Origin of the sequence: Serratia sp. CY82433 (assembly GCF_052166535.1) — a bacterium.
Classification (GTDB): Bacteria; Pseudomonadota; Gammaproteobacteria; order Enterobacterales; family Enterobacteriaceae; genus Serratia; species Serratia sarumanii.
Genome location: NZ_JBJNOR010000007.1, coordinates 1 through 113,580, shown reverse-complemented (window position 1 = coordinate 113,580; position 113,580 = coordinate 1). Strand labels below are relative to the sequence as shown.

General features: G+C 60.1%; 107 protein-coding genes, 1 tRNA gene, 1 other RNA gene and 1 pseudogene (1 of these 110 only partly in view). 49 read left to right on the top strand and 61 right to left on the bottom strand.

Annotated elements, in window-relative coordinates:
• The 3 genes from ACJ8PI_RS22700 to lldD all read left to right on the top strand — a co-directional run.
• A protein-coding gene (locus tag ACJ8PI_RS22700; protein ID WP_033654085.1) for a LysR family transcriptional regulator crosses the window boundary here: on the top strand, nt 1–850 show its 3' portion. It extends 71 nt beyond the left edge of the window; only the last 850 of its 921 coding nucleotides appear in the window; its start codon lies beyond the left edge, outside the window; it ends in the stop codon at nt 848–850.
• A gap of 323 nt (nt 851–1,173) precedes the next feature.
• Nucleotides 1,174–2,757, top strand: a complete 1,584-nt coding sequence (locus tag ACJ8PI_RS22695) for an L-lactate permease (RefSeq protein WP_033654084.1) — start codon at nt 1,174–1,176, stop codon at nt 2,755–2,757.
• A gap of 42 nt (nt 2,758–2,799) precedes the next feature.
• On the top strand, nt 2,800–3,939 hold the full coding sequence (lldD, locus tag ACJ8PI_RS22690; protein ID WP_033649469.1) for an FMN-dependent L-lactate dehydrogenase LldD: 1,140 nt from the start codon (nt 2,800–2,802) through the stop codon (nt 3,937–3,939).
• Nucleotide 3,940: 1 nt separating this feature from the next.
• On the opposite strand, the gene ACJ8PI_RS22685 is transcribed toward lldD, so the two are convergent.
• Both ACJ8PI_RS22685 and ACJ8PI_RS22680 read right to left on the bottom strand, forming a co-directional pair.
• Complete coding sequence (locus tag ACJ8PI_RS22685; RefSeq protein WP_049232273.1) at nt 3,941–4,750, bottom strand: MoaF C-terminal domain-containing protein; 810 nt, start codon at nt 4,748–4,750, stop codon at nt 3,941–3,943.
• A gap of 36 nt (nt 4,751–4,786) precedes the next feature.
• Nucleotides 4,787–6,004 carry an MFS transporter gene (locus ACJ8PI_RS22680; RefSeq protein ID WP_164134712.1) on the bottom strand — a complete coding sequence of 406 codons (1,218 nt, stop codon included), beginning with the start codon at nt 6,002–6,004 and terminating at the stop codon, nt 4,787–4,789.
• A 702-nt stretch (nt 6,005–6,706) separates the two neighbouring features.
• Here ACJ8PI_RS22680 and ACJ8PI_RS22675 point away from each other — a divergent pair.
• Entirely contained in the window at nt 6,707–7,138 is a 432-nt protein-coding gene (locus ACJ8PI_RS22675; RefSeq protein ID WP_033649466.1) for a VOC family protein, read from the top strand.
• A 6-nt stretch (nt 7,139–7,144) separates the two neighbouring features.
• On the opposite strand, the gene ACJ8PI_RS22670 is transcribed toward ACJ8PI_RS22675, so the two are convergent.
• Nucleotides 7,145–8,689: a BCCT family transporter gene (locus ACJ8PI_RS22670; protein WP_033654079.1), complete on the bottom strand. Its 1,545-nt coding sequence runs from the start codon at nt 8,687–8,689 to the stop codon at nt 7,145–7,147.
• A 158-nt stretch (nt 8,690–8,847) separates the two neighbouring features.
• On the opposite strand from ACJ8PI_RS22670, the gene betI reads away from it, so the two are divergent.
• Nucleotides 8,848–9,444, top strand: coding sequence for a transcriptional regulator BetI (gene betI, locus ACJ8PI_RS22665; protein ID WP_033649464.1), 597 nt, complete (start codon nt 8,848–8,850; stop codon nt 9,442–9,444).
• A gap of 9 nt (nt 9,445–9,453) precedes the next feature.
• Here the strand turns inward: betI and ACJ8PI_RS22660 are convergent, their stop codons facing one another.
• Complete coding sequence (locus ACJ8PI_RS22660) at nt 9,454–11,223, bottom strand: ABCB family ABC transporter ATP-binding protein/permease (RefSeq protein ID WP_041038101.1); 1,770 nt, start codon at nt 11,221–11,223, stop codon at nt 9,454–9,456.
• A gap of 181 nt (nt 11,224–11,404) precedes the next feature.
• Here ACJ8PI_RS22660 and ACJ8PI_RS22655 point away from each other — a divergent pair, with 181 nt between their 5' ends.
• Nucleotides 11,405–12,262 carry an AraC family transcriptional regulator gene (locus ACJ8PI_RS22655; RefSeq protein ID WP_060424033.1) on the top strand — a complete coding sequence of 286 codons (858 nt, stop codon included), beginning with the start codon at nt 11,405–11,407 and terminating at the stop codon, nt 12,260–12,262.
• A gap of 34 nt (nt 12,263–12,296) precedes the next feature.
• On the opposite strand, the gene actS is transcribed toward ACJ8PI_RS22655, so the two are convergent.
• Nucleotides 12,297–13,049: an amidase activator ActS gene (gene actS, locus ACJ8PI_RS22650; RefSeq protein WP_033635813.1), complete on the bottom strand. Its 753-nt coding sequence runs from the start codon at nt 13,047–13,049 to the stop codon at nt 12,297–12,299.
• Between the two features lie 159 nt (nt 13,050–13,208).
• A complete protein-coding gene (locus ACJ8PI_RS22645; RefSeq protein ID WP_033635814.1) occupies nt 13,209–13,886 on the bottom strand; it encodes a hydrolase in 678 nt (225 codons plus the stop codon).
• A 272-nt stretch (nt 13,887–14,158) separates the two neighbouring features.
• Here ACJ8PI_RS22645 and ACJ8PI_RS22640 point away from each other — a divergent pair, with 272 nt between their 5' ends.
• From ACJ8PI_RS22640 to ACJ8PI_RS22595, 10 genes are all read left to right on the top strand, one after another.
• Nucleotides 14,159–15,022: a LysR substrate-binding domain-containing protein gene (locus tag ACJ8PI_RS22640; RefSeq protein WP_164134711.1), complete on the top strand. Its 864-nt coding sequence runs from the start codon at nt 14,159–14,161 to the stop codon at nt 15,020–15,022.
• Between the two features lie 119 nt (nt 15,023–15,141).
• Nucleotides 15,142–15,711, top strand: coding sequence for an HdeD family acid-resistance protein (locus ACJ8PI_RS22635; RefSeq protein ID WP_033654076.1), 570 nt, complete (start codon nt 15,142–15,144; stop codon nt 15,709–15,711).
• 135 nt (nt 15,712–15,846) lie between these two features.
• Entirely contained in the window at nt 15,847–16,185 is a 339-nt protein-coding gene (locus ACJ8PI_RS22630) for a hypothetical protein (RefSeq protein ID WP_033654075.1), read from the top strand.
• Nucleotides 16,186–16,444: 259 nt separating this feature from the next.
• Complete coding sequence (locus tag ACJ8PI_RS22625) at nt 16,445–17,059, top strand: 2OG-Fe dioxygenase family protein (protein ID WP_223182037.1); 615 nt, start codon at nt 16,445–16,447, stop codon at nt 17,057–17,059.
• Entirely contained in the window at nt 17,056–18,288 is a 1,233-nt protein-coding gene (locus ACJ8PI_RS22620; RefSeq protein WP_164134710.1) for a cysteine desulfurase-like protein, read from the top strand. Before ACJ8PI_RS22625 ends, ACJ8PI_RS22620 begins: the two co-directional genes overlap by 4 nt.
• A 160-nt stretch (nt 18,289–18,448) precedes the next feature.
• Nucleotides 18,449–18,796, top strand: a complete 348-nt coding sequence (locus ACJ8PI_RS22615) for a hypothetical protein (protein ID WP_399574335.1) — start codon at nt 18,449–18,451, stop codon at nt 18,794–18,796.
• A 155-nt stretch (nt 18,797–18,951) separates the two neighbouring features.
• Nucleotides 18,952–20,949: a BCCT family transporter gene (locus ACJ8PI_RS22610; protein ID WP_033635821.1), complete on the top strand. Its 1,998-nt coding sequence runs from the start codon at nt 18,952–18,954 to the stop codon at nt 20,947–20,949.
• A gap of 282 nt (nt 20,950–21,231) precedes the next feature.
• A complete protein-coding gene (locus ACJ8PI_RS22605; RefSeq protein ID WP_239509795.1) occupies nt 21,232–21,681 on the top strand; it encodes a hypothetical protein in 450 nt (149 codons plus the stop codon).
• A 164-nt stretch (nt 21,682–21,845) separates the two neighbouring features.
• Nucleotides 21,846–22,433, top strand: a complete 588-nt coding sequence (locus ACJ8PI_RS22600; protein ID WP_239509794.1) for a tyrosine-type recombinase/integrase — start codon at nt 21,846–21,848, stop codon at nt 22,431–22,433.
• Between the two features lie 164 nt (nt 22,434–22,597).
• Nucleotides 22,598–22,843 carry a hypothetical protein gene (locus ACJ8PI_RS22595; protein WP_121535418.1) on the top strand — a complete coding sequence of 82 codons (246 nt, stop codon included), beginning with the start codon at nt 22,598–22,600 and terminating at the stop codon, nt 22,841–22,843.
• A 102-nt stretch (nt 22,844–22,945) separates the two neighbouring features.
• On the opposite strand, the gene ACJ8PI_RS22590 is transcribed toward ACJ8PI_RS22595, so the two are convergent.
• From ACJ8PI_RS22590 to xerD, 9 genes are all read right to left on the bottom strand, one after another.
• Nucleotides 22,946–24,045 (bottom strand): IS3 family transposase gene (locus ACJ8PI_RS22590; RefSeq protein WP_121535416.1). Its coding sequence is split into 2 segments (ribosomal slippage): nt 22,946–23,784 and nt 23,784–24,045, totalling 1,101 coding nucleotides; the frame shifts between segments, so codons are not numbered across the junction.
• 86 nt (nt 24,046–24,131) lie between these two features.
• On the bottom strand, nt 24,132–24,944 hold the full coding sequence (locus tag ACJ8PI_RS22585) for a hypothetical protein (RefSeq protein WP_121535414.1): 813 nt from the start codon (nt 24,942–24,944) through the stop codon (nt 24,132–24,134).
• A gap of 135 nt (nt 24,945–25,079) precedes the next feature.
• Nucleotides 25,080–25,646, bottom strand: a complete 567-nt coding sequence (locus ACJ8PI_RS22580) for a hypothetical protein (protein ID WP_147435746.1) — start codon at nt 25,644–25,646, stop codon at nt 25,080–25,082.
• A gap of 532 nt (nt 25,647–26,178) precedes the next feature.
• Nucleotides 26,179–26,252, bottom strand: a tRNA-Gly gene (locus tag ACJ8PI_RS22575).
• A gap of 146 nt (nt 26,253–26,398) precedes the next feature.
• On the bottom strand, nt 26,399–27,916 hold the full coding sequence (lysS, locus tag ACJ8PI_RS22570) for a lysine--tRNA ligase (protein WP_164134709.1): 1,518 nt from the start codon (nt 27,914–27,916) through the stop codon (nt 26,399–26,401).
• A gap of 9 nt (nt 27,917–27,925) precedes the next feature.
• Nucleotides 27,926–29,024, bottom strand: a protein-coding gene (gene prfB, locus ACJ8PI_RS22565; RefSeq protein WP_096242572.1) for a peptide chain release factor 2 whose coding sequence is annotated in 2 segments (ribosomal slippage) — nt 27,926–28,948 and nt 28,950–29,024 — 1,098 coding nt in all. Because the reading frame shifts where the segments join, the coding sequence is not laid out codon by codon here.
• 166 nt (nt 29,025–29,190) lie between these two features.
• The gene (gene recJ, locus ACJ8PI_RS22560) at nt 29,191–30,924 is read right to left on the bottom strand and encodes a single-stranded-DNA-specific exonuclease RecJ (RefSeq protein WP_033649458.1); all 1,734 of its coding nucleotides are present in this window, start codon (nt 30,922–30,924) and stop codon (nt 29,191–29,193) included.
• Between the two features lie 6 nt (nt 30,925–30,930).
• The gene (gene dsbC, locus ACJ8PI_RS22555) at nt 30,931–31,647 is read right to left on the bottom strand and encodes a bifunctional protein-disulfide isomerase/oxidoreductase DsbC (RefSeq protein ID WP_033635824.1); all 717 of its coding nucleotides are present in this window, start codon (nt 31,645–31,647) and stop codon (nt 30,931–30,933) included.
• Nucleotides 31,648–31,673: 26 nt separating this feature from the next.
• A complete protein-coding gene (gene xerD / locus ACJ8PI_RS22550; RefSeq protein ID WP_033638574.1) occupies nt 31,674–32,573 on the bottom strand; it encodes a site-specific tyrosine recombinase XerD in 900 nt (299 codons plus the stop codon).
• 106 nt (nt 32,574–32,679) lie between these two features.
• Here xerD and fldB point away from each other — a divergent pair, with 106 nt between their 5' ends.
• Entirely contained in the window at nt 32,680–33,198 is a 519-nt protein-coding gene (gene fldB, locus ACJ8PI_RS22545) for a flavodoxin FldB (RefSeq protein ID WP_033635825.1), read from the top strand.
• Nucleotides 33,199–33,235: 37 nt separating this feature from the next.
• On the opposite strand, the gene creD is transcribed toward fldB, so the two are convergent.
• The 5 genes from creD to sdhE form a co-directional block, all read right to left on the bottom strand.
• Nucleotides 33,236–34,600 (bottom strand): cell envelope integrity protein CreD, encoded by a 1,365-nt coding sequence (creD, locus tag ACJ8PI_RS22540; RefSeq protein WP_041036554.1) that lies wholly within the window; start codon nt 34,598–34,600, stop codon nt 33,236–33,238.
• A gap of 80 nt (nt 34,601–34,680) precedes the next feature.
• Entirely contained in the window at nt 34,681–36,099 is a 1,419-nt protein-coding gene (creC, locus tag ACJ8PI_RS22535) for a two-component system sensor histidine kinase CreC (protein WP_164134708.1), read from the bottom strand.
• Nucleotides 36,096–36,791, bottom strand: a complete 696-nt coding sequence (gene creB, locus ACJ8PI_RS22530; RefSeq protein WP_049232287.1) for a two-component system response regulator CreB — start codon at nt 36,789–36,791, stop codon at nt 36,096–36,098. Before creB ends, creC begins: the two co-directional genes overlap by 4 nt.
• The gene (locus tag ACJ8PI_RS22525) at nt 36,791–37,213 is read right to left on the bottom strand and encodes a protein YgfX (protein WP_033649453.1); all 423 of its coding nucleotides are present in this window, start codon (nt 37,211–37,213) and stop codon (nt 36,791–36,793) included. Before ACJ8PI_RS22525 ends, creB begins: the two co-directional genes overlap by 1 nt.
• A complete protein-coding gene (gene sdhE / locus ACJ8PI_RS22520; protein ID WP_004931679.1) occupies nt 37,194–37,460 on the bottom strand; it encodes an FAD assembly factor SdhE in 267 nt (88 codons plus the stop codon). Before sdhE ends, ACJ8PI_RS22525 begins: the two co-directional genes overlap by 20 nt.
• A 320-nt stretch (nt 37,461–37,780) precedes the next feature.
• Between sdhE and ygfZ the strand changes: the two genes are divergently transcribed.
• On the top strand, nt 37,781–38,773 hold the full coding sequence (gene ygfZ / locus ACJ8PI_RS22515; RefSeq protein WP_164134707.1) for a tRNA-modifying protein YgfZ: 993 nt from the start codon (nt 37,781–37,783) through the stop codon (nt 38,771–38,773).
• 38 nt (nt 38,774–38,811) lie between these two features.
• Here ygfZ and ACJ8PI_RS22510 read toward each other — a convergent pair whose 3' ends face one another.
• Nucleotides 38,812–39,309, bottom strand: a complete 498-nt coding sequence (locus tag ACJ8PI_RS22510; RefSeq protein WP_033649451.1) for a DUF2165 family protein — start codon at nt 39,307–39,309, stop codon at nt 38,812–38,814.
• 150 nt (nt 39,310–39,459) lie between these two features.
• The gene (trhA, locus tag ACJ8PI_RS22505; protein ID WP_122019409.1) at nt 39,460–40,134 is read right to left on the bottom strand and encodes a PAQR family membrane homeostasis protein TrhA; all 675 of its coding nucleotides are present in this window, start codon (nt 40,132–40,134) and stop codon (nt 39,460–39,462) included.
• Nucleotides 40,135–40,317: 183 nt separating this feature from the next.
• On the opposite strand from trhA, the gene ACJ8PI_RS22500 reads away from it, so the two are divergent.
• On the top strand, nt 40,318–40,926 hold the full coding sequence (locus ACJ8PI_RS22500) for an HD domain-containing protein (RefSeq protein ID WP_025304127.1): 609 nt from the start codon (nt 40,318–40,320) through the stop codon (nt 40,924–40,926).
• Between the two features lie 32 nt (nt 40,927–40,958).
• Here the strand turns inward: ACJ8PI_RS22500 and rbsK are convergent, their stop codons facing one another.
• From rbsK to ACJ8PI_RS22440, 12 genes are all read right to left on the bottom strand, one after another.
• Complete coding sequence (gene rbsK / locus ACJ8PI_RS22495; RefSeq protein ID WP_033635835.1) at nt 40,959–41,885, bottom strand: ribokinase; 927 nt, start codon at nt 41,883–41,885, stop codon at nt 40,959–40,961.
• A complete protein-coding gene (gene alsK / locus ACJ8PI_RS22490; RefSeq protein ID WP_319861591.1) occupies nt 41,882–42,790 on the bottom strand; it encodes an allose kinase in 909 nt (302 codons plus the stop codon). Before alsK ends, rbsK begins: the two co-directional genes overlap by 4 nt.
• A 10-nt stretch (nt 42,791–42,800) precedes the next feature.
• Nucleotides 42,801–43,472 (bottom strand): D-allulose 6-phosphate 3-epimerase, encoded by a 672-nt coding sequence (gene alsE, locus ACJ8PI_RS22485; RefSeq protein WP_164134705.1) that lies wholly within the window; start codon nt 43,470–43,472, stop codon nt 42,801–42,803.
• 31 nt (nt 43,473–43,503) lie between these two features.
• Nucleotides 43,504–44,538 carry an ABC transporter permease gene (locus ACJ8PI_RS22480; RefSeq protein WP_164134704.1) on the bottom strand — a complete coding sequence of 345 codons (1,035 nt, stop codon included), beginning with the start codon at nt 44,536–44,538 and terminating at the stop codon, nt 43,504–43,506.
• Nucleotides 44,539–44,548: 10 nt separating this feature from the next.
• A complete protein-coding gene (locus ACJ8PI_RS22475; RefSeq protein ID WP_033635839.1) occupies nt 44,549–45,535 on the bottom strand; it encodes an ABC transporter permease in 987 nt (328 codons plus the stop codon).
• On the bottom strand, nt 45,528–47,045 hold the full coding sequence (locus ACJ8PI_RS22470; RefSeq protein WP_126191656.1) for a sugar ABC transporter ATP-binding protein: 1,518 nt from the start codon (nt 47,043–47,045) through the stop codon (nt 45,528–45,530). Before ACJ8PI_RS22470 ends, ACJ8PI_RS22475 begins: the two co-directional genes overlap by 8 nt.
• A 2-nt stretch (nt 47,046–47,047) precedes the next feature.
• Nucleotides 47,048–48,031, bottom strand: coding sequence for a substrate-binding domain-containing protein (locus tag ACJ8PI_RS22465; protein ID WP_164134703.1), 984 nt, complete (start codon nt 48,029–48,031; stop codon nt 47,048–47,050).
• A gap of 49 nt (nt 48,032–48,080) precedes the next feature.
• Nucleotides 48,081–48,899: a DeoR/GlpR family DNA-binding transcription regulator gene (locus ACJ8PI_RS22460; RefSeq protein ID WP_004931653.1), complete on the bottom strand. Its 819-nt coding sequence runs from the start codon at nt 48,897–48,899 to the stop codon at nt 48,081–48,083.
• A gap of 311 nt (nt 48,900–49,210) precedes the next feature.
• On the bottom strand, nt 49,211–50,536 hold the full coding sequence (locus ACJ8PI_RS22455) for an MFS transporter (RefSeq protein ID WP_033635842.1): 1,326 nt from the start codon (nt 50,534–50,536) through the stop codon (nt 49,211–49,213).
• Nucleotides 50,533–51,186 carry a DUF4286 family protein gene (locus ACJ8PI_RS22450; protein WP_033654061.1) on the bottom strand — a complete coding sequence of 218 codons (654 nt, stop codon included), beginning with the start codon at nt 51,184–51,186 and terminating at the stop codon, nt 50,533–50,535. The genes ACJ8PI_RS22455 and ACJ8PI_RS22450 overlap by 4 nt, the downstream gene beginning before the upstream one ends.
• A 49-nt stretch (nt 51,187–51,235) precedes the next feature.
• Nucleotides 51,236–52,582, bottom strand: a complete 1,347-nt coding sequence (locus ACJ8PI_RS22445) for an amidase (RefSeq protein ID WP_164134702.1) — start codon at nt 52,580–52,582, stop codon at nt 51,236–51,238.
• Nucleotides 52,582–53,295, bottom strand: a complete 714-nt coding sequence (locus tag ACJ8PI_RS22440; RefSeq protein ID WP_033635845.1) for a DUF2848 domain-containing protein — start codon at nt 53,293–53,295, stop codon at nt 52,582–52,584. Before ACJ8PI_RS22440 ends, ACJ8PI_RS22445 begins: the two co-directional genes overlap by 1 nt.
• Before the next feature lie 162 nt (nt 53,296–53,457).
• On the opposite strand from ACJ8PI_RS22440, the gene ACJ8PI_RS22435 reads away from it, so the two are divergent.
• Entirely contained in the window at nt 53,458–54,102 is a 645-nt protein-coding gene (locus tag ACJ8PI_RS22435) for a GntR family transcriptional regulator (RefSeq protein ID WP_170929847.1), read from the top strand.
• Nucleotides 54,103–54,326: 224 nt separating this feature from the next.
• On the opposite strand, the gene ACJ8PI_RS22430 is transcribed toward ACJ8PI_RS22435, so the two are convergent.
• From ACJ8PI_RS22430 to ACJ8PI_RS22415, 4 genes are all read right to left on the bottom strand, one after another.
• The gene (locus ACJ8PI_RS22430) at nt 54,327–54,644 is read right to left on the bottom strand and encodes a BrnA antitoxin family protein (protein ID WP_033635847.1); all 318 of its coding nucleotides are present in this window, start codon (nt 54,642–54,644) and stop codon (nt 54,327–54,329) included.
• Nucleotides 54,607–54,930, bottom strand: coding sequence for a BrnT family toxin (locus ACJ8PI_RS22425; protein WP_164134701.1), 324 nt, complete (start codon nt 54,928–54,930; stop codon nt 54,607–54,609). Before ACJ8PI_RS22425 ends, ACJ8PI_RS22430 begins: the two co-directional genes overlap by 38 nt.
• Before the next feature lie 76 nt (nt 54,931–55,006).
• The gene (locus ACJ8PI_RS22420) at nt 55,007–55,753 is read right to left on the bottom strand and encodes an SDR family oxidoreductase (RefSeq protein WP_164134700.1); all 747 of its coding nucleotides are present in this window, start codon (nt 55,751–55,753) and stop codon (nt 55,007–55,009) included.
• A 96-nt stretch (nt 55,754–55,849) separates the two neighbouring features.
• Nucleotides 55,850–56,083, bottom strand: a complete 234-nt coding sequence (locus ACJ8PI_RS22415; RefSeq protein ID WP_033635850.1) for a hypothetical protein — start codon at nt 56,081–56,083, stop codon at nt 55,850–55,852.
• A 189-nt stretch (nt 56,084–56,272) separates the two neighbouring features.
• Here ACJ8PI_RS22415 and ACJ8PI_RS22410 point away from each other — a divergent pair, with 189 nt between their 5' ends.
• From ACJ8PI_RS22410 to ACJ8PI_RS22400, 3 genes are read left to right on the top strand one after another with little or no spacing between them, the layout of a single operon-like run.
• Nucleotides 56,273–56,932 (top strand): response regulator, encoded by a 660-nt coding sequence (locus ACJ8PI_RS22410; protein ID WP_033654056.1) that lies wholly within the window; start codon nt 56,273–56,275, stop codon nt 56,930–56,932.
• 4 nt (nt 56,933–56,936) lie between these two features.
• Nucleotides 56,937–58,355, top strand: a complete 1,419-nt coding sequence (locus ACJ8PI_RS22405) for an ATP-binding protein (protein WP_039567272.1) — start codon at nt 56,937–56,939, stop codon at nt 58,353–58,355.
• Nucleotides 58,352–58,882, top strand: a complete 531-nt coding sequence (locus ACJ8PI_RS22400; protein ID WP_039567270.1) for a GNAT family N-acetyltransferase — start codon at nt 58,352–58,354, stop codon at nt 58,880–58,882. Before ACJ8PI_RS22405 ends, ACJ8PI_RS22400 begins: the two co-directional genes overlap by 4 nt.
• A gap of 10 nt (nt 58,883–58,892) precedes the next feature.
• On the opposite strand, the gene ACJ8PI_RS22395 is transcribed toward ACJ8PI_RS22400, so the two are convergent.
• The 8 genes from ACJ8PI_RS22395 to ACJ8PI_RS22360 all read right to left on the bottom strand — a co-directional run bounded on the left by ACJ8PI_RS22395 (nt 58,893) and on the right by ACJ8PI_RS22360 (nt 69,390).
• Entirely contained in the window at nt 58,893–59,858 is a 966-nt protein-coding gene (locus ACJ8PI_RS22395) for a quinone oxidoreductase family protein (protein ID WP_033649435.1), read from the bottom strand.
• A 108-nt stretch (nt 59,859–59,966) separates the two neighbouring features.
• Nucleotides 59,967–62,846 (bottom strand): aminomethyl-transferring glycine dehydrogenase, encoded by a 2,880-nt coding sequence (gene gcvP / locus ACJ8PI_RS22390; RefSeq protein WP_074027063.1) that lies wholly within the window; start codon nt 62,844–62,846, stop codon nt 59,967–59,969.
• Between the two features lie 92 nt (nt 62,847–62,938).
• The gene (gene gcvH / locus ACJ8PI_RS22385) at nt 62,939–63,325 is read right to left on the bottom strand and encodes a glycine cleavage system protein GcvH (RefSeq protein ID WP_033635856.1); all 387 of its coding nucleotides are present in this window, start codon (nt 63,323–63,325) and stop codon (nt 62,939–62,941) included.
• Between the two features lie 46 nt (nt 63,326–63,371).
• Entirely contained in the window at nt 63,372–64,469 is a 1,098-nt protein-coding gene (gene gcvT / locus ACJ8PI_RS22380; protein ID WP_103799319.1) for a glycine cleavage system aminomethyltransferase GcvT, read from the bottom strand.
• A gap of 507 nt (nt 64,470–64,976) precedes the next feature.
• Nucleotides 64,977–66,179 carry an FAD-dependent 2-octaprenylphenol hydroxylase gene (gene ubiI / locus ACJ8PI_RS22375; RefSeq protein WP_060422110.1) on the bottom strand — a complete coding sequence of 401 codons (1,203 nt, stop codon included), beginning with the start codon at nt 66,177–66,179 and terminating at the stop codon, nt 64,977–64,979.
• Nucleotides 66,180–66,259: 80 nt separating this feature from the next.
• Entirely contained in the window at nt 66,260–67,438 is a 1,179-nt protein-coding gene (gene ubiH, locus ACJ8PI_RS22370; protein WP_049194814.1) for a 2-octaprenyl-6-methoxyphenyl hydroxylase, read from the bottom strand.
• Between the two features lies 1 nt (nt 67,439).
• Nucleotides 67,440–68,756 carry a Xaa-Pro aminopeptidase gene (gene pepP / locus ACJ8PI_RS22365; protein ID WP_041036580.1) on the bottom strand — a complete coding sequence of 439 codons (1,317 nt, stop codon included), beginning with the start codon at nt 68,754–68,756 and terminating at the stop codon, nt 67,440–67,442.
• A gap of 55 nt (nt 68,757–68,811) precedes the next feature.
• Nucleotides 68,812–69,390, bottom strand: a complete 579-nt coding sequence (locus ACJ8PI_RS22360; RefSeq protein WP_033635861.1) for a YecA/YgfB family protein — start codon at nt 69,388–69,390, stop codon at nt 68,812–68,814.
• Nucleotides 69,391–69,709: 319 nt separating this feature from the next.
• Here ACJ8PI_RS22360 and zapA point away from each other — a divergent pair, with 319 nt between their 5' ends.
• The 3 genes from zapA to ACJ8PI_RS22345 all read left to right on the top strand — a co-directional run bounded on the left by zapA (nt 69,710) and on the right by ACJ8PI_RS22345 (nt 70,923).
• Nucleotides 69,710–70,039 (top strand): cell division protein ZapA, encoded by a 330-nt coding sequence (gene zapA, locus ACJ8PI_RS22355; RefSeq protein WP_004931621.1) that lies wholly within the window; start codon nt 69,710–69,712, stop codon nt 70,037–70,039.
• A gap of 40 nt (nt 70,040–70,079) precedes the next feature.
• Nucleotides 70,080–70,262, top strand: a non-coding RNA gene (ssrS, locus tag ACJ8PI_RS22350) — 6S RNA.
• Between the two features lie 52 nt (nt 70,263–70,314).
• Nucleotides 70,315–70,923 carry a 5-formyltetrahydrofolate cyclo-ligase gene (locus ACJ8PI_RS22345; protein WP_033638575.1) on the top strand — a complete coding sequence of 203 codons (609 nt, stop codon included), beginning with the start codon at nt 70,315–70,317 and terminating at the stop codon, nt 70,921–70,923.
• Nucleotides 70,924–70,971: 48 nt separating this feature from the next.
• Here the strand turns inward: ACJ8PI_RS22345 and serA are convergent, their stop codons facing one another.
• Together serA and rpiA are read right to left on the bottom strand one after the other, a co-directional pair.
• Nucleotides 70,972–72,210, bottom strand: coding sequence for a phosphoglycerate dehydrogenase (gene serA / locus ACJ8PI_RS22340; RefSeq protein WP_025304156.1), 1,239 nt, complete (start codon nt 72,208–72,210; stop codon nt 70,972–70,974).
• A gap of 292 nt (nt 72,211–72,502) precedes the next feature.
• Nucleotides 72,503–73,159 (bottom strand): ribose-5-phosphate isomerase RpiA, encoded by a 657-nt coding sequence (gene rpiA / locus ACJ8PI_RS22335; protein WP_041036586.1) that lies wholly within the window; start codon nt 73,157–73,159, stop codon nt 72,503–72,505.
• 204 nt (nt 73,160–73,363) lie between these two features.
• Between rpiA and ACJ8PI_RS22330 the strand changes: the two genes are divergently transcribed.
• Nucleotides 73,364–74,257, top strand: coding sequence for a LysR family transcriptional regulator ArgP (locus tag ACJ8PI_RS22330; protein WP_033635863.1), 894 nt, complete (start codon nt 73,364–73,366; stop codon nt 74,255–74,257).
• A gap of 48 nt (nt 74,258–74,305) precedes the next feature.
• Here the strand turns inward: ACJ8PI_RS22330 and ACJ8PI_RS22325 are convergent, their stop codons facing one another.
• From ACJ8PI_RS22325 to ACJ8PI_RS22315, 3 genes are all read right to left on the bottom strand, one after another.
• Nucleotides 74,306–75,037 (bottom strand): oxidative stress defense protein, encoded by a 732-nt coding sequence (locus ACJ8PI_RS22325; protein ID WP_025160209.1) that lies wholly within the window; start codon nt 75,035–75,037, stop codon nt 74,306–74,308.
• A 121-nt stretch (nt 75,038–75,158) separates the two neighbouring features.
• Nucleotides 75,159–75,776 carry an arginine exporter ArgO gene (argO, locus tag ACJ8PI_RS22320; RefSeq protein WP_025304159.1) on the bottom strand — a complete coding sequence of 206 codons (618 nt, stop codon included), beginning with the start codon at nt 75,774–75,776 and terminating at the stop codon, nt 75,159–75,161.
• A gap of 125 nt (nt 75,777–75,901) precedes the next feature.
• Nucleotides 75,902–76,720, bottom strand: a complete 819-nt coding sequence (locus tag ACJ8PI_RS22315; RefSeq protein ID WP_033649427.1) for an IclR family transcriptional regulator — start codon at nt 76,718–76,720, stop codon at nt 75,902–75,904.
• Nucleotides 76,721–77,094: 374 nt separating this feature from the next.
• Here ACJ8PI_RS22315 and ACJ8PI_RS22310 point away from each other — a divergent pair, with 374 nt between their 5' ends.
• From ACJ8PI_RS22310 to ACJ8PI_RS22255, 12 genes and pseudogenes are all read left to right on the top strand, one after another.
• Nucleotides 77,095–78,648, top strand: a complete 1,554-nt coding sequence (locus ACJ8PI_RS22310; protein WP_164134699.1) for a sugar ABC transporter ATP-binding protein — start codon at nt 77,095–77,097, stop codon at nt 78,646–78,648.
• Complete coding sequence (locus ACJ8PI_RS22305; RefSeq protein ID WP_164134698.1) at nt 78,641–79,723, top strand: ABC transporter permease; 1,083 nt, start codon at nt 78,641–78,643, stop codon at nt 79,721–79,723. The genes ACJ8PI_RS22310 and ACJ8PI_RS22305 overlap by 8 nt, the downstream gene beginning before the upstream one ends.
• A 14-nt stretch (nt 79,724–79,737) precedes the next feature.
• Nucleotides 79,738–80,838, top strand: a complete 1,101-nt coding sequence (locus tag ACJ8PI_RS22300) for an ABC transporter substrate-binding protein (protein ID WP_049212573.1) — start codon at nt 79,738–79,740, stop codon at nt 80,836–80,838.
• Complete coding sequence (locus tag ACJ8PI_RS22295; RefSeq protein ID WP_239509793.1) at nt 80,835–81,701, top strand: SMP-30/gluconolactonase/LRE family protein; 867 nt, start codon at nt 80,835–80,837, stop codon at nt 81,699–81,701. The genes ACJ8PI_RS22300 and ACJ8PI_RS22295 overlap by 4 nt, the downstream gene beginning before the upstream one ends.
• 256 nt (nt 81,702–81,957) lie before the next feature.
• Nucleotides 81,958–82,956, top strand: coding sequence for a 3-dehydro-L-gulonate 2-dehydrogenase (gene yiaK / locus ACJ8PI_RS22290; RefSeq protein WP_164134697.1), 999 nt, complete (start codon nt 81,958–81,960; stop codon nt 82,954–82,956).
• A gap of 13 nt (nt 82,957–82,969) precedes the next feature.
• Nucleotides 82,970–83,440: a YhcH/YjgK/YiaL family protein gene (locus ACJ8PI_RS22285; protein ID WP_164134696.1), complete on the top strand. Its 471-nt coding sequence runs from the start codon at nt 82,970–82,972 to the stop codon at nt 83,438–83,440.
• A gap of 126 nt (nt 83,441–83,566) precedes the next feature.
• Nucleotides 83,567–84,862: pseudogene (locus ACJ8PI_RS22280) on the top strand (MFS transporter).
• Nucleotides 84,862–86,352, top strand: coding sequence for an FGGY-family carbohydrate kinase (locus ACJ8PI_RS22275; protein WP_164134722.1), 1,491 nt, complete (start codon nt 84,862–84,864; stop codon nt 86,350–86,352). The pseudogene ACJ8PI_RS22280 and the gene ACJ8PI_RS22275 overlap by 1 nt, the downstream one beginning before the upstream one ends.
• Complete coding sequence (gene ulaD / locus ACJ8PI_RS22270) at nt 86,349–87,005, top strand: 3-keto-L-gulonate-6-phosphate decarboxylase UlaD (RefSeq protein ID WP_049212565.1); 657 nt, start codon at nt 86,349–86,351, stop codon at nt 87,003–87,005. Before ACJ8PI_RS22275 ends, ulaD begins: the two co-directional genes overlap by 4 nt.
• 1 nt (nt 87,006) lies before the next feature.
• Complete coding sequence (locus tag ACJ8PI_RS22265) at nt 87,007–87,867, top strand: L-ribulose-5-phosphate 3-epimerase (RefSeq protein ID WP_049212563.1); 861 nt, start codon at nt 87,007–87,009, stop codon at nt 87,865–87,867.
• On the top strand, nt 87,861–88,556 hold the full coding sequence (araD, locus tag ACJ8PI_RS22260; protein ID WP_033649413.1) for an L-ribulose-5-phosphate 4-epimerase: 696 nt from the start codon (nt 87,861–87,863) through the stop codon (nt 88,554–88,556). Before ACJ8PI_RS22265 ends, araD begins: the two co-directional genes overlap by 7 nt.
• A gap of 143 nt (nt 88,557–88,699) precedes the next feature.
• Nucleotides 88,700–89,398, top strand: a complete 699-nt coding sequence (locus tag ACJ8PI_RS22255) for an RluA family pseudouridine synthase (protein ID WP_049212562.1) — start codon at nt 88,700–88,702, stop codon at nt 89,396–89,398.
• 7 nt (nt 89,399–89,405) lie between these two features.
• Here ACJ8PI_RS22255 and ACJ8PI_RS22250 read toward each other — a convergent pair whose 3' ends face one another.
• Nucleotides 89,406–89,945, bottom strand: coding sequence for a DUF2058 domain-containing protein (locus ACJ8PI_RS22250; RefSeq protein ID WP_033635867.1), 540 nt, complete (start codon nt 89,943–89,945; stop codon nt 89,406–89,408).
• Between the two features lie 305 nt (nt 89,946–90,250).
• Between ACJ8PI_RS22250 and ACJ8PI_RS22245 the strand changes: the two genes are divergently transcribed.
• The 3 genes from ACJ8PI_RS22245 to ACJ8PI_RS22235 all read left to right on the top strand — a co-directional run bounded on the left by ACJ8PI_RS22245 (nt 90,251) and on the right by ACJ8PI_RS22235 (nt 93,806).
• A complete protein-coding gene (locus tag ACJ8PI_RS22245; RefSeq protein ID WP_033635868.1) occupies nt 90,251–91,228 on the top strand; it encodes a DUF1852 domain-containing protein in 978 nt (325 codons plus the stop codon).
• Between the two features lie 25 nt (nt 91,229–91,253).
• Nucleotides 91,254–92,285, top strand: coding sequence for a methionine synthase (locus ACJ8PI_RS22240; RefSeq protein ID WP_033635869.1), 1,032 nt, complete (start codon nt 91,254–91,256; stop codon nt 92,283–92,285).
• A 171-nt stretch (nt 92,286–92,456) separates the two neighbouring features.
• Complete coding sequence (locus tag ACJ8PI_RS22235) at nt 92,457–93,806, top strand: MFS transporter (RefSeq protein WP_164134695.1); 1,350 nt, start codon at nt 92,457–92,459, stop codon at nt 93,804–93,806.
• A gap of 82 nt (nt 93,807–93,888) precedes the next feature.
• Here the strand turns inward: ACJ8PI_RS22235 and mscS are convergent, their stop codons facing one another.
• Nucleotides 93,889–94,755, bottom strand: a complete 867-nt coding sequence (mscS, locus tag ACJ8PI_RS22230; RefSeq protein ID WP_033635871.1) for a small-conductance mechanosensitive channel MscS — start codon at nt 94,753–94,755, stop codon at nt 93,889–93,891.
• A gap of 205 nt (nt 94,756–94,960) precedes the next feature.
• Here mscS and ACJ8PI_RS22225 point away from each other — a divergent pair, with 205 nt between their 5' ends.
• Entirely contained in the window at nt 94,961–95,629 is a 669-nt protein-coding gene (locus tag ACJ8PI_RS22225) for a DUF1345 domain-containing protein (protein ID WP_033635872.1), read from the top strand.
• Nucleotides 95,630–95,685: 56 nt separating this feature from the next.
• Here the strand turns inward: ACJ8PI_RS22225 and fbaA are convergent, their stop codons facing one another.
• From fbaA to ACJ8PI_RS22205, 4 genes are all read right to left on the bottom strand, one after another.
• Nucleotides 95,686–96,765 carry a class II fructose-bisphosphate aldolase gene (gene fbaA / locus ACJ8PI_RS22220; protein WP_025304179.1) on the bottom strand — a complete coding sequence of 360 codons (1,080 nt, stop codon included), beginning with the start codon at nt 96,763–96,765 and terminating at the stop codon, nt 95,686–95,688.
• Between the two features lie 116 nt (nt 96,766–96,881).
• The gene (gene pgk / locus ACJ8PI_RS22215; RefSeq protein ID WP_025160206.1) at nt 96,882–98,045 is read right to left on the bottom strand and encodes a phosphoglycerate kinase; all 1,164 of its coding nucleotides are present in this window, start codon (nt 98,043–98,045) and stop codon (nt 96,882–96,884) included.
• Nucleotides 98,046–98,115: 70 nt separating this feature from the next.
• Nucleotides 98,116–99,132 carry an erythrose-4-phosphate dehydrogenase gene (epd, locus tag ACJ8PI_RS22210; protein WP_004931582.1) on the bottom strand — a complete coding sequence of 339 codons (1,017 nt, stop codon included), beginning with the start codon at nt 99,130–99,132 and terminating at the stop codon, nt 98,116–98,118.
• A 312-nt stretch (nt 99,133–99,444) separates the two neighbouring features.
• Nucleotides 99,445–100,404 (bottom strand): LysR family transcriptional regulator, encoded by a 960-nt coding sequence (locus tag ACJ8PI_RS22205; protein WP_275428462.1) that lies wholly within the window; start codon nt 100,402–100,404, stop codon nt 99,445–99,447.
• A gap of 82 nt (nt 100,405–100,486) precedes the next feature.
• On the opposite strand from ACJ8PI_RS22205, the gene ACJ8PI_RS22200 reads away from it, so the two are divergent.
• From ACJ8PI_RS22200 to ACJ8PI_RS22180, 5 genes are all read left to right on the top strand, one after another.
• Complete coding sequence (locus tag ACJ8PI_RS22200) at nt 100,487–101,572, top strand: tartrate dehydrogenase (RefSeq protein ID WP_164134694.1); 1,086 nt, start codon at nt 100,487–100,489, stop codon at nt 101,570–101,572.
• A gap of 364 nt (nt 101,573–101,936) precedes the next feature.
• Nucleotides 101,937–103,547 carry a BCCT family transporter gene (locus tag ACJ8PI_RS22195; RefSeq protein ID WP_033654034.1) on the top strand — a complete coding sequence of 537 codons (1,611 nt, stop codon included), beginning with the start codon at nt 101,937–101,939 and terminating at the stop codon, nt 103,545–103,547.
• Between the two features lie 26 nt (nt 103,548–103,573).
• A complete protein-coding gene (locus ACJ8PI_RS22190; RefSeq protein ID WP_033635879.1) occupies nt 103,574–104,698 on the top strand; it encodes an aromatic ring-hydroxylating oxygenase subunit alpha in 1,125 nt (374 codons plus the stop codon).
• Between the two features lie 47 nt (nt 104,699–104,745).
• Entirely contained in the window at nt 104,746–106,194 is a 1,449-nt protein-coding gene (locus ACJ8PI_RS22185) for an NAD-dependent succinate-semialdehyde dehydrogenase (RefSeq protein ID WP_164134693.1), read from the top strand.
• 41 nt (nt 106,195–106,235) lie between these two features.
• Entirely contained in the window at nt 106,236–107,201 is a 966-nt protein-coding gene (locus tag ACJ8PI_RS22180) for a PDR/VanB family oxidoreductase (protein WP_038871117.1), read from the top strand.
• Between the two features lie 30 nt (nt 107,202–107,231).
• Here the strand turns inward: ACJ8PI_RS22180 and ACJ8PI_RS22175 are convergent, their stop codons facing one another.
• The 3 genes from ACJ8PI_RS22175 to ACJ8PI_RS22165 all read right to left on the bottom strand — a co-directional run bounded on the left by ACJ8PI_RS22175 (nt 107,232) and on the right by ACJ8PI_RS22165 (nt 111,231).
• Entirely contained in the window at nt 107,232–108,302 is a 1,071-nt protein-coding gene (locus ACJ8PI_RS22175; RefSeq protein WP_164097731.1) for an ABC transporter ATP-binding protein, read from the bottom strand.
• On the bottom strand, nt 108,295–110,064 hold the full coding sequence (locus ACJ8PI_RS22170; protein WP_033635883.1) for an ABC transporter permease: 1,770 nt from the start codon (nt 110,062–110,064) through the stop codon (nt 108,295–108,297). Before ACJ8PI_RS22170 ends, ACJ8PI_RS22175 begins: the two co-directional genes overlap by 8 nt.
• A gap of 78 nt (nt 110,065–110,142) precedes the next feature.
• Nucleotides 110,143–111,231 (bottom strand): ABC transporter substrate-binding protein, encoded by a 1,089-nt coding sequence (locus tag ACJ8PI_RS22165; protein ID WP_039567916.1) that lies wholly within the window; start codon nt 111,229–111,231, stop codon nt 110,143–110,145.
• Between the two features lie 594 nt (nt 111,232–111,825).
• On the opposite strand from ACJ8PI_RS22165, the gene brnQ reads away from it, so the two are divergent.
• Entirely contained in the window at nt 111,826–113,148 is a 1,323-nt protein-coding gene (brnQ, locus tag ACJ8PI_RS22160; protein WP_049194828.1) for a branched-chain amino acid transport system II carrier protein, read from the top strand.
• Between the two features lie 69 nt (nt 113,149–113,217).
• Here brnQ and ACJ8PI_RS22155 read toward each other — a convergent pair.
• On the bottom strand, nt 113,218–113,580 hold a 363-nt coding region (locus ACJ8PI_RS22155), incomplete at its 5' end, for a transketolase-like TK C-terminal-containing protein (RefSeq protein ID WP_414104262.1).

Here is a 113,580-nt window from a genome sequence, read left to right as displayed (position 1 = left end):
CAAGGCCGCGGAGAGCGCCGGCATCACCAGCTCGGTGGTCAGTAAACGCATCGGGCGGCTGGAAAAATCGCTGGGCGCCCGTCTGCTGTACCGCACCACGCGCAGCCTGACGCTGACCGAAAGCGGCCAGGCGCTCTACCAGCAGGCCAAAGAGATCGGCGCCAAAGTGCAGGAGGCGCTGTACGCCGTCAGCGAAAAGAGCGAAGAGTTGACCGGCACCATTCGCATGTCGGTGCCGACCATTTCGGGCGAGCTGCTGCTGAGCGAGAGCGTGGCGGAATTTTGCGCTCTGCATCCCAGCCTGAAAGTCGAGATGCGGCTGGAAAATCGCTTTGCCGATCTGGTGGAAGAAGGCATCGATCTGGCGATCCGCACCGGCACCATGCCGGATTCAAGCCTGATTGCCCGGCCGATCTTCGATTCCCGCTGGGTGATCGTCTGCTCGCCGGGGTATTTGGAAAGCCACCCGGAACCGCGCTGCGCCGAAGACCTGCTCGGCCACAACTGCCTGACCTACACCTATCAGGAGAGCGGCACCGCCAACTGGCTGATGAAGCGGCCGGGGCGCAACGACATCTACGAGCTGCAGGTTAACGGCAACCTGTCGGCCAACAATGCGCGGGCGATCCGCAAAGCGGTGATCGGCGGCCACGGCATCGCCATGGTGCCACGCTGCATGGTGTATGAAGATTTGCAGGACGGCAAACTGACGGAGATCCTGGCCGGCCACTGCGGCAAGGTATTGGGCATTTACGCCGTCTATCCTTACACCCGCAATCTGCCGTTAAAAACCCGTCTGCTGATCGAGCATATCATCGGTTCCTACCAAAATATCAGCCACTATTTTTGAATTTTCCTCGCTGATTATTTCCCCGCGGCCGCAAAAGGCCGCGGAGATTACGGCATTTTTGGACATAATCTATTGAACATTACCGCTTAATTAATGTGAGCCTGCGCATTCATCACACAATAATACTTTCTATCAACATGATTTTTAATCAGTTAATTCATCCCCTTCTACCGGCCAATTTCCCACCGCCGGCGCCGTTCGCCGATGTTAAAAAAATACCGCATGGCATCGTCGTCGACGTTGTGATTAGAATGAAAATGTTGCGGTAATTAACCTTTCAGCTACATATCTCTGCCCATAAAAATAATAACCCTGAGGATCTTATGCCCCTGTTTTTCAGTATTGCGCCCATCGTCCTGCTGATTTGGATGATGACCAAAAGGAATGGCGTGCCCTCTTATCTCGCCCTGCCGCTGACGGCCGCCGTGGTCTACGCCGTACAGCTCCTGTGGTTCGATGCCTCGCTGCGGCTGCTGCATGCCAATATCATCACCGCGCTGGTATCGACGCTGACGCCGATCACCATCATCGCCGGCGCCATCCTGCTCAACAAACTGATGCAGGTAAGCGGCGCGGAGAACGTAGTGCGCCGCTGGCTGGAAACCATCAGCCCCAATCCCGTGGCCCAGCTGATGATTATCGGCTGGGCGTTCGCCTTTATGATTGAGGGCGCCAGCGGCTTCGGCACCCCGGCCGCCATCGCCGCGCCGATTCTGGTCGGGCTGGGCTTCAACCCGCTGCGCGTCGCCCTGCTGACACTGGTGATGAACTCGGTGCCGGTCTCCTTCGGCGCCGTGGGCACCCCCACCTGGTTCGGCTTTGCCAACCTCGGCCTGTCGGACGCCAGCCTGCTGGAGATCGGCCGGCAGACCGCGCTGATCCATTTTGTCGCCGGCTTCGTCATTCCTCTGCTGGCGCTGCGCTTTATCGTTTCCTGGCAGGATATCCGCCGCAACCTGCCGTTTATCCTGCTCAGCGTGCTGAGCTGCACCCTGCCCTATCTGCTGCTGGCTCAGGTGAACTATGAATTCCCGGCGCTGGTCGGCGGCGCCATCGGCCTGGCGCTGTCGGTGCTGCTGGCGCGCGGCGGCATCGGCCTCGCCCGCAGCGGCAAACCGCAGAGCGCCGGGCAGGCGGTGCCGTTCATGCAGGTGGTCAAGGCCATGACCCCAACCCTGCTGCTGATTGCTATCCTGATAGTGACGCGCGTCCACCAGCTGGGCCTTAAAGCCTTGCTCAACAACACCGCGCTGCTGTGGCAGGAAAACCTCGGCTGGCTCGGGGAGCTGCGCATCAGCCGGGCGCTGATCGTCGAACTGCAGCAGGTGCTGGGCACCTCCGCCGCCGCCGGCTACAAAACGCTGTATGTCCCGGCGCTGATCCCGTTCCTGCTGGTCGTGCTGCTGTGCATTCCGCTGTTCCGTCTGAATGGCGGCCAGGTGCGGCAAATGTTCAGCGAAACCGGCGGGCGCATCGCGCGGCCCTTTATCGCCCTGTTCGGCGCGCTGGTGATGGTCAACCTGATGATGCAGGGCGGCGACAACGCGCCGGTGATCCTGATCGGTAAAGCACTGGCGGCGCTGACCGGCGAGAGCTGGCTACTGTTCTCTTCGTTCCTCGGCGCGTTGGGATCGTTCTTCTCCGGTTCCAATACCGTTTCGAACCTGACGTTCGGCGGCATTCAGCAATCGATCGCCCAGAGCAGTGGCCTTGACGTCAACCTGACGCTGGCCTTGCAGTCCGTCGGCGGCGCCATGGGCAATATGGTGTGCCTGAACAACATTATCGCGGTCTGTTCGATCCTCGGGATCGGTAACGCCGAAGGCAAAATCATCAGAAAGACCGTACTGCCGATGCTGGCGTACGGCGGGATTGCGGCCGGTATGGCGGCGATCCTCACGCTCTGACTAACCACTCGTTATCGCAAGCAAGACAAGAAGGTAAACACTATGATCATCTCCGCGTCAACCGACTACCGGGCCGCCGCCCAGGCCAAATTGCCGCCGTTTCTGTTTCACTACATCGACGGCGGGGCCTACGCGGAGCATACGCTGAAGCGCAATACCGCGGATCTGGCCGATATTGCCCTGCGCCAGCGCGTGCTGCGCAATATGTCCGAACTCAGCCTGCAGACCACGCTGTTCGGCGAGCAGCTGGCGATGCCGGTGGCGCTGGGGCCGGTGGGGCTGACCGGCATGTACGCCCGCCGCGGCGAAGTGCAGGCCGCGCGCGCCGCGGCTAAAAAAGGCATTCCGTTCACGCTGTCCACCGTGTCGGTCTGCCCGATCGAAGAGGTGGCGCCGGCGATCGATCGGCCGATGTGGTTCCAGCTCTACGTGCTGAAAGATCGCGGCTTTATGCGCAATGCGCTGGAGCGCGCCAAGGCCGCCGGCGTGAAAACGCTGGTGTTCACCGTCGACATGCCGGTGCCCGGCGCCCGTTATCGCGACGCCCACTCGGGGATGAGCGGCCCTAATGCCGCCCTGCGCCGTGTGCTGCAGGCGTTTGCGCATCCGCAGTGGGCCTGGGATGTCGGCCTGCTCGGCAAGCCGCACGATCTGGGCAACGTCTCGGCCTACCGCGGTAAACCGACCAGCCTGGAAGACTACATCGGCTGGCTGGGCGCCAACTTCGATCCGTCGATTTCCTGGAAAGATCTGGAGTGGATCCGTGAATTCTGGGACGGCCCGATGATCATCAAAGGCATTCTCGATCCGGAAGACGCCAAAGACGCGGTGCGCTTCGGCGCCGACGGCATCATCGTCTCCAACCACGGTGGCCGCCAGCTGGACGGCGTGCTGTCGACCGCGCGCGCCATGCCGGCGATCGCCGACGCGGTGAAAGGCGACATTACCCTGCTGGCCGACTCCGGCATCCGCAGCGGCCTGGACGTAGTGCGCATGATCGCGCTGGGCGCCGACAGCGTGCTGCTGGGGCGCGCCTTCGTCTATGCGCTGGCGGCGGCCGGTGAAGCCGGGGTGGCTAACTTGCTGGATCTGATCGACAAGGAAATGCGCGTCGCCATGACGCTCACCGGCGCGAAAACCATTGCGGAAATCAACGCCGGATCGCTGGTCAGAAACGCCTGAATCAAAGCGGCTGCACGCCTTCCGGGTAGGCGTTATAGCTCATCTTGCTGATGAAGGCCCCGGCCGGTGACACCAACACCCGGCCGGCGGCGTCCAGCCCGAGGAAGGTGCCGGTGCAGCGCCCGGAAATAAAGTCGAAGAAGAACACCGAGCACACCGGGATGATCTTTTCCCGGAAGGTGAACAGGAACATCTCGTCCTCAAACTTGTAGTAGGTGGCGTAGTCCATGTCGCCGTGACCGAATTGTTCGCCGCGCAGGTTTTGCCAGGCGTAGCGCTCGGTGTTGACATAGAAATGTTCGTAATAGTGGTTGGGGCTGTAGACGTTCAGCGTGCGATAGCCGATAAGCTCGCGGGTCAGATGCGGCGCGACGCCACCCGGCGTGGCGCCGACAATCCGGCCGACGTAGAAGCTTTGCTTGAGGCGGGACCCCTTTTCCACCGTCTGTTCCGGCAACAGCGTGCTGCGCACCAGCAGCGCCCGGCCGCTGTCACGATTGAGTACCAGCGTCAGGCACTCGTTGCCCGGCGACTGCAGCGGAATATTGAAGAAATAGCGCGCGGCGGAGGTTTGCACCTCTTCGTAAGCGTCCTCGCCGCTCTCCCCGCCCCAGGCCCACAGCACCCGCTGCCGATCGGCGCTGAAGCGCAGCGTGATTTCCCCGCTGCTTTCAAAAGCGATCTGCAGCGTTTTGCCGCGCCAATCCTGGGTGCCCGGCAGCCGGTTAGTGTCGATACCGCGCGCAAAATCGTCGTAATTCTTCCAGTCCGGTTCGGCATTCTGATTCAGTACGGATTGTTCTGCTGACATCTTCGCTCTCCTTGATTGAATGGGATGAAAACCGCCTCAAACGTCGGCGACGCCCGCCGGTTTCACCGCTCTGCGGCTCACCACCGCAGGTGCAGTTTCATCGAGAAAACAACTCAGTACGCCGGCGCACACGGCGCCGGTAGCCGCCAGCCACATCACGCTGACCAGCCCATAGCGATCGGCGATCAGCCCGGCGATAAACGGCGCCAGACAGCCGCCAATCACCTCGCCAATCCCCATCACCAGCCCCAACGCGGTCGCGATGCGGGCCGGCGACACCGTTTCAGACGGGATGGTGGCCATAAACAGCGTGAAGCAGCCAAGGCCGGTATAAGACAGGAACACCAGCACACCCAGCAGCCACGGGTTATCGACGTAGCTGAGGAACAGCGGGCAGCACACCGCCAGCAGCGAAAAGAAGATCAGCGTCGGCTTGCGGCCAAGGCGATCGGAAATCGCCGGCACCGCCACGCCCCAAAACACCCAGGCGGCGCCGATGGCGCTCATGATGCCGCCCATCGTGCCCTCGCTGAAGCCACGGTCGGTCACCAAAAAGTTGGGGGTGAAGGTAATGATGATCATGAACCAGGTGACGAACACGCAGGAGATCAGAATGCACAGCGCTACGTTCTTGATTTTAAACAGCTCGCCGTAAGCGCCTTTGTTCGCCGCCTTGTCGGCCGCCGGCGCGGCGCTGAAAGCGGGATCCTTCTTGCCGTTCACATAACGATAGATCAGCCACGCCAGAATGATGCCCGGCACGGCGGTCAGGTGAAACGCCATGCTCCAGCCCCACTTCTGCGCCAGATAGATGATCAGCGGCGGCGCGATAATACCGCCCAACAATCCCGGCGCCGCCCCCTGGATCAGCCCCATATTGAAGCCGCGGCGCTGCGGCTGCGATTTTTCCACCATCAGCGATTGCGCGATCGGCAGCACCGGCCCTTCGGCGATCCCCATCAGCGCGCGGAAGATCAATAACATGGCAAAGCCGCTGACCAGCCCCGACAGCGCGGAGAACAGCGAAAACACCAGGCTCGACAGGATCAGCATCGGTTTGCGGATATTAAAGCGATCGGCTATCGCCCCCAGCCCCGCGCCAGATAGCGCCCAGGTCAATGCCAGCACCGCCGACAGCGTGCCAAGATGCACGTTACTCAGCTTCAAATCGGCGGCAATCATCGGAAACAGAAAAGAGATGGTCAGACGATCGACGAACACGCAGCCGAAAACGAAAAACAAAATAATCAGCAATCGGTTCTCTTCGCTCAATCGCGAGCGCTGTCCTGGCGAATTATTCATAGCGTCATTGGTCCATAAGTTAACTTATAAATGGCGAGCGGCCATGGCATAAGTCGGTTGAGCGCTCGGCCAAAAGAGATATTGGCCATCGGTCACGATAACAACTCATTAACATGTTAATGATATAAACTTATCTCAAGCTACGGGCATGTCAAACAGCCGTTGAAAACGGCGACGGAGAGGCAATTCAGGTATTTTTCACAGAACGCGAATGACATGAAAATAAATCAAAATCATGTTTTTAATGATTTAAATAAAATTAAACGGCACTTTTTACTTTTATCGAAAAAGCCAAAACGCGCTGATTTATAAACAGGTTAATAAATAAAACTTAACTCCTGCTTATAAATGGCCGGTATTTCCCTTTTCATCAGCCGCATTACCCCGCCCTCTTTATTATTTGAATCCGTTTGCTTTATAGCGGCTATAACGAGAACTATTAACTCCATTGTGTTAATCAATAATCACGCAATGACATTATCAATGCTGAATGATAATAAAAGCGCAGGCCGTGACAGGAATCACAAACAGACCGCCCCTTAACGCCCTGGTAGCGGGTTATTACCGGCGCGGCTAGCTTATGCCAACTCGATCCAACCCCGGATGGGAAAACAACGGCATGATAAGCGGCAGGCAACCAGCAAGGAGATGAACATGACGACAGCACTGACAAAAGCCGGTTTCTGGCGCAAAACCGCCGACTCTTCATCGCTGCGTGAGCCGCGCGTGCTGATTCGGGTCTACGTTGGCGAAGGCGAAATCGACCGCGCCATCGCCTTTTACGAACAGCTGCACGGCGTAACGGCGGACATGCGCTTCGATTTTCCCGAACATCGGCTGGTATTGGCGGCGGTGGGGCCGTTTCTGATCCTGGAAGGGGCGGAAGAGCAGTTGCGCCCTTTCCGCAGCACCGTCGGCACGCTGCTGGTCGATGACATTTATCCCTACCACCAGCGGCTGCTGGCCGCCGGCGCCGAGATTTTCTTCGGCCCGGTGGAGGTGCCCACCGGCGCCTGTTTCAATGCGCGCCTGCCGGACGGCACGATTGTCGAGTACGTGCATCACCGGCCGCGCGCGGGCGAATAAACCGCCTCAGGGCAGCGCCGGCTTCATGGCGTAACGGCGCAGATCCTTGCGCAGGCTGATCATGTACAGCACGATCACCGCCGAGAACGGCAGGCCGCACAGCACCACCGCGGTCTGCATCGCGCTGAAACTGCCGGCGTACAGCAAGCCGGCGCATACCAACGTGGTGACCGCTGCCCAGAACACGCGCAGCCAGGCCGGCGCGTCATCATGGGCGGAGCCGCCCTGGCAGGAGAGGTTGGCTATCATCAGCGTGCCGGAATCGACCGGCGTCAGGAACAGCACGAAGCTGATCACCACCACAAAGCCGGCGGTCAGTTGGGTATAGGGCAAGTATTCGAACAGCTTGAACACCGCCATCGGCGGATCGCTTTGCGCCACCTGCCCCAGGATCGCCTGCCCGCCTTCCAGCACCAGACTGATGGCGGTATTGCCGAAGATCGACAGCCACGCCAGCGTGAAGCCCAGCGGGATCAGCAGCACGCCGAAAATCAGTTCGCGAATGGTGCGCCCTTTGGAGATGCGCGCGATGAACAGCCCGACGAACGGCGCCCACGCCACCCACCAGGCCCAGTAGAACAGCGTCCAGGCACCCTGCCATTGGCGAGCCTTGCCGTACAGATACATATCGAAGCTGCGGCTGACCAGCGAGGTGAGATAATCGCCGAGGTTCTGCAACATGCCGTTCAGCAGGTTCAGCGTCGGTCCGGCCAAAAACACGAACAGCAGCAGCAGGCACAGGAAGCCGACGTTGATGTTCGACAGCATGGCGATGCCCTTCTCGACGCCGGTGACCGCCGCCAGCGTGGCCACCACCATCATCACCACGATCAGCGCCAGCAGCACGCCGGTGCTTTGCGGGATGTCGAACAGATAAAACAGCCCGGAGTTCACCAGCAGCGCGCCGATCCCCAGGTTGGTCACCATCGAGATCACCGTCACCAGAATGCCGAAGCTGTCCACCAGATGACCGACACAACCGTGGGTGCGCTCGCCGAAGATCGGGTATAGCGCAGAACGCAGCGCCAGCGGCAGGCCGCGGCAATAGGCGAAATAGGCCAGCGCGGTGGCGATCAGCGCATACAGCGCCCAGCCGTGCAGCCCCCAGTGCAAAAAGGTCAGCGCCATCGCCTGTCGTGCCGCCTGCACGGTGCCGCCGCTGCCTTCCGGTGGCGACAGGAAGTGATCCAGCGGCTCATAGGCGCCGTAGTACACCAGCGCAATGCCGATGCCCGACGAGAACAGCATCGCCACCCACGAGGGATAGCTGAACTGCGGCGGCTCGTCATCCTGGCTGAGGCGAATATGGCCGAAGCGCGACAGCGCCAGCCAGAACACGAATGCCATGCAGGCGACCATCAATAACATGTAGTACCAGCCGAATACGTCGGCGACCCAGCTTTGCGCGGCGTTCAGCCACAGTTTGCTGGCGGAGGGGAACAGAACGACCAGCGTTCCCAGCAGCAGGATCACCGCCGCCGAGCCGAAAAATACCGGAACATTCAATCTGACAGGTTCTTCGTCAAGCGATGGGGGAGTTTTTGTTGTCATTGGCAGGCTTCCATGATGCGAAAGACAGACGATTTCAATGCAACTTTTAGTTAACATATTATCGCCATTTATTTGACATTTTCGCAGCATATAGAGTATTGATTGACCGTTCAATCAATCAAATCCAAAGTGTGATTGGCCTATCAGTTGAGGAAAATATGTACCGAAGAGACATTCCGGAACAGCGTAAGGAACAGTTGATTAACGCCGCCTTCGAGACCATTAATGTCGTCGGGCTGGCCGGCGTCACCCTGTCTCAGGTGGCGAAAGAAGCCGGGCTGTCGACCGGCATCGTCAGCCACTATTTTGGCGATAAAGAGGGGCTGCTGAGCGCCACCATGCGCAAAATCCTGCGCGACCTGCGCGATGCGGTGGCCGAGTGCCGCGCGCAGGCGGCAAGCGACAGCCAGTCACAGCTGTTCGCCATTATCCAGGGCAACTTCCACCCCAGCCAAACCAATGCCGTGTCCATGCGCGCCTGGCTCGACTTCTGGGCCGCCAGCATGCATCAGCCGGTGCTGCGCCGCCTGCAGCGCGCCAACGATCGGCGGCTCTATTCCAATATTTGCAGCCAGTTCCGCCGCGAGCTGCCGCTGCCGCAGGCGCGCGACGCGGCGCGCGGGCTGGCGGCGATGATCGATGGGCTCTGGCTGCGCGGCAGCCTGGCCGGCGACGAGACGGACCTGAAGCAGGACTGCCGCATCGCCTGCGACTACGTGATACAACGGCTCAAGGCCGCGCCATCGGCGGCGTGATCGCCTCCGTCAGTGTGGCTCCTGCTCTTCGCTGTACTGGGTTTGCCACATCGCGGCGTAGCGGCCGTTAGCCGCCAGCAGCGCCTCGTGCCCCCCGCGCTCGACGATCTCCCCCGCCTCCAGCACGATGATTTCATCGGCGTCCACCACGGTGGAGAGCCGGTGGGCGATTACCAGCGTGGTGTGGTTGCGGCTTACCTCGCGCAGGTGCCCCTGGATTTCGCGCTCGGTCTGGGTATCCAGCGCGCTGGTCGCCTCGTCGAACACCAGGATGGCCGGATTTTTCAGAATGGTGCGCGCGATCGCCACCCGCTGCTTTTCACCGCCCGACAGCTTCAGCCCGCGCTCGCCCACCCGGGTGTCGTAACCGTCGGGCAAACCGACGATAAAATCATGGATATGCGCCAGCCGCGCCGCCCGCTCGATTTCTTCATCGCTGGAGCCGGTTTTGCCGTAGCCGATGTTGTAGCGCAGCGTATCGTTGAACAGCACCGTATCCTGCGGCACGATGCCGATCGCCTGCCGCAGGCTGGCCTGGGTCAGTTGGCGAATGTCCTGGCCGTCGAGGGTAATGGCGCCGCCCTGCACGTCGTAGAAACGGAACAGCAGGCGCGACAGCGTGGACTTGCCCGCGCCGGAGGCGCCGACCACCGCCACCGTGTGGCCCGCCGGAATGGTAAAACTCACCTGCTTGAGGATCGGCCGCCGCGTGTCGTAACCGAAGCTGACCGCGTCGAACCGCACTTCGCCGCGATCGAGACGCAGCGGCTGCGCATCCGGGCTATCGACGATCTCACGCTTTTCCTGCAGCAGATCGAACATGTTTTCCATGTCGATCAGCGCCTGGCGCACCTCGGAATAAATAAAGCCGAAGAAGTTCAGCGGCTGATACAGCTGCAGCAGATAGGCGTTGACCAGCACGAAGTCGCCGACCGTCATCGTTCCCTGCGTAATGCCCTGCGCCGCCATGGCCATCATCACGATCAGCCCGATCGAAATAATGGCGGTTTGCCCCAGGTTGATCGCCGTAAAACTGAATTGGTTCTTGATGGCGGCGTATTCGTACAGCCGGCGCGACAGGTCGAAGCGCTCGGCTTCGAATTCTTCATTGCCGAAGTACTTCACGGTCTCATAGTTCAGCAGGCTGTCGATGGATTTGCTGTTGGCGTCGGCGTTGGCCTTGTTGAGCTCGCGGCGAAAGCGGGTGCGCCAGCTGACCGCCAGCACGGTAAACAGGATGTAGCAGCCGACCGTCGTCAGGATCGCCAGCGCGAACCAGCCGTTCAGCATGTGCCACATGATCGCCGTGACCAGCGAGAGCTCGAACAGGATCGGCACGATGGAGAACAGCAGCCGCGACAGCACCGTGGACACCGCCTGGGTGCCGCGCTCGATGGACAACGACAGCCCGCCGGTCTGGCGCTCCAGATGGAAGCGCAGGCTCAGCGCATGCAGCTGGCGAAACACCCGCACGCCCAGCAGGCGCGTGGCGTTCTGGCTGACGTGAATGAACATCACGTTGCGCAGTTCCTCAAACAGCGCGCCGCCCACCCGCGCCACGCCGTAGGCGACGATCAGCCCCAGCGGCACCGCCAGCATTTTCGCCGTCTCGCCGCTCAGCGCATCGACCATCGCTTTGTAGGCCAGCGGCACCAGCGTGGTGCTGACCTTGGCCGCCACCATGAACACGAAGGCCACCACCAGATACGCACGCAGCCGCGGGTTGTCTTTCGGCCACAGGTAGGGCAGCAGGAATTTCAGCAAACGGGAACGATCCATCATGTAATATTCATCTTCTCGGTCGGGATCGCGGCGCACGGCCGCGCGGGGGTTATGAGTTTGGCCTGGCCGGCGGCGAACGCCGCAGCCATCCCGTTTTCCTGCGGCGGCAACTCAGCATCATCCGTCAGGAGAAGCGGCGGCGGCTCGGGCAAAGTTCAGGCATGGAGGAGACAATCACATGACCCAGACGTATGCAAAGCGCTTTGCGCAGGTCTTTGACTATATCGACCGCCACCTGGACGAGGCGCTCACCGTCGAAAAACTGAGCGAAGTGGCCCACTTTTCGCGCTTTCACTTTCAACGCCAGTTTAGCGCGTATTGCGGCATCTCGGTGTGGCGTTATATCCAGTGGATGAGGCTCAAACGCGCCTCGTACCGCCTGGCGTATAACCCACTGGAGCCGGTGATTGACATCGCGCTGGACGCCGGTTTTCAAAACCCGGAGTCCTTCAGTCGCGCCTTCAAACAGGCGTTCAGCCAAACGCCAAGCCAGTTTCGCAAACGGCCGGCCTGGATCGATTGGCAGCAGCGCTTTCCCGAGCCGAAACACACAAGGAAACAACCCATGAAGGTAGACATTGTCGACTTCCCGGCCACGCCGGTGGCGATGATCGAACATCGCGGCCCGTCCGCGCTGGTCAACGAAACCGCCGCACGCTTTATCGAGTGGCGCAAAACCAGCGGCCTGTCGCCGGTCAGAAGCAGCCGCACTTACGGCATCGCACCGCACGATCCGGCCACCACCGAAGCGCAGGACTTCCGCTTCTTCATTTGCGGCGAGGTCACTGCGCCGATCCCCGAAGACAACGCCTTCGGCGTGGTGAACAGCACGCTGCCGGCCGGACGCTGCGCGGTGCTGCGCCATCACGGCTCGCTGGATGGGCTGTCTGAAAGCGCTCGCCATCTCTACAGCGAGTGGTTGCCGAACAGCGGCGAGGAACCGCGCGATTTTCCGCTCTATTTCCACTACCACAACTTTGTGCACGAGGTGGCGGAATATGAACTGGTGACCGATCTTTACCTGCCGCTGAAATAACAAAAGTCAGGCTCCTCACGGAGCCTGACTGACGTCAACAAGACGGCGACGAACCCTGCGGCGGCAAATAACGCTGCGGATCGAGCGCGGTCGCGCGGTAGCGGATCTGGAAGTGCAGGAATACCGAATCGGTGCCGGTGCTGCCCATGGTGCCGATCTTCTGCCCCGCTTTCACATCCTGACCGTTGCGCACCAGCGTGGTGTCGTTGTGCGCATAGGCGGTAATGAAGTCCTCACCGTGCTTAATCATGATCAGATTGCCGTAGCCGCGCAGCTGGTTGCCGACGTACACCACTTTGCCCTTGGCGGAAGCGTAGATCGGCTGGCCGCGCTTGCCGGCGATATCGATGCCCTTGTTGCCGCCGTCGGAATTGGAGTACGCCTGCACGATCCGACCGCTGGTCGGCCAGCGCCAGCAGCGGGAAGCGCCCGGCGGCGGCGTTTGTTTGACGATTGCGGCGGAAGACGACTTTTTACGGCGCGTAGCGGCGGTTTTGGCCGGCGCGCTGCCGCTCAGCCGCAGTTTCTGCCCCACCTCGAGGCTATAAGGCGGACGAATTTTGTTGATTCTGGCCAGCTCGCTGACTTCACTGTCGGTGATCCAGGCGATGTAATACAGCGTATCGCCCCGTTTGACGGTATAGGTTTTGCCGGAATAACTGCCCTTCGGCAGTTTGTCATAGTCGCGGTTATAGGTGTTTTTGCCCGAACACCCGGCCAACAGCAGCCCCAATGCCAAACACACCGCCACGCGGCGCCACCCTGCCAGTTTGCTTCCTGTGCTCAAATCCTGTCCCCAGTCGTCGTTTCGGTTCTGATACGCGTCAGCCGCACAGTGTAACATTTGCGCCGGGTCAGTCAAAAAAGGGGGATAAAGGGGGGCGATAAACAACACGAAAATGGCGCCCTCAGGCGCCAAGCGAAAAACGAGCAGGCAAAGGACGTTTCAACGCTGCGAGTCCAGGATCTCGTTTTTCTTAATCACATCCTGCGCTTTGTTGTAGCTTTCAATCAGCAAGCGATAGTTCGGGAAGATTAAGGTGTAAACGTCTGCCCATTCAGCCGCATCCGCGCGATTCCAGGTTTGCTGAATTTCCGACGCGACGGCGGCGGTATCCATCGGCACCGCCCCGGCTTGCACCACGCGAGCCAAGGTGATTTCCTGAGCCATCTTGGAATAGGTGCCGGAGGCATCAACCACGGCAAACACCTGATAACCGGCGTCAATTGCGCTGATCGCCGGGAAAGCCATACAAACGCTGGTGATCGTACCTGCGATGATCAACTGTTTTTTGCCCGTGGCTTTCACCGCCGCAACGAAATCCGGGTTATCCCAGGCGTTTATCTGTCCGGTGCGAGCGACATACTGCGCATGGGGCGCACTTTCGTGGATTTCCGGAATCAATGGCCCATTTGGCCCCTGCGGCACGGAAGCGGTAGTAATGACAGGCATTTTCGCCAGAGTGGCGATTTTGGCGAGCGCTGTCGCATAGCGGCGCAGATCAGGCATGGGCATATCACCGATCGTTTGAAACAAACCGCTTTGATGGTCGATAAGCAGCATTGCCGCATCGGCAGGGTTAATCACCGGGCGTTGATTATTAAAGTTGGCTGGAGAGCTCATATATCCTCACTTATTCATCCTGAAACCTTGTGGCGATTATTTAAGCGCCGGTCGGCGGCTAACTCGTCGTAACGACCAGAGATATTTCAACGCGCCCGGCGCCATATCATCAAATTCTGATGGTTTGAAGCATTTCAAATATTTACCATGCAATGAAATCTTCACTTTTCAAACTAGCAATGAATAGACAGGATAAACAGTAAGAAAATTGGGAATGAGTATTTCACCAATGGGAAGGTCAGATTTGTATGATAGATTTCAATGAAATGTTTATGTTTGCCAAAGTGGTTGAATGTGGTGGTTTTCTTGCCGCCAGCAAGAAATTCGGCATATCAAAATCCATGCTGTCCAGAAAGATATCCAATCTTGAAAAGAGGCTTAACGTCAGGTTAATTCAACGTTCAACCCGAAAAATAATGATTACCGATATCGGAAAGGAATATTATCGCTACTGTATAAAAATGCTCACCGCCGCTGAAGAGGCGGATAATTTCATTATTAATAAAATCGAAAAACCCACGGGGAAAATAAGGATAACATGTTCAAACATGCTTATTGATCTTGGCTTGCCAGCTATTTTAACCAAGTTCATGTTGCAGTATCCCGAGGTCAGTCTGCATGTAAAGATATTCAACAGAGATGTTGATATCATTGCCGAAGGGTATGATATCTCATTAAAAATTGTCACCGACGTGCCCAAAAACAGCAATCTGGTTATGCGGACCATTTGCACCATACCTTCTGCATTTATGGTGAGCGCATCAGCATTCGACAAATATTCTTTAAGCAAACCTGCGGATTTATCGAAAGTGCCCACGCTTGGCTGGCTGTCTTCACACGTCCAGGCTACCTGGACATTTCGTCAAGCCAAGCGCGAGATCAAAATCAACAGCGATCCATGCCTGGTGTGCGACGATATTCGCCTGATAAAAGATGCCTTGGTGGGCGGCGTCGGCGTTGGTTTTTTGCCGCTGGCGCTGGCGGAGCAAGAGTTGATGGCAGGAAGCCTGAAAACCGTTTTCGACGATTGGTCTGTGGAGGCGCATAAAATTGTCGCCATTTACCCCACCCGACAAGGCCTGCCTCCCGCTGTCAGAGTATTAATTGATTTCATTGTTGATGAATTCAATGGATAGCAGGCGATTTTTCAACCCATTACTGCCGCGGCATTTTCTCTTATATCCCCAATGGCGACTATGCTAGTAATCGACAGTCGTAGATTTCAGGATCGTAATACGCAAAATGGAGAACTATCATGTTGAACCTCGACCGCAATAATCTGCCCCTCCTGAGCGAAGAACTGCTCAAAAAGCAACGTACCACCCTGCTGATCATCGCCTTCCTGCTGCTGGCGGGCGGCATACTGTGCCTGGTCAATCCTTTCGCCTCCGGCGCGGCGCTGAGCATCGTAGTCGGCATCCTGCTGCTGTTGAGTGGCGCCGGGCTGATTATCGCCATGATCGCCAACCGGGCGCAGAATACCTGGCCGATGATCGGCGGCATTCTGCTGGGCGTGGCCTACCTGATTATCGGCTATGTGTTCATCGCCAGCCCGCTGGCGGGCATTCTGGCGCTGGCGGTGTACCTCGCCGTGCTGTTCGCGCTCGGCGGCATCGCGCGCCTGGCGGCGGGCTACATGCGCCGCGGGCTGCCGGGCAACTGGCTGCAGTTCGTTATCGGCGTGCTCGATTTGATCATCGCCTGGATGCTGATTGGCTCAGGCCCGGCGGCGTCGGTCACGCTGGTGACGGCGATCGTCGGCATCGAGATGCTGGTCAGCTCCTTTGCGCTGTTCCAGGCGGCGAATCTGTTTAAACGCGCCTGACGTTACCGGCCCGCCGCCGCGGGCCTCATCGCTTTGGTTGTTTGCAGATAAAACAAGGCGATACCCCCTCTGCTTGTCCGTGGTTATCTTCATCGGTAAGTGCCAATATAGGCGCAGACAAGGGAGCTGAAACCGATGACAACCCATTCCAACCCGTTGAACTCGCGGGAAGTCTGCCTGCAATTACGCCACTTCAATCAGGTAATCGGGCAACAATGCCGCAATATGGCGCGCCAAAAAACCACCTGTCCATGCTGCCTGACGGACATCGCCACCGGCTGCGACGCCGGTATCAAACTGTGTGGTCAACAGTTGGCCAGACCCAACCCGCAAACCCCGTTATTCCGGCAGATTCGCAACTTGCTGCTCGACCTGCGCGCAGAAGCGATAGGGGTTCACAGAATAGACGTCCTGAACCGCACCAATAACGAAATATCCTGGCTGCTGCGCGAGCTGTATTTCGAGACGTTCTAAACATAAGGGCCGCGCGCTCATCGCTTCATACCTGTCGGTGCGGGCAAGCTGCCGCGCCGTTTCATCGTAGAGCCCGCCGACTTTTCGCTACTTTATCTCTCCGCGTTCACCCCACTTTACGACCGCCGTCACACCTCGCCACCGCCAAATTGCGTTGGTTATAGAGTCGTCTACAATTCAATCGAATTACCCCCTACAACATCAGAAATTATTATTATTATAGGTGATTATGTTACAGAAACACGAAAACGTAATAAGTATGACTGTACTAAGCCCGCAAGCCACCCAACAACTGATGCCTTCGTTTTCCTCCTTGCCCCACACGCAACACGCCGACGGCAAATATCGCCTGCGCCGTTATTCAGTCGTGAAATACCTCAACCCCAACGTCGCCGAAGTGGGGCCACGCACCTTCATGCAGTCCGATCAGATCAACCACTTCCAGGGCAACGTGGTGCGCCGCTTCGAGCCTATCGACAGCGCCGTACTGCAGAGCGCCGGCATGGCGGAGATGTGCAACCTGTTTGCAGAAAGCAACGAGCTGCCGGAAGGCGCCGAGATTGAGATCCATCAGATGCGCGTGGTCGCCATCGAGAAAGACACCCAGGTGGCGCCGGAAGGCATTCACCAGGACGGTTTCGACCATATCGCGATGATCGCCATTCACCGGCACAACATCGTCGGCGGTGAAATTATGCTGTACGACGACAGCCACCACGATCCCTTCTTTAAAAAAGCGCTGGCGGACGGTGAGGCCGTGCTGCTGGCGGACAGCAAACTGTGGCACAACGCCACGCCGATCAACGCCGTGAACCCAACTGAGGAAGGCCATTTGGATCTCTTCGTCCTCACCGCGCGGGGAGAGAAAGCATGACCTTTACGCCCGAGCTCGCCCGACGCCAGTTCAGCGCCCTGTCTCAGCAAATCGACGGCAAACCGGCGATCTTTTTCGACGGCCCCGGTGGAGCGCAGGTTTCACGGGGCGTGCTGGAAAAAATGACGGACTACCTGGGGAAATACAACGCCAACCTGGGCGGCCACTACTTCTCCAGCCGGGTCACCGGCGAGGTGATGGGCCAGGCGCGAGAATCGGTGCGCGCCTTGTTAAATGCGCCGTCGCCCGACAACATTGTCTTCGGCATGAACATGACCACGCTGACTTTCCATCTCAGCCGCATCATCAGCCGCGACTGGCAGGCCGGCGATGAGGTCATCGTCACCGCGCTCGATCACTACGCCAACGTCTCCAGCTGGCAGCAGGCCGCCGCCGACAAAGGAGCCGTGGTGCATCAGATACCGCTGGAGAGCGCAGACTGTTCTCTCGACGCCGCAAAGGTGTGTGAACGCATCAACGCCAACACTCGCCTGGTGGCGGTCAGCTATGCCTCCAACGTCACCGGCAGCATCGTCGATATCAAAACCATCGTCGAAGCCGCGCATCGGGTCGGCGCGCAGGTGTATATCGACGCCGTGCACTATGCGCCGCACAACCTGATCGACGTGCAGGCGCTGAGCTGTGATTTCCTGGTGTGCTCCGCCTACAAGTTCTTTGGCCCGCACGTCGGCATGGCCTATATCGCGCCGCAGTGGTTGCAACGCTTGCGGCCATATAAAGTCGAGCCGGCCACCGACGTCGGCCCCGGCCGTTTCGAGACCGGCACGCAAAGCTTCGAGGCGCTGGCCGGCGTCGCGGCGGCGATCGACTATCTGGCGCAGTGGGGCACGCCCGGCGCGCCGTTAAGGCAGCGCTTGCAGGAGAGTTTCGCCGCCTACCACCAGCATGAAGAGGCGCTGTGCCGCCACTTTTTGCAACGGCTGCAGCAACTCGACGGCGTGCGGCTCTACGGCCATTCACAGGCGGACAGCGCGCGCCGCACGCCAACCTTCGCCCTGACCTTCAGCGGCCAGACGCCTGACGCAATCGCCCGTCATCTCGGGCAGCACAACATCTGCGCCGGCAGCGGGCATTTCTATGCGCTGGGCCTGATCCAGCAGTTGGGGTTACAGGACGGCGGCGTGCTGCGCATCGGCATGATGCACTACAACACCCAGAGTGAAATAGACACACTGTTTAAAGTGATCGCCGAAGATATCCTCAGTTAACTCGCCACATCGGCCCGCTCACCTTATTGAGCGGGCCGCACAGTGCCACATCTTTCGCAGGCCATATCGGTCAAACAACAGACGCCTTCACCAACGCTGCCCATCGCGCAACGCCGGGGGTAGAATACAGAGGATTTTATTTTAGAAATGGATTTTTACTTTGCGAAAATATGCAGTTATCGCCGCCGCGTTGATGGTGTCTTCCTGCGCCACGCCGGAGAAATGGGAAGCGCAAACGGCAACCCCGACGCCCCTGGAAGCGGCCAGAGCCAGCTGCCAGCAAGCAGCTGAACAGCGCTATCCCGTCAGCCTGTCTTTGCACGCCAGCTCACCGGCCTTCTCCTCCATGACTATCAACGGCACGGAGATCCCCAACGCCGGTGGCGGCGCCTTTCCCTCGGACAGCAATGCAATGCGCAGAACAGAACACGTTAATGCCTGCATGAAATTGGAAGGATGGGAAAATAAAAATAAGGTGACGGGGTTATTGGCATTTTTATTTAACTAACGGCAACACGGAATAACTCGGAATTACCGCACTCAGGCAGCGGTAATTCCGCCCTATTGACCGGCACCGACAGCCTGACTATTTTGCTACGATATAACAGGTTACACCTCTCCTCCATTCAGGGCGATAATCAAACAAATGGAATAAATCAATTTATGAGTGAGAAAGACACCCCCCTAAAAAATCCGCAAAGCCATATCAACAAAGCGGTATTCTTCACCTCTGCAGTCCTCATTTTTCTTCTGGTCGCGTTCGCCGCCTTTTTCCCCGACGTCGCTGACAAGAACTTCAAACTTCTGCAGCAACAAATCTTCACCAACGCCAGCTGGTTTTATATTTTGGCCGTGGCGCTGATTTTGCTCAGCGTGACGTTTCTGGGGCTTTCCCGCTACGGCGACATCAAACTCGGCCCCGATCATGCGCAACCCGATTTTCGCTACCACTCATGGTTTGCCATGCTGTTTTCAGCGGGGATGGGCATCGGCCTGATGTTCTTCGGCGTGGCAGAACCGGTTATGCACTATCTTTCGCCGCCGGTCGGCACGCCCGAGAGCGTCGAGGCGGCCAAACAGGCCATGCGCCTGACCTTTTTCCACTGGGGGCTGCACGCCTGGGCGATCTACGCCATCGTGGCGTTGATTCTGGCCTTCTTCAGCTATCGGCATGGCCTGCCGTTGACCCTGCGCTCTGCGCTTTATCCGATCATCGGCGACCGCATTTATGGCCCTATCGGCCACGCCGTCGATATCTTCGCGGTCATCGGCACCGTATTCGGGGTCGCGACCTCGCTGGGTTATGGCGTGTTGCAGGTCAACGCCGGGCTTAACCACCTGTTTGGCGTGCCGATCAACGAAACCGTTCAGGTGATATTGATCGTGGTGATTACCGGGCTGGCCACCATTTCAGTGGTTTCAGGGCTGGAGAAAGGCATACGCTTTCTGTCGGAGCTGAACCTTGGCCTGGCGCTGTTGCTCCTGGCCTTGGTCTTGCTGTTGGGGCCAACCGTTCTGCTGTTGAAATCCTTTGTGGAAAATACCGGCGGCTATCTGTCCGAGCTGGTCAGCAAGACGTTCAACCTGTATGCCTATGAGCCGAAATCCAGCAACTGGTTAGGCGGATGGACGCTGCTCTATTGGGGGTGGTGGCTCTCCTGGTCGCCTTTCGTCGGTATGTTCATCGCACGAGTTTCCCGCGGCCGAACCATCCGCGAATTTGTCACGGGCGTGCTGTTCGTCCCGGCCGGCTTCACCCTCATGTGGATGACGGTGTTCGGCAACAGCGCCATTTACCTCATCATGGAAAAGGGCGCGACAGACCTCGCCGCTACGGTACAGCAAGACGTGGCGCTGGCGTTGTTTAACTTCCTGGAGCATTTCCCGTTCTCCAGCGTGCTTTCGTTTATCGCCATGGCGATGGTTATCGTCTTTTTCGTCACCTCCGCCGATTCCGGCGCCATGGTCGTGGATACGCTGGCTTCGGGCGGCTCCAGCAACACGCCGGTTTGGCAACGCATTTTCTGGGCGTCGCTGATGGGCATCGTCGCCATCGCCTTGCTGATCGCCGGGGGGCTCAGCGCGCTGCAAACCGTCACCATCGCCAGCGCATTGCCATTCTCGGCCATCTTGCTGGTCTCCATCTACGGCTTGCTTAAGGCACTGCGTCGCGATCTGACCAAGCGCGACAGCCAAAATATGGCCACCATCGCCCCCACCGCCGCCCGCAACCCCATTCCCTGGCAGCGCAGACTGCGCAATATCGCCTATCTGCCAAAACGCTCGCTGGTTAAGCGCTTTATGGATGAGGTCATCCAGCCTGCCATGACGCTGGTGCAGGAAGAGCTGAGTAAACAAAACACGCTCAGCAGCATCAACGCCACTGCGGAAGACCGTATTCGTTTCGAGGTCGATTTGGGCGATGAGCTTAACTTTATCTATGAAGTCAGACTGCGCGGCTACAGTTCGCCGACGTTCGCTCTGGCCGGGCTGGATAACGATGAACAGCAAGCCGAGCAGCACAAGTATTATCGCGCGGAGATCTACCTGAAAGAAGGCGGCCAGAACTACGATGTCATGGGCTGGAATCAGGAGCAGTTGATCAACGATATTCTTGACCAGTACGAGAAACACCTGCATTTCTTGCATCTGGTTCGCTGAATGCCGACATGCCGTCCCCAGGGGCGGCATTTTTTTGCCCCGTTTTCTTCACCACAGTGCTGATGATGCGGTTGGAATGGCGGACAAACAGAAACAGCGCTTTATGAGCAAAGGATTGGTTCGGGATAACGTTTCGAAGAATCAGGATGTTTTCAAGAGGGGGTGCTGGAGCGGGTGAAGGGAATCGAACCCTCGTATGCAGCTTGGGAAGTTGCCGTTCCTATATCTCACCAGTGTAACCAGACGGATCACCTGATTGCGGCATCTTAGAGGAATACTGAGATGGCGATCAAGCACAACACAAAATATTTATTCATGCGAAATGATGGAATATGGCTTTTTCAGGTTTTTGTTCCTTCCTACATGCGCCACCTAACAGACGGTAAGCGAATTTTCCGCCGTTCGAACGGTGAGCGTGACACCGAGAAAGCGATCAACTTCCGTGACCACATGATCATTGAGTTCAACAAGATCAAAAATCAGCTTAAACCTGATACTCACCAGTTGAAGATTCAACGGGGAATCGCAGCCTTGCTGCGGTCTGATAAAAGAGCAGGCCAACAAACCACAATATCTATGCGGCCAAACCATCCATTTCACCTACACTTGCTCAAATCCGGGACGAGTACCTATCCGAATATCAGGATAAGCGGGAATGAACCACTCTCTCTAAGACCTTGTTTAGCGTTAACTTGTTCATTGAGTCCCTGGGTGTCGCCGATGTTCCCCTGAGTGATATTAGGCGAACACAGGTTGCACGCTTTATCAGGGAGCAGAAGAGAGATAAATCCTCTCAAACCGTCCATAACTATCTCTCAAGCCTATCTTCTGTCTATGAGTATGCCCGGCGCTGTTATGACGGTATCCCTGCTGACTGCCCATTCAAAGGCCATGCGTTGGAAGCTAAATCCACACTCGAGAGCTACGAACCATTTACTATTGAGGACACAACGAAACTGCTTAACACGGCAGACGATGAACTGAGGTATGTGATCCTAATCGGACTGTATCAGGGGATGCGGTTGGATGAGATCTGCAGCATTCGGTGTGTCGATGTGATCATGGATGGCGGTGGGTTATCGCTCCACATTAGCAAGAGCAAGACAAAGGCGGGGGTTCGCACAATTCCGGTGCATTCGTTAATTGTGGGAGTAATAGAGAAGTACCTGAACCGGGGTAATGAATATCTTTTGCCAAGCGCAAACAGCGTTACTCGAAGCGACGGAAAGAAATCACCTTATTTCAGTCAGAAATTTACCCGTTTGAGGAATCGTGTCTTGCCTACGGCGAGCGATAGGCAGTGCTTCCACAGTTTGCGTGGAATGTTTATCACCAGTTTGGATAGGCACAACATAGACGACAGCCGGATAGCCGCACTTGTAGGTCACACGCAGAAAACCATGGCGAAACAGGTCTACAGTCAAGGAGCTGAGCTTGAAGTATTAAGGAAGATCATAGAGTTGGTGGATTATGAGGGATTGTAATTTGGCTTAGGTAGGTGGCTGAAAATTTTACAGAGCTTTACCCACATTTTTCTTGATCTTATTGGTGGGCACACATACATTTTAACCACATATAGTGCCATGAAGCAATAATCAGGCACTATATGAGCGATTCATTGTACCCAACTTAAAAAGAGATAATCTCTATGGCAAACTCAAAGAAAACCTCGCAGGACATAGCTAGCAAAGCCGCAAAGGTTCTGGCAAATTCCAACGCATCAGATATCCAAAAAAAATTAGCAGGCTCTGCGCTATCTCAAAGAAGTACGACACATCAAACCGGAAGCGAAATGGAAGACATCGCCTCTAGAGTACTCAGAAGCTCCAAATACAGTGAGGAAACTAAGGAGCTTGCAGCCTCTGTTCTCTCCCAGTCAAATAAAGACCGTTAAGTCATCCATATTTTAAGGGAGGTTCTCCCCTCCCTTTCACTATTTTTGTACTACTTACACTTAACTGTTTTGATCCCTTCCCAATATCGGTAACAGGCTAAATCAGAGAACCGGGCATTTTTGCAGACTTCGGATAAATTCCTCAGGTGTCAGGTTGTTTAATGATGAATGAGGTCGTTGCTGGTTATATTCCTGCCGCCAGCACTCGATCTTCTCCTGAGCATCTTCCAGTGACAGGAACCAATGCACATTCAGACATTCATCACGAAGGCTGCCATTAAATGACTCGACCAGTGCGTTGTTTGTGGGCTTTCCAGGCCGTGAGAAGTCCATCGTCACCTTATTTTCATACGCCCATCGGTCCAGAGATTTGAAGATAAATTCGCTGCCATTGTCCGTCTGCAACCTGAGGGGGACACGGCGCTTCATTTGCTTCAGGCGCTCCATAACGGCCACTACATCCTTACCCCGTAACCCCTGTCCAACCTGGATAGCCAGACATTCCCGACTAAAATTATCGACTATAGTCAGCGCCCGGATCCGGCGGCCGTTGAACAGATTATCAGCAACAAAATCCATGCTCCAGCACTGATCTACCGCGCTAACTTCCGGACGAACGCGCCGATGTCTGGCAGTGACATGTCGATGGGGCCGTTTTGTCCGCAGATTCAGCCCTTCCAGACAGTAAATCCGGTGGGTTTTCTTATGATTTATTAACCAGCCTGACCGTCGTAAAAGAATATGAATGCGCTGGCAACCGTAGCGAACTCGCGCTGCTGCAATCTCTCTTATCCTCTGAGTCAGGGCCCTGTCATCGCGGCAGCTACGGTAGTTGTATACCGTACGACTCTGCATCATCAGACGACAGCCACGGCGCAGACCAATGCGGTAGGCGTCGAGCAGATAAGCCACCGCTTCCCGTTTCTGGACGGGCCTCAGAACTTTTTTCGAATGACATCCTGGAGCATTTCCTTGTCCAGACTGAGGTATGCTACCAGACGACGGAGCCGCTGATTTTCATCCTCCAGCTGTCGTAGACGGCGCAATTCTGTTACCCCCATCCCGCCAAACTTTTTCTTCCAGTTGTAAAACGTGGCTTCAGAAATGCCCATCTTTCTGCACACTTCTTCCACCCGATTGCCGGTTTCGGCCTGTTTCAACGCAAAAGCGATCTGTTCTTCGGTATAGCGGGTCTTTTTCATGACGAAATGGCCTCTGTGTTCGATAAAAGAAAGACCGGATACTGCAGTTTAGACCGGTACTGATTACAGGGAAGAGATCAAGCATTTCACTTTACTCGCGTATACAACTCTCTCTCAATTTTGTCAAAATCACCCTTTGCGGCGGCAATCAAATCATTGAAAATATCTCTAAATAGAGCATCTTGGGAAATTTCTATTTTGTATATCTTCTGATGGCTACCACTCTTTAGTTGTGACTTCAATCGAATTCTCCTGACATCATTATAATTCTCACCAATACTAAATACATAAAAAATAGCAAAACCCTCCGCAACAAAGAACCATAAGAATCCGTTAACTTGCTCTACCTCTCTAAAAGAGAAATTACTTAACACCGCTTTAAGTTCAACGTCACGAATGTTATTCGTACTATCAACAAGCCGAAAAACGCATATTTTTATGAAGTAATCCACCTTAAATTGGCTTAACTTATTTATCCTGATCAAGTTATTTTTTACACAGTACCGCATAAGTTCATCTAACTCAGGCGCGCCTACAACAGTAGAGTAATGTATATTTTTTGATATTGAAGCACGCCACAGGATACTAAGCAAATACAGATAGAACCTCTTATAATTAAATGAGTTAATTATAATATGATCAGAGTTTTTCCTTATATTATGATGATTTCTCAACAACCTAATGCCGTATGACTCGTATTCAGTACTAATAAATTGCTCACACTCAAAACACAGCAAAGGCTCCTTAGGGTCAACGTTTTCTCGCTTTGGCCTGCTGCCTTTTCGCACCAAAATCAATTGTGAATCGTTTTTCTTTAACCGTTTGAAATAGCTTCTTGGAATACTGTGTGACTCTTGTAGTTCCTTCTCTTCAAGACATAGCTTACATATTCCTTTCATATCGACTCCGTACCGAAAAGGTCATCTTGCACTCATAAATTCACTTAAACATAAAATCCTGTAGAACTATAGAGTCCGTTGATAGTGAAAATCTTAGCATCCCAAACAGGCTATTAATATAAATTTTGAATAAAACTAACTCCTAAACATCTGGTAACACCGCCGATCAATTTCTTGATCCATTTTAACATGCATCTCCCTATAGCTTACACGTTCAAAATCACGTGCAATTTTCCAATTACAACCATGAGCCGTACATTTTATTAATGGGTACGGACTCAAACCATATATGTTATTTTCATGTTCGCTCAACATCCCAAAGCAAATAGGACACCTCATATTAAGCGAATCTAACGAATACCCCCCCATACCTCTAACCCAACGCCATGAAACCAGCATCCCAAAAATAGTATCATTCGTATAGTTTAAAAAACTATCTTCTTGCTCCAGATTTCCGGATGCAAGTTTCTGGCGTATAACGTAACCAACCGTAGGTAGCGTAATCAACAATATTATCGATACAGTAATCACCGCCCATACAGGCATAGTTACTGGATAAAATAGAACATTAATCAACCATAGGAAACACGACTTAATGTAGCTCCATAACCAGACAATCGCAGCCAAACCACCTCCGCCAGTAACAAGAGCTACAACTACGCCCGATACGCTGTCTTTAGTTAGATCTTTCCACCATCCCATAGGTAATCTTCTTGTTTGATCTATTCTTTATGCTCAATTTTACAGCGAACTAAATTTAAGACAATAGCATCCATAAAGCCCGCGGGCAGTAAGGAAAACCAACGAGCGTTAGTGAGAGCATCAGTAAGCACCTCCACTGGCCTGTAACACACCACAAACATTTATCAGGTAACTTGTGTATCCCATAGGGAAGCGTAAGCGACACGCTGGCAGAGCCGGTCTATTGCTACCGGTGCAAAACCACCATAACCCTGTTTATCCCCTCTACCGTGGAAGCATCAAGGAGGCATCGGCTATCATGCTGTTTGTGTAGAGCGCTTTAGAGAAGGTTTAGAGCCGTGATTAGCGGCATGCTGTTCTTGTTGGGCTATCGCGGTAAGACGTTGGAACGACCGCCAGCAAAAAGGTATGATCTCTAACCAATCAACACCCCCTGTCGCGACAGGTGAGCGTGTAGTTCAATGGTAGCTATCAGAGAGGCAACGCCTCTGCAGAGGGCTATTTTAGCTGGATAGTGTAGCTAAAAGAGACATGGAGCGGGTGAAGGGAATCGAACCCTCGTATGCAGCTTGGGAAGCTGCCGTTCTACCATTGAACTACACCCGCATCGGTGTGCGACAGGCATTATAACCGGTTATAGGCGGCGGGCAAGCGGAGATGGCGCGTAACTGTCGATGTTTTAAGCGGTTAAGTCCGGTGGGCAAAAAAAACCGGCGCAGTTGCCTGCACCGGTGGTTTCACGCTAAACGGAATTATTTCTGTGGGCGCATCGCCGGGAACAGAATCACGTCGCGGATGGTGTGGCTGTTGGTGAACAGCATCACCATGCGGTCGATACCGATGCCCAGACCGGCGGTCGGCGGCAGGCCGTGCTCCAGCGCGGTGACGTAGTCTTCGTCGTAGAACATCGCTTCGTCGTCGCCAGCGTCTTTGGCGTTCACCTGATCGGCGAAGCGCTGCGCCTGGTCTTCGGCGTCGTTCAGCTCGGAGAAGCCGTTGCCGATTTCACGGCCGCCGATGAAGAACTCGAAGCGGTCGGTGATTTCCGGGTTAACGTCGTTGCGGCGCGCCAGCGGCGACACTTCAGCCGGGTACTCGGTGATGAAGGTCGGCTGAATCAGATGGCTTTCCGCCACTTCTTCGAAGATCTCGGTCACGACGCGGCCCAGGCCCCAGCTTTTCTCAACCTTGATGCCGATGGATTCTGCGATGGCCACCGCTTTGCCCATGTCGGCCAGGTCAGCCAGATCGGTTTCCGGGCGGTATTTCTTGATCGCCTCGGTCATGGTCAGCTTCTCGAACGGCTTGCCGAAGTCGAACACTTCGTCACCGTACTGCACCTGAGAGGTGCCCAGCACTTTCTCGGTCAGGGTGCGGAACAGCGTCTCGGTCAGCTCGATCAGGTCTTTGTAATCCGCGTAAGCCATGTAGAGTTCCATCATGGTGAACTCTGGGTTGTGACGCGGAGAAACGCCTTCGTTACGGAAGTTACGGTTGATTTCGAACACGCGCTCAAAGCCACCAACCACCAGACGCTTCAGATACAGTTCCGGCGCGATGCGCAGGTACATATCGATATCCAGCGCGTTGTGGTGGGTGATGAACGGACGCGCGGACGCACCGCCCGGGATCACCTGCATCATCGGGGTTTCGACTTCCATGAAGCCGCGTTCCACCATGAAGTTACGGATAGCCGACATCACCTGAGAACGCACCTTGAAGGTGTTGCGCGATTCTTCGTTGGCGATCAGGTCCAGGTAACGCTGGCGGTAACGGGTTTCCTGATCCGCCAGGCCGTGGAATTTGTCCGGCAGCGGGCGCAGCGCTTTGGTCAGCAGACGCAGCTCGGTGCAGTGGATCGACAGTTCGCCGGTCTTGGTTTTGAACAGCTTGCCGCGTGCGCCGAGGATATCGCCCAGGTCCCACTTCTTGAACTGGTCGTTGTACACGCCTTCAGCCAGATCGTCGCGCGCGACGTACAGCTGAATGCGGCCGCCCACGTCCTGCAGCGTGACGAAGGATGCCTTGCCCATAATGCGGCGGGTCATCATGCGGCCGGCGACGGTCACTTCTACGCCCAGCGCTTCCAGCTCTTCGTTGCCTTTATCGCCGTACGCGGCGTGCAGTTTGTCGGAGGTGGAGTCGCGACGGAAGTCATTCGGGAACGCAATGCCGTTCTCGCGCAGGCCGGCCAGTTTCTCGCGGCGGGACTGCAGTTCGTTATTGAGATCCAGCGCCTGATCGGCGCCCTGTACTTGTTGTTCAGACATTTCTATTCCTCATAACCCGGCTTTCAAACTTGCCTCAATGAATTTATCCAGGTCGCCATCCAGTACGGCCTGCGTGTTACGCGTTTCGACGTTGGTGCGCAAATCCTTGATGCGGGAGTCATCCAGCACGTAAGAACGGATTTGGCTGCCCCAGCCGATGTCGGACTTGTTGTCTTCCATCGTCTGCTTATCAGCATTTTTCTTTTGCATCTCAAACTCGTACAGCTTGGCTCGCAGCTGTTTAAACGCTTGATCCTTGTTCTTATGCTGAGAACGATCGTTCTGGCACTGCACCACGATGTTGGTTGGCAGGTGAGTAATACGTACGGCGGATTCGGTTTTGTTGACGTGCTGACCGCCCGCACCGGAGGCGCGGTACACGTCGATACGCAGATCCGCCGGGTTGATTTCGATATCGATATCGTCGTCGACTTCCGGGTAGATGAACACCGAGCTGAACGAGGTGTGGCGACGGCCGCCGGAGTCGAACGGGCTCTTGCGCACCAGGCGGTGAACGCCGGTTTCAGTGCGCAACCAGCCGAACGCGTAGTCGCCGATGATCTTGATGGTGGCGGATTTCAGGCCCGCGACGTCGCCGTCGGACTCTTCGATCACTTCGGTCTTGAAGCCCTTGGCTTCGGCCCAGCGCAGGTACATGCGCAGCAGCATGCTGGCCCAGTCCTGCGCTTCGGTGCCGCCGGAGCCGGCCTGGATATCCAGGTAGCAGTCGGCGCTGTCGTATTCGCCGGAGAACATGCGGCGGAATTCCAACTGATCCAGCTTGCTCATCAGCTGATCCAGCTCGGCGACCGCTTCGTTGAAGGTCTCTTCATCGTCGGCTTCCACCGCCAGTTCCAGCAGCCCGCCGACGTCTTCGCCGCCCTGCTCCAGCTGATCGATGGTTTCAACGATGGCTTCCAGCGCGGCGCGCTCTTTGCCGAGCGCCTGTGCGCGCTCCGGCTCGTTCCACACGTCCGGCTGCTCCAGCTCGGCGTTGACCTCTTCTAGGCGTTCCTTCTTGGCATCATAGTCAAAGATACCCCCTAAGAACCGCAGTCCGCTCGGACAGGTCCTGAATTCGGTTTTTTACCGGGTTAATTTCAAACATGGTTTCGTTCTTTTACGTTGATGTCGTCGATGGCGGAATGCCATTGGAACCGCTAATTCTAACGGATCCGGGCGGCAGTTTATAGCGAGTTGGTCAGTTTTTGTGGCGATCGGGAAGGATGCGGGGGATTGGAGAGCCCAATCCCCGAATTGTGTTCAATTTCGCCTCAGCGCGGCCAAAGATGCTGGATCAGCAGCTGCACGTTGCGGTTGCCGCGAAACTCGTTGACGTCGAGCTTGTAGGCGAGTTCGACCTCGCGCACGCTGCTGTCCGGCCACAGCGTGGTGTCCACGTTGAATGCGATGCCGTCGAGCAGCGGGCCGCCGCCGAGCGGCTCCACCATCAGCTTCAGGTGTTTCTCGCCCACCAGCCGCTGCTGCAGGATGCGGAATTTGCCGTCGAAGGTCGGTTCCGGGAACGCCTGGCCCCACGGGCCGCCCTCGCGCAGCAGCTCCGCCGTCGTCAGCGACAGCTCCTGCATCGCCAGCTCGCCGTCAGACCAGATCACCCCTTCCAGCATCGCCGGATCGAGCCATTCCCCCACCAGCTCGCCGAAGCGCTGGCGGAACTCGTCGAACCTGGCCTCTTCCAGCGACAGCCCGGCCGCCATCGCGTGGCCGCCGAACTTCATCATCAGGCCGGGGTTCAGCATATCCAGCCGCTCCAGCGCGTCGCGCATGTGCAGGCCAGGCACCGAACGGCCGGAGCCTTTCAGGATGCCGTCGCCCGCCGGCGCGAACGCGATCACCGGGCGGTGGAAACGCTCTTTGATACGTGAGGCGAGGATACCCACCACGCCCTGGTGCCATTCCGGGTGATACATCGCCAGCCCGTAAGGCAGCTCGGTACTGGTGCGCTCCAACTGGTCGCACAGCTGCAGGGCTTCCACCTGCATGCCCTGCTCTATCTCGCGTCGCGTCTGGTTCAGCGCGTCGAGATCGTTGGCCAGCATACGCGCCTGCGCGATGTCATCGCTCAGCAGCAGCGCCACGCCGATCGACATGTCGTCCAGCCTGCCGGCGGCGTTAAGACGCGGGCCGAGAGCGAAACCGAGATCGTTGGCCGCCAGCTGGCGGGCATCGCGGTTGGCCACCTCAAGCAGCGCGCGGATGCCCGGACGGCATTTGCCGGCACGGATGCGGTTTAACCCCTGATACACCAGAATGCGGTTGTTGGCGTCCAGCGGCACCACGTCGGCCACGGTGCCGAGCGCCACCAGATCCAACAGTTCCGCCAGATTGGGCATCGCCAGCGCGCGCTGTTCGAACCAGCCGCTGTCCCGCAGCCGGGCGCGCAGCGCCAACATCAGGTAGAACGCGACGCCCACCCCGGCCAGCGATTTGGACGGGAAGGCGCAGCCGCGCAGGTTGGGATTGACGATCGCTTCGGCCGCCGGCAGGGTCTCGCCCGGCAGGTGGTGATCGGTCACCAACACCTGCATGCCCTTGGCATGCGCCACGTCGACGCCGGCGTGGGAGGAGATGCCGTTATCGACGGTGACGATCAGCTCCGCACCGCGCGCCGCCGCCTGCTCCACCACTTCGGGGCTCAGGCCGTAGCCGTCTTCAAAGCGGTTCGGCACCAGGTAGTCGACGCTGGCGCCGCCCATGCTGCGCAGCGCCAGCACCGTCAGTGCGGTGCTGGTGGCGCCGTCGGCGTCGAAATCGCCCACCACCATGATGCGGCGGCCGTCGGCCAGCGCCTGTTGCAGCAGGCTGACGGCGTCGTCGATGCCGTCCAGCTGTTGCCAGGGCAGCATGCCCTTGACGCCGCGTTCCAGCTCCTGCTCAGCCTGCACGCCGCGCAGGGCGTAAAGCCGGCGCAGCAGCGGCGGCAAACTGGCGGGCAGATGCGTGTCGTCCGCCGCCGGGCGGCGACGTAGTTGCGTTTTGATACTCACCGGCGATTAACCACCGGCTTTGGTGGCGGCCTGGTGCGCATCCAGCATAGCGGCCATCTCTTTCGGCCCCTGATAGCCCGGGATCATCATGCCGTTTTCCAGGATGATCGCCGGCGTGCCCTGAATGCCGAACTGCACGCCCAGCTCGTAATGCTTGCTGATGTCGGTTTTGCAGGTCGCCGGAGAAACGGCGTCGCCCTTCATGGCCGCGTCGAACGCCTTGGCCTTGTCTGCGGTACACCAGATCGACTGCATGTCTTTCTCAGCCTGGGAGGCCAGCCCCTGGCGCGGGAACGCCAGGTAGCGCACGGTGATGCCCAGATCGTTGTACTCTTTCATCTGCTGGTGCAGCTTGTGGCAGTAACCGCAGGTGATGTCGGTGAACACGGTGATCACGTGTTTCTCTTTCGGCGCCTTGTAGACGATCATCTGATCTTTCAGCGCGTCCATCTTGCTGCCCAGCAGTTGGTTGGTCACGTTGACCGGCTCTTTGCCGCTGACGTCGAACAGCGGGCCCTGCAGGATATGCTTGCCGTCTTCGGAGGCGTACAGCACGCCGCTGTCGGTCAGCACGGTTTTCAGTCCATTGACCGGTGAAGGCTGCACGTCCGCCTGCTGGATGCCCAGGCTGGCGAGCGCTTTTTTGATCGCCGCGTCATCGGCATGGGCGGCGCTGGTCACCGAAGCCACCAGCAGTGAGAGCAGCATTAAACCTTTTTTCATTGTTCCAATCCTTTCGAACCCGCCGCTCAGGCGCGCGGGTGATGCTGTTGATGTAGCTGTTTCAGTCGTTCGGTCGCTACATGAGTATAAATTTGCGTGGTCGAGAGATCGCTGTGCCCTAACAACATCTGTACGACACGGAGATCGGCCCCATGGTTCAGCAAATGGGTGGCGAACGCGTGCCGCAACACGTGCGGCGACAGACGCTCGCTGTCGATGCCCGCAAGGATGGCATAGTGTTTGATGCGATGCCAGAACGTCTGTCGGGTCATTTGCTGGCAGCGGGTGCTGGGGAACAGCACATCCAGCGTCTGGCCGTTGACCAGCCACGGGCGGCCGTGCTCCAGATAATTTTCGATCCAGTAGACCGCCTCTTCGCCCAGCGGCACCAGCCGCTCCTTGTTGCCCTTGCCGATCACCCGCACCACGCCCTGGCGCAGGCTGACGTCGCTGATGCTCAGCCCCACCAGTTCGGAAACTCGCAGCCCGGTGGCGTACAACACTTCGAGCATCGCCTTGTCGCGCAGTTCCAGCGGCTGATCGACACAGGGCGCCTGCAGCAGCGCATCGACCTGCGCCTCGCTCAAATCCTTCGGCAAACGCTGCGGCAGCTTGGGAGACGCCAGCTGCGCGGTGGGATCGTCGGCGCGCAGCTTTTCGCGGTACAGGTACTGAAACAGGCGGCGCATGGCGCTCAGCAAACGCGCGGAGCTGGTGGCCTTGTAGCCGCCGTCCACCCGCTCAGCGAGAAACGCCTGCAGATCCAACGCCTGCGCCTGCAGCAAGGCGGTGTTTTGCTGGCCAAGCCAGGTGCCCAGCGCCTGCAAATCCAGCCGGTAGGAGGCCAGCGTATTTTCCGCCAGATTGCGCTCAAGCCACAGCGCATCCAGGAATTGTTCAATCAGCGCATGGTCTTGCTGTTGCACGCGGTCCTCTCTTTGTTGCATTTCCACCCGCGCCATTATGCCTTAAGCCGACGTAAATCAGGTATACTCGCTGCAATTCTCTAAACGGCAACGTAACGGTTTACACATGAAGATTGGTCTGTTTTACGGCTCCAGCACCTGCTACACCGAGATGGCGGCAGAAAAAATCCGTGAGATTCTGGGTGAAGACCTGGTCGACCTGCACAACCTGAAAGACGTCTCTCCCAAGCTGATGGAGGACTATTCCATACTGATCCTCGGCATCCCGACCTGGGATTTCGGCGAACTGCAGGAAGACTGGGAAGCGATCTGGCCGCAGCTGCCGGCGCTGGATCTGAAAGGCAAAATCGTCGCCATGTACGGCATGGGCGATCAGCTCGGGTACGGTGAGTGGTTCCTCGACGCGCTGGGCATGCTGCACGATCACATCGCGCCGCTGGGCGTGCAGTTCATCGGCTTCTGGCCAACCGAGGGCTTCGAGTTCACCAGCCCCAAACCGCTGAGCGCCGACGGCAAACACTTCGTCGGCCTGGCGCTCGATGAGGTCAATCAATACGATCTGAGCGAAGAGCGCCTGCAGCAATGGTGCGAACAGATCCTGCTGGAAATGGAGCCGCTGCTGTAGCCGCTATCGGGCGCTCAACGCGCCCGATTTCCCCCGCTTATTTCCACAGACGGAAGCGTGGCTCGTCTTCGCCGGCCGGCGTCTCCTTTGCCAGACGCGCCGGATCGGCCACCTGATACCAGTCCAACTTGCGCGTCAACAGCATAATGCCCGCCAGAATGGCGAACAGCAGCCCCGCCCCCAGCACCAACGCATTGTCCTCCGACTGCAGCAGCAAATAGAGCACGCCGTACAACAGCAATAGGCTCGCGGCGAACAGCGCACCGCGCAGCTTGCCGCGCAGCACGGCGCTCAGGTAGAAGCCGATCAGTCCGCTACAGGCGATGCTGGCCGCCAGGTAAGCGAGAGCGAATCCCAGGTGTTCGGAGAAGGCCAGCAGAATCAGGTAGAACAACACCAGCGCCGCGCCGACCAGCAGGTATTGAATCGGGTGCACCCGCAGCCCGGTCAGGGTTTCGAACAGGAAAAACGCCATAAACGTCAGCCCGATAAACAGCAGCGCGTATTTGACCGCGCGCTCGGTCAACTGATAGTGATCGACCGGTTCAACCAGGCTGGCGCTGAAGGCCGGCAGCTTGTCCTCGTCGATAATGCCATCGTCGTAATGGAACGCACTGTTGATGTTGTTGGCGAACCAGGTGCTGCGCCAGCGAGCGCTAAACCCTTGCTCCGTCACCTTGCGTTCGTCCGGCAGGAAGTTGCCGAGGAAATTCGGGTGCGGCCAGTTGCTTTGCAGCTGCAGCTCGCTGCTGCGCCCCAACGGCACCAGTGACAGGCTGCTGGTGCCCGCCAGCGTCAGGGTGAAGTCGGCGCTCAGCCCCGCTTTTTGTTGCAGCGCCGCCAGCGTCAGCGGTGCGTGGATCCCCTGGCGCAACGATCCCACGCCGGTGCCCGGCTCAAACGCCACCGGCTGCGGCGTTGCCAGCGGGGAAATGCTCTTGATGCCGCGAGAATCGCTCAGCGCCACCAGCAGGAACGGCTGGCCGACGGTCACGTTGGCGCGTTGCAAATCCGCCAGCTCCGGCTGGCCGAAACGCACCTTGAAGTTCAGCGGCCCCTGGTAAACCTGTGTCTGATAAATGCCCAACTTGCGCACTTCCACATTCGGTGCCCCCTGCACCTGAAGCGACTCCGGCAGCAAATAGCGGTGATGCTGCACCCGCTGCACCACCGTTTGCCCTTTCTCGTCTTTTTTTTCTTCTCGTTCAACATAAGGAATGACAATCAACGGGCCGAGCACGCGCTGCGCCCCGCTGGTGCTTTCGCTCACCTGCCCGACCACGCTTTGCCGATAGCCGCTGCGTTCGTCGATCACGCTCATCAGTTGGGCGATGGGGATCAACATCACCACCATCAATCCCAGCAGCGTGGTTATTTTCCAGAAAAGTACCGATTTCATCATGCTCGCTCCTTGTAGGTAATGAGGCCACGATAAAACCCGCAGGTGAAATCAGAATGTGGTTATGTGAAGGGAAGGTGAAGTCACAGCGATAACATGAACGTCGCTTCCACCCCGTGCGGCCGGCGGTTGCGCAGGTGAATGCCGCCATGATGCAGACGGGCGACCTCCTGCACGAAGTTCAGCCCCAGCCCGCTGCTTTTTGGCCGTTCGGCGCGCGGCAACGAATAAAAGCGCTCGAACACCTTATCGAACGCATAGTCAGGAATGCCGCTGCCGTCGTCGCAAACGCTGATGCAGTAATGCTGTTCCCGCCGTTCGCCTCGCACGCTGATGCAACCGCCCGGCGGGGTAAAGTCGATCGCGTTGTCCAGCAGGTTGGTCAGCGCCTGGCTGATCAGCAACGCATCGCCGTTCAGCGTCACCTCCGCCAGCGCCTCCAGCCGCAACCTGACGCCGCGCTGCGTCGCCTGCGCCTCTTTGCCCGCCACCGTCTGGTCGATCAACGCCGCGATCGCGATGGGCGCCGTCTCCATTTCTGGCCGGCTCTCCAGCCGCGCCTGCACCAGCAGTTTATCCACCAGTTGTTGGATGCGCGCGCTTTGCTGCTCAATGTTGGTGAGAAAACGCCGAGCGGTTTCCGGCGGCGGCAGCTCCTGCAACAGCTCCGCCGCGCCCCTGATCGCCGCCAGCGGGCTTTTCAGCTCATGCGTCAGGGCATGCGCATATTGTTCGATATAGGCTTTGCCTTCCAGCTTCAGGCGCATGCTCTCCAGCGCCTGCGCCAGCTGGGTCAGTTCCCGGCCGCCCACTTTGGGCAATGGCGCATTTTCGCCCTGCGCCACCCCATCGGCATAACGCACCAGCCGGCCTATCGACCGGTTGATCCACCAGACGAACACCGCCCCGATCAGCAGAGCGATCCCCAGCAGCAACGCGCCGGCCCACAGAATGCGCCGTTCGCTGCGCTTGATCACCGGCGCCATGGTGCTGTTGGGTTTACCCACGGTGAGCACGCCGATAATGCGCCCTTGTTCTATCACCGGCGCGGCCACATACATCACCGAACTGTTTTCATCCTGCGGGTCGCTGCGGGTGCTGCGGGCGCCGTACTGGCCGCGCAGCGTTCGATAAACGTCATTCCAGCGCGAATAATCCTGCCCCTGCGCGCGGCCGGCGGAATCGAAGATGACCCGGCCCTGGGCATCGGTAAGATAGACGTGGTATTCACTGCGGTCCTTGCGGATGCCGGAAATGTTGGCGCCGATCGGCCGCTGATTCAGCTGCGTAAACGCCTGCGCCAGTTGGCCATGCGCCGCATCGCCGCGCTGCATGTCCTGACGGGCGATCTGCGCCAGCAGGTTGGCGGTGTCCACCAGCGTGCCTTCGGTAGCGCGCCGCACGCCGGGCTTCACTTCCTGGACGAAAATGCTCAGCACGAAGTACCCGGCCACCGCTACGATCAGAAAGTACCCCAGCAGCAGGCGCAGGCCAATTTTCATGGCTGGCGGCTCACGCTGTAGCCCAATCCGCGGTGGGTGTGGATCGGCGGTTCACCGGGTTCAACCGCACGCAGCTTGGCGCGCAGCGTTTTGATGTGGGTATCGACGGTGCGATCCAGGCTTTCTTCCGCCTGCGCCCAAACGCTTTCCATCAGTTGCTGCCGCGAGAACACCCGTCCAGGCGCCAACAGCAGCGTCTTCAGCAGCAGGTATTCGTAACGGGTCAGCGGCAACGGCCGCTGATGGTATGAGATGGTGGCCGCGTCTTCGTCGAGCGCGAAAGCGCCGAAATGGTAGGGCGCGCTCTGCTGCAGGCGCTGCTGCTTGTGCAGGCGACGCAAAATGGTGCGCACCCGCGCGCTGACCTCGCGAGGAGAGAACGGCTTGGCGACATAGTCGTCAGCGCCGATCTCCAGCCCGATCAGGCGATCCACTTCATCACTGCGGGCGGTGAGAAACAGAATCGGCAGGTCGGCCGCCTGAGCCAGCAGGCGGCGACACAATTCAAAGCCGTTGATATCCGGCAAACCGACATCGAGGATAGCGAGCGCGGGCGCGCCTTGCGCCAGCGCCTGCAACGCCGGTTCCGCGCGTTCGAACCAGCGCACCTCGAAGCCTTCGCTCTCCAGCGTGTAAACCAGCGTATCGGCAATGCTGGGTTCATCCTCCACCAACCAGAGTACGGGTTTCATCAGGGATCCTCGCCGTCACCCGCCGGCGGATACAGCAACAGCTGCCGCAGGTGGCGCCACTCCTCTTTGCTCATGCAGTCGGAAGCCAGCCACAGCCGGCGGCGCTTTTTGCCCTCCATCGGCAGCAGCGTCAGCAGCATGCCGTAACCCGGCATCCACGGTTTTTTCGCCAGCCGCCACTCGCGGCCGTGCCAGCTGAAGCGCCGGTCCGCCAGCAGCCGCAGCTCGCCCTGCGCCGCGGCGATGCGCTTCTGGCTGCGAATGCACTGAAACACCACCAGCGTCAGCAGCACCAGCCAGAGCGGGCCAAAACCTTCCGGCCAGGGCGAAATCAGGATCAGCAGGATCAACACGCCGTGGGTCAACAGTGAAAACAGCTGGGTGCGCCAGGAAATGCGGATATCACATCGCCACTGGGCCACGGTCTTTATTTCGCGTTTGGATCAGGGTCACCATTCTCTGCAGCTCGCCGTCCTGCGGCGCGCCATGATTCATCAGCCAGTTGAACAAATCGGGATCGTCGCACTCCAGCAGGCGGATAAACAGCGCCTTGTCCGCGTCATTCAGGCTGTCGTATTCGTACTCGAAGAACGGCATGATGGAGATGTCCAGCTCGCGCATGCCACGGCGGCAAGCCCAGTGAATACGTGCTTTGTTGTTAATATCCATGTTGTTATGACTCACCTCTTTTCAGCGCGGCAGCGCCAGCGCAGGGTTCAAATGACACACTGTATGGCAACGCCGTCGCAATATAATTCCATCAGCCGGGGATCTGTCTGCAAGGGTGCCCTGGCCGCAAGCCTATAGAGTAACAATTTGACATACACGCCGGGAAGGCGCTTTGCTGCGGAAAGCGTAATAAAGCGCAAAATGCCAAAAAAAGCGCACCCCGGCGCCGCGGCGCGAATAACAGTTTGCAAAGCCCGCCGCCTCTTTTACCATGGGTTCAATACCCTTCAGGTAAGCTAAACGTTGAGCAGGAACTTACTATGGCGCATAACATTCCATTCCCACCCCGTCAGCCCTCCGCTTCCACCCATCTGCCCCTGACGCTGATCTCGCTGGAAGATTGGGCGCTGGTGACGCTGAACGGGCCGGACACGGTGAAATATCTCCAGGGCCAGGTGACGGCGGACATCGACGCGCTGGCGGCCGATCAACACGTGCTGTGCGCCCACTGTGACGCCAAGGGCAAAATGTGGAGCAACCTGCGTCTGTTCCACCGTGGCGAAGGCTTCGCCTATCTGGAACGCCGCAGCGTGCTGGACAGCCAGCTGGCGGAAATCAAAAAATACGCGGTGTTCTCCAAAGTCACCATCGCCGCCGATAACGACGCGGTGTTGCTGGGCGTCGCCGGTTTCCAGGCGCGCGCCGCGCTGGCGGATCTGTTCGCCACGCTGCCGAGCGCCGAGCACCCGGTGGTGCAGGACGGCGAGACCACGATTCTGCACTTCAACGCGCCGGCGGAACGTTTTCTGCTGGTGGCCCGCCCCACCGTGGCCGAACAGCTGATCGGCAAACTGCATGACCAGGAGGAGCTGAATGACAGCGGCCAGTGGCTGGCGCTGGAGATCGAGGCCGGTTATCCGGTTATAGACGCCGCCAACAGCGCGCAGCTGATCCCGCAGGCCACCAACCTGCAGGCGCTGGAAGGCATCAGCTTCAGCAAAGGCTGCTATACCGGTCAGGAGATGGTGGCGCGCGCCAAATTCCGCGGCGCCAACAAGCGTGCGCTCTACTGGCTGGAAGGTAAGGCGGCCCGCGCCCCGCAGGCGGCGGAAGACCTGGAGCTGCAGCTGGGTGAAAACTGGCGCCGCACCGGCACCGTGCTGGCGTCGAGCCAACTGGCCGACGGCAGGCTGTGGGTGCAGGTGGTGATGAACAACGATTTGGACGCCGACAGCAAGCTGCGGGTGCGCGAGGATGCCGCCAGCCAGCTGGCGATCAAACCGCTGCCGTATTCGCTGGCCGAAGAGAAATAATCCGTCGGCCGCAGGTGCCCTGCCTGCGGCCGTCTTCGTTACTCGTCCAACTCCCCGTCGCGCTGCACCAGATAAATCAGCACCAGAATGATGGTGACGAAGAAGCGAAACGCATCGGGCACGCCGTTCCACTGTTTCGACATCCACATGCCAAACCACTCGCCCCCAATCGACATAAAGCCGACCTGCCAGGTGAGGAAGCCCAGCGTCAGCCCCACAACCGCCAGCTTTTTCCGGCCGTTGAAAGCTTTAGCGGGCAGTTTCAGGCCGCACAGCAGGCGCAGGCCGCCGATCCAGCACAGCAGCGCGGTCAGGCTCTCCAGCGCAATGATGAAGATATAGCCGGCGTGATGCAGCCACGGCGTCTGTATCGAACGGTAGCCGATGGTGGCGTCGGGGAAAATGGTGTCCATCATAAAGACGTGGCGCACGAAGGCGAAGTTGGAGCCGTAATCGGTGATATTGCCGAAGGCCACCAGCGAAGCGAACAAAGCGATAGCGCAGACCAGCAGCGCTTTGGATAAGCGAACGATCATTGTGATGAGTCCTGAACAAAGTTTAGAGAAAGAGTATGCGGGCTCAGAAATGAAAGAACGGGCTTGCTGGATACCCGAAAGAAGCAAGCGCCTCTTTTTTAAAACAAAAGAGGCGCCTGTTCAATACGCATTCAGACGTAGCGATAACGTTTAGACGTAGAGATAGATCGCCATGAAATGGCAGGCGCTGCCGCCGAGCACGAAGGCGTGCCAGATGGCATGGCCAAAGCGGATGCGCTTGGAGGCGTAGAAAATCACGCCGAGGGTATAGACCACCCCGCCGATCGCCAGCAGCGTGACGCCGCCGGCCTCCAGCCGCGTAACCAGCTGATAAATCACAATCAGCGACAGCCAGCCCATCGTCAGGTAGGTTACCAGCGACAGGGCTTCAAAACGGTGGGCGAAGGCCAGCTTGAACAGCACGCCGAGCAGCGCCAACCCCCAGATTACCCCCATCAGGCCCTTTGCCAACGGCGAATCCAGCCCCACCAGCAGAAACGGGGTGTAAGTCCCGGCAATCAGGAGATAAATGGCACAGTGGTCAAATTTTTTCAGCCAATGCTTGGCCTTCTGATGCGGGATCGCATGGTACAGCGTGGAAGCGAGAAACAGCAGGATCATGCTGCCGCCGTACAGGCTGTAACTGGTGATGGCCGTCGCATCGGCGCCGGTATTCACCGCCTGCACCAGTAGCAACACCAGGCCGACGATACCGAACACCAGCCCGATGCCGTGGCTGATGCTGTTGGCGATCTCTTCCGCCCACGGATAAGCCGCGGCGACAATCTTATTGTTCCCGGCTTTCACTACGTCCGTTTTCCCCATAACGCGCAACCCCTCAAAATGCCCTGCTTTGTGCGAAATTAACGCAAAGCAGCTTAACTGAGAATAATTCCAGTGTACACGTGTACGCTAAAATAAAAATGTGAACGCGTGTAACCATCGAAATCGCCCGTCTGGTGGTCTACAATCGTCAGGCTTCAACCCACCCACCTTGAGGTTTACACCATGTCATCCGCTGTACCCGCGTTAGATTTCGGCTCAATGACCCAGGTCATCCAGTTCCTGATGGAAATCGATAAGTTGAAAGGCGTGCAACGCCGCACCAAAGTGCTGGGCACCCAGCGCCAGGAAAACTCCGCCGAACACAGTTGGCACTTCGCCATCGCCGCCATGAGCCTGGCGCCCTACGCCGGTGATGACGTAGACATTCAGCGCGTGATCCAGATGGCGCTGCTGCATGACATTGTGGAAATCGACGCCGGCGACGTGCTGGTCTACGATCTGGCGGCCCGCGCGGCGATCCACGATCAGGAAGTGGCAGCGGCGCGCCGCCTGTTCGGCATGTTGCCGGAGGCTCAGCGCGAGTATTTCACCGCTTTATGGCAGGAATATGAAGATGGCGAAAGCGCCGATGCACGCTTCGCCTTGCTGCTGGATCGCACCATGCCGATGCTGATGAACCTGCACAATGAAGGCCAGAGCTGGGTGGAAAACGGCATCAGCCTGGAGCAGGTGCTGGCGCGCAATGCATCGATCGCCGACGTGCACCCCGAGCTGTGGCACCACATGGAGCAACACCTGCGGGATGCGCAGCGCAAAGGCTGGTTGAAGTAAGTGAACCGGGCTGCCGCGGCAGCCCTTCAACGTCAAGCGAACGCCCGTTGGCGTTCCAACGCCTCCTCATAGCTCGGCATCGATCCCGCCGCCCCGGCGCGCTCCACGCAGACCGCCGCGTAGGCGGCGGCGAAGCGCACCGCATCGGCTAACGGCACCTGATTCGCCAGCTGCGCCGCCAGGGCGCCGTTAAACGCATCGCCCGCGCCGGTGGTGTCTTTCGGCTGCGCCGGAAACGCCGGGATCAGCTCGCTGTTTTCCCCGTCCGAGAACAACGCTCCCTGCGTGCCCAGGGTCACGATCAGCAAGCGAATGCCCTTGGCGTGCAGCACCTGCGCCGCCTGGCGCGCCGAAGCCGCATCCCGCACCGGCACGCCGGTCAGCAACGTACACTCGGTGGCGTTGGGCGTCAGCATATCAACCTGCGCCAACAGGCTGTCCGGCACCGGCTGAAACGGCGCCGGGTTGAGAATGATGAACGTCTGCGCCTCGCGGGCGATGGCGATCACCTGCTCAATCGCCGGCAGATTGTTCTCCAGCTGGGTCAACAGAATGTCCGCCGCGGCGATCGCCGGCCGGCACTGGCGCACCTCATCTTCGCTGACCGTCAGGTTGGCGCCGGGATCGACGGCGATCATGTTCTCCGCCTCCTCGCCGGCAACATAGATAAGCGCATTGCCGGTCGGGCAATCGCCGGTCGAGAACAGCGTCACCGCATCGAAACCGGCGGCGGCGAGATGGCGCCGGGCAAAGGTGCCGAAGTCGTCGCGCCCCACCTTGCCGATGTAATGCACCCGCGCCCCGGCGCGCAGCGCGGCGGTGGCCTGGTTGGCCCCCTTGCCGCCCGCGCCCATCATGCTGTTGCGGGCGATCAGCGATTCGCCGGGCTGCGGAAAGCGCGCCATGCCGGCGACGATATCCAGGTTGAACGAACCGAACACGCAGACTTTGCCTTTCATTGCGGGTACTCCCTGCTCAATTGGAAATGGCGCCGGGCGGCCAGGCAGGCGCCTTTGCTGCCGGTTTCATCGCTAAGGCGGCTGATGGAGATCGCCAGCCCCTGCGCCGGCTGCGGCCCGCGCAGATGGCGGCGGATCTCGTGCTCCAGCTGCGCCAACGGAAAACCGCTCATGGCGATCACGCCGCCCCCCAGGATCAGCCGCTCTGGATCGAGCACGTTCATTTCGATGGCGATGGTCTGCGCCAATCGTTCGACGAAGCGCCGCAGATCCGGATGTTCGCCGTGGCGTTCGAACAGCCGTTCGAACGGCGTTTGCGCCGCGTTGGCATGCGCCCAGCCGGTCAGCCAGTGACCGGAGGTCAGGCTCTCGACGCAGCCCCGTTTACCGCACGGGCACTCGCCCTGATGGCCCGGCCAGGGAATGTGCCCCAGCTCGCCGGCGGCGCCGTGCGCCCCGTGGTAAAAATCGCCGTTCAGCCACAGGCTATTGCCCATGCCGGTGCCCAAATACAGCCCCACCGCCACCTGCGGCAGCGCCGGCAGCTGCTGCAAGTCCCACCACAGCAGGTGATTGACGTCTTTATCCATCCGCACCGGCAGCGCCAGCAAATCGGCCAACAGCGCCGCCACCGGCTGGGCATCCAGCGCCGGAATGAACGGCAGCGACAGCACCCGCGAGCGATCGCGGCTGAGGATCCCCGGCAGCCCGAGCATCACCTGCGCCACCTGACGATCCTGGCAATGCCCGGCGATCAGGCGGCCCAACGCCACCAGCGGATCGGCCTGCCGTGCCCAATCGGCGGTCGCTATCTTGCGGTACCCGCTAAACTCGCCGTCATCATCCATCAACAGCAGGCGGGTGTTGGTGCCGCCGACGTCAACGCCAAGAAAATGCCGCATCATGTCCCCCGCCTCAGGCCGCCTGCCGCATCTGATCCAGCATTTTTTCCCATGCCGTCTCCAGATCCGGATCGAGGTTGAACAGCCCGGAGCTGCCGACGATCAACACTTCCGCGCCGGCGCCCATCAGATCGCGGTAGGTGCGCTGATTGCAGGATCCGTCGATCTCGATCAGATAGCTCAGGTTTTGTTGGCGTTTCAGATCGCGCAACTGGCGGATCTTTTCCAGCATTTCGGGAATGAACGGCTGCCCGGCATAGCCCGGATCGACGGTCATCACGGTGATCTTGTCCAGCAGATGAAGGTAGTGGCGGATAAACTCCACCGGCGTAGCCGGGTTCAGCACCACACCCACTTTTTTGCCCAGCGCGCGGATCTGGTTGATCACCCGGAACGCGTCGCGGTTGATGGTTTCAGCGTGCGGGCAGATAAAGTCCGCGCCGGCGCGGGCGATCGGGTCGATAAAATCGGTCGGGTTCTCCACCATCAGATGCACGTCCAGCAGCAACGAGGTGTGCGGGCGGATCTGTTCGATAAAGAACGGCGACAGCGTGATGTTTTTAACGTAGTGCCCATCCATGATGTCGATATGCAGCATATCGGCGCGACAGTTCAGCACCGCCAATTGCTGCCGGATATCCATCAGGTTCATGCACATCAGTGAAGGTGAAATCTGGTATTTCATTAGCGTTATCCTGCGCAAAAGGGAAAAAGGATCAGTGGCCTGCCGCGGCTCTGGCCTGGGCCGCGCTACGGCGCATCGCCCGCCGCTGCCGATAGCGATGGCGGAAAAACTTCAGCGCCAGCACCGCAATCAGTACCGCGCCCCACATCGCCAGACTGAAGTGCGGGCTGACGTTCATCAGGTTCAAACCGGTGGCGATCACCTGCAGCACCACCAGCGCCAGCACCACGCCGCTGACCCGGCCAAAACCGCCGAACGGATCGGTGCCGCCCAAAATGATCGCCAGCACCGTCAGCAGCAGATAAGAGTCGCCGTAGCCCATGCGCGCCGAGTTGAAGCGCGCCATCATCACCAGCCCGGCAATGACGCACAGCAGGCTGGAGAGGGTGTAAATGGCGATCAGCACCCGATGGGTATTCACGCCGCTGAAGTGGGTGGCGTTGATGTTGCTGCCGCTCATGTAGATGCATTTGCCGAGCCGGGTTTTCTGCAAGAACAGCGCCAGCAGCACGGCGACCGCCAGGAAGATCCACAGCGGTACCGGTACGCCCAGCACGCGCTCGGCGCCGATAAACCGCACGATCTCCGGCATGCCGCTCAGGGCCGCGCCGCGCGTCAGGTAGATGCCGATGCCGTTGACCGTAGTCATGGTCGCCAGCGTCACCAGAATCGGATGCGCGCCGACGTACGCAACCAACGCGCCGGTCGCCGCGCCGATCGTCACGGCCAGCAGCATCGCCGCCGCCAGCGCCAACACCAGCCACAGCGCCTGCAATCCCAGCCCGGCGTCCGGCGGCAGATAGCTGATGAACAGCCAGGCCATCAGCAGGCTGGTCAGGTTGGCGCTGGCGATAATGCACAGGTTCAGGCCGCCGCTGAGGATCGGGATGAACATCGCCAGGGTCAGCAGGCCCAGCTCCGGCAGCTGGAACGCCACGCTGGTGAAGGTGGCGCCGCTGAAGAAGCGCCCCGGCATCAGCAGGCTGAAGGCCAGCACCACCGCCAGCAGCAGCGCCAACAGGCCGACGGCGGTGCCGTCCGGACGAAATTTCAGGTAGTTGCCCATCAGGCGCTCCTCAGGCGAAACCGACGTCGGTTTCTTTGCGTTTCTTGTAGTGAGTGACGGTGATCGCCGCGACGATCACCAGGCCGATCACCACGTTCATGAAGTAGCTGGACACGCCGATCAGGTTGAGACCGTTTTTCAGCACGCCGATCAGGAATACGCCCATCAGCGTGCCGATCACGCTGCCCTTGCCGCCGTTCAGGCTGGCGCCGCCCAGCACCGCCGCCGCCAGTACATCGAGCTCACCGCCCACCAGCGCATTGGGCACCACCTCCCCCATGCGGTACACCTGCACCAGGCCGCCGATCGCCGCCATCACGCCCAGATAGCCGTAGGCGAACAAGTGCAGCAGGCCGACGCGGATGCCGATGCGCCGCGCCGATTCCGCATCGCCGCCAACGGCAAACAGCTGGCGCCCGAGGTGCGTCTTGTTCAGCAGCAGCCAGGTCAGCAGCGCCACCGCCAGCATCACCAGCGTCGGCAAACCGAGCTGATAGCTCTGTTCACCCAACTGGAACGGCAGCACGCTGCGCGGCAGCGTCCACCAGTCCGGCAGCGCGTACAGGCTGCGGCCGTTGGTCAGCCACATCAGCATGCCGAACAACAACGCCTGCATGCTGATGGTGACGATGATCGAGACGATGCGCAGGCAGTAGATCAGCAGCGCGTTAACCATGCCCAGCGCGGCGCCGATCGCCAACGCCAGCAGAATGCTGCCCGCCGGGCTGGCCAGGCCGTAATGGGTCGCCAGCGTGGCGATCAGGTACTGCACCACCGAGGCCACCGCAGCGAAGGAGATATCGATGCCGCCGGTCACCAGCACCACGAACAGGCCGAGGGCAAAGATGCCGCTCACCGCATAGCTTTCGCAGAGATCGAGCAGGTTTTGCACCGTTAAAAACTGCTCGCTGAGCAGCGAAAAGACGATGACCGTCAGCAACAGCACCCAGGCCAGGTAGCCTTCGTTACCGCGCGGTTTCAGGCTGAATCTACGCATTGACCGCCTCCGCCAGCTGTTGCTGGCTCACCTGCCCCGGCAGGTACTCGCCGATCACGCTGCCGCCGCTGAAGTGCAGCACCCGATCGCAGTTGTAATACACCTCCGGCACTTCGTCGGAGATCAGCAAAATGGCGATCCCCTCCTGCGCCAGCAGATGGATCAGTTGATAGATACTGGCCTTGGCGCCAACGTCGACGCCGACGGTCGGCGAGTCGAGGATCAGGATCCGTGGCTGGGTCAGCACCCACTTGGCCAACACGATCTTTTGCTGATTGCCGCCGGACAGCGTCGAAACCGCCTGCTCCGGATCCGCCACCCGTACGCCGAGTTTGGCGATCCACTCCGCGACGATGCGATTCTTGCGGTAGTCGTCAATCAGGCGAAAACGCCCGCGCAGCTTATCGAGAATGGTCAGCACCGCGTTGTCCGCCACCGACTGTTGCTGCACCAGGCCGAGCGTCAGGCGATCCTCCGAGACGTAGCCGATGCCGGCCTTGATCGCGTCCTCATGGCCGCGAAAGCGCACCGGTTTGCTGTCGAGGTAGAGCTTGCCGCTGTCCGGCCGGGTCATGCCGAACAGGCTCAGCGCCAGCTCGGTGCGCCCGGAGCCGAGCAGGCCGCATAGACCGAGCACCTCACCCTGATGCAGCCGGAAGCTCACGTCCTGATACTGCCCGGTGCGGCTGAGGCGATCCGCCTCCAACATCACCCGATCCTTATTCATGCTGGGTGACTTCAGGCGATAGTCCAGCTTCAGACCGGTCATCAACTCGGTCAGACGATCGCCGGTGATCTCCGCCGCCGGCCAGGTGCCGATCTTGTTGCCGTCGCGGATCACCGTGACGCGATCCGAAATCTCCAGCACCTCGTCCAGCCGATGGCTGACGAACACCACGCAGATGCCTTTCGCTTTCAGGTAATCCACCGTGCGCAGCAGCTGATTGACCTCGGTGCGGGTCAGCGAGGCGGTCGGTTCATCCATGATCACCAGCCGCGCCTCCGCCACCAGCGCGCGGCAGATCGCCACCTGCTGCCGCTGGGCGATCGGCAGCTCCGCCACCCGTTTATCGAGATCCAGATGGAAACTCAGCTCCTGCAGCAGCCGCTCGGCGGTGCGCCGCAGCCGCGCCGGGCGGTACCATCCCAGCAACCCATGCAGGTTGTGCTCGAAGGCGATGTTTTCCGCCACCGTCAGGTTGGGAAACAGCGACAGATCCTGGTAGATCACCTGAATGCCGAAGGCGCGCGCCTGATCCGGCGACAGCCGGCCGAAGGTGTGCCCGTCGATGGTGATGCGGCTGCCGTCGTCCGGTTGATACACGCCGGCGATCGCCTTGATCAACGTACTCTTGCCGCAGCCGTTGGTGCCGGCCAGGCAGTGCACTTCCCCCGGCATCAGCGCCAGCGAGATAGCGTTCAGCGCACGTTGCCCGCCAAAGGTCATCGACAGCTGTTGCAGCGCGATCAGCGGCGCGCCCTGGGTTGCCGTATTGCCGGAAATCGCCATGATTACAGCCCCATCTTCACCAGCTTCGGCAGGTTTTGCTTATCCAGGCTTTCAGTGGCGTTGCCGAGAATGGTGTGCTGCTGCGCATCCACCTGCACCTTGCCCATGCCTTCGATGGTCATGCCGTCGGTGATTTTTTCTCCCTTGTGCATCATGTCGGCGATGCGCACGAACACTTCGCCCGCCACCATCGGGTTCCAGATGTAACCGCCCTTGATGGCGCCGCGATTGACCAGCGAAGCGCCCTGGCCCGGGCTGAACGGCCCGATGACGCAGATATCGTTGCTTTTGCCGCGGTTGAGCACCGCGCGACCGGCGCCGATCGGCCCCTGCGATCCGAACGCCAGCACGCCTTTCAGATCGGGATATTTGGCCATCAGATCGTTGGTGGTGCGCACGCTGTCATCCAGCGATTCCCCCACGCCGAACTTGTCGCCCATCAGCTGCATGTTCGGGTAGTGCTGCTTCTGGTAGTTGATGGCCGAGTCCGACCAGGTGATATGCAGCGGCACCGTCAGGCTGCCGACGTACACCGCGTACTTGCCCTGCTCTTTCATGCAGGCGGCCAGCGCTTTCATGTGGTTGACCCCGTGCTGCGAGGCGTCCACCAGCTCAAAGTCCCAGTCGGCGTACTTCTGGCCGGGGGATTCGTGCACGATCACCTTGATGCCCGCCTCCTGCGCGCGCTTGAGCACTGGCTCCAGCACCCGGGCGTCGTTCGGCACCACGCCAATGATGTCCACCTTCTGCGCGATCAGATCTTCGATGGCGCGCACCTGCAGCGCCGGATCCGCCGCCGTCGGCCCGACCATCCAGGCGTCGATGCCGCGTTTGGCGCCTTCGCTTTTAATGCCGGCCTCCATGGCGTTGAACCACGGAATGCCGCCGATCTTCACCACCACGCCCATTTTCAGCTTGTCCGCCGCCTGCGCGGATAGCGACAGCAGCAGCGAGGCAAACAGACCGACCAGTACGGATTTTTTCATTGTTCTCTCTCCACAAGTGTTGGCTGTAAATAAGGGGGTTTCGTTGTTGTTATCGCGCCGCCCTTTTCGCGGCGGGTGAAACTTCAATCACGTCGACGTTGTTCCAGGCCAGTTCCTGACGAAATTCGTCGTCGCTGAGCCGATCGGTGATTAAGGTATCTATCTCCCGGTAGTGGCAGATGCGCGCGAACGAGCGGCGGCCGAACTTGTTGCTGTCCACCAGCAGGAACTTGCGTTCCGACGCCAGCAGCATCTGCTGCTTCAGCCGCGCATGGTGCTCGTTGCTTTCGCGGATGCCGCCGTCCTGGCAGATGCCGTGACAGGAGAAAAACAGCTTGTTGATCACGAACTCTTTCAGCATCTGCTCCGCCAGCACGCCGATAAAATCCTCATACTTGGCGGAATACTCGCCCCCCAGTCCGATGGTGCGCACGTTGGCCTTGCAGGCCAGCGTCTGGATGATGTGCAGCGAGTTGGTCAACACCACCAGCGAGATATCCGGCAGTTGGCGCGCCAAAAACCAGCTGGTGGAGCTGCTGTCCAGCAGCAGGCAATCCCCCGGCGCGATAAACTCCAGCGCGCGTTTGGCGATGCGCGTCTTCTGCTCCGGCGCCTCATTGCTGCGCTGGCGGAAAGATTCCCCCTGGTCTATCTCGGCGGGCACATAGGTTTTCTCCACCGCCGGCGGCTCGACGAACACCGCGCCGCCGTGGCTGCGCAGCAGCAGGCCGCGCCGTTCCAGCAAGGCCAGATCACGCCGCGCCGTCTCGATAGAGATGTGGCACAGCTGCGCCACCTCCTGCACCATCACGCGGCCGCGCTGGCTCAAGACTTCGGTGATAAAACGATGACGTTCTACAGGCAGCATGTTTCTTTTCTCCTCCACGACGTTGATTACGATATCGATTTGCCGCGCCGCGTTTTGCGCGCAGACGCAAAGCGCATCGCCCCGCGATCGGTCAACGATGGCGGTGTGATAGTTGTCAAAAAAATCGGGAGGAAAATGAAATGAATAATTATGAAAGTGTGGAGTAACAGGCAGTTATGATGCGCGTGCGTCTTAGGCAGACAGGAGAGAAACGGTAAACGGTCACAATTCCACGTTCCGCAACATGACCGTTAATGACCGTTTTTGTGGTTTTGACCGAACGCCGGGCCTAAAGTAGCCCGGCATTCTATTTACAGCGGCTTATGCGCCGTTTCCCGCGCCGCCCATACCGCCCAAAGCGTGATAAGCAGAGCCAACGCGACATAGGCGGAAATCGCCAGCGTGCTGTCGTAAGATTTAAACAACGAAGTGATGATCAGCGGGGCAAAGCCGCCACCGATAATCCCCGCCAAGGTATAGGCTAACGACGATCCGGCATAACGCACCCGTGTCGGGAACTGTTCCGTGATGAAGGCCGCCTGTGGCCCATACATCGCCGCATGGATCAACAGCCCGATCACTACTGCCGTGCAGATCAACACCGGTTGACTGCTGTCGAGCAGGACGAAGAATGCAAACGCCCACGCGATCGCCGCCAATGCACCGCCGATATACACCGGACGACGGCCGAAGCGATCCGACAAGGCGCCAAACAGCGGTACCGCGACGGCGTTGCCTATCGCCCCCAGCATGGTGGCGCCCAGCGCCAGCGGGCGCGGCAGATTCAGCACGGTGGTGACGTAGGTCAATGTGAACACGACCACCAACGCATAGAGCACGTCAGAGCCGATACGCGATCCGCCGGCGATCAGCAGTGGGCGCATGTGCTGCGTGAAGACTTCGCGGATCGGCGACTGCGTAACATCTTTCGACGCCTCCAGTTGCAAAAATGCCGGCGTCTCACCCACCCCCCGACGCAGCCACAAACCGAAGATGACCAGCACCAGGCTCAGCAGGAACGGGATCCGCCAGCCCCATTGCTGGAAATCGTCCGCCGACATCGCCAACGTCACCAGCGTAATCAGGCCGGTGCCGATCAGCGAACCGCAGGACGGCCCTACCTGAGCAAAGGACGCGTTGCGCCCGCGCTGATGCGGCTTACCGTGTTCCATCGACAACAGCACCGCCCCCGCCCATTCTCCGCCCAGCGCAATGCCCTGAATAAAGCGCAGCGTCACCAGCAGCAGCGGGCTCCAAATCCCCCAGCTGGCGTAGCCGGGCAGCAACCCCATCAGCGCCGTGGTCACGCCCATGATCACCAGCGTGGTGACCAGCACAAAACGCCGTCCCAACACATCGCCAAGGTGGCCGAACACGATGCCACCGATCGGCCGGGAAACATAACCCACCGCGTAAGTGGAGAACGCCAGAATCGTGCCCACCAGCGGATCGAACGATGGGAAGAATACATGGTTGAAAATCAACGCGGCCATGATGTTGTAGACGGTGAAATCGTACCATTCCAACGCCGTGCCGATCGAGCTGGCCGCCGCCAACTTGCCGGTATTGGGCGGTGCAGCGGCACTTTCTGCGGCCGGCGCGGCAGCCTGTGCCGTTTCAGTGGTGTATGCGTTCATGATGTCAGCTCCTGTGCGGTCAGTTGCCAGCCAAGGGCATAGTGCCAGGCATCGGCGGCGGGCATGTTCAGCGCTTCAGCGGCCTGCTCGCTTAAACGCAGGCCGGCTTCGGCGTCGCTGCTTTCGATCAATAGCATCGGCAGCATTCGGCGGTTTTCTCGCGATTCTTTCGGCAGCGGGGAACTGAGTTCGGCATCCGGCGTCAACAGGCTGCTGCGCACAAAGCCAGGCTGTTCAGCCAGCCGCGCGCCCAGTTGCAAGATGCGGGCATGCAGCGCTTCCGATGCCGCCGACGGCAGCACGAAGATACAGAGATGACTGCCGCACCCTTGGCCGGTGACCGCCTCCACCGCACACACCCGGCGCATTGGATCGCGCATTTTCTCCAGGCTGGCCACCGACCAAGGCGTTTGGTGTTGAAACGCGGCGCGATAGGCTTCGGAGGTAAAACTGGCCAACGATTCGGTTTTATACAGCCCCAAATATTGACGCCCGCCCTGCAATGCCCGATAGCGTGTGCCGGATAAAAAGCCGGGCACCCGCACCCGCTCCTCCACGTGTTCGCGGTCATACCAGCGATTGAAATCCGCATCATCCTGCGTGGCGACATCCGTCGCGACAAACAGCATTCCGTTCGGGGAATCGTTCATGGATATTCTCCTGGTCATCTCAAAAGGCAGGCCTGCGCCCACCGGAAAATCACGCCTCGGCAAGACGGCGTTCGATCGCCAGCGCCCATCCCAGCAGCGCCTCATCACACATCGGCAAGCCCGCCAGCATCAGGCCGATCGGCGCAGCGCCCGGCCGCTGGCAGGGCAAGGACAGCGCGCAGCCGTCGAGGAAATTGATGATCGCGGGATTGCGCAGCATCAGTCCGTTGCAACGGAAGTAGGCATCATCCGCCGCCAGCTCGCCGATAGTTGGCGCAATCATCGGCACGGTCGGCATCAGCAGAGCGTCAAACCTCTGCAGCTCCGCCGTAATCCGCCGCTGCCAGTCGGCGCGTTGCCGCTGCAACAGCTGCAGATCGGCGTCGCCCAAGGATGCACCGCGGCGAATGCGCGACAGCACCCGCGGGTCATAGCCTTCGGCCCGTTCAGCGATCAACACTTGATGCCAGCGCCAGGACTCCAGGGCGGTGAAACCACCGTTGGCATTGAACGCGGCCAGTTCGGCGAACGCCGTAGCGGGAATGAATTCAATCTGCGCCCCCGCCTGAGACAGGCATTGCAGGCTGCGCTGGAATGCCTCGGCAACCGCCGGCTGCAGTTCATCCAGCACCACCGTTTGCGGCACGGCAAAATGCGCCTGCGCCAAGCTTTTTTGCGGCACCCGCAGCGGGCTGTCGGCAATCAGTGCGTCCAGCGCAATACAGCTGCCGACGTCATGAGCGATCACGCCGATCGAATCCAGCGAAGGCGACAGCGGCAATAAGCCAGCGTCATTGATGCGCCGTGCAGTGGGTTTATACCCGGTCAACCCGCACAGCGCGGCGGGAATGCGTACCGACCCGCCGGTATCGCTGCCAATCGCGCCCAGGCACATGCCGTCGGCCACCGCCACCGCCGCACCGGAAGAGGAGCCGCCGGGAATACGCGCCGCCTGGCGCTCCCAGGGATTGGCCGGCGTCCCGTAATGCGGGTTGATGCCCAGCCCGGAATAGGCGAATTCCGTCATCGTCGTTTTGCCCACCACCACCGCGCCGGCTTGCAACAGCCGTTCCACTACCGCAGCGTGCTTTTCCGCGGGCGGCGCGTCGGCTAACACGCACGAGCCCGCCGTGGTCACCTCACCGGCCACGTCAAACAGATCCTTGATTGAGACAGGCACGCCATCCAGCGCCGACAGCGGCGAGCCGGCGGCACGCCGCCGATCGGAGGCCTGCGCTTGCCGTTGCGCCCACTCGGCGTAGGTTCGCGTAAACGCGCGCGCCCCCTCTCCCCGCTCATCGGCGATCTGCGCCAAAGCGGCGGCGGTCAGCTGCGCTGCGGTGAACTCACCGCTAGCCAGGCCGGCGCTGGCCTGCATCAACGTCAGCTTTTTCATCACGCCACCACCGGCAGTTCAATGCTGCGATAACCGTGACTGATGGTGCGCCCAAGCACATCGTCCACCAGTTCCATGCGAAACTCGCCGGCCGGTCGAATGCCGCCGATCGCCGCTACCGTGCCGCAAGTCATCGCCAACCCGTCGGGCGTTTGCGGTTGCGCCAGCCCGCACTCCGGCGGCTGCATACCGGTGAAGTAACGCTCCAGCAAATCACCAGGCGTACGCAGCGCGGCAAGGCTGCCCTGTTGATACAATCGCCATTCGCCCTCTTCCTTGATCCACGAACGCAAGATCAAACTGTCCCAATGTTCCAGCACCTCCTGCAGCGGCCAGGCTGCTCGCGCCACCGGTTTAACGCAAATCTGTTTCGACAGCGCCACGCTGTGCGCTTCGAGTTGACGATCGGTGTGATCGGACGCCAATGACACGAACAGCTCGCCGCGATGGGCAAAAATCAGCGGCTCCGCTTCGCCGGACGTCGCGTTGCCAATGACTTCAATGGTCTCTTGCTGGCTCAACTGATTGGCGGCAACGCGGTAAAACAGGGGGATTGCACTGGGCTGGGGCACGCCCAGCTCGGCCAATTCACGAATATGGTGCAAGATCGCTTCGCGATCGCGTCCGGTCCAACCGGCGATCACCAGATGATCAATCTCAACATTCAACGTCGCCGCGCCGCGGGATTCAGGTAAAGTGAAGGTCAGTCTCATGGCAGTTTCGCCCCTCTTGTTAAAACACTGTGAAATTTCACTATATCTTTAGTTACCAAATAAGCGATTTTCATGCCATGTTTTTGTGTACTATGTCTAAAAACTTTCTTCTTGCAGGAGCAAAACGTGAAGACTGTTGACGCAGAAAGCCCGCAGCGCCCGATGACGGAAGAAGCCGGCGTCTCACTGAACGAGCTGGCCTACAGGCGCTTCAAACAGGCGCTGGTCACACTCAGCTACAAGCCGGGCGAATATCTCAATACCGCGCAGGTGATGAACGATCTGGATATGGGCAGAACGCCGATCAATCAGGCAATCCACCGCTTGGCCAACGAGGGGTTACTGCAGGTCATCCCGCGCAAAGGCGTGATGGTTTCACCGTTGTCGATGGACGATGCGTTGGAATTGATCGAAGTAAGGCTGGCTAACGAGATGCTGTGCATGCAGCTGGCGAGCCAGAGGATTACCGAGAGGCAAATCGCGACGCTGACCGAACTCAATCGGCAAATCGAAGCCGCGAGCCAGGAGCGAGATAGAGTGCGAATGATGACACTCGATCATGAGTTTCACCAGGAGCTGGCGCAGATCGCCGGCAATAACATGCTGGCGGATATCCTGAGTGTGCTGCACGCCAGGGCGCAGCGTTTTTGGGCCAGCACCCTGTCGCGGGAAGGGCATATGCGCGAAGTGATCGACGAACACCGGGCAATTATCGCCGCGCTGGCCGCACAAGACAGCGCCGCCGCCGCCGAGGCCGCGCAGGCGCATATCCTGTCATTCCGCAGCGCGCTGCTGCACGACGGGTAACCCCGCGGCGCAGGATATTACCGGGAATAGTTATGATGACCCTGTTCTGCCGATGAGCAGGAGATAAACGGTAAACGGTCACATTTCACGTTCCACGGAATGACCGTTTTATAGTTTTGACCGAGCTCCGTCGAGAGGTGGCCGACGTTGGTAGGCGTTGCCTTAAAAAACAGCAAAAAAAATCCGGTGAGAATCTCACCGGACCGTTAGCCACCTGACACAAATTATTCCTCGTGCTCATGCTCTTTCAACATCGCCTCACGCAGCACAGCGTTCAGGCGTTTCTGATAGCCCTTGCCTGGCCGCTGAAGCCAGGCCAACACATCCGCATCGATTCGGATGGTTTTCGATACTTTCATCGGTTTATAAAAACGCCCCTGAACCGCAGCCTGCCACTTCTCCTCACCCAGGGCCGGGGCATCGGTATAATCGATATCCTCATCCGGCAGCGCGCTCAGTGAAGCAATTTGCGCTTTCTGCTCCTCCGTCAACGGAGGGAGTACGCTATGCGCCAGATTTTTGGCTGAATTTTTGCGCTTCATATCTTCCCCTCTCTTTGGCATCGGCCTTGCGTACTGAAATGATGCGCACGATCTCTACGGCATCGCCTTCGACATCCGTTTCGGTCGTCGTATGTGCCACCAGCAACAGCAAACAGGAGCCGACCATACCGATCGTTTGCCAGCTTTCTTCTCCATCCTCAATCCTTTCCAGCACGGCCAAATGGTTAGGATCCAGAAAAACCCGTTGCGCAATCTCAAAACTGACGCGGTGTTTGCGCTGGTTACTGTGATTTTTATCCTGATTCCATTCAAAATAAACATACATTTTTGTAACTACATTTTGATTGTTATTTAATCAAAATACACTCCGCACGGCGGGATGTCAAACCCCCCTCATGCGTTCAACGCCCGCCGGCGGCCTCGATAAAAGTGCCGGTCACGTAAGACGCGGCGTCAGACAGCAGCCAGGCGATCGCCTCCGCCACTTCCTGCGGTTGGCCGCCGCGCCGCATCGGCAAACTGTCCTTCACGCGATCCACCCGGCCGGGCTCGCCGCCGCTGGCATGCATCTCGGTATAGATGAATCCGGGCCGCACGCCGTTGACGCGGATGCCCTGCGCCGCCACCTCGCGCGCTAGCCCGATGGTCAGGGTATCGACGGCGCCTTTCGAGGCGGCGTAATCCACGTACTCCCCCGCAGCGCCTAAACGAGAAGCGGCGGAAGAAACGTTGACGATGGAGCCGCCCTGGCCGCCATGGCGCAGCGCCATGCGCTTCACCGCCTCGCGGCAACACAGGAAGTAGCCGGTCACGTTGGTGCCGAGCACCTGATTGATGCGCTCGGCGGTCAACTGCTCAATGTTCGCCTGCCGGAACAGAATGCCGGCATTGTTGACCAACGCACTGAGCGTGCCCAGCCGGGCGTCCAGCGCGGCGAACATCGCCATCACCTGCGCTTCATCGGCCACGTCGGCCTGCAACGCCAGCGCCTTGCCGCCCTGCGCCTCAATCTCTGCCACCACCTGCCGCGCCGCGCTTTCGTCACGCAGGTAATTCACGCCCACTGCATAACCCTGCCTGGCCAGCAATAACGCGGCCGCACGGCCAATTCCCCGGCTCGCGCCGGTCACCAATGCCACTTTCGTCATACTGTTTTTTCTCTGGTTAGCGATGTCAACACAGCGGCCTGCATGCAGACGCCCCGTTTGCCCGTCAGAGTATAGAGCTGCGCCCTAAAAAGCGCTTCAAAGCTGAGCCAGGCGGCGCAGCTGCTTTTTAATCCGCGCTTTGACGCAGCCGTAGGCGTCCGACGTCGCTGCCTGATGCCCCCGTTGCAAGCCGGCAGCATGCGGACCATTGTCGCTATGGCTCTGCGCATCGCCGCGAAAAGACAGCGTCAACAGAACGAGCAGCGTCGCCACGCCTGTATATATCAGCCGCCGCGAGGTGCCCGCGAGCGGGGAACCGTCAGTCTGCATGTTTCGCGCCCTCTGTCATGATTTCGAATGGCTGCAAAATAACTGAAATTCCCTCTTGCTCCCTTAACGCGAGATTAAAGCCAGATTAAGGTTTGCTTAAGAACGTGCAGGCAGTGCAGGTTTCCCCGTTGTCTTCCCGTCAACGTTATAGTTAGATAAGCGCGACTCAAAGATCTCAGCGGAAAAAACGTGAACATACTGTTGGTGGAAGACGACCTGCAATTAGGCAAGGCGCTGTGCCGCGCATTGGAGCTGGCCGGCTTTAATTTATGCTGGGTGCGCCTGCTCGCCGACGCGGAAAATAAACTTTCATCCGGCGGGTTCGATTTGATGCTGTTGGATCTCACGCTGCCGGACGGCGACGGTTTGCAGAAGCTGATCGCCTGGCGGGCCGCCGGGCAAAATATCCCGATCATCATCCTGACCGCTCGCGACCGCATCGAAAGCCTGGTGAACAGCCTGGACTCCGGCGCGGACGACTTTCTGGCCAAACCCTTTGCGCTACTCGAACTCATCTCGCGCGTCAAGGCGGTCAACCGGCGTATGGCCGGCTTTGCTTCGCAAACCTGGAGCCTCGGCACGCTGTATCTCGATCCGGTCAACCATCAGGTGACGCTGGATAACGAGCTGCTGATGCTGTCGAAAAAAGAGTATCACCTGCTGCATGAACTGATGCGCTGCGCCGGCACCGTGGTGCGCAAAGCGGTGTTGGAGCAGCGGCTGTTCGGCCACGGCGACAGTGTGGAAAGCAACTCGCTGGAAGTGCACATGCATAATTTACGGCGCAAGATCGGTAAAGAAAGGATTATTACCGTACGCGGCATTGGTTATTTGCTGAAGAAAGAGTAGCGGCATGATCGGTTTTAAATCCTTCTTTATGCGCACCATTATTTTCCAGGTGCTGGCCATTTTATTATTGTGGGGGCTCCTCGTCGCCTGGGTGAAATATTGGTATTACCCCGACATGGAGAAATATTTCGATAATCAGCAACGCATCGTCGCCGCAGGCATCGCCAATATTCTCGATGAAACCGGCACTGACAATATCGATTATCTCGGCATCATCAAGACCATTGAAGGCATGTACATTGATTCCATCAATAATGGCATGCAGGATCAAATCGACTATCACCCGCTGTTCGTGGTTTATGATCGGGAAAACCGGATGCTTTACAGTTCGCTGACGCAGGGAGAACCGCTGCGCCTGCCGCCTTCGGTGCTGTCCGGCTCCGTTAAATACGCCGGCGCCAACTGGCATCTCGCCGGCAGTTGGAGCGAAAAGCGTCAGTATCGGGTCATCGTCGGCGAATCGTTCAACGATCGCACCACGCAGTTCGGCAATCCGGCGGAAAGCACCGCCGTACCGCTGCTGGGCATTCTGGCAGCCATCATCGTCACCTTGTTATTTACCGCCTATTTCAGCCTGCGGCCGCTGCGCCAGATCGCCCGCACCATCTCCGATCGCCAGCCGGGCAACCTATCGCCGATCAATGTCAGCGAGCAGTATCAGGAAATCCGGCCGGTGGTGGTGGAGGTCAACAAACTGATGGCACGCATCGACGCCGCCAATCAGCGCGAGAAACGCTTTATGGCCGATGCGGCGCACGAACTGCGCACGCCGATCGCCGCCGTGCTGGCGCAGCTGCATCTGCTGACCCAGGTCAGCGAGCAGCAGGAGCGCCGGGAGATCATCGGCGACATGCAGCAGGGGCTGGATCGCGCGGCGTCGCTGTCGCGCCAGCTGATCAACCTGGCCAAGCTGGAGGCGGAAGATTTTCCGCTGAAAATCGAGGCGGTGGACATCTACGCAGAGATCGGAAAATGCATCGCGCAGCACGTCCCCTATGCGCTGGAAAAGGATGTGGAACTCTCGCTCGACGGCAGCGAGGACGTGGTGGTAACCACCGATCGCCATGCGCTGATCGCCATCTTCACCAACCTGCTGGACAACGCACTCAAGTACGCGCCGCCCGGCAGCCGCATCGAAGCCCATATCCGTTCGCTGGCACCGCTCGGCTGCTATATTACGTTGCGCGACAACGGCCCCGGAGTGAGCGAAGAGCACCTTCCGCGCCTGTTTGAACGCTTTTACCGCGTGCCCGGCACGCAGCAGACCGGCAGCGGACTGGGATTGGCCATCGCCCGGAACCTGGCCGACAAGATCGGCGCGCAGCTGCGCGTCACCGAAGGCCTCGACGATCGCGGCATCGGTTTTATTATCGATTTGCCGGAAAGTTACCGGCCACAGACTGAGAGTGAACAACGATCATGAGCGCCCCTGTCCTGCTGCAACGGCAGCAACTCGACCGACTATGGGATATTGACCGCAGCGAAATCATCGACACCCTGTATCGCCTGCAGGACGGTAAACTGCAAGCCTACCCGGACTACTACGACGTGCGCGGTTGGGATCCGCACGACCGGGAAACCTATACGCCGATCCACGAAGCCTGCTTCGATCGCGGCGGCGCGTTTTTCGCGCGGTTCGAAGGCGAGGAGATCGTGGCGGCGGCGGCGTTGGACACCGAGCCGCGCGGCCCGCAGCGGGATCTGCGCCAGCTGCTGTTCTTTTATGTCAGCGCGCACAAACGCGGCCAGGGGTTAGGCAAGCAGCTGTTCCAGCTCTGCCTGCGTCAGGCGGCGCAAGAAGGCGCCGCCGGGCTGTACGTCTCCTCCATCCCCAACAAAAGCACCGTAGACTTCTATCTGGCGCAAGGGTGCCGGCTCATCGAGCGCCCGGATGCCGAGCTGTTCGCCCGCGAGCCGGAGGATATTCACCTGGTCTGCCCTTGCCGCTAGCGGCAGGAACTTAGCGGGCGATGCGTATCACCGAACGCACGTCGCTTTTCTTGTTCAGATCCCATACCTCGGCGATCTCCGCCAGCGCGTGCTCCTGCGTCTCGATAGTGAGTGCGCCCGTTACCGCCAGCGCCAGAATTTCGGTCGCGTAGCGCTGCATCTCCGGGATCGGCGGGAAGTTGCCGGTGCCGCTGCCGAGGATCTGCAGCTGATTGCTGCGCAGCACCGCCGCCGGCAGCCGGATGTCCGGCGCGGCCATCGAGCCGACGTTGACCAGGCGAATGCCGCGCCCGCCGGCGTAAGACGAGAGATCGTGATTATTGAGCGTCGCGAGCAGCGCTTCGGTCGCCGGGCCCCAGATATAATCGACGATCACCTGATAACCGCCCGGCCCCGCCGCCGCCGCGAAGGCCTGCGTCAGCGCCTCGCCCTGCAGGCTCAGATCCACCGTGGCATCCACGCCCAACGCTTCCAGCACGCTCAGCCGACGGCCGGCGGCAACGATGCGCCCGGCTCCCGCCTGACGCGCCGCGGCGACCGCCAGTTTGCCCGAGGTGCCGGTAGCGCCGATGATCAGCACCGTTTCACCGGGCTGCAGATCCGCCCGCCAGCGCAGCGGCAGCCAGGCGGCGAAGGCCGGATTGATCAGCGCCGCCGCCGTGGCGTCGTCCACCGCCTCCGGCACCGGCACCGTCCATGACGCGACGCTGCGCTCAGCCATCGCGCCGTAAGGGCGGCGGAAGGAGGCGAAATACACCCGTTGCCCGTCGGCCGTCCGGCCCACGCCGTCGGTGCCGGGTACGATCGGCAACTGCTTCGGGCTGGAGTAATGGGTGCCGGCGACGGTGGCGCGATCCAGCTGTTTGATGCCGGCCGCCAGAACGTCGATCGGCACTTCATTCGCCTGCGCCTGAGGCTCCTCAAAGGTGCCGAAAACCGGGGCTTGCCCCAGCGCTGTTACGATTGCCGCTTGCATGGTGACTCCTCAAATCGTGGGAACGTACGGGAAAGAATAGGCCGCAATAAAATAAAAAGGGACACCGCATGATGCGGTGTCCCCCGAACACAAACTTTGCCGAACGTGTTATTCGTAGTCGCTCATCGGCACGCAAGAGCAGAACAGGTTACGGTCGCCGTACACGTCATCCAGACGCTTAACGCTCGGCCAGTACTTGTTCTCGCGCACACCGGCCACCGGGAACACCGCCAGCTCACGGCTGTACGGATGCTGCCAGTCGTTAACCAGCTCAGCCTGCACGTGCGGCGCATTCACCAGCGGGTTGTCTTCCAGCGGCCATTCGCCTTTGGCGACGCGGTCGATCTCGCTGCGGATCGCCAGCATCGCATCGATAAAGCGATCCAGCTCCACTTTGCTTTCCGACTCGGTCGGCTCGACCATCAGCGTGCCCGCCACCGGGAACGACATGGTCGGCGCGTGGAAGCCGAAGTCGATCAGGCGCTTGGCGATGTCCATTTCGCTGATACCGGTCTCTTCCTTCAGCGGACGAATATCAAGGATACATTCGTGCGCCACGCGGTGATCGCGGCCGGTATACAGAATCGGATAGGCGTCTTTCAGGCGGGTAGCGATGTAGTTGGCATTCAGGATCGCCATCTGGCTGGCCTGCTTCAGGCCTTCCGCGCCCATCATGCGGATGTACATCCAGCTGATAGGCAGGATGGAGGCGCTGCCGAACGGCGCCGCGGAGACCGCGCCCTGCTGGGTGGTTACGCCGTCGATCTGCACGACGCTGTGGCCCGGCACAAACGGCGCCAGGTGCGCTTTCACGCCGATCGGGCCCATGCCCGGGCCGCCGCCGCCGTGCGGGATGCAGAAGGTTTTATGCAGGTTGAGGTGCGAAACGTCCGCGCCGATGTAGCCTGGCGTGGTGATACCCACCTGGGCGTTCATGTTGGCGCCGTCCAGATACACCTGGCCGCCGAACTGATGCACGATCTGGCACACTTCGCGGATGGTTTCTTCATACACGCCGTGGGTCGACGGGTAGGTCACCATGATGCAAGAGAGCTCTTCGCCCGCCTGCTCCGCCTTGACGCGCAGATCGTGCAGATCGATGTTGCCGTTCTTGTCGCAGGCGACCACCACCACGCTCATGCCCGCCATCTGGGCGGATGCCGGGTTGGTGCCGTGCGCGGAGCTCGGGATCAGGCAGACGTGACGGCCCGCTTCGTTGCGGCTTTCGTGGTAGCGGCGGATCGCCAGCAGGCCGGCGTATTCGCCCTGCGCGCCGGAGTTCGGCTGCATGCACACCGCGTCATAGCCGGTCAGTTGCACCAGCCACTGAGACAGTTGGCCGATCATCTGCTGGTAGCCGGCAGCCTGCTCCGGCGGGCAGAACGGGTGCAGCTCGGAGAATTCAGGCCAGGTGATCGGGATCATTTCCGCCGCGGCGTTCAATTTCATGGTGCAAGAGCCCAGCGGGATCATCGCCTGGTTCAGCGCCAGATCTTTGCGCTCCAAGCGATGCATATAGCGCATCATCTCGGTTTCGCTGTGATAGCGGTTGAATACCGGGTGGGTCAGGATCGGATCCTGACGCAGCATGGCGGCCGGGATCGATGGGCTGTTCTTGCTCACCGCCGCGTCCAACGCGTCGATGTCCAGGCCGTGGTTGTCGCCGGCCAGCAGTGCGAACAGCGTCTGCACGTCTTCGCGCGAGGTGGCTTCGTCCAGCGTGATGCCTACGGCGCCGTGGATATCGGTACGCAGGTTGATGCCGAAGCTCAGCGCGCGTTCCAGCACCGCCGCTTTGTCTTTCACTTCAACGGTCAGGGTGTCGAACCAGGTGTTGTGGCGCAGCGTCAGGCCGGCCTTCTGCAGCCCGGCGGCCAGAATGTCGGTCAGGCGATGGATACGCCCGGCGATGCGCTGCAGCCCCTGTGGGCCATGGTACACCGCGTACAGGCTGGCGATGTTGGCCAGCAGCACCTGCGAGGTACAGATATTCGAGTTGGCCTTTTCGCGGCGGATATGCTGCTCGCGGGTCTGCATCGCCATGCGCAGCGCGGTGTTGCCGGCGGCATCGCGGGAAACGCCGATGATGCGGCCCGGCATCGAGCGCTTGAACTCGTCGCGGCAGGCGAAGAAGGCGGCGTGCGGGCCGCCGTAGCCCATCGGCACGCCGAAGCGCTGCGCGGAGCCGAACACCACGTCGGCGCCCTGCTTGCCCGGCGCTGTCAGCAGCACCAGGGCCATGATGTCGGCGGCCACGCTGGTGATGATTTTGCGCGATTTCAGTTCGGCCAGCAGCGCGCTGTAGTCGTGCAGCTCGCCGGTGGTGCCCACCTGTTGCAGCAGCACGCCGAACACGCCGTCCAGCTCCAGCACTTTTTCCGCTTTATCGACGATGACGTCGAAGCCGAAGGTTTCGGCGCGGGTGCGCACCACGTCCAGCGTCTGCGGATGCACGTCGTCAGCCACGAAGAAGCGGTTGGCGTCTTTCAGCTTGCTGGCGCGTTTGGCCAAGGCCATCGCTTCGGCGGCGGCGGTAGCTTCATCCAGCAGCGAAGCGGAAGCCAGATCCAGGCCGGTCAGATCGAGGGTCACGGTCTGGAAGTTCAGCAGCGCTTCCAGACGGCCCTGCGACACTTCCGGCTGATAAGGGGTGTAAGCGGTGTACCAGCCCGGATTTTCCAGCATGTTGCGCAGGATCACCGGCGGCGTCAGCACGGCGCTGTAGCCCATGCCGATATAGGATTTGTAGCGCTGATTCTGCGAGGCGATCGCCTTCAGCTCAGCCAGCGCCTGGTGTTCGGTCGCCGCGTCGCCGACCGGCGGCGGCCCCGGCAGCTGAATGTCCGCCGGCACGATCTGTTGGATCAGCGCGCTGAGCGAGCGAGCGCCCACCGCTGCCAGCAACTCCTGGCGTTGTTCCGCAGAAGAGCCGATGTGGCGTTCGATGAACGCTTCGCTGTGTTCGAGTTGGCTGAGTGTCTGGGTCATTGCTACAAATTCCTGAATGCTTGCGTGATACGGGATATAGCTTGAGCGGTAACTAAAACGCCCCGGCCGAAAGGCCTGGGGCGTGGTCACGATTACTCGTCGATCGAGGCCTGATAAGCCGCGGCGTCCAGCAGGTTCGCCAGTTCGCCTTCGTCGGCGGCTTTAATCTGGAACAGGAAGCCGTCACCGTAAGGTTCGCTGTTGACCAGCTCCGGGGAGCTTTCCAGCTCGCCGTTCACCGCCACGATTTCGCCGCTGATTGGCGCGTAAATGTCCGACGCCGCCTTGACGGACTCCGCCACGGCACAATCTTCACCGGCGGCGACGCGGCGGCCCACTTCCGGCAGATCGACAAACACCATATCGCCCAGCAGTTCCTGCGCGTGTTCGGTGATGCCTACGGTGTAAACGCCGTTACCTTCTGCACGAACCCACTCGTGGGAGGATGCGTATTTCAATTCTGTTGGCACATTGCTCATCGCCGGTTACTCCTTCGAAGAAATAAAAGAATCAATCAATAAAAAATCAATTTGTCAGCGGCTTGCCGGCGCGAACGAAACCGGGCTTGGTCACTTTGACCGGCATTTCACGGTTGCGGATCTGCACGATGGCCTGCTCGCCGATACCTGCCGGCACGCGCGCCAGCGCGATGCTGAAGCCCAGCGTCGGAGAGAACGAACCGCTGGTGATCACGCCTTCGTGGGTTTGCCCCGCCGCGTCGGTGAAACGCACCGGCAGCTCATTACGTAATACGCCTTTTTCCGTCATGATCAAGCCGACCAGTTGCTCGGTGCCCTGCTCGCGCTGTTGTTCCAGCGCTTCGCGGCCGATGAAACGACGATCTTCCGGCTGCCAGGCGATGGTCCAGCCCATGTTGGCGGCCAGCGGTGAAATGCCTTCGTCCATCTCTTGCCCGTAGAGGTTCATGCCCGCTTCCAGACGCAGCGTGTCGCGCGCGCCCAGACCGGCCGGCTTGACGCCCGCGGCCAGCAATTTTTGCCAGAAATCCGCCGCCTGCGCTTTCGGCAGCGCGATCTCATAGCCGGCCTCGCCGGTGTAACCGGTGGTGGCGATGAACAGCTCGCCGGCCTGCACGCCGAAGAACGGCTTCATGCCTTCAACCGCACTTTTTTGTTCCGGGGTGAACAACGTGCCGGCGCGCTCTTTGGCCTGCGGGCCCTGCACCGCGATCAGCGCCAGATCGTCGCGCACCGTCAGCGCGACGCCATACGGCGCGGCGTGCTCTTCAATCCAGGCCAGGTCTTTGTCGCGCGTGGCGGAGTTCACCACCAGGCGGAAATAGTCTTCAGTGAGGAAATAAACGATCAGGTCGTCAATCACGCCGCCGGAGGCATTCAGCATGCCGGTGTACAGCGCCTTGCCGGGTTGGGTCAGTTTGGCGACGTCGTTCGCCAGCAGGTAGCGCAGGAACTCGCGGGTGCGGGCGCCGTGCAGATCCACGATGGTCATGTGAGACACGTCGAACATGCCGGCATCCTGACGCACCGCGTGGTGCTCATCAAGCTGCGAGCCGTAGTGCAGCGGCATCATCCAGCCGTGAAAGTCTACCATGCGCGCACCGCACGCCACGTGCTGGTCGTACAGTGGGGTTTGCTTTGCCATCTTTTCCCTCTTTCCACTCGTCGCTAGAAGTTAGGGTGCTGCCACGCAATGCGGCGGAGCCTGGCTCGCGGCCCGATCGCCATGGCGCACTGACTGCTCAACACAAATGCTGCGCCGGGACGGGCGGAAACTGCGTGCAACCGCCGTGACGCAAACGATACCTTTCCCTCGAACTTATCACCGAACGACCACATTAACCATAAGTTAAAATAGGCTCATCGCCGTTCCGGGGCGGTAAAATGCCGGGCTAGTGTGCAGAGTTTTTCACTGGAAAAATGCGCTTTAAGGCACAAAATTAACAATTAAAGCGGCAAAACTCCGAAGTTATATAACAAACCGACGGCCGCACATGAGATTCCGACTTTTGATAACCGGACATGGAATTAGAAAAAGTAATGATAAAAAGCGGCTGAAATTAGATTATTTCAAATGAAGGGTTATATAAGGAAAAACGATGGCATAAGGCAAGAAGCGCGAGCCCGCGGAGGGCTCGCAGAAGGCAGGATGTCAGGCAAGCCACTCGGGCAGATCGTTCAGGCCCATCGCCTGACGCACCAGCTTCGGCTTGACGCCCGGCAGGCTGTCCGCCAGCCGCAGGCCCACGTCGCGCAGCAGCTTTTTGGCCGGGTGGTTGCCGTCGAACAGTTCGCGGAACCCCTGCATGCTGGCCAGCATTACCGCCGCGCCATGTTTGCGGCGGCGCTCATAGCGGCGCAGATAGAGGTGCTGGCCGATATCCTTGCCCTGCCGCTGCAGGCGGCGCAGTTCGGAAATCAGCTCGGCGGCGTCCATAAAGCCCAGATTCACGCCCTGCCCGGCCAACGGATGCACGGTATGCGCCGCATCGCCCACCAGCGCCAGGCGGTGCGCGGCGAAACTGCGCGCATAGCGGCCGGTCAGCGGGAACGCCAGCCGTTCGCTTTCCAGGCTGCAAGCCCCCAGGCGCATGTCGAAGGCCATCGCCAGTTCGCGGTTGAACTGCGCCGGTTCCAGCTGCTTGAGCCGCTCGGCGTCTTCCGGCGTCACCGACCAGACGATGGAGCTCAAATGCGGATCGCTGAACGGCAGGAACGCCAGAATGCCGTCGCCGTGGAAAATTTGCCGCGCCGTCGCCTGATGCGGCTCTTCGGTGCGAATGGTGGCGACCAGCGCATGGTGGCGATAATCCCAGAAGGTAAGCGGAATGTCGGCGTGCTGGCGCAGCCACGACTGGGCGCCGTCGGCGCCGATCATTAGGCGGGCAGTCAGCATGCGGCCATCCTCCAGCGTGACGAAAGCGTCGTTCTCGCCCCATGCCACCTGCTTGAGCGCGGCCGGGGTAATCAGCGTGATGTCCGACAGGCTTTCGGCGCGTTTCCACAGCGCCTGCTGGATCACCGAGTTTTCGATGATGTGGCCAAGATGGCTGAAGCCGCACTCGTCGCCGCGGAAGGCGATTTTGCCGAAGCTGTCGCGATCCCACACTTCCATCGCGTTGTAAGCGCTGGCGCGCAGCTGGAGAATGTCATCCCACACGCCGATATGCTGCAGCAAACGCTCGCTGGCGGCATTGATGGCGGAGACGCGCAGCGCTGGCTGCTCCGACGGCGGCGCCATGTCCGGCTGGCGCTGCTCCAGCACCGCCACGCGCAGCCCGCTGCCCTGCAGGCCGCAGGCCAACGCCAGCCCCACCATACCGCCACCGGCGATAATCACGTCAAATGATTGCATGCTGCTCGATTTCCTTAAATAACGCGCGACGCCTTGCCGCGCCGCGTTTTGGGCGCGCCACAGGGCGCCCGATTCTGTGTCTAACGTTCCACCCAGCCGAGCGTGCGCTTGGCGAAGGCGTCGCGCACCGCCGGCAAACGCTCCATCGCCATCAGCCCCAGGTTGCGGCCGACCACCAGCGGGGCATACCGGTTGGCGAACAGGCGGATCAATCCGTCGGTCACGCCGATCGTCGCCTGCTGATCGTTTTGCCGCCGCTGCTGATAGCGGCTCAGCAGCGCATAACCACCGGCGTCTTCGCCACTGTCCATCGCTTCTGCCAGCGTTTCCGCCAGCGACATCACGTCGCGCAGACCGAGGTTGAACCCCTGCCCGGCGATCGGATGCAGCGTCTGCGCCGCGTTGCCCACCAGCGCCAGACGATGGCTGACATGCCGATCGGCGGTCAGCAGGCTGAGCGGATAGCTGTGCCGTTTACCGGCCTTGAGGATGCGCCCCAGCCGCCAGCCGAAGGCCTGTTGCAGCTCGGCGATAAATCGCTCGTCGTCCCAAGCATCCACCCGGGCGCGATCTTCGCGCGCATGGCACCACACCAAAGAACTGCGCCCCTGCGACATCGGCAGCAGCGCCAGCGGCCCGTAGCGGGTAAAACGCTCGAAGGCGCGCCCCTGCGGATCCTCCGCCGTGGTGACGTTGGCGATGGTGGCGAACTGCGGATAGTCCTCCTGCCGCCACTGCACGTTGCAGGCCTGCGCCAGCGCCGAACGCGAACCGTCGGCCGCCACCAGCAGTTGCCCGCACAGGCGCAGACCGGTATCCAGTTGTACTTCCGCCCGCTCTGCGGTGCGAATCACGTCCACCACCCGCGCGGGGCAGTGCAGCGTAACACCTGGCGCCTTCGCCAGCAGCGCGAACAGCCGCTGCCCGGCGTCATGCAGTTCGATCACCTGACCGAGCGCATCGACCTGATAATCCTGCGCCTGCAGATTCACGAAACCGGCGTGGCCGCGATCGCTGACGTGCACCTGAGCGATCGGCGTAGCGCAGTCGCGCAGCGCCGGCCAAACGCCGATGCGCGCCAGCTGTTGGCAAGTGCCCTGCGCCAGTGCGATGGCGCGGGCGTCAAAGCCCGGATGGCTGCGGCCGTCCGGCCGAGTCGCCTCGACCAGATCCACCGCCATTCTTCCCTGAGTAAGCGACGAGATAGCCAGCGCCAGCGTCGCACCCGCCATACCGCCACCAACGATAATTACGCTCATTTTATGACCTTGCCGCCGCCATCAATGCTTCGATGGCATCGGCGTCTTTCACCACGGTGGCGGTCAGGTTTTCATTGCCGTCGGCGGTGATCACGATGTCGTCCTCGATGCGGATGCCGATGCCGCGGTATTCCGCCGGCACGTCCGCATCCGGCGCAATGTACAGCCCCGGTTCCACGGTCAGCACCATGCCCGGCTCCAGCAGCCGATCGCGGCTCGGCGTGCCGTAGTGGCCGACGTCGTGCACGTCGAGGCCCAGCCAGTGGCTCAGCCCGTGCATGAAGAACTGCCGGTGCGCCTGCTCGGCGATAAGCTGATCGACTTCACCTTTCAATACGCCCAGTTCCACCAGCCCGACCACCATGATGCGCACCACTTCGTCGTTGACTTCGCGGATGCTGGTGCCGGGTTTAAACAGTTCCAAAGCGCGCTGCAGCGACGCCAGCACGATGTCGTACACCGCGCGCTGCGGCTTGCTGAACTTGCCGTTGACCGGGAAGGTGCGGGTGATGTCGCCGGCATACCCCTGGTACTCACAACCGGCGTCGATCAGCACCAGATCGCCGTCGCGCATCTGGCTCTCGTTCTCGGTGTAGTGCAGGATACAGCCGTTTTCGCCGCTGCCGACGATGGTGTTGTAAGACGGGTAGCGGGCGCCGAGGCGGGTGAATTCATGGTGAATTTCCGCTTCCAGCTGGTATTCGAACATGCCCGGGCGGCATTTTTCCATCGCGCGGGTGTGCGCCAGCGCGCTGATCTCACCGGCGCGACGCATCACCGCCAGCTCTTCCGGCGATTTGAACAGGCGCATGTCATGCAGCCACGGCCGCCAGTCGGTCACGGTGGCCGGCGCCTGCAGATTCTGGCGGAACCCCTTGCGCAGCTTGTCCAACGCGCCGAACAGGATCTGATCGGCATAGGCGTATTCGCCCTGCGCGTGGTAGACCACGTCCAGGCCGTTGAGCAGCAGGTGCAGCTGGTCATTGATTTCATCGAACGGCAGCGCGCGATCCACGCCCAGCTTCGCCGGCGCGGCGTCTTGCCCCAGGCGGCGGCCAAACCAGATTTCCGCCGTCAGATCGCGCACCCGGTTGAACAGCACGCTGTGGTTGTGCGTTTCGTCGCTTTTGATCAGCACCAGCACCGCTTCCGGCTCATTGAAGCCGGTCAGGTACCAAAAGTCGCTGTTCTGCCGATAGGGATAGTCTGAATCTGCACTGCGCGTCGTTTCCGGCGCAGAGAAAATAACCGCCGCGCTGGCCGGCGCCATTTTCGCCAACAGCGCCTGACGGCGGTTGTTGAATTCCTGCTGAGTCATTACCTTCTCCTGAAATCATGCCATCCGCATCGCCGGCGGAGGGCCGATAGGACGTTTAGTGCAACGTCGGTTTGATGTTTTCCGGCGCCGTTGGCTTGTGACGGGTGAATTCGCCGTAGCACATGATGGCGGCAACCCGCACATACTCCGCCACTTCTTCCAGCGACTGCTCCAATTCTTCCTGATCTTCGTCTTCGTCGTAGCCCAGCTGCGCGATGTTGCGCAGATCGTCGATCGCTTCACCGACTTCGTCTTTCACCTGGGCCAGTTTGGGCTGCATCATGCCCAGCCCGAGCAGGAAGTGGTTGACCCAACCGGCCAACGCGTCGGCGCGATCGAACACGCTGACGGCTTCCCCTTCCGGCAACATCAGTTGGAACAGGAATTCGTCGTCTTCCAGCGTTTCGCGCGTCACTTCATACAGCTGTTGCAGCGGTTGGCTGAGCGCCTGCGGGAAGGCGACGCCTTCGTTGGTCAGATCGTGCACCAGCGCCTGCCAGCCGGCATCACGGCTGCCGCCGCACAGCAGGCCGCTGATCAGGCCGTGCATTTCTGCCGCGGTCAGCGCCACCGACTGCTGGTTGAGGGCCACGGTCAAAGATTGGTAACTTGGAAATGTATTCTGTATAGACATGCGCATTCGTCATCGTTGGCAGGATAAGTTCGTGTTATGCTACCACCAAGGTCCGTCGCTATACCAGATAAGCGCGACACCTCAGTGGCTAGTTATAATCGCGATGTGGCAGGTTTCACACTGCGCCGGCGGGTAACGAAAGTGCGGTAAATACGCATTTTGAAACCCTTTTTTGACTGGCAATGTGCGCCACAGTAGATTACAACCAGGTACTGAAAAAGGGGTTGTATCTTGGTACCGAGGTATATATAGTGGCGCCCGCTTTGACGGCCCGGCCAGGGCGGACAAGGCTGGCGCGAAATTTAGGCAGGAAGGTGGCATGTCTGCACAACCGGTAGATATTCAAATTTTTGGCCGCTCGTTAAGAGTCAATTGCCCGCCAGAACAACAAGATGCGTTGAATATGGCGGCGGACGATCTTAACCAACGGTTGCAAGATCTTAAAGTTCGCACTAGAGTCTCCAATACTGAGCAACTGGTTTTCATCGCGGCATTGAACGTCTGTCACGAACTTGCTCAAGAACGGTTGAAAACCCGTGACTATGCGTCCAATATGGAACAACGCATACGGATGCTGCAGCAGACCATTGAACAAGCGTTGCTTGAACAAGGTCGCATCTCTGAACGTCAGGATGCACAATTCGAATAACTTAAGTTGTTGAAATCACAGTTTCGGCAACGAGTACAAAATTTCTCTGAGATGTTCGCCAGCGGGCCAGTCCCCTGAGCCGATATTTAGTACAAACAGAATGTGTTGCTCCGCGATCGGTGAGCACGCTCGGTGCGCCGAGAAGCCTTAAGATTGCGACGGCACGTTCACCTTGAACCATGGGTTCAAGGGTTACAGCCTGCGACGGCATCTCGGAGATTCCCCTTCTCAGCGGTTTATGTGTGCCGAACGCCACACTGAGCAAGCCTGATACGATGCCTTTTCAACCCCAATTCGCGCAGCAGCGCCAAGCCATTCGTCAACTCATACGCCAACGTCGGCGCGAGCTTACGCCGGGCCAGCAACGCTTTGCCGCAGACAAGATAGCCGAGCGCCTCGTCGCGCATACGCACATTAAGGCGGCGCACAGCATCGCGGTATTCCTGTCGTTTGACGGTGAACTCGACACCGGGCCGCTGATCGAGCAACTGTGGACGCTCGGCAAACGGGTTTACCTGCCGGTGCTGCACCCGTTCAGCCCGGGCCACCTGCTGTTCCTGCGCTATGCGCCGGAAACGCCGCTGGTGCGCAATCGCTTCAATATTCTCGAACCGCGCCTCGATGTGCGCCAGGTGCTGCCGCTGGGCGAGTTGGACGTCGTGCTGACGCCGCTGGTGGCGTTCGATCATACCGGGCAGCGTCTGGGCATGGGCGGCGGCTTTTACGATCGCACCCTGCAAAACTGGCGCAGCGGCGGCCCCTATCCTATCGGCCTAGCCCATGATTGCCAGCAGGTGGAGCGCCTGCCGATCGAGCACTGGGATATCCCGCTGCCGGAAATCCTCACCCCGCTCTGCAGCTGGGCGTGGCACGAGCCCAAATAGCAAAAGGCCGGATCGCTCCGGCCTTTTTCGTTGCGGCGAGCCGCCGAATCAGAACAGCAGACGGGCGCGAATGGTGCCGTCGATGGCCTTCATGCGCTGCAGCGCGGCGTCGGCACGCGCGGTTTCCGCTTCAATGTCGATCACCACGTAGCCAATTTCCGGCCCGGTTTGCAGATACTGTGCGGCGATGTTAACCCCCTCTTCGGCGAAGATCTGGTTAATCTGCGTCAGCACGCCCGGGCGGTTTTCGTGGATGTGCAGCAGGCGGCTGGCGTTCGGGCCATGCGCCGGCAGCGACACTTCCGGGAAGTTGACGGCGGACAGGGTCGACCCGTTGTCGGAGTATTTCGCCAGCTTGCCGGCCACTTCGTCGCCGATATTCTCCTGCGCTTCCTGCGTGGAACCGCCGATGTGCGGCGTCAGCAGCACGTTGTCGAACTCACACAGCGGCGAGTTGAACGGATCGCTGTTGGTCGCCGGCTCTTCCGGGAAGACGTCGATCGCCGCGCCCGCCAGGTGATTGCTGGCCAGCGCGTCGCACAACGCGGGAATATCCACCACGGTGCCGCGCGAGGCGTTGATCAGAATGGCGCCCGGTTTCATCAGCGCCAGCTCTTCCGCCCCCATCATGTTCTTGGTGGCCAGCGTTTCCGGCACGTGCAGCGTCACCACGTCGCTCATATTGAGCAGATCGGACAGATGGCGCACCTGCTGCGCGTTACCTAACGGCAGCTTGTTCTCGATGTCGTAGAAGAACACCTTCATGCCCAGCCCTTCGGCCAGAATGCCCAGCTGGGTGCCGATGTGGCCGTAGCCGATGATGCCCAGCTTTTTGCCGCGCGCCTCGTAGGAGCCCACGGCCAGTTTGTGCCACACGCCGCGGTGCGCCTTGGCGTTGGCGGCCGGAATGCCGCGCAGCATCAACAGCAGCTCGCCCAGCACCATTTCGGCCACGGATCGGGTATTGGAGAACGGGGCGTTGAAGACCGGAATACCGCGCTTGGTCGCCGCTTTCAGATCAACCTGGTTGGTGCCGATGCAGAAGCAGCCCACCGCCACCAGTTTTTCTGCGGCGGCGAACACCTCTTCGGTCAGATGCGTACGCGATCGGATGCCGACGAAGTGCGCATCGCGGATGGATGCCTTCAGCGATTCGGTGTCTAACGCACCCTTGTGGTATTCGATGTTGGTATAACCGGCGGCACGTAAATTATCGACCGTGCTCTGATGAACCCCTTCCACCAACAGGAATTTAATCCTGTCTTTCTCCAATGATACTTTTGCCATTTACCCGACCCTATGTTCAGACTTCAGAAGCGGCTGTGACGACACAGCTCCCATCCAACATAACAAAAATAACGCGGGCGGCAATACAAACGATTGCCTGCCCGGCAGGACAAGGCGCAGCGTTGATGGCGGTTTACGGCAGAAAATGCCATAGGGAAAGTTTTCGGCAGAAGCTTTGGGGAGTCAGTTTTCACAATGTGACATAAGTCACCAAATTTGCCGTTTTTCAGAAAAGATATTTTAACCGAAGAATTATGCGGCCCGGCACTACCGGGCCACAAACGGCGGAGGTTTATTTGACCACTTTCACGCCTTCCGGGGTGCCGACCAGCGCCACGTCCGCGCCGCGGTTGGCGAACAGCCCCACGGTCACCACGCCGGCGATGCCGTTGATCTTGTTCTCCAGCGCGATGGCGTCGGTGATGCTCAGGTTATGCACATCGAGGATCACGTTGCCGTTGTCGGTCACCACGTTTTGGCGATACTCCGGCAGGCCGCCGAGTTTCACCAGCTCACGCGCCACGTAAGAGCGAGCCATCGGGATCACTTCCACCGGCAGCGGGAACTTGCCCAGCACGTCCACTTGCTTGCTGGCGTCGACGATGCAGATGAATTTCTTGGCGATGGCGGCGATGACCTTCTCGCGCGTCAACGCCGCGCCGCCGCCCTTGATCATCTGCATATGGCCGTTGATTTCGTCCGCGCCGTCCACGTAGATATCGAGCGAGTCCACTTCATTGCTGTCGAACACGTGAATGCCGAGGCTTTTCAGCTTGGCGGTGGAGGCGTCGGAGCTCGATACCGCGCCTTCGATCTGGTGCTTGATGGAGCCCAGCGCGTCAATAAAGTGGGCGGCGGTAGAACCGGTGCCGACCCCGACGATGGTGCCCGGCGTCACGTATTCCAGCGCTGCCCAGCCCACCGCTTTTTTCAGTTCATCCTGCGTCATAATATGTCCCTTGCCTCTGTACGAAAACGTGTGCGTATTATAGGGTAAAACGCTGTTTTTCACGCCGGCAGGATCACACTTATTTGCCGCAGCCCGCATTTTTAGCCGCTTAGCGGCGAGACGGGGGCGTGATTTTTCCACCTGCGCCGCGCGCAAAATGTGGCATAGTGCCGGTATCATTCTAATTTAAGGGATATCTTTCCGATGAAACGCCCAGACTATCGTACGCTGCAAGCGCTGGACGCGGTGATCCGTGAGCGCGGCTTCGAGCGCGCCGCTCAAAAACTCTGCATCACGCAATCGGCGGTATCCCAACGCATCAAACAGCTGGAAAACCTGTTCGGCCAACCGCTGCTGGTCCGTACCGTGCCGCCGCGCCCGACCGAACAAGGGCAAAAGCTGCTGGCGCTGCTGCATCAGGTGGAATTGCTGGAAGAAGAGTGGCTGGGCAACGACACCGGCGTCGATACGCCGCTGCTGCTGTCGCTGGCGGTCAACGCCGACAGTCTGGCAACCTGGCTGCTGCCGGCGCTGAAGCCGGTGCTGGCGGATTCCCCCATTCGCCTGAATCTGCAGGTGGAAGATGAAACCCGCACCCAGGAGCGGCTGCGCCGCGGTGAGGTGGTGGGCGCGGTAAGTATTCAGCCGCAGCCGCTGCCGAGCTGCCTGGTGGATCGGCTGGGGGCGCTGGATTACCTGTTCGTGGCCTCCAGCGCCTTCGCCGAGCGCTATTTCCCGAGCGGCGTCACCCGCTCCGCGCTGCTGAAAGCGCCGGCGGTGGCCTTCGACCATCTCGACGACATGCATCAGGCGTTCCTGCAGCAGAACTTCGATCTGTCGCCGGGCAGCGTGCCCTGCCACATCGTGAACTCGTCAGAAGCCTTCGTGCAGCTGGCGCGTCAGGGCACCACCTGCTGTATGATCCCTCACCTGCAGATCGAAAAGGAGCTGGCATCCGGTGAACTGATCGATCTGACGCCGGGGCTGTACCAGCGCCGCATGCTGTACTGGCACCGCTTCGCGCCGGAAAGCCGCATGATGCGCAAAGTGACCGACGCGCTGCTGGAACACGGCCATCAGGTGCTGCGCCAGGATTAAAACGAAAAAAGGTTCGCCGCAGCGAACCTTTTCTTCAATACGAACACCTTACTGCGCGGCGTTGCGCTGCAGCTCGAACACCACATCCACCTGATCGTCGAAGTGAATGCTTTGCTGCTCATAGGTTTGCGCCGCGTCGCTTTCCGCCGCCGCACCGGCCGCCTTATACATCCGCGCCACCGGCATCGGCTGGTAGTTGGCAACCCGGTAGCGAATGCTGTACACCGGCCCCAGCTTGGCGTGGAAGCCTTTGGCCAGGGATTCGGCCTGCTGAGTCGCGTTCTCGATCGCTTTTTGCCGCGCCTGCTCGCGATACACGTCCGGCTTGGCGACGCCCAGCTCCACCGCGCGGATCTCGTTCAGGCCGGATTTCAGCGCGCCGTCCAGCAGCTCGTTCAGCTTGTCCAACTGACGCAGGGTCACCTGCACCTGACGCACCGCCCGGTAGCCCTTCAGCACCGACTCGCCGGTTTTCAGGTAGTCGTACTCCGGCTGGGTGCGCAGGTTGGCGGCGCTGATGTCTTTCTTCTCGATGTTGTTTTTCTGCAGGAAATCAAAGTACTGCGCTACGCGCTCGTCCACCTGCTTCTTCGCTTGGGCGGCGTCTTTGGAGGAAACGCTCACTTCGATCGCCAGGGTGGCGATATCCGGCGTGGCGTCCACGCTGGCGGTGCCGGAGGTGACGACGTGCGGCCCTTCAGGCACTTCAGCCGCCTGCAGCGCCATCGGTAACGTCCCTAATCCGACCATTGCGGCCATAGCCAATGCTTTTAGCTTCACAGTGTCTCCTTAATGACAGGCTGTCTCTGATCGCCGGCTTTTCCCTGTGAGAACCGCCGGATTCCTGGCATCAAACGTAGCATATCGCGCGGCGTTTTGAATTCGGATTAGTGGCAAATTCTTATAAATTTGCCCCCTGCCAGGCCAGCTGCAGCGCGATGCCCCACATCACCAGCCCGACCAGCGCGTTGATGATGCGCTGCGCCCGCTGGGTGTTCAGCCACGGCGCCAGCCAGGAGGCCAGCAGCGCCAGCCCGAAGAACCACACCGCCGACGCGCTGACCGCGCCGAGCGCGAACCAGGAGCGTACGTCCGCCGTCAGTTGCCCGCCCAGGCTGCCGAGCACCACAAAGGTATCCAGATAAACGTGCGGGTTCAGCCAGGTAACCGCCAGCATGGTGACCACGAGGCGCCAGCGGCTCTGCGCCAGCTCCTGCGCCGCGGCCTGCGCCGGTTGCGGGCTGAAGGCGGAACGGAACGCGCCCCAGCCGTACCACAGCAGAAACGCCACCCCGCCCCAGGTGACCAGCGCCAGCAGCAGCGGCGAGCGGGTCAGCAACGCGCTGCCGCCGAAAATACCGGCGCAGATCAGCACGATATCGCTCAACGCGCACAGCGAGGCGATCATCAAATGATACTGGCGGCGAATGCCCTGATTCATCACGAATACGTTCTGCGGGCCCAGCGGCAGGATCATGGCGGCGCTCAGGGCAAAACCCTGCAGGAAGACGGCTAACATGGGAGATTCCTCGAATGATAAAAGGCGCCGGACGAGGGCGCGTGTCGGTCAACACGCGCATCATACGAGGAAGCGATCATTAGGTGAAATTGATGTTTCTAATCCAGTATCAGAGATGCTAATACTTAAATCGGTGTGACGAACCCCAGCTCCTGCGAGATGCGTTGCGCAGTGGCCAGCACCGGTTTAATCAGACTTTTGACGCCGATTTGCTGCAGCTTGGCGGTCGGCAGAGAAACAGACACCGCATAGGGCACGCGCTGTTGAATATCGAATACCGGCGCCGCCACGCAGGAGACCCCCAGCTCGTTTTCTTCGCGATCCATCGCCATACCGCGCTGGCGAATATCGGCCAGTTCCTCATACATTTTCGGCAGCTCGGTGATGGTATTGCGCGTCAGCGTCTGAATCTCCTGCTGATGGCTCTGCCAGTAGTGGGCCGGGTAATCGTCGTTGCCGTAGGCCATGAAGATTTTACCCATCGCCGAACAGTACAGCGGCATATGCTGGCCGATATAGGCGCGGGTGCGCATCATGCCGGTGGTTGGCTCCAGCTTGTAGATCAGGATGACGTGGTCGTCTTCGCGGCTGGAGAAGTTGACCGTCTCCCCCACTTCCAGGTTCAGCTGTTCCAAATGCGGCGCAGCCACGTGAATGATATTGAGTGACGACAGCGCCTTCTGGCCGATGGAAATGAACTTGGTGGTCAGGCGGTAACTGCCCGGCGACGGCGCCTGGGTCACATAGCCGCTGGTGTGTAACCCCTGAAGCAAGCGGTGCACCGTGCTCTTGTTCATGCCGGCCAGTTCGGACAGATGCGCCAGTGGGCATCCATTAGGGAAATTGCTCAGGATCTCAATCAACTGCAAACCGCGGAACAGGCTTTGGCTGCCCAGCGGTTTGTCTTTCTTGTCATCTTTCTCGTCGACGGCTTTCAGGCTCATAGCGAAAATCTCTCCAGTGTCGAACCGCCAACCGGCGCCGCGGCGAAGTCAGCAGGCTCTTTGCCGGGCATGTTACCCCAAGGCCTGCATCAGGTGAAGACGGAACGCCGTTTCATTGTCCGCAGCGGGCCAAAAATCCGCAATATTTCCCCCGCATTGAAGTGAGCCATCGGTCACACTTCCGCAAAGTAATAAATAACCCATTGTTTAATAAAAACAATTAAAACCTAATCCCCTTTGATTTAGCGCAACGAACGTCATATTATTTTTGAAATTGAATTTCGCATATTGAAATCTAAAGGCCAGATACTCACCAGCGGTTTAGCTGATTTGCCCGGCATCGTCGCATGGGCACAACACCAGGGGCGCATCACATGACTATCGATAATGCGGCACAACCCATCCTTACCCTCAGCCACATCGTCAAGCGATTTGGCGGCAACGTGGCGGTCAACGACGTCAGCCTGCAGGTGATGCCGGGCGAGGTTCTGGCGCTGCTGGGCGAAAACGGCGCCGGCAAATCGACGCTGATCAAAGTGCTGGCGGGCGTCTACCCGCGCGACGGCGGCGATATTCGTTTTCAGGGCGCAAGCATCGCCTCCGCCGCCGCGATAAAAAGCGCCAGCCGCCAGCCGATCGCCTTTATTCATCAGGATCTCGGCCTGATTGAATGGATGACGGTGGCGGAGAACATGGCGCTGGTGATGGGGTTTCCCCGCCGCTTTGGGTTGATCGACTGGCGAGCCATTCGCCGCCGGGCGGCGCAGGCGCTGCACGACGTCGGTATCGCGCTCGATCCCGATGCGCGCGTCTTCGAACTGTCGCGCACCGAAAAATCGCTGCTGGCGATCGCCCGCGCGGTGGCGGTCAACGCCGAGCTGCTGGTGCTGGATGAACCGACCGCCTCCCTGCCCGCCAACGACGTGCGCCATCTGTTCGCCGTGATCAACCGGCTGCGCGCCAAAAAGGTCGGCATGATTTATGTCACCCACCGCCTGGACGAAGTGATCGAAATCGCCGATCGGGTCTGCGTAATGCGCGACGGGCGCTATGTCGCCGGCGGCCGCACCGCCGACTACTCGCTGCGCGATCTGGTGCAAACCATCGTCGGTGAAGCGATGGCGGACGATCAGCGCGAACCGCTACCGGAACATCGTCCGCCGGTGCTGCAGCTCGATAGCGTCACGGTAGGCGACATCGGCCCGGTGAGCTTCGATTTGCAGCCGGGCGAGATGCTGGCACTGGCCGGCCTGCGCGGGGCCGGGCAAGAAGAGATTGGCCGGCTGCTGTTCGGGTTGCGCCAGGCCGTAGGCGGCGCGATTCGGTTTCGCGATCGGCCCTATCAGGCGAGCTCCCCGCAGCAGGCGATGGCGTGCGGCGTTTCGCTGGTGGCGGGCGATCGCACCGGCGAAAGCCTGGTGATGTCGATGAGCGTGCGTGAAAACCTGTTTATCAACCCCTGCGCCAGCGGCCACCGGCTGCTCTCCCGCTACGGGCGGCGAGCGGAGATCGGCGCCAGTTGGTGGAAAGTGCAGCTGTTCGACGTGCGCCCCAAGGACGTCAATATCGATATCAGCGCACTGTCCGGCGGCAACCAGCAAAAGGTGGTGATGGCGCGCTGGATGCACCTGGGAGCGCCGCTGCTGATCCTGGAAGATCCCACCGCCGGCGTGGACGTCGGCGCACGAGCGGAAATCTACCACCTGCTGAATAAATCCCTGGCGGAAGGCGTAGCGGTGCTGGTGATCTCCAACGATTTCGAGGAGATCGCCCATATTTGCAACCGCGCACTGGTGTTCAACCGTGGGAAAGTGGTCGGCGAGCTGAAAAATCAGCAGGTGTCATTCGCCAATTTATTGGAGCTGGCCTCTGCCAGCACCGGGGAAAGCGTCGCAATCACGTCAGAATCCGAGGTAGGCCATGTCTAAAACATCCGTTAAATCAACCGCGCTGGAGCAGCGCGTCAGTCTGGCGCAGGACGGCGCCGGCCCCTGGCTGATGCAGGTTCTCACCCGCTATGGCCTGCTGCTGCTGTGCGTCGCGCTGGTCGTGCTGTTCTCACTGCTCACCCCCTCCTTCGCGTCGATGCTGACGCTGCAGGCGATCCTGTCGAGCAAGGCCAAAATCGCCCTGTTGGCGCTGGCGGCGACCATCCCGATGATCGTGGGCAAGATCGATCTTAACGTCGGTTTCGGCATTGTGTTGTGGCATATCCTGGCGATCACGCTGCAGGTGGAATACGGCTTCTCCTGGCAGATGGCGGTGCTGACGGTGCTGGCGATCTCGGCGCTGTACGGGTTGCTGAACGGCATTCTGGTGGCGCTGGCCGATATCGACAGCTTCGTCGCCACTCTCGGCTCCGGCACCGTGCTGTACGCCATTGCCCTGTGGCACTCCGGCGGGCGGCAGATCGTCGGCGACTTGCCGGATGCCTTTATCGCGCTGCACCACACCGAGATCGCCGGCATTCCGATCGTGGCGTTTTACGTGCTGATCGTCGCGGTGGTGCTGTGGCTCATCACCGAACATACCCCGCTCGGCCGCTGCATGTATGCGGTGGGCGGCAACCCGGCGGCGGCGCGCCTGAACGGCATCTCGGTCAACCGCTTCACGATCGGCGCTTTCATCGCCTCCAGCGTGCTCACCGGTTTCAGCGGCGTGTTGATCGCCGCCGAACAGGGCGTCGGCCAGGCCAGCGTCGGCATGGACTATCTGCTGCCGGCGCTGGTCGGCGCCTTCCTCGGCAGCACCACCATTCGCCCTGGGCGCGTCAACGTCTGGGGCACCGTGGTCGGCATCGCCATTCTGGCTATCGGCATCGCCGGCATTCAGCAGTTCGGCGGTGAATTCTGGGTCGAGCCGCTGTTCAACGGCGCGACGCTGTTGCTGTCGATCACCCTGGCCGGCTATGCCCAACGCCGCCGGCTGCTCAATCAGAAAGCGGTACAACGCAGCCAGGCGACGCCGGCTGACAACAACAATCAGACAGCGACCCACCCTTAAACCAGGAGCACACCATGAAACGCATTTGGCTGTTACCGGGGTTCACCACATTATTGCTCGCCGCATCGCCGACCTGGGCCGACGTCTATCTCGATCAGGCCACCGCCGCCGTCGCGAAGGCCACCGCCAGCGCCACCCAGTGGGACGGCCCCACCAGCGGCCCGCAGCTGCAGGCCAACAAGAAGATCATTTTTATCGCCTCCGACATGAAGAACGGCGGCGTGCAAGGGGTGCAACAGGGGTTGAGCGAAGCGGCGAAAGCCGCCGGCTGGAAGCTGGAAACGCTCGACGGCGGCGGCTCGGTGAAAGATCAGCTGGCATCGCTCAATCAGGCCATCGCCCAGAAACCGGACGGCATCGTGATCGGCGGCTGGAACCCTAACGTCGCCAAGATCCCGCTGAAAAAGGCCGTGCAGCAGGGTATCGTGCTGACCGCCTGGCATGCGGTGCCGGAACCGGGCCCCATCGCCAAATACAACGTGTTCTATAACGTCACGTCGGACTCCAACGAAGTGGCGCGCATCGCCGCGCAATACGCGGTGGTGCAGTCCGGCGGCAAGGCGAGCGTGTTGATCTTCACCGACTCGCTGTACCAAATCGCCTTGGACAAGGCCAACGTCATGAAAGAAGAGATCGCCAAATGCAGCGGCTGCACGCTGCTGGAATTCATCGACACGCCGCTGGCCGATACCGCCAACCGCATGCCGGCGATGACCTTCAGCCTGCTGCAGAAGTACGGCGACAAATTCCAATATGCGCTGGCGATCAACGATCTGTACTTCGACTTTATGGCGCCGGCGCTGAAGACCGCCGGCAAAGGCGGCAAGAACGCACCTTACAACGTATCGGCCGGCGACGGTTCAATCTCCGCTTACCAGCGTATCCGCTCAGGCGACAGCCAGTCGGCGACGGTGCCGGAACCCTTGAAGCTGCACGGTTGGCAACTGCTGGACGAATTCAACCGCGCCTTCGCCAAGCAGCCGCCTTCCGGCTACGTCACCCCGGCGCATCTGGTCACCCGCGACAATATCGCCGCCGACGGCGGTGCCAATAACCTGTATGACCCGCAAAACGATTATCAGGGCCATTACAAAGCGATCTGGGGCGTGAAGTGAACGGCGATTCATTGCGCACGCACGCCCGGCTCGAGCGCCTGTGTTCGCCGGCGATCTGGGCCGAGGGGCCGGTGTGGCTGCCGCAGGAGGATGCGGTGGTGTTCAGCGACGTGAAAGGCAATCGCATGTTCCGCTGGTCGCGCCGGGGTGAGCTAAGCCTATACCGCTCGCCGTCTCACTACGCCAACGGCAATGCGCGCGACGGCGAGGGGCGCGTGATCAGCTGCGAACACGGGCGGCGCGGCATTAGCCGCACCGAAAGCGATGGCGAGGTACGCCTGTTGATCGACCGCGTCGACGGCAAGCGCTTTAATTCGCCGAACGACGTGGCGGTGCGCTCCGACGGCACCCTATGGTTCACCGATCCGCCCTACGGCATCATCGGCGACGAAGAGGGTTACAAATCGGAAAGCCAGGTGATCGGCTGTTATCTCTACAGCTTCGATCCGCGCGACGGTTCGCTGACCATCGCCGCCTGCGACCTGCAGCGCCCGAACGGCCTGGCGTTTTCACCGGATGAAAAATGGCTGTACGTTGCGGACATGTCGATCGTGGATTTTCCGACGCAGGGCCGCCGCGAGCTGCGCGTCTATGCGGTCAACGGCCGCGAGCTGGAAGCCGGCCGCCGTTTCGCGACGGTGGAGCCCGGTTTCCCGGACGGCTTCTGCGTCGATCGGGCCGGCAATCTGTTTTGCAGCTGCGCCGACGGCGTGCTGGTCTTTGATCCACAGGGGCGACAGATCGACAAAATCAGCGTGCCGGAACGCGTCTCCAATTGTACCTTCGGCGGCCCGAACGGCGATGAGCTCTATATCACCGCCACGACCTCGCTCTACCGCATGGTGCTGAACACCCGCGGTTAGCCGGGGCCTCGCAAGACGCAGGGTGGGTTTCGATCCGCCCTGCTTTGTCGCGTCTGAAGCACGTCATTCCCACCAAAACGTGGCGGCGATCACAAAACCACCACTCAATTTTAACGTCATGTTTTTCATGAATAATTTTACCCCCTCTTGCTTTGACTTCCCTGAACCGCCGGGATAGCATTTATTTGAAATGCAATTTCGTATATTGAAATTTAGCGAACCAAAAACAGACGATTCGCACAGGCGGAGAACCGGCATGAGAGTGAGTTACAGCGAGTTAAAACAGCAATTCAAACGCGTGCTGCTGGCGCGCGGCGTGGCGGAACACACCGCCGACGACTGCGCCGGCATGTTCGCCGACACCACCGCCAGCGGCGTTTACTCCCACGGCGTTAACCGCTTTCCGCGCTTTATTCAGCAGTTGGACGCCGGCGATATCGTGCCGGACGCCGAACCCAGCAAACTGTTGTCTCTGGGGGCGATCGAGCAATGGGATGCGCACCAGGGCATCGGCAACCTTACCGCCCGCCGCATGATGGATCGCGCCATGCAATTAGCCGACGATCATGGCATCGGCCTGGTGGCGCTGCGCAACGCCAACCACTGGATGCGCGGCGGCGGTTACGGCTGGCAGGCGGCGGAGAAAGGCTATATCGGCATTTGCTGGACCAACTCGATCGCCGTGATGCCGCCGTGGGGCGCCAAAACGTGCCGTATCGGCACCAACCCGCTGATCGTCGCCGTGCCCGGCAACCCGATCACCATGGTGGATATGTCGATGTCGATGTTTTCCTACGGCGCGCTGGAGCTGAACCGGCTGGCGGGCAAAACCCTGCCGGTGGACGGCGGCTTCGACAACGACGGCCACCTGACCCGCGATCCGGCCACCATCGAAGAGAACCGGCGCATTTTGCCGATGGGGTATTGGAAAGGATCGGCGCTGTCGATCGTGCTGGACATGATCGCTACCCTGCTGTCCGGCGGCGCCTCGGTGGCGGAAGTGACGGAAGATCACCGCGACGAATACGGCGTCTCCCAGGTGTTCATCGCGATTGAGATAGACCGGTTGATCGACGGCGACAGCCGCGATCAAAAACTGCAGCGCATCATGGACTACGTCACCAGCGCCGAACGGGACAACCCCGACGTCGCCATTCGCCTGCCGGGCCACAAGTTCCCGCTCATTCTGGAAGAAAACCTGCGCGACGGCATTCCGATTGACGAACGAGTCTGGGCGCGCATTCAGGCGCTATAACGGGAGGATCATCATGATATTCGGCCACATCGCCAACACCGCGCCCGAGCAGTATCCGACGCCGGTCGCCAACGCCGTCGTCTATCTGCAACGCACCGATTTCAGCGTCTTGCCCGCAGGGCGTTATGAAGATCCCGCCACCGGCTACGTGGTGCAAGTGCTGGATCTGCATACCCAACCACCGGATGCGCTGCGCCCGGAAGTGCATAGGCAAAACGTCGACGTGCAGTTTCTGGTCAGCGGCACCGAGCTTATCGGCGTAGCGGCGGACAGCGGCGACAACGTCGTTCATCAGGAGCTGCTGGCGCAGCGCGACATCCTGTTTTATCAGGACGTGGCCGACGAATCCTGGCTCACGATGCAACCCGGCAACTTCGCGGTATTTTTTCCGCAGGACGTGCATCGCCCGGCCTGCATTAACCAGCGCCCCAGCGCGATACGCAAGGTGGTGGTGAAGATACCGCTGGCGTCGTTTAGCGCCTGATCGGCCGCAACACCCGTAACGATAACAACACCGGTCCATGGGGCCTGTGCGGGCGCCCTTGCGCTCAAACCAAGCAAAACAATAACGCCCGACCCTACAAAAAAGCGAACATCGAAAGAGGTCCTTATGAATACAGCCTCCGTTTCCGTCAGCCAAAGCCAGGCGATACCCAAGCTCCGCTGGCTGAGGATCGTGCCGCCGATCCTCATCACCTGCATCATTTCTTACATGGACCGGGTCAATATCGCCTTCGCCATGCCCGGCGGCATGGATGACGAACTCGGCATCACCGCCTCGATGGCCGGGCTGGCCGGCGGCATTTTCTTCATCGGTTACCTGTTTCTGCAGGTGCCCGGCGGCAAGCTGGCGGTATACGGCAACGGCAAGAAATTCATCGGCTGGTCACTGTTGGCCTGGGCGGTGATCTCGGTGCTGACCGGCCTGGTCACCAACCAATACCAGCTGCTGTTCCTGCGCTTCGCCCTCGGCGTTTCCGAAGGCGGCATGCTGCCGGTGGTGCTGACCATGATCAGCAACTGGTTCCCGGATAAGGAGCGCGGCCGCGCCAACGCCATCGTCATCATGTTCGTACCGATCGCCGGCATCCTCACCGCCCCGCTGTCGGGTTGGATCATCACCGCCTGAGACTGGCGCATGCTGTTCCTGGTGGAGGGGGCTCTGTCGCTGGTGGTGATGGCACTGTGGTACTTCACCATCAGCAACCGGCCGCAGGAAGCCAAATGGATCTCGCAGGCGGAAAAAGAGTATCTGGTGAAGACCCTGCACGACGAACAGCTGCTGATTAAAGGAAAAACGGTGCGCAACGCCTCGCTGCGCCGGGTGCTGGGCGACCGGATCATGTGGCAGTTGATCCTGGTGAATTTCTTCTACCAGACCGGTATCTACGGCTACACCCTGTGGCTGCCGACCATTTTGAAAGGGCTGACCCACGGCGATATGGAGCAAGTGGGCCTGCTCGCTATCCTGCCCTATATCGGCGCCATCTTCGGCATGCTGATCATCTCCACCCTCTCTGATCGCACCGGCAAGCGCAAAGTCTTCGTCGCCCTACCGCTGGCCTGCTTTGCTGCCTGCATGGCGCTGTCGGTGCTGCTGAAGGATCACGTCTGGTGGTCTTACGCTGCGCTGGTCGGCTGCGGCGTGTTTATTCAGGCGGCAGCCGGGGTGTTCTGGACCATCCCGCCCAAATTGTTCAACGCCGAAGTGGCCGGCGGCGCGCGCGGCGTGATCAATGCGCTGGGCAACCTCGGCGGCTTTTGCGGCCCGTATATGGTCGGCGTCCTGATCAGCCTGTTCAGCAAGGACGTCGGCGTCTACAGCCTGGCGGCCTCGTTGGCGATCGCCTCCGTGCTGGCGTTGATGCTGCCCAATAAATGCGACCACGGCACGAGGAAAGAATGATGGAATATTGGCTGGGGCTCGACTGCGGCGGCACCTTCATCAAGGCGGGATTATACGACCACAGGGGCCATGAACACGGCGTTGCGCGGCGCAATCTGGCGATCGTCGCGCCGCAGCCCGGCTGGGCCGAGCGCGATATGGCATCGCTGTGGCGCACCGCCGCCGACGTGATCCGCGAAGTGCTGTCCGCCAGCGGCGTCGCCGCCGGCGCCATCCAGGCCATCGGCATCTCGGCGCAGGGCAAGGGCGCATTTCTGTTGGATAAGCAGGGGCAGCCGCTGGGCAACGCCATGCTCTCTTCCGATCAGCGCGCGCTGGCGCTGGTGCAGGAATGGCAACGGCAGGGCGTGCCGCAGGCGCTGTATCCGCAAACGCGCCAAACGCTGTGGACCGGGCACCCGGTCTCGCTGCTGCGCTGGCTGAAGCGGCATCAGCCGGAACGTTACGCCCGCATCGGCAGCGTGCTGATGGCGCACGACTACCTGCGCTATTGCCTGACCGGCGAGCTGGCCTGCGAAGAAACCAATATCTCCGAATCCAACCTGTATCAGATGCGCAGCGGACGCTATGACCCGGCGCTGGCGCAGCTGCTGGGTATCGGCGACATCATGCCCGCCCTGCCGACGATTGTCGGTTCGGCCGATATCGCCGGGCGCGTCGCGGCAAACGCCGCGGCCATCACCGGCCTGCAAACCGGCACCCCGGTGGTCGGCGGGCTGTTCGACGTGGTGTCCACCGCGCTGTGCGCCGGCCTGCAGGACGAAACCCGGCTCAATGCGGTGATGGGAACCTGGTCAGTCACCAGCGGCATCACCGACGCCATCGTCGAGGGTTTCGATCATCCCTTTGTCTATGGCCGCCACGCCGAAAGCGGCCAATACATCGTGCATGAAGCCAGCCCCACGTCCGCCGCCAACCTGGAATGGTTCTGTCGCCAATGGGGGCTGCAGGACTACGGCCAGCTTAACCGCTGGGTCGCCGCCCTGCCGAAAGCCGCCGGCGATCTGCTGTTCGCCCCTTTCCTGTACGGATCCAACGCCGGCCTGGGGCTGAGCGCCAGCTTCTACGGCCTGCAGGCCTTCCACCAGCGCGAGCACCTGGTGCAGGCGATCTACGAGGGCGTGGTGTTCTGCCACATGACGCACCTTAACCGCATGCGCCGGCGTTTCCCTGAGGCGCAGGCGCTGCGCGTGACCGGCGGCCCTGCCAAATCCCTCCCCTGGATGCAAATGTTCGCCGACGTCAGCGGCCTGCCGGTGGAGCTGCCGCAGGTGGAAGAAACCGGCTGTCTGGGCGCGGCGATGGCGGCCATGGTCGGCAGCGGCGCCTTCAACGATTTCACCGCCGCCCAGCACCGGCTGGCGCCGCGTATCGAGCGGCTGCTGCCAGATGCGGCCGCCGCTGAAGCTTACGACAACAAACACCAACGTTATCAGGCACTGATTGCTGCATTGCAAAATCTGCAGCCCGCCAACAAGGAGGCTCCATGAGCACGAAACCGCGCCTGCAGTTGGCGCTCGATCAAACCCGTTTGGATACGGCGCTGCGCACCGCCGAGACCCTCAGCCCCCATGTGGACATCATCGAGGCCGGTACCATTTTGTGCATCAGCGCCGGCATTCAGGCGGTTAGCGCGCTGCGCGAACGCTGCCCGCAGCACACGCTGGTGGCCGATCTCAAGGTGGCCGACGCCGGCGCGACGCTGGCCGAGCAGGCTTTCGGCCAGGGCGCGGACTGGATGACGGTGATCTGCGCCGCGCCGTTGGCCACCATGGCCAGCGCGCGGGAGGTCGCCGAGCGTCACGGCGGTGAAATCCAGATCGAACTGTTCGGCCGCTGGACATTGGAGGATGCACGGCAATGGCGCGGCCTCGGCATTCGCCAGGCGATCTATCACCGCGGCCGCGACGCGCAGGCCAGCGGGCAAACCTGGAGCCGGCAGGATCTGGATCGGATGAAGGCGCTGTCCGATCTGGGCATCGAACTGTCGGTGACCGGCGGCATTACGCCCGCCGACCTGTCGCTGTTTAAAGAGATCGCCGTCATCGCCTTTATCGCTGGCCGCGCGCTGGCCGAAGCCGGGGATCCGCCGGCGGCCGCCAGGCAGTTCCGCACCGCCATCGATGACATCTGGAGATCATGATATGCGTCAGCACCCGTTGGGAATTTACGAGAAAGCGCTACCGAAACACCTGAGCTGGCCCGAACGCCTGGCGCTGGCCAAGGCCTGCGGCTTCGACTTCGTCGAAATGTCGGTGGACGAAAGCGATGAACGCCTGGCGCGTCTGAGCTGGAGCAAGGCGCAGCGCCTGGCGCTGGTGGACGCCATGCTGGAAACCGGCATCCGCATCCCGTCGATGTGCCTCTCCGGCCACCGGCGCTTTCCGTTTGGCAGCCACGATCCGGCGCTGCGCCAGCGCGCCTTCGACGTGATGGAACAGGCCATTCAGTTGGCCCAAGACGTCGGTATCCGCACCATCCAGCTGGCCGGCTACGACGTGTATTACGAAGAGCAGGACGAGGGGACGCTGGCGCGCTTTAGCGAAGGCATGCAGTGGGCGGTAGAACGTGCCGCCGCCGCCCAGGTGATGCTGGCGGTGGAAATTATGGATACCGCCTTTATGAACTCGATCGGTAAATGGAAAGCCTGGGACGCCCTGCTGGCCTCACCGTGGTTCACGGTGTATCCAGACGTTGGCAACCTCAGCGCCTGGGGCAACGACGTGCCGCGCGAGCTGGAGCTGGGCATCGATCGCATCGCCGCCATTCACCTGAAAGACACCTACCCGGTCACCGCCGCTTCGCCGGGGCACTTCCGTGACGTGCCGTTTGGCGAAGGCTGCGTCGACTTCGTCGAGGTGTTTCGCACGTTGCAGCGCCTCAATTACCGCGGCGCATTCCTGATTGAGATGTGGACAGAAAAAGCCGAGGAGCCGGTGGCCGAGATCGTTCAGGCCCGCCGCTGGATCGAACAGAAAATGCAACAAGGGGGCATGACATGCTGACTCAGTTAAAACAACAGGTGCTGGAGGCCAATCTCGATCTGCCGCGCCATAAGCTGGTGACCTTTACCTGGGGCAACGTCAGCGCGGTGGATCGCGAACGCGGCCTGGTGGTGATCAAGCCTTCCGGCGTTGAATACGAGCATATGACGGCGGAGGATATGGTGGTGGTCGATCTGGCCAGCGGCCGCACCGTCGAAGGGGCAAAGAAACCGTCGTCGGACACCGCCACCCATCTGGCGCTGTACCGCGAATTTGCCGATATCGGCGGCATCGTCCACACCCATTCCCGCCACGCCACCATCTGGGCGCAGGCCGGGCTGGACATCCCCGCCTGGGGAACCACCCACGCCGACTATTTTTATGGCGCTATCCCCTGCACGCGCCTGATGACCCAGGATGAAATTGAGCACGATTACGAACTGGAAACCGGCAAGGTGATTATCGAAACCTTCCGCCGGCGCGATATCAATCCCAACGCTATCCCAGCGGTACTGGTCAACGCCCACGGCCCCTTCGCCTGGGGCAAAGACGCCCACAATGCGGTGCATAATGCGGTGGTGCTGGAAGAAATTGCCTACATGGGCATTTTCTCACGCCAGCTGACGCCGGGCATCCACAGCATGCAGCGCGAACTGTTGGACAAACACTACCTGCGCAAACACGGCCAAAACGCCTACTACGGGCAGTAGCGCGCCAGGGCCATAATCGTTGCGCCCGATGCTTTGCCGCATCGGGTGCCAGCGGGCATGAGGCGCAGTGATAACGATAACCGCATTCGCCCATCGGCGAAAAATTCGCTATCATCCGCACCCACCCTCCAGCCGGCCGCCCGATGTCTACGATCACCGATACCTTTATCGCCCCGCCATGCCATGACCAAATAGAGATCCTCTATCAGGACGATCATCTGGCGCTGATCAATAAGCCGGCCGGGCTGCTCAGCCTGTCGGGCAAGAATCCGCAGAATCTCGATTCGGTACACCATCGGCTGGTACAGATCTTCCCCGGCTGCACCCTGGTGCACCGCCTGGATTTCGGCACGTCCGGCTTGATGGTGGTGGCCCGCAACAAGGCCGTCAACGCCGCACTCTGCCGGCAGTTCAGCGAGCGCACCGTCGGCAAAGTGTACTGCGCGCTGCTGTGCGGCCATCTGGCGGATAACGAAGGGGTAATAGACGCGGCGATCGCCAAAGATCCGGCGCTGTTCCCGCTGATGTCGATTTGCGCCCTCCACGGCAAGCCCGCCCGCTCCCGCTATCGGGTCGTCGAGCGTTTTTATCGTGAAGCGGAAGACGGGATCTCGCTGCCGCTGACGCGGGTGCAGCTCATCCCGGAGACCGGGCGCACCCACCAGCTGCGTATTCACAGCCGGCAGTTGGGCCACCCTATTTTAGGCTGCGATCTGTATGGCGGGCGACTGCTGCCGGGTACCGAACAGACGCCGCGGCTGATGCTGCACGCCAGCGAGCTGGACTTTGTGCACCCCATTAGCGGGGAGCGGATCGCCGCTCGTCACGCCGCGCCGTTCTGAACGCGGCTTACCACATCAAATCGTCGGGCACTTTAAAGTCGGCGTACGGATCGTCTTCATCCTGTTCTTCCTGACTCAGCGCGCTGTGCAGCACAATGCTGGCCGCATCGCGCTGCGCGATTTTATCGGCGACGCTCGCGGGGATAATCGCGTATTCACACTCTTCCCGGTTCTCGACCACCAGGCGTGCAATGGCGAGGCGGCCATTGATCAGCTGGGTTTGCGTCGCCTTATCCACCAGGATTTTCTTGATCAGGTTACCGTCGGTGAAGTTGAAACCGATATCGCCTTTCGCCAGAACGATGCGGTTCATTTCGATCAGCTGTTTCACCTGCGCCTTGTACTCTTTGGACAGCGCGGCCTGCTTTTGCTGCTCGTTCAGCTGCTTATCGCGCTCAAGCTGCGCCTTTTTATTCTCTTCCACCGCCTCTCTGGCCTCGCGGGCCTGAACGCGTGATTTTTTAGCCGTTCTTTGGACTTTGGCCATTTTCTTGCTGGTTACCAAGCCCGCTTTGAGCATCTGCTCTTGTAAGGTGAGTTTTGTCATGTTCGTGTCTGAAGCCGTGGGATCATTGGGGGATTATACCCGTAATTTTTCAGGCTGCACCAGGTTGCCGGCCCGGTACGTTGGCGGTTTGCGCCGCAGGGCGACGGCGGCCACGCCAGATCATGAATAGCGCTCATGTGGTAATGAAATTAAGTCTCTTTCACTCCCACCGGGACTCTGGCAAAAATAGACCTCATTAACGACAGACAATATGAAATCGGCTGAATAAAAAAAGAGAAAAACAACCCATTGAAAGAAATGGATAAATCCAGCCTTCATATCATATAACAGGATGCTATAAGACGATGAATAGAGACTTTGCCTTTACGATTAAGAGCAGTTCTTTCGATGAAGATTATAACCCTTCTGAAAGTACGCGTATCACCACCAACTTCGCCAATTTGGCCAGAGGGGAAAACCGCCGGGAGAACCTGCGCAACACGCTGGTGATGATTAACAATCGCTTCAATTCGTTGGCGCATTGGGATAACCCCAAGGCCGACCGCTATTCGGTTGAGCTTGACATCATTTCGGTGGAGATGCGCGTTGAAGATCAGGGCGCCAGCTTCCCGGTGATCGAAATCCTGAAAACCAACATCATCGATAAAAAAACGCAAAAGCGAATTGAGGGCATCGTCGGAAACAATTTCTCGTCTTACGTGCGCGATTATGACTTTAGCGTCTTGCTGCCGGCGCACAATAAAAACACGGCGGAATTCACTATCCCGAATGATTTCGGCGATTTGCACGGCAATATCTTTAAGCACTTCGTCAATTCAAACGAATACCATGAGAATTTCAGCAAACCGCCGGTGATCTGCCTCAGCGTGTCCAGCAAAGACACCTATCATCGGACGGGCAATCAACATCCGGTGTTGGGCGACGAGTATCGGCAAGACGGCGCTTCGCTGACCGACCGGTATTTTAAAAAAATGGGCCTGCAGGTGCGCTATTTCATGCCGAAAAATAGCGTCGCGCCCTTGGCGTTTTATTTCCCCGGGGATTTGCTGAGCGATTACACCGATCTGGAGCTGATCGGCACCATCAGCACGATGGAGACCTTCCAAAAAATCTATCGGCCTGAAATTTACAATGCCAACTCGGCGGCGGGGCAATGCTATCAGCCAAGCCTGAATAACCAGGACTATTCATTAACCAAGATTGTTTACGATCGCGAAGAGCGTAGCCAGTTAGCGATTGAGCAGGGGAAATTTACGGAAGAGCAATTTATCAAACCCTACAAGCCCATTCTTGAGCAATGGTCTGCTCACTACGCGCTTTGATTCACTCAAATACAGGTCATCTATTATGAAAATATTGCTCCCTACCTCGACCGCCGGCAGCTTGCCCAAACCTTCCTGGCTGGCCCAACCGGAAACCCTGTGGTCGCCCTGGAAATTGCAAAATGAAGAATTAATCGAAGGGAAACAGGATGCCCTGCGTTTGTCGCTGGCTGAACAACAACAGGCTGGCATCGATATCGTCAGCGATGGCGAGCAAACGCGCCAACACTTCGTCACGACGTTTATCGAGCACCTCAGCGGCGTCGATTTCGAGAAACGCGAAGTGGTTAAAATCCGCAATCGCTATGAGGCGAGCGTGCCAACCGTCGTAGGTGCCGTGGCGCGCCAAAAGCCCGTTTTCGTTGAAGACGCCAAATTTTTACGCCAGCTGACCAAGCAGCCGATTAAATGGGCCCTGCCGGGGCCGATGACCATGATCGACACGCTCTATGACAACCACTATAAAAGCCGCGAAAAATTGGCCTGGGAGTTCGCCAAGATCCTCAATCAGGAAGCCAAAGAGCTCGAGGCCGCCGGCGTCGACATTATTCAGTTTGATGAGCCCGCATTTAACGTGTTCTTTGACGAGGTGAATGACTGGGGCATCGCCGCCCTGGAAAGGGCCGTTGAAGGGCTTAAGTGTGAAACGGCGGTGCATATCTGCTATGGATACGGCATTAAGGCCAATACCGACTGGAAAAAGACGCTGGGCTCAGAGTGGCGGCAATATGAAGAGGCGTTTCCTAAGCTGCAAACGTCTACTATCGATATTATCTCGCTCGAGTGTCATAACTCGCACGTCCCGATGGATCTGCTGGAACTGATTCGCGGCAAAAAAGTGATGGTCGGCGCCATTGATGTAGCGAATCATACCGTTGAGACGCCGGAGGAAGTGGCCGCTACGCTGCGCAAAGCGCTGCAGTTTGTCGATGCCGACAAGCTCTATCCGTCGACCAACTGCGGCATGGCTCCCCTGCCTCGTCAGGTCGCCAGCGGCAAGCTGAATGCCTTGAGTGCCGGCGCCGAGATCGTGCGCCGAGAACTGCTGGCCAAATAATCGCGCCAGCGCCCGCCGCAGTAGCCTCCTGCGGCGGGCGATGATCATCGACTCCCCCTCCCCGCAACGCCCCCGCTCTGGTGTATACTCGGGTTTCTACGCGATGCCAGCCACGGCGGCCTGAACGGCCCCTCAGCCAGCCCACACCAGCTTAATAACAGTGGAACCCTCATGAGCCCAGATACCGCTCGCATCAGCGAAATTATCGATCGCGCCAGGATCTCGCCTTATCAAATCCTCATCCTCACCCTGTGTTTCCTGATCGCCCTGCTGGACGGGTTCGATACCGCCATCATCGGCTATATCGCCCCGGCACTGCGCGAAGAGTGGGGCCTGCAGCCCTCGCAGCTCTCCCCCGCCTTCGGCGCGGGGTTGTTCGGCCTGCTGATCGGCAGCCTGCTGTTCGGGCCGATCGCCGACGCCATCGGCCGCAAACGCGTGCTGCTCGTCGCGGTGCTGGTGTTTGGCGGCTGCACCCTGGCTTCGGCCTATACGCATTCGATCGAATCCCTGACCCTGTTGCGCTTCATCACCGGCATTGGCCTCGGGGGTGCGATACCGACCTGCATCACCCTCAGCTCGGAGTACTCACCGGCGCGCCGCCGCATGCTGATGGTCACCCTGAGCTGGAGCGGCTTTACCGCCGGGCTGGCCCTGGGCGGCCTGCTGGCCGGGCAGATCATCCCGGCGTTCGGCTGGCGCGGCGTGCTGCTGGTCGGCGGCATTGCGCCATTGGCGCTGCTGCCGCTGCTGGCCTGGCAGATGCCCGAATCGGTGCGCTTTATGGCCGCCAGCGCCAGGCATGCCGATCGGCTGCGCCGGGTGGTCGAGCGTATCACCGGCCAACGTTGGACGGGGATAACCATTGTCGATGACGAGCGCCCGGCACAGGCCAAGTCGCCGATCTCGCACCTGTTTATCGAAGGACGCGCCGTGCGCACCCTGCTGCTGTGGGCGGCGTTCTTCTGCTCGCTGTTCGTGTTCTACCTGCTCACCAGTTGGCTGCCGACGATACTTAAAGACGCCGGTTACGATATCGTCCACGCCTCGCGCATCGGGGCGATGGTGCCGCTCGGCGGCACCCTGGGGGCCATCCTGATGGCGATGCTGATGGACCGGATCGGGCCCTACCGCGTGCTGGCCGTCTCCTACCTGGGCGCCGCGCTGGTGATTGGCGCGACCGGGTATCTGATGGGCGACGTCTACACGCTGGCCGCCGTCGTGTTCCTGATAGGCTTCGGCGTGGCCGGCGCGCAGAACGGCCTGAATCTGGTTTCCGCCACCCTTTATCCGACCGCGGCCCGCGTCACCGGCGTCAGCTGGGCCATGGCCAATGGCCGCTTCGGCTCGATCGTCGGCTCGATGCTCGGCGCCTGGATGATGACCACCGCCGGCTCGGCGGAAGTGTTCTTCCTCTGGCTGGCGCTGCCTGCGCTGCTGGGCGCGGGCGCCATCTTCCTGCTCTATCGCCTCAGCCTGCGCCGCCGCGCGCCGCTCGCCAAGCCGGTCGCCGGCGCCTGAACTCGCGGAAAAGAAAAGGCCGAGACGCCCTTGGAGACGTCTCGGCCTGTAATGAAAAAGGGGGCCAAGGCCCCCTTCTCTGTTATTCCGCCTTGGCGGAAGCATCTTCGGTGCGATACAGGTGCACGTCCATCTGCGGGAACGGAATGCCGATGTTGTGGGCATCCAGCGCGCGCTTGAAGTTTTCCATCAGATCGAAGTACACGTTCCAGTATTCCGCGTTGGTGGTCCAGGAACGGGTGACAAAGTTCAGGGAAGACGGCGCCATCTCGTTCAGACGCACGGTCACGCCTTTGGCGTGCATGATGCGCTTGTCGGCGGCGATCACATCGCCCAGCACCTTCTTCACCACGTCGATATCGGCGTTGTAGGCCACGCCTACCACGATATCCACGCGGCGGTTCGGCTCGCGGGAGTAGTTGATGATGTTGCCGGCGATGATTTTACCGTTCGGCACCACGATGGTTTTGTTGTCTGCGGTACGCAGGGTGGTGGAGAAAATCTGCACCTGATCGACGGTACCGGCCACGCCGCCCAGATCGACATATTCCCCCACGCGCAGCGGACGGAAGATCACCAGCAGCACGCCGGCGGCGAAGTTGGACAGCGAGCCTTGCAGCGCCAGGCCGACGGCCAAACCGGCGGCGCCCAGCACGGCGATCACCGAGGTGGTCTGCACGCCGACACGCCCCAGCACGGCGATGAAGGTGAACGCCAGCACGCCGTAGCGCACGATCGCCGCCAGGAAGTCTGCCACCGTGGCGTCGATGCCGCGCAGCTTCATCACGCGGTTCAGCGCATTACCGACCACGCGGGCCACGATCGAACCGATGATCAGGATAACGATGGCGGCGACGATATTCACCGCGTACTGGATCAACAGATCCTGGTTCTTCACCAACCAGTTGCCGGCACCGTTGATGCCGTCTACTACATTCAAATCTTTCATTCGTGTCGTCCTAACTCAGTCCCTAACGGGAGAAACTCGCAAAAATACACTGGCCTCGGCAGCCAGTCGGAAACCACCGCCTAAGGGTAACCAACATTAAAGGCTCATGCCAACCGTCAGCGTTAAAAATAGCCGAAACCGCCCGCCGCTTCTTCTATGCTGAAAACAGCGCGTTGGCCATTTCACGACAAGGGATCCGTTCTTCATGCACATTCGCTCTTCGCTCAAACATTATTGGCAAGTGCGGCCCAGGCTGCTGTTTTCTGTCGGCGCCGGGCTGTTGTGCTTTCTGCTGCTGCCCGCCCAGCTCTCGTTGCTGCAGCGCTTGATGATCGGCTGGAATACGCTGGCCTGGCTCTACCTGCTGTTTCTCTGGCGGCTGATGCTGGTCAGCACGCCGCAGCACATTCGCCAGATCGCCCGGCGACAGGATGAAAGCGCCAGCACGGTGTTGGCGCTGGTCAGTTTCGGTTGTCTGGTGAGCATTCTGGCGATCCTGTTCGAATTGAGCAGCGCCAAACAGGCCAGCGACTCGCTGAAAACCCTGCATCTGGCGTTAACCGGCGGAACGCTGGCGGTCTCCTGGCTGCTGCTGCCGACCGCCTTCACCATGCACTACGCCCATCAATTTTATCGCCAGGGTGCGCAGCAGGAGCCTTTGCCGCTGCTGTTCCCCGGCAATCTCACCGAGCCGACCTATCTGGACTTCGCCTACTTCTCTTTCACCATCGCGGTCGCGTCGCAAACCGCCGACGTGGCGGTCGGCGCCGCGGAGGTGCGTAAAATCGCGCTCGTACAGTCGGTTATTTCGTTCGTGTTCAACATGCTGATCCTGGGCCTGTCTATCAACGTCGGCGCCGGCCTGCTGGGCTGAAAACGAAAAAGGCTCCCCGCAGGGAGCCTTTGGCATCGTGCAACAGGTGCCGAAGATTACAGAACGTCTACCGCGTTCAGATCTTTGAAAGCCTGCTCCAGACGCGTCACCATGCTGGTCTGCGCTGCGCGCAGCCATACGCGTGGATCGTAGTATTTCTTGTTCGGCTGATCGGCGCCTTTCGGGTTGCCCAGCTGGCCCTGCAGGTAAGCTTCGTTCGCTTTGTAGTACTGCAGGATGCCGTCCCAGGTCGCCCATTGGGTGTCGGTGTCGATGTTCATCTTGATCACGCCGTAACCCACAGACTCTTTGATCTCTGCGTCGGTAGAACCGGAACCGCCGTGGAACACGAAGTTCAGGCTGTTGTGCGGCAGGTTGAATTTCTTGGACACGTAGTCCTGAGAATCACGCAGGATGGTCGGGGTCAGCTTGACGTTGCCTGGCTTGTACACGCCGTGCACGTTACCGAAGGAGGCAGCGATGGTGAAGCGCGGGCTGATGGCGTTCAGTTTTTCGTACGCGTAAGCCACGTCTTCCGGCTGGGTGTACAGTGCGGAAGCGTCCATATGGCTGTTGTCCACGCCATCTTCTTCACCGCCGGTGCAGCCCAGTTCGATTTCCAGCGTCATGCCGATTTTGGCCATGCGCTTCAGGTAGGCGCTGCAGATCTCGATGTTTTCTTCCAGAGACTCTTCAGACAGATCGATCATGTGAGAAGAGAACAGCGGTTTGCCGGTAGCGGCGAAGTGCTTCTCGCCAGCGTCCAGCAGGCCGTCCAGCCATGGCAGCAGTTTCTTCGCGCAGTGGTCGGTGTGCAGGATCACCGGCACGCCGTAGTGTTCAGCCATCTGGTGAACGTGGTGTGCGCCGGAGATGGCACCCAGAATCGCTGCGCCCTGAGGCACATCGGTCTTCACGCCTTTGCCGGCGATGAACGCGGCGCCGCCGTTGGAGAACTGAACGATGACCGGCGCGCGCACTTTAGCCGCGGCTTCCAGCACTGCGTTAATGGAGTCGGTACCCACGCAGTTTACCGCTGGCAGCGCAAAGTTGTTCTCTTTAGCAACTGCGAAGACTTTCTGAACGTCATCACCCGTGATGACACCCGGTTTTACGAAATCAAAAATTTTAGACATGTTACTTTGTCCTGTTTCGTCGGCCGTAGATGGATGTAAATCGATGTTTTCACGCCGCGCAGCGTGAGCCGCGCGGTATAAAACAAACGGGCGGCTTTCGCCTCCCGTTGTCTGAATTACTGCTTAGCGCGCTCTTCCAGCATCACGACTGCAGGCAGCGGTTTCCCTTCAACGAATTCCAGGAATGCGCCACCGCCGGTGGAGATGTAGGAAATTTTGTCAGCGATACCGAACAGATCGATGGCTGCCAGAGTGTCGCCGCCGCCAGCGATAGAGAAAGCGTCGCTATCGGCGATCGCGCGGGCGACAATTTCGGTGCCCTTACGGAAGTTAGGGAACTCGAATACGCCAACCGGGCCATTCCACAGAATGGTCTTGGCGTTCTTCAGGATAACGGCCAGACGCTCGGCAGAGACGTCGCCCATATCCAGAATTTGCTCGTTGTCCTGGATCTCGTTGGCCTGCTTCACGGTCGCGGTCGCGGTTTCGGAGAACTCGGTCGCTACGCGCACGTCGGTCGGAACCGGGATGTCGCAGGTTTCCAGCAGTTTCTGCGCGTTCGGGATCAGGTCAGGTTCGTACAGGGACTGGCCCACGTTGTTGCCCTGCGCCGCCACGAAGGTGTTGGCGATGCCGCCGCCGACGATCAGCTGATCGGCGATTTTGGACAGGGAATCCAGCACGGTCAGTTTGGTGGAGACTTTAGAACCGCCCACGATGGCAACCATCGGACGGGCCGGGTTGCCCAGGGCCTTGCCCAGCGCTTCCAGCTCGGCGGACAGCAGCGGGCCGGCACAGGCGACAGGCGCGAACTTGCCCACGCCGTGGGTGGAAGCCTGCGCGCGGTGCGCGGTGCCGAACGCGTCCATTACGTACACGTCGCACAGCGCCGCGTATTTCTTGGACAGGGTTTCGTCGTCTTTCTTCTCGCCCTTGTTGAAACGGACGTTTTCCAGCACCACCAGTTCGCCTTCGGCGACGTCGACGCCATCCAGATAATCCTTCGCCAGACGCACTGGGGATTTCAGGTGATCTTTCAGGTAGTTAACAACAGGCAGCAGGGAGAATTCTTCGTTGTACTCGCCTTCGGTAGGACGACCCAGGTGGGAGGTTACCATCACGCGGGCGCCTTGCTTCAGCGCAGCTTCGATAGTCGGCAGGGAAGCGCGGATACGCGCGTCGGAAGTCACTTTACCGTCTTTTACCGGCACGTTCAGATCGGAGCGGATCAGTACGCGTTTACCCGCCAGATCCAGATCGGTCATCTTAATTACAGACATGGTGAACCCTCTTTATTGAATCTCTATAAAATTGCCTGAGCAGCGCGCCAATCACGCCGGCGCCGCCGTACTAGAAACCGCTGGCGGCCATTGCCCGTGTTGTATCCAACATCCGATTGGCAAAGCCCCATTCATTGTCGCACCAGACCAAGGTCTTTATCAGGTGCTGCCCGCTGACCCGGGTCTGCGTACCGTCGACGATAGCGCTGTGCGGGTCATGGTTAAAATCGATCGAGACCAATGGTAATTCCGTGTAGTCAACTATACCACGAAATGATTCCCGTGCGGCCTTTTGCAACAGCTGGTTGACCTCCGCCACCTTCACCGCGGCGCTCACGCTGACGCTGAGATCGATAGCCGTCACGTTGATGGTCGGCACGCGCACCGAGATCGCCTCGAAGCGATCGCAAAACTGCGGGAAGATACGGGTGATGCCCGCGGCCAGCTTGGTGTCGACCGGAATGATCGACTGGCTCGCCGCGCGGGTGCGCCGCAAATCCGCGTGATACGCGTCGATCACCGGCTGATCGTTCATCGCCGAGTGAATGGTGGTCACGGTGCCGGATTCGATGCTGTAGGCGTCGTCCAGCAGCTTGATCACCGGAATAATGCAGTTGGTGGTGCACGAGGCGTTGGACACGATGCGATGTTCCGCCAGCAGCGTCTGATGGTTGACGCCGAACACGATGGTGGCGTCCAGATCGTTGCCGCCCGGATGGGCGAACAGCACTTTCTTCGCCCCCGCCGCCAGATGGGCTTCGCCATCCGCCCGGCTGCCGTACACGCCGCTGCAGTCCAGCACCACGTCGACGCCCAGCTCGCCCCAGGGCAACTGCTCCACCGCCGGCTGATGCAACAGGCGAATCGCGTCGTCCCCGACGCTCAGCGTGTCGCACTCTTGCCGCACATCCCAGGCGAAGCGGCCGTGGCTGGAATCGTACTTCAGCAGATGAGCCATGCCCTCGGCGTTCGCCAGCTCGTTGATCGCCACCACGGAGATTTCCGCCCGTCGTCCCGATTCGTACAGTGCGCGCAATACGCTGCGGCCGATGCGGCCAAAGCCGTTTATCGCTATGCGGATGGTCATGCTGCTCCTGAAAAAGGGCCGTCCCGCCGGGCTGACTCACCGGCGCCGGGCCGGCGCTGACTGGTTGTCTCACTAACCCGCATAGAGTAGTGGATCGCACCGCCCGCTGTGAATCGCCGCGTTTGCATTATTCCTGCGCTTCAGCAGCTTTTCGCCGCCGTCACATCGGCATTTCTGTCGAAGAGCGCTTCAACTGAAACGCTTCAGCTGAGCATAAACCAAAGTTTTGGCAAAAGGAACAGGTGCAACAGTTCCACAAGTAACGGAGAGGAGTTTTACGAGCATAAGATGATCTGGCGCACATTTTTGGCCTCAAGGCCGCGGCGGATTTTCACTCGCCGGCCCCGTTTCGCCGTAGTGCTCGCGGAAATAGTCGCGCAAAAATTCGACCGTCACCCGCACTTTCGCCGACGTTGCCAGCCGGGAAACGTACACCGCCCAGATGTTGGCCGGCTGAAAATACTCCGGCAGAATGTGCACCAACCGGCCGCTGTCGATGTTCTCTTTCACGTCCCAGGCGGAACGCAGCGCAACGCCCTGCCCGTCCAGGCACCACTGGTGCACGATCTCGCCGTGGTTCGACGCCAGCGCCCCCGTCACCTTCACCGTCTCTTCGCCGCCCGGCCCCTGCAGCCGCCATAGCCCGAACGGGTGATCGCGCTCCTTGATCACCAGGCAGGTGCGGCCCGCCAGCTCCGCCACGCTTTTCGGCACGCCGTGGCGCTGCAGATACGCCGGCGAAGCGCACAGGATGCGCTGGTTGTCCGCCAGCTTGCGCGCGATCAAATTGGGGGCGATATCGTCGCCGATGCGGATATCCAGATCGAACCCTTCGCTGACCAGATCCACCAACCGATCGGACACGTCGAGCCGCAGCTCCAGCTGCGGATACTCCCGCGCCAGCGCCGACAGCGCCGGGGCCACGAAGCGTCGGCCGAAGCCGAAGCTGCTGACCACGCGCAGCATGCCCTGCGGCGCCTGACGTACCTCGGACAGCTCGTCCATCATCTGATCGACATCGTTGAGAATGCGCTGCGCCCATTCGTAGATGCGCTCGCCGTCCTCGGTGATCGCCACCCGCCGCGTGGTGCGGTGCAGCAGCGACACGTCCAGCGCCTTCTCCAGCAACGCGATGCGTTTGCTGATAAAGGCCGGCGACACGCCCAGCTCTTCGGCGGCGGCGGCAAACCCGGCGCGGCGTGCCACCAGCACGAACACCCGCAGGTCACTCAGGATCGGCATATTGTTCATGATTCGTGTTTTATGTTTCACCGTTTTCGAGATTGATTAACAGTTAGTCAATTATAGGATAAGAGTGTTGTCAATCTCCCCTACCTACAAATGAGACCTCTGTATGAGCAAAACTTACAAGATTGCCGCTATCCCCGGGGACGGTATCGGGCGGGAAGTGTTGCCGGAAGGCATACGGGTATTGCAGGCGGCGGCGGCGCGCTGGGATCTGTCGCTGGAGTTCGCCACCTTCGAGTGGGCCAGCTGCGACTACTACCAGCACCACGGCCAGATGATGCCGGACGATTGGTTTGAGCAGCTCAAGGGCTTCGACGCCATCTATTTCGGCGCCGTCGGCTGGCCGGATACGGTGCCCGATCACATTTCGCTGTGGGGTTCGCTGCTGAAATTCCGCCGCGACTTCGAGCAGTACGTCAACCTGCGCCCGGTGCGGCTGTTTCCCGGCGTGCCCTGCCCGCTGGCGAACAAGCAGCCGGGCGACATCGATTTCTACGTGGTGCGCGAAAATACCGAAGGGGAATACTCCTCGCTCGGCGGGCGGATGTTCGAAGGCACCGAGCGCGAAATGGTGATCCAGGAATCAGTCTTCACCCGCCAGGGCGTGGACCGCATCCTGAAGTACGCCTTTGAGCTGGCGCAGCAGCGCCCGCGCAAACGCCTGACCGCCGCCACCAAGTCCAACGGCATGGCCATCAGCATGCCGTACTGGGACGAGCGCGTGGCGGAAATGGCGCGCCAGTACCCCAATATCGCCTGGGACAAACAGCACATCGATATTCTGTGCGCGCGCTTCGTGCTGAACCCCGAACGCTTCGACGTGGTGGTGGCCTCCAACCTGTTCGGCGATATTCTGTCGGATCTCGGCCCGGCCTGCACCGGCACCATCGGCATTGCGCCGTCGGCCAACCTGAATCCAGAGCGCAACTTCCCGTCGCTGTTCGAACCGGTGCACGGCTCGGCGCCGGATATTTTCGGCAAGAACATCGCCAACCCGATCGCCATGATCTGGAGCGGTGCGATGATGCTGGACTTCCTCGGCGACGGCGATGCCCGTTACCGCCAGGCGCACGACGGCATCCTGCAGGCGATCGAGCACATCATCGCCGACGGGCCGCGCACGCCTGACATGCGCGGCGATGCCTCCACCCAGCAAGTTGGCCAGGCGATCGCCTCCCTGCTGCAACGCTAAGCATCGCCGGTTTTCCTGCGCAGGGCGCCCTTTCGCGCCCTGCTTTGCCACGTCCGTTTTTCCGCTTCGATCGCCGCCGCAAATCCGCTGAAAACCACCGCAGAAAGCACGCCAATACCCCGGCCAAGATCACAACAAATTGTTTACATACTGTGTTTTATCCTTTTACAGATGCCCCAATTGTGGCCCTCCTGTAATTTGTGCACACTCGAAAATGTTAATGAAGAGTAAATATTCTCGGCGGCGTTCTGCCGGGGCGTTTACTCCTCGCGGTGTAACAAAACAAAGGGTTCAAACCAATAAGGCCCGGGCGCACCCTACGCTCCGCGCACCGGCCCACCACCGATAACAGGAGTTCACTCCCATGCAGAGCAACCCTAAAAAGGATGTCACGCTCATCGCCATCAGCCTGTGCAGCATTGCGCTGATCGCCATTTGCCTGATGCTCTTTCCGGCTCAATCCGCGCTTATCGCCAACACCATTTTCAACGGCGTCACCCGGCTGTTCGGTTCAACCATTCAAATCCTGGTGCTGATCGCCCTGCTGGTGGTGCTGTATCTGGCGTTGAGCAAATACGGCAACATCCGCCTCGGCGAAGGCAAACCGCAATACTCCACGCTGGCCTGGCTGTTCATGTTCATCTGCGCCGGCCTGGGCTCGTCCACCCTGTATTGGGGGGTGATGGAATGGGCGTATTACTACCAGACGCCGGGGCTGAACATCGCGCCGCGCACCCCGAAGGCGCTGGAATACAGCATCAGCTACTCCTTCTTCCACTGGGGCCTGAGCGCCTGGGCGACCTACGCCCTCGCCTCGCTGATCATGGCCTACCACTTCCACGTGCGTAAGAACAAAGGGCTCAGCCTGTCGGGAATCATTTCCGCCATCACCGGCGTGCGCGCCAACGGCCCGATCGGGCGGATGGTGGATCTGATTTTCCTGGTCGCCACCGTCGGCGCCCTCACCATTTCGCTGGTGCTGACCGCCTCCACCTTTACCCGCGGGCTGACGGCGCTGACCGGCATCCCCGACAATTTCGCGGTGCAGGCGACGGTGATCCTGCTGGCGGCGGTGATCTTCTGCCTCAGCTCCTACATCGGCATCGACGGCGGCATGCAGCGCCTGAGCAAAATGGTCGGCTGGGGCGCATTCGCCTTCGCCGGGCTGGTGCTGCTGGTCGGCCCCACCGAGTTCACCATCAACAACACCATCAACGCTATCGGCCTGACGGCGCAAAACTTCCTGCAGATGAGCCTGTTCACCGATCCGATGGGCGACGGCAGCTTCAGCCGCAGCTGGACGGTGTTCTACTGGCTGTGGTGGATCTCTTACACCCCGGGCGTGGCGATGTTCGTCACCCGCGTCTCGCGCGGCCGCAAGATTAAAGAGGTGATCTGGGCGCTGCTGCTCGGCAGCACCCTCGGTTGCTGGTTCTTCTTCGGTTCGCTGGAAAGCTACGCCATGCACCAGTTCATCAGCGGGCAGCTCAACGTGCCGGAGATCCTCAGCACCCAGGGCGGCGAAACCGCCGTGCAAATGCTGCTGACGGCGCTGCCGCTCGGCAAGCTGTTCCTGGCCGCCTATCTGTTCATCATGATCATTTTCCTGGCCTCGCACATGGACGCGGTGGCCTACACCATGGCCGCCACCAGCACCCGCAACCTGCAGGAGGGGCAAGATCCCAGCCCGATGCTGCGCCTGTTCTGGTGCGTGGTGATCACCCTGATCCCGCTGTCTATCCTGTTCACCGGCGCCTCGCTGGACACCATGAAAACCACGGTGATCCTGACCGCGCTGCCGTTCCTGCTGGTGCTGCTGGTGAAAACCTACGGCTTCACCCGCTGGCTGAAGCAGGACTACGCGGCCATCCCGGCGCACCTGATCGAAAGCAGCGCGCCGGCGCTGCCCGAAGCGCCGCCGGCCGCCGAACTCTCCGCTCCATCGTCGTATCAACCGCGCCCTATGGCGAAATGACAATAAGAAAAGAGGAAGGTTAACTTATGAGCACTCTGATCCCTGAATTTACCTTACCGAAAGATTTCTGCGCCGACGCCCGCGAGGCTTACACCATTCCGGCCCGGTTCTATACCCACCAGGCGGCGTTCGAGCACGAAAAAGAGCAGGTGTTCGCCACCAGCTGGATCTGCGTGGCGCACCGCAGCGAGCTCGCCGAACCGAACGACTACATCACCCGCGAGATCATCGGTGAAAACATTCTGGTGGTGCGCGGCCGCGACAACGTGCTGCGCGCCTTTTACAACGTCTGCCCGCACCGCGGCCACCAGCTGCTGGCGGGCGACGGCCGGGCGAAAAACGTCATCACCTGCCCTTATCACGCCTGGGCGTTCAAGCTGGACGGCGAACTGGCGCACGCGCGCAACTGCGAAAACGTGCAGAACTTCGATAAGGAAAACTCGCACCTGATGCCGGTGCGGGTCGAAGAGTACGCCGGGTTTATTTACGTCAATCTGGACTCGCAGGCCGGCACGGTTGAAGACCAGCTGCCGGGCCTCGGCGCCAAAGTGCGCGAAGCCTGCCCGCAGGTCGACGATCTCAAGCTGGCGGCGCGTTTCGTCACCCGCACTCCGGCCAACTGGAAGAACATCGTCGACAACTACCTCGAGTGCTACCACTGCGGCCCGGCGCACCCCGGCTTCGCCGACTCGGTGCAAGTCGACCGCTACTGGCACACCCTGCACGGCAACTGGACGCTGCAGTTCGGCTACGCCCGCCCTTCCGAGCAGTCGTTCAAGTTTGAAGAGGGTAAAGAAGCCAGCTTCCACGGCATCTGGCTGTGGCCGTGCACCATGTTCAACATGCCGCCGCTGGAAGGCATGATGACGGTGATCTATGAGTTCCCGGTCGATGCGGAAACCACCCTGCAGCACTACGACATTTACTTCACCAACGCCGATTTGAGCGACGAACAGCTCAAACTGATCGACTGGTACCGCGACGTGTTCCGCCCGGAAGATCTGCGGCTGGTGGAGAGCGTGCAAAAAGGCCTCAAATCGCGCGGCTATCGCGGCCAGGGGCGCATCATGGCCGACGGCGCCGGCAGCGGCGTCAGCGAGCACGGCATCGCCCACTTCCACAACCTGCTGGCGCAGGTTTATCAACCCTGATGCGACGGGGCCCACGGGCCCCCTCCCCCTGACTTGTGAGGTTCTTTGTGAATATTTCCGATCGGGCGCTATTCCGCCAACAGGCCTACATCAACGGGCAATGGCGCGATGCCGACAACCAGGAAACCCTGCCGGTGAGCGATCCCGCCACCGGCCAACTCATCGGCAGCGTGCCCAACATGGCGACAGCCGAAACCCAACGGGCGATCGACGCCGCCCAACAGGCGCTGGAAGGCTGGCGCGCGCTGCCGGCACAACAGCGCGCGCAGCTGCTGCGCCGCTGGTTCGAACTGATGCTGGAACACCAGCAGGATCTGGCCAGCCTGATGACGCTGGAGCAAGGCAAGCCGCTGGCGGAATCGCTGGGCGAGATCCGCTACGCCGCCTCCTTTATCGAATGGTTCGCCGAACAGGCCAAGCGCACCAATGGCGACATCATTCCCTCGCCGAGCGGCGATAAACGCCTGATGGTGCTGAAGCAGGGCATTGGCGTGTGCGCGGCGATCACCCCCTGGAACTTCCCGGCGGCGATGATCACCCGCAAGGCTGCGCCGGCGCTGGCGGCCGGCTGCACGCTGGTGGTCAAACCCGCTAACGAAACCCCTTACTCGGCGCTGGCGATGGCCGAGCTGGCCGAACGCGCCGGCATTCCCGCCGGGGTGTTCAACGTGGTGACCGGCAACTCGCAGGCGATCGGCGCCGAGCTGACCCGCCACCCGCAGGTGCGCAAACTGAGCTTTACCGGCTCCACGCCGGTGGGCAGGCTGCTGATGCGCCAGAGCTCGGACACCATCAAGAAAGTGTCGCTGGAGCTGGGCGGCAACGCGCCGTTCATCGTGTTTGACGACGCGGACATCGATGCCGCGGTGGAAGGCGCGCTGATCGCCAAATACCGCAACGCCGGGCAGACCTGCGTCTGCGTCAACCGGTTCTACGTGCAGCGCGGCGTTTACCCGCAGTTCGCCGAGAAGTTTGTCGCCCGGGTGGCGGCGCTGCAGGTCGGCAACGGCTTCGAACCCGGCGTACAGATCGGCCCGCTGATCAACTGCAAGGCGCGCGACAAGGTGCTGGAGCTGCTCGATGATGCGCTGAGCAAAGGCGCTCGGGTGCTGACCGGCGCCACGCCGCACGCGCTGGGCGGCAATTTCTTCACGCCGACGGTGCTGGGCGACGTGCAGCCCGGCTCGCTGCTGCTGGAAGAAGAGATCTTCGGCCCGGTCGCGCCGCTGGTGGTGTTCGATGACGAAGCCGAGGCGATCCACCAGGCCAACGACACCATCTACGGCTTGGCCGCCTACTTCTACACCCGCGATGCGGCGCGCATCTGGCGCGTTTCGGAGCGGCTGGAGTACGGCATGGTCGGCATCAATACCGGCCTTATCTCCAACGAGGTGGCGCCGTTCGGCGGGGTGAAGCAGTCGGGCCTGGGGCGTGAAGGCTCCGAATACGGCATCGAAGACTATCTGGAGCTCAAATACCTGTGCCAGGCGGTATAACTTTTTCATGCGCGGGGACGCCCGCGCTTTGGAGCCAATAAATGACCAGCTATCAGATGCTTGATGTTCGCGTCGTCGACATCGAACCCGTCACCGCGCAGGTCAAGCGCTTTACCCTGGCGGATCCGCAGGGCCGGCCGCTGCCCGCCTTCAGCGGCGGCAGCCACATCATCGTGCAAATGCAGGACGGCGAGCAGCGTTACAGCAATGCCTATTCGCTGCTGAGCTCACCGTTCGAGCTCGACCGTTACCAGATCGCCGTGCGCCGCGAGTCCCCTTCCAAAGGCGGTTCCGACTTCATGCACGACCGGCTGGCGATCGGCGATACGCTGACCATCAGCACCCCCAATAACCTGTTCGCGCTGGCGCCGGAGGCGCAGCATCACGTGCTGATCGCCGGCGGCATCGGCATCACGCCGTTTATGGCCCATCTGCACGAGCTGCAGCGCAGCGGGCAACGCTATCATCTGCACTACTGCTTCCACAGCGAGGAACACAACGCCTTCCAGCAGCAGCTGACGCAAGCGCCGTTCACCGACAACGTCAGTTGCCATGTCTCCAGTCTTAACGGCCGGTTGGATCTAGCGCGCACGCTGGCCGACGTGGAGCCCGGTGCCCATATCTATGTCTGCGGCCCGGCGGCGCTGAACGAAGCGGTTTACCGGACCGCCGCCGAACTGGGCATCGCCCCCGGTCGCTTGCACAGCGAAGCCTTCGCCGCCGAAGACACGGCGGGCGGTGCCTTTACGCTGGTGCTGGCCCGCTCGGGTATTGAGCTTGAAGTGGCGGAAGACATGACCATCCTGCAGGCGCTGGAAAACAGCAAGGCGGCTAAAGTCGAGTGCCTGTGCCGCGAAGGCATTTGCGGCACCTGCGAAACCCGCATCGTCGAAGGGGAAGCCGATCACCGCGATCAGTATCTCAGTGACGAAGAGCGCGCGGCGCAGCAAACCCTGTTGATCTGCTGCTCGCGCGCCAAGGGCAACCGGCTGGTGCTGGATCTGTAAACGGAGCGCCCGCGCCTGCGGGCGTCCTGACTAGGCTTTCGGGAATATCCACAGATGTTCGGCCGGCAGGGAGAGCCGGCACAGCGCCCGATCGCGCGCTTCGTGGCCATAGGCGCGCACCACGAAATCCTCGGCCACGGTGCGGAACAGGTATTCCCAGCGATCGCCGAGATACATGCTGGTCAGCAGCGGCAGCTCAAGCTGGTTGCCCTGCGGATCTTCGCCCAACCGCACGCGCTCCACGCGGATCACCGCCGAGCCCTCCTGGCCGACCTGCACGCCTGCGCCCGCTTTGCCCCACAGCGCCCAATCCTTGCCTTCGATGCGCGCCCGGTCGCCTTCCAGCGCGACGATCTTGCCCGGCAAGCGGTTATTGCTGCCCATGAACTCGGCGGTGAACAGCGTGGTGGGCGAACCGTACATCTCCTGTGGCGTGCCCTGCTGCTCGATTTTGCCGTTATTGAGCAGCAGGATGCGATCGGAAATGGCCATCGCCTCGTTCTGATCGTGAGTCACCATTAGCGCCGACAGGCCAAGCTTGATGATCAATTCGCGCAGGAATACCCGCGCCTCTTCGCGCAGCTTGGCGTCAAGGTTGGACAGCGGCTCGTCCAGCAGGATCACCGGCGGGTTGTAGACCAGCGCACGCCCAATCGCCACGCGCTGCTGCTGGCCGCCGGATAGCTGGTGCGGATGGCGCTTGGCCAGATGCCCCAACCCGAGCTGATCCAGCACCGCCTGCACCCGCTGGGTGATTTCCGCCGAGGCGATCTTACGCAGCTTCAGCGGGTAAGCGACGTTCTCAAACACCGTTTTATGCGGCCACAGCGCGTAGGACTGAAACACCAGCCCCAGGTTGCGCTCTTCGGCGGGAATTTCGCTGCGCGCGCTGCCGTTGTACACCGCGCTGTTGCCGATGACGATCCGCCCCTGGCTCGGTTTCTCCAGCCCGGCCACCGCCCGCAGCAGCGTGGTTTTGCCGCTGCCCGACGGGCCCAGCAGCGAGACCACTTCGCCCCGTTTCAGATCCATCGACACCCCTTTCAACACCGGGTTGTCGCCATAGGTCAAATGCAGATTCTCTACCGAAAGTTCAATCATGTAATTTCACTCCAAAGCGCAAGGCAATCCCCAGCCCCAGCACCACCAGCAGGATATTGATGAACGACAGCGCGGCGACGATATCGATAGCGCCCGCGGCCCACAGGGAAACCAGCATCGAGCCGATGGTTTCCGTGCCCGGAGACAGCAGATACACCCCGGTAGAATATTCGCGTTCAAAAATCAGGAACATCAGCAGCCAGGAGCCAATCAGGCCGTAGCGCGACAGCGGAATGGTGACGTGGCGGGTGATCTGGCCACGGCTGGCGCCGGCGCTGCGCGCCGCCTCCTCCAGTTCCGGCCCCACCTGCAGCAGCGTGGAAGAGATCAGCCGCAGGCCGTAAGCCATCCACACCACGGTGTACGCCAGCCAGACGCTGAAGATGGTGCTGCGCAGCGAACGCAGCCAGACAATCCAGTTAGCACGCAGCCACTCGGCCATCGGCAGCGCCGACAGCCAGCCCTCCTTGAGCGATTTGTCCAGCCACATCGGCAGGAACAGAAACACCCACAGGAATGCCAGACCGGCCAGCAGCCCCGGCACAGCGCGCGGCACCAGCACGCTGTAATCGAGGAAGCGCGTGGCGCCATCCGGCTTGCGGTGCATGGCGATGCCGATGAACAGGTAGCACGCCACCGCCAGCGCCCCGCCAATCACCCCAATCGCCATTGAGTTGACGATGGCGCGCAGCAGGTTGGGCTGCGCCCAGATGGTGCGGAAGGTGTTGATCGACAGCTCGTCCCAGACTGACACGCCCACGCCCCAGTTGGAGATAAAGGCGCGCAGCACCACGCCGATCAGCGGCACGCCGATGGTCACGGTCAGCCAGAACACCACCACCGCGCCGGCCACCCAGCGCCATTTGCCCAGCGGCAGCGCGCGGGCCTGCGAGGCTTTGCCCTTGACGGTAACGAAGCGGTTGGCGGTGCGCATCAGCCGGCGCTGCAGCATCACCAGCGGAATGGTGATGCAGATCAGCACCACCGCCACCGCCGCCATCAGGTGGTAAGACGGCGTGCCCAGCTTGTTGGTCAACTGGTACAGGTAGGTCGCCAGCACCAGATTGCCCTCCGGATCCCCCAGCACCAGCATCAGGCCGAACACTTCCAGCCCGAGGAAGAACAGCAGCACCCCGGCGTACAGGATAGACGGCCGCACCATCGGCAGGCTGACGGCGGTCATCACCTGCAGCGGCGTGGCGCCGGCGGTGCGCGCCGCCTCTTCAACGTCGGAGCCCACGCTGCGCAGCGCCGAGGAGATGTACAGATACGCGTGGGGCACGTGCGTCAATCCGGCTATCACCACGATGCTGGCCATCGAATAGATGTTCCACGGCACGAAGCCCAGCAGCGCCTGCGCCCACAGCGAGAAGAAGCCCACCGGCCCCGCCGCCACCACGTAGCCGAAGCCCAGCACCATCGGCGACACGAAGATCGGCACCAGAATCAGCGGCTCGATGATCCGCCGCCCCGGCAGATCGGTGCGCACCATCAGGAAGGCCAAAATGCCACCGAGGGGGATGGCGATGATCACCAGGCCGAATGCCAAAATAAAGCCACTCTTCAGCGCTTTGTAGAAATCCGGATCGGTAAAGATGAACTCGAAGGCCTCCAGGCTGAAGACCTTGGAGGGAGAGAAAAACGGTGCCGAGAGGAAGCTTTGAATGATGATAAACGACAGGGGGACATAGATAACCAGCGCGGTTATCAACACCACCAGGCCGCGCGGCAGGCTCTGCCACTTTCTGCGCCATGCTTGCATAAATGCTCCCTATGGTTGTAAACGACGACCAAAGGGCGCGCGCCTATAAGGCAGGCGCGCGTCCGAATGCAGTCCCTGTTATTTCGCCGCGGCGGCGCGCCACTGTTTGATGTAGTCGAGGCGTTTGGCCGGCTGCAGATATTCCAGCAGGCTGTCGTCAACCGGGATCGGCTTGAGCGCGTTACCCAACAGCTTGGTCATGCCGTCGATGTCGTTCTTGCCTTCGATGTCGTTGCGGATCGAGGGGATATCCGCCTGATTGGCGAGAATACTTTGCCCTTTCTCCGACAGCACGTAGTCGAACCACAGCTTGGCGGCGTTAGGGTTGCCGGCCTCTTTGCTGATGAAGCTCACGCGCGACAGCACCAGGGTATAGTCTTTCGGATAGACGATGCCGAGCGACGGGTCGCTCTTGGCGCGGGCCTCGGCGTACGAACCGAGGATATTGAAGCCGATCAGGTTTTCACCGGAGGAGACGCGCTCCATCATGGTGCCGGTGGAGGATTGCACCGCCAACCCGCCCTTGGCCACGTCGGCCAGCGTTTTGAAGTAGTTAGGATCGGCCTTGAAGTCCTGCACCGACAGCATGAAGCCGACGCCGGATTTTTCGATGTCGTACGTGGTGACTTTCTTCTTGAATTTGTCCGTCTGGCCGGCGATCAGCTTGGCCAGCGCCGCGTGCGAATCCGGCACATCGCCTTGCGGGATCAGGCGTTTGTTATAGATAAACACCACCGGCTCATAGGTGGTGCCATACACTTTATCTTGCCATACCGCCCATTTCGGCAGCTGGGCCTGCTCAGGGGAGGCATACTCCTGCGCGTAATCGCCCGCCAGTTTCAAAATGGTGTCCATCGACGAGCTCCACACCACGTCGCCGCTGGTGCCGCCGGCCGCCTGCTCGCTGATGAAGCGGTTATAGAGTTCGGTGCTGTTCATGTCGTTGTATTCCACCTTGATGCCCGGATACAACGCCTCGAACCCCTGGATCAGCGGTGCCGCCGCCTTGGTGTCGGTGGTCGAGTAAATCACCACCTTGCCTTCTTTCTTCGCGCCGTCGACCCATTTCTGATAGTCGGCGGGGTAGCCCGCCGGGAAGGCCGCATAGGCGGAAACGGAGCCCAGTAAGGTGATTGCAGCTACGGTCGCGCTGATTTTTTTCATCATCATCCATCCCCTGATCACATTTAATAAACCAAAAATTAACATATAGTTAATAACTGCAACGAGGCAACGGCGTTGCTTTGTTATCTTTCGGTTTTGTGAGGTTGGACATTTTTTAGCCAACAAAAAAGCCCGGCAGCGCGGGCTTTACGGCACTTTCTGTTGCAGACTATTCGGCCAGGCGAGAGCGCCGCAGCAGGCGAATTCGCTGTACGATGGCGATCTTGGAAACTTCAGGACAAACGCCGGCATTCAACCCGCGATATGCCGATCTTTTTCACCCGCAAACCGGTCGAAGACGGCCATGTCTCTTTCGCCTATGACTCTTTCAAACCGCATATCGAAATCCCGCTGTCGATAGACATGGTGGCGCGCGCGAGCTAAAGCCCTGCCGGGCCGGCCGCCATGATCCCTCTGTGCGGCCGGTTCACGCCAGGATAAACAGCGCTGGATTAATCAGGTTTTTGTCGCCGAATTATTATATCCTGCCGGACGAAAATTTTGCGGGCGCTCGCGGCCCCCTGCGCCTGCCCTTCTGCGGTTCTCCATCCGCAGCCAGGCCGTTTATTTCATGAATACAGGCAGTGCCATACCGTTATGACCAAGAATTTATCCCCGAAAGACATTATCGCCCTGGGCTTTATGACCTTCGCCCTGTTTGTCGGCGCCGGCAACATCATTTTCCCGCCGCTGGTGGGACTGCAGTCCGGTGAACATCTGTGGCCGGCCGCCCTCGGGTTTATGGTGACCGCCGTCGCCCTGCCGGTGATCGCCGTGATCGCGCTGGCGCGCGTCGGCGGCAGCATCAGCCTGCTGACCGGCCCCATCGGCCGCACCGCCGGCCTGCTGTTGGCGACCGTCTGCTATCTGGCGCTCGGCCCGCTGTTCGCCACGCCGCGAACCGCCAATGTCTCTTTCGCCCTCGGCATCGCGCCCTTCACCGGCGACGGCGCCCTGCCGCAGTTCATCTACAGCCTGCTGTTCTTTACCCTGGCGATGATCGTCTCGCTGTATCCCGGCCGCTTGCTCGATAACGTCGGCCATATTCTGGCGCCGCTAAAAATTCTGGCGCTGGCCGCGCTCGGCATCGCCGCCCTGGTTTGGCCCGCCGGTGAACCGGTCTCCGCCGTCGGCAGCTATCAGGCAGCGGCGTTTTCCACCGGCTTCGTGCAGGGGTATCAAACCATGGACACGCTGTCGGCGCTGATGTTCGGCTCGATTATCGTCACCGCCGCCCGCTCGCGCGGCGTCAGCGACAGCGGCCTGCTGCTGCGCTACACCCTGTGGGCCAGCCTGATCGCCGGCGTCGGCCTGACGCTGGTCTATATCTGCATGTTCAAGCTCGGCGCCGGCAGCGGCGGCCTGGTCGAGAGTGGCGCTCAGGATGGCGCGGCGATCCTGCACGCCTATGTGCAGCACACCTTCGGCGATCTGGGCAGCATCTTTATGGCGGTGCTGATGTTCATCGCCTGCCTGGTGACGGCGGTCGGCATGACCTGCGCCTGCGCGGACTTCTTCTCCCGCTACCTGCCGCTCTCTTACCGCGCGCTGGTGGTCATCCTCGCCCTCTTCGCCATGCTGGTCTCCAACATGGGGCTGGCCAATCTGATCCGCGTCTCGCTGCCGGTGCTGACGGCGATCTATCCGCCCTGCATCGCACTGGTGTTACTCAGCTTCAGCCAGAACCGCTGGCGCAGCGCCAAGCGCGTCTTCGCGCCGGTGATCGCCACCAGCCTGGTGTTTGGCCTCGCCGACGGCCTGAAGGCCTCCAGCTTCAGCGGCCTGCTGCCCGCCTGGTTCGATAAGCTGCCGCTGGCCGAACAGGGTCTAGTCTGGCTGCAGCCTACGCTGCTGGTGCTGTTGCTGGCGGCGGCTTACGATCGGCTGCGCAGCGTCGAAAGCGCCAACGCCGCGTCGTAACCGCGGGTTCCGCCCATAAAAAAAGCCGGTCACGATGACCGGCTTTCTTATTGGCTGGTGCCAGGCCGCTTACTTCAGCAGCGCCTGCGCCTTGGCCACCACGTTGTCCACGGTGAAGCCGAACTCGGCGAACAGTTGCTCCGCCGGCGCCGACTCACCGAAGGTGGTCATGCCCACGATGGCGCCGTTCAGCCCCACGTACTTGTACCAGTAGTCCGCGATACCCGCTTCCACCGCCACGCGCGCCGTTACCGCCGCCGGCAGCACCGATTCGCGGTACGCCGCATCCTGCTTGTCGAACGCGTCCGTCGACGGCATCGACACCACGCGCACCTTGCGGCCCGCCGCGGTCAGCTTGTCCGCCGCTTCCACCGTGATGCCCACTTCGGAGCCGGTGGCAATCAGGATGACGTCCGGCGTGCCCGCGCAGTC

Excerpts from the sequence above, each read along its gene's own strand:
- ACJ8PI_RS22695 (WP_033654084.1), top strand. The coding sequence starts at position 1,174 with ATGCCCCTGTTTTTCAGTATTGCGCCCATCGTCCTGCTGATTTGGATG.
- lldD (WP_033649469.1), top strand. The coding sequence starts at position 2,800 with ATGATCATCTCCGCGTCAACCGACTACCGGGCCGCCGCCCAGGCCAAA.
- ACJ8PI_RS22685 (WP_049232273.1), bottom strand. The coding sequence starts at position 4,750 with ATGTCAGCAGAACAATCCGTACTGAATCAGAATGCCGAACCGGACTGG.
- ACJ8PI_RS22675 (WP_033649466.1), top strand. The coding sequence starts at position 6,707 with ATGACGACAGCACTGACAAAAGCCGGTTTCTGGCGCAAAACCGCCGAC.
- ACJ8PI_RS22670 (WP_033654079.1), bottom strand. The coding sequence starts at position 8,689 with ATGACAACAAAAACTCCCCCATCGCTTGACGAAGAACCTGTCAGATTG.
- betI (WP_033649464.1), top strand. The coding sequence starts at position 8,848 with ATGTACCGAAGAGACATTCCGGAACAGCGTAAGGAACAGTTGATTAAC.
- ACJ8PI_RS22660 (WP_041038101.1), bottom strand. The coding sequence starts at position 11,223 with ATGGATCGTTCCCGTTTGCTGAAATTCCTGCTGCCCTACCTGTGGCCG.
- ACJ8PI_RS22655 (WP_060424033.1), top strand. The coding sequence starts at position 11,405 with ATGACCCAGACGTATGCAAAGCGCTTTGCGCAGGTCTTTGACTATATC.
- ACJ8PI_RS22645 (WP_033635814.1), bottom strand. The coding sequence starts at position 13,886 with ATGAGCTCTCCAGCCAACTTTAATAATCAACGCCCGGTGATTAACCCT.
- ACJ8PI_RS22640 (WP_164134711.1), top strand. The coding sequence starts at position 14,159 with ATGTTTGCCAAAGTGGTTGAATGTGGTGGTTTTCTTGCCGCCAGCAAG.
- ACJ8PI_RS22635 (WP_033654076.1), top strand. The coding sequence starts at position 15,142 with ATGTTGAACCTCGACCGCAATAATCTGCCCCTCCTGAGCGAAGAACTG.
- ACJ8PI_RS22630 (WP_033654075.1), top strand. The coding sequence starts at position 15,847 with ATGACAACCCATTCCAACCCGTTGAACTCGCGGGAAGTCTGCCTGCAA.
- ACJ8PI_RS22625 (WP_223182037.1), top strand. The coding sequence starts at position 16,445 with ATGACTGTACTAAGCCCGCAAGCCACCCAACAACTGATGCCTTCGTTT.
- ACJ8PI_RS22620 (WP_164134710.1), top strand. The coding sequence starts at position 17,056 with ATGACCTTTACGCCCGAGCTCGCCCGACGCCAGTTCAGCGCCCTGTCT.
- ACJ8PI_RS22610 (WP_033635821.1), top strand. The coding sequence starts at position 18,952 with ATGAGTGAGAAAGACACCCCCCTAAAAAATCCGCAAAGCCATATCAAC.
- ACJ8PI_RS22605 (WP_239509795.1), top strand. The coding sequence starts at position 21,232 with ATGGCGATCAAGCACAACACAAAATATTTATTCATGCGAAATGATGGA.
- ACJ8PI_RS22595 (WP_121535418.1), top strand. The coding sequence starts at position 22,598 with ATGGCAAACTCAAAGAAAACCTCGCAGGACATAGCTAGCAAAGCCGCA.
- ACJ8PI_RS22585 (WP_121535414.1), bottom strand. The coding sequence starts at position 24,944 with ATGAAAGGAATATGTAAGCTATGTCTTGAAGAGAAGGAACTACAAGAG.
- ACJ8PI_RS22580 (WP_147435746.1), bottom strand. The coding sequence starts at position 25,646 with ATGGGATGGTGGAAAGATCTAACTAAAGACAGCGTATCGGGCGTAGTT.
- lysS (WP_164134709.1), bottom strand. The coding sequence starts at position 27,916 with ATGTCTGAACAACAAGTACAGGGCGCCGATCAGGCGCTGGATCTCAAT.
- dsbC (WP_033635824.1), bottom strand. The coding sequence starts at position 31,647 with ATGAAAAAAGGTTTAATGCTGCTCTCACTGCTGGTGGCTTCGGTGACC.
- fldB (WP_033635825.1), top strand. The coding sequence starts at position 32,680 with ATGAAGATTGGTCTGTTTTACGGCTCCAGCACCTGCTACACCGAGATG.
- creD (WP_041036554.1), bottom strand. The coding sequence starts at position 34,600 with ATGATGAAATCGGTACTTTTCTGGAAAATAACCACGCTGCTGGGATTG.
- creC (WP_164134708.1), bottom strand. The coding sequence starts at position 36,099 with ATGAAAATTGGCCTGCGCCTGCTGCTGGGGTACTTTCTGATCGTAGCG.
- creB (WP_049232287.1), bottom strand. The coding sequence starts at position 36,791 with ATGAAACCCGTACTCTGGTTGGTGGAGGATGAACCCAGCATTGCCGAT.
- sdhE (WP_004931679.1), bottom strand. The coding sequence starts at position 37,460 with ATGGATATTAACAACAAAGCACGTATTCACTGGGCTTGCCGCCGTGGC.
- ygfZ (WP_164134707.1), top strand. The coding sequence starts at position 37,781 with ATGGCGCATAACATTCCATTCCCACCCCGTCAGCCCTCCGCTTCCACC.
- ACJ8PI_RS22510 (WP_033649451.1), bottom strand. The coding sequence starts at position 39,309 with ATGATCGTTCGCTTATCCAAAGCGCTGCTGGTCTGCGCTATCGCTTTG.
- trhA (WP_122019409.1), bottom strand. The coding sequence starts at position 40,134 with ATGGGGAAAACGGACGTAGTGAAAGCCGGGAACAATAAGATTGTCGCC.
- ACJ8PI_RS22500 (WP_025304127.1), top strand. The coding sequence starts at position 40,318 with ATGTCATCCGCTGTACCCGCGTTAGATTTCGGCTCAATGACCCAGGTC.
- rbsK (WP_033635835.1), bottom strand. The coding sequence starts at position 41,885 with ATGAAAGGCAAAGTCTGCGTGTTCGGTTCGTTCAACCTGGATATCGTC.
- alsK (WP_319861591.1), bottom strand. The coding sequence starts at position 42,790 with ATGATGCGGCATTTTCTTGGCGTTGACGTCGGCGGCACCAACACCCGC.
- alsE (WP_164134705.1), bottom strand. The coding sequence starts at position 43,472 with ATGAAATACCAGATTTCACCTTCACTGATGTGCATGAACCTGATGGAT.
- ACJ8PI_RS22480 (WP_164134704.1), bottom strand. The coding sequence starts at position 44,538 with ATGGGCAACTACCTGAAATTTCGTCCGGACGGCACCGCCGTCGGCCTG.
- ACJ8PI_RS22475 (WP_033635839.1), bottom strand. The coding sequence starts at position 45,535 with ATGCGTAGATTCAGCCTGAAACCGCGCGGTAACGAAGGCTACCTGGCC.
- ACJ8PI_RS22470 (WP_126191656.1), bottom strand. The coding sequence starts at position 47,045 with ATGGCGATTTCCGGCAATACGGCAACCCAGGGCGCGCCGCTGATCGCG.
- ACJ8PI_RS22465 (WP_164134703.1), bottom strand. The coding sequence starts at position 48,031 with ATGAAAAAATCCGTACTGGTCGGTCTGTTTGCCTCGCTGCTGCTGTCG.
- ACJ8PI_RS22460 (WP_004931653.1), bottom strand. The coding sequence starts at position 48,899 with ATGCTGCCTGTAGAACGTCATCGTTTTATCACCGAAGTCTTGAGCCAG.
- ACJ8PI_RS22455 (WP_033635842.1), bottom strand. The coding sequence starts at position 50,536 with ATGAACGCATACACCACTGAAACGGCACAGGCTGCCGCGCCGGCCGCA.
- ACJ8PI_RS22450 (WP_033654061.1), bottom strand. The coding sequence starts at position 51,186 with ATGAACGATTCCCCGAACGGAATGCTGTTTGTCGCGACGGATGTCGCC.
- ACJ8PI_RS22445 (WP_164134702.1), bottom strand. The coding sequence starts at position 52,582 with ATGAAAAAGCTGACGTTGATGCAGGCCAGCGCCGGCCTGGCTAGCGGT.
- ACJ8PI_RS22440 (WP_033635845.1), bottom strand. The coding sequence starts at position 53,295 with ATGAGACTGACCTTCACTTTACCTGAATCCCGCGGCGCGGCGACGTTG.
- ACJ8PI_RS22435 (WP_170929847.1), top strand. The coding sequence starts at position 53,458 with ATGACGGAAGAAGCCGGCGTCTCACTGAACGAGCTGGCCTACAGGCGC.
- ACJ8PI_RS22430 (WP_033635847.1), bottom strand. The coding sequence starts at position 54,644 with ATGAAGCGCAAAAATTCAGCCAAAAATCTGGCGCATAGCGTACTCCCT.
- ACJ8PI_RS22425 (WP_164134701.1), bottom strand. The coding sequence starts at position 54,930 with ATGTATGTTTATTTTGAATGGAATCAGGATAAAAATCACAGTAACCAG.
- ACJ8PI_RS22420 (WP_164134700.1), bottom strand. The coding sequence starts at position 55,753 with ATGACGAAAGTGGCATTGGTGACCGGCGCGAGCCGGGGAATTGGCCGT.
- ACJ8PI_RS22415 (WP_033635850.1), bottom strand. The coding sequence starts at position 56,083 with ATGCAGACTGACGGTTCCCCGCTCGCGGGCACCTCGCGGCGGCTGATA.
- ACJ8PI_RS22405 (WP_039567272.1), top strand. The coding sequence starts at position 56,937 with ATGATCGGTTTTAAATCCTTCTTTATGCGCACCATTATTTTCCAGGTG.
- ACJ8PI_RS22400 (WP_039567270.1), top strand. The coding sequence starts at position 58,352 with ATGAGCGCCCCTGTCCTGCTGCAACGGCAGCAACTCGACCGACTATGG.
- ACJ8PI_RS22395 (WP_033649435.1), bottom strand. The coding sequence starts at position 59,858 with ATGCAAGCGGCAATCGTAACAGCGCTGGGGCAAGCCCCGGTTTTCGGC.
- gcvP (WP_074027063.1), bottom strand. The coding sequence starts at position 62,846 with ATGACCCAGACACTCAGCCAACTCGAACACAGCGAAGCGTTCATCGAA.
- gcvH (WP_033635856.1), bottom strand. The coding sequence starts at position 63,325 with ATGAGCAATGTGCCAACAGAATTGAAATACGCATCCTCCCACGAGTGG.
- gcvT (WP_103799319.1), bottom strand. The coding sequence starts at position 64,469 with ATGGCAAAGCAAACCCCACTGTACGACCAGCACGTGGCGTGCGGTGCG.
- ubiI (WP_060422110.1), bottom strand. The coding sequence starts at position 66,179 with ATGCAATCATTTGACGTGATTATCGCCGGTGGCGGTATGGTGGGGCTG.
- ubiH (WP_049194814.1), bottom strand. The coding sequence starts at position 67,438 with ATGAGCGTAATTATCGTTGGTGGCGGTATGGCGGGTGCGACGCTGGCG.
- pepP (WP_041036580.1), bottom strand. The coding sequence starts at position 68,756 with ATGACTCAGCAGGAATTCAACAACCGCCGTCAGGCGCTGTTGGCGAAA.
- ACJ8PI_RS22360 (WP_033635861.1), bottom strand. The coding sequence starts at position 69,390 with ATGTCTATACAGAATACATTTCCAAGTTACCAATCTTTGACCGTGGCC.
- zapA (WP_004931621.1), top strand. The coding sequence starts at position 69,710 with ATGTCTGCACAACCGGTAGATATTCAAATTTTTGGCCGCTCGTTAAGA.
- ACJ8PI_RS22345 (WP_033638575.1), top strand. The coding sequence starts at position 70,315 with ATGCCTTTTCAACCCCAATTCGCGCAGCAGCGCCAAGCCATTCGTCAA.
- serA (WP_025304156.1), bottom strand. The coding sequence starts at position 72,210 with ATGGCAAAAGTATCATTGGAGAAAGACAGGATTAAATTCCTGTTGGTG.
- rpiA (WP_041036586.1), bottom strand. The coding sequence starts at position 73,159 with ATGACGCAGGATGAACTGAAAAAAGCGGTGGGCTGGGCAGCGCTGGAA.
- ACJ8PI_RS22330 (WP_033635863.1), top strand. The coding sequence starts at position 73,364 with ATGAAACGCCCAGACTATCGTACGCTGCAAGCGCTGGACGCGGTGATC.
- argO (WP_025304159.1), bottom strand. The coding sequence starts at position 75,776 with ATGTTAGCCGTCTTCCTGCAGGGTTTTGCCCTGAGCGCCGCCATGATC.
- ACJ8PI_RS22315 (WP_033649427.1), bottom strand. The coding sequence starts at position 76,720 with ATGAGCCTGAAAGCCGTCGACGAGAAAGATGACAAGAAAGACAAACCG.
- ACJ8PI_RS22310 (WP_164134699.1), top strand. The coding sequence starts at position 77,095 with ATGACTATCGATAATGCGGCACAACCCATCCTTACCCTCAGCCACATC.
- ACJ8PI_RS22305 (WP_164134698.1), top strand. The coding sequence starts at position 78,641 with ATGTCTAAAACATCCGTTAAATCAACCGCGCTGGAGCAGCGCGTCAGT.
- ACJ8PI_RS22300 (WP_049212573.1), top strand. The coding sequence starts at position 79,738 with ATGAAACGCATTTGGCTGTTACCGGGGTTCACCACATTATTGCTCGCC.
- yiaK (WP_164134697.1), top strand. The coding sequence starts at position 81,958 with ATGAGAGTGAGTTACAGCGAGTTAAAACAGCAATTCAAACGCGTGCTG.
- ACJ8PI_RS22285 (WP_164134696.1), top strand. The coding sequence starts at position 82,970 with ATGATATTCGGCCACATCGCCAACACCGCGCCCGAGCAGTATCCGACG.
- ACJ8PI_RS22275 (WP_164134722.1), top strand. The coding sequence starts at position 84,862 with ATGGAATATTGGCTGGGGCTCGACTGCGGCGGCACCTTCATCAAGGCG.
- ulaD (WP_049212565.1), top strand. The coding sequence starts at position 86,349 with ATGAGCACGAAACCGCGCCTGCAGTTGGCGCTCGATCAAACCCGTTTG.
- ACJ8PI_RS22265 (WP_049212563.1), top strand. The coding sequence starts at position 87,007 with ATGCGTCAGCACCCGTTGGGAATTTACGAGAAAGCGCTACCGAAACAC.
- araD (WP_033649413.1), top strand. The coding sequence starts at position 87,861 with ATGCTGACTCAGTTAAAACAACAGGTGCTGGAGGCCAATCTCGATCTG.
- ACJ8PI_RS22255 (WP_049212562.1), top strand. The coding sequence starts at position 88,700 with ATGTCTACGATCACCGATACCTTTATCGCCCCGCCATGCCATGACCAA.
- ACJ8PI_RS22250 (WP_033635867.1), bottom strand. The coding sequence starts at position 89,945 with ATGACAAAACTCACCTTACAAGAGCAGATGCTCAAAGCGGGCTTGGTA.
- ACJ8PI_RS22245 (WP_033635868.1), top strand. The coding sequence starts at position 90,251 with ATGAATAGAGACTTTGCCTTTACGATTAAGAGCAGTTCTTTCGATGAA.
- ACJ8PI_RS22240 (WP_033635869.1), top strand. The coding sequence starts at position 91,254 with ATGAAAATATTGCTCCCTACCTCGACCGCCGGCAGCTTGCCCAAACCT.
- ACJ8PI_RS22235 (WP_164134695.1), top strand. The coding sequence starts at position 92,457 with ATGAGCCCAGATACCGCTCGCATCAGCGAAATTATCGATCGCGCCAGG.
- mscS (WP_033635871.1), bottom strand. The coding sequence starts at position 94,755 with ATGAAAGATTTGAATGTAGTAGACGGCATCAACGGTGCCGGCAACTGG.
- ACJ8PI_RS22225 (WP_033635872.1), top strand. The coding sequence starts at position 94,961 with ATGCACATTCGCTCTTCGCTCAAACATTATTGGCAAGTGCGGCCCAGG.
- fbaA (WP_025304179.1), bottom strand. The coding sequence starts at position 96,765 with ATGTCTAAAATTTTTGATTTCGTAAAACCGGGTGTCATCACGGGTGAT.
- pgk (WP_025160206.1), bottom strand. The coding sequence starts at position 98,045 with ATGTCTGTAATTAAGATGACCGATCTGGATCTGGCGGGTAAACGCGTA.
- epd (WP_004931582.1), bottom strand. The coding sequence starts at position 99,132 with ATGACCATCCGCATAGCGATAAACGGCTTTGGCCGCATCGGCCGCAGC.
- ACJ8PI_RS22200 (WP_164134694.1), top strand. The coding sequence starts at position 100,487 with ATGAGCAAAACTTACAAGATTGCCGCTATCCCCGGGGACGGTATCGGG.
- ACJ8PI_RS22195 (WP_033654034.1), top strand. The coding sequence starts at position 101,937 with ATGCAGAGCAACCCTAAAAAGGATGTCACGCTCATCGCCATCAGCCTG.
- ACJ8PI_RS22190 (WP_033635879.1), top strand. The coding sequence starts at position 103,574 with ATGAGCACTCTGATCCCTGAATTTACCTTACCGAAAGATTTCTGCGCC.
- ACJ8PI_RS22180 (WP_038871117.1), top strand. The coding sequence starts at position 106,236 with ATGACCAGCTATCAGATGCTTGATGTTCGCGTCGTCGACATCGAACCC.
- ACJ8PI_RS22175 (WP_164097731.1), bottom strand. The coding sequence starts at position 108,302 with ATGATTGAACTTTCGGTAGAGAATCTGCATTTGACCTATGGCGACAAC.
- ACJ8PI_RS22170 (WP_033635883.1), bottom strand. The coding sequence starts at position 110,064 with ATGCAAGCATGGCGCAGAAAGTGGCAGAGCCTGCCGCGCGGCCTGGTG.
- ACJ8PI_RS22165 (WP_039567916.1), bottom strand. The coding sequence starts at position 111,231 with ATGATGAAAAAAATCAGCGCGACCGTAGCTGCAATCACCTTACTGGGC.
- brnQ (WP_049194828.1), top strand. The coding sequence starts at position 111,826 with ATGACCAAGAATTTATCCCCGAAAGACATTATCGCCCTGGGCTTTATG.